This is a genomic window from Paracoccus suum, from assembly GCF_003324675.1.
In the GTDB taxonomy this organism is placed as follows: domain Bacteria; phylum Pseudomonadota; class Alphaproteobacteria; order Rhodobacterales; family Rhodobacteraceae; genus Paracoccus; species Paracoccus suum.
Genome location: NZ_CP030918.1, coordinates 2899931 through 3015273, shown reverse-complemented (window position 1 = coordinate 3015273; position 115343 = coordinate 2899931). Strand labels below are relative to the sequence as shown.

Genomic DNA, 115343 nt, shown 5'->3' with positions numbered 1-115343 from the left:
GTAGGAGTGATCGGATTGGGACGCCCGGTTGGCTCTTTGGATAAGCAAGGCCGCTGGCTCCTGGTGGCGCCCTTCAAGGCGCCGCCTCACTTTTAAAAGCAGGACAGACATACCGATGGCCGACGTGCAATTTCCCCCCTCGATCTGGGTCGACACGACGCCAGCCCGGCCACTTTCCCCGTCGCTGGAGGCCGATTGTGAAACTGATGCTGTTGTCATCGGGGGCGGCTTCACCGGTCTCTCTGCGGCGCTGGAGTTCTTGCGCGCAGGCCAGGGGGTCGTGCTGCTGGAGGGAAAGGGGATCGGCTGGGGGGCGTCAGGACGCAACAACGGTCAGGTCATTCCGACGCTGTCCGCCGCCGAGCCTGACAAGATCATCACGCGACACGGGGCCGCGGGCGAACGCCTCGTCAAGCTGATCGGCAACAGCGCTTCTGCGCTTTTCGATCTGATCCGCGAGGAGGGCATCAATGCCGAGGCCGAGCAGACCGGATGGTTCCAGCCCGCTCACTCGCCTGGCCGCGTCGGCCTTTCGCGGCGCCGCGTCGAGGCATGGAACAAGCACGGTTTCCCGGCGCGCCTGCTGGATTGGGAAGAGACCCGCACGCTTCTGGGATCCGACCACTGGTTCGGCGGAATGTTCAATCCCACCGGCGGACATATCAACCCGCTGGCGCTGACGCGCGAATTGGCCGGTGTTGTGGCAGGCCGCGGGGCCACTATCCACGAGGGTACCCTTGCCACGGGTTGGCGGAAGGACGGGGACGCTTGGGTCGTAAGCACGGCCAACGGGGCCCGGGTGCGTGCGCGGCACATGATCCTCGCCACCAATGCTTACACTGGCGAGTTGGTCCCTGACCTTGATGCCCGACTGGCGCACACGATCGTGCCCATCGTCTCGTGGCAGATGTCAACACCGCCAATCCCCGAGGACATGCGGAGCGCCGTCATCCCGGGTCGCCAAGCCGTTTCCGATACCCGTGGCGATCTTCGTTTTTTTCGTTACGATGCCGGAAACCGGCTGATAACCGGCGGTGCCGTTATCGGCACGCGGGATGTCATCCGGCGCCTTACCGCTCGTGTCTCGGAAAATCTGGCCGAGGCATTTCCTGCCCTCGGTCGCCAGCCGATGACTCATGTATGGAATGGATATGTTGGCATGACGCCCGACTACATGCCGCGCATCCACCGCTTGGGCGATGGCGCCTGGACCTGGACCGGCTGCAACGGCAGGGGCGTGGCCCTGTCAGTGGCGTTGGGTCGCGAACTGGCCCGTGCTGCCTCGGGCGCACGGCTAGACTCGCTGGCGCTGCCGGAATCGAAGTTGCGGCCGCTGCCGCTTCACGGTCTGGTTCGCCGGATTGCACCCTCATACCTCGCCTGGCTGCGCCGCAAGGACCTGGCCGAGCAAAAGAACTGATTCCCGGAGGACGCCATGACTGAAGAGCTGCCAATTCTCGAACGCCGCCGCATCGAGGCGGAGATCCTCAAGTGGGTTCATAAGACCATCGAAGAACGCTCCGGCAGGGCAGAGGCGAATGCGGTCGTTGGTGAGGCCGTCTCGCGCGCGGCAATCGCCCACGGAAAGACCATGTCGGAACGCTTCGGCGGCACGCCCGACCTCGACGACTTCCTGGAAATCCTGCCTAACTGGACCAAGGGCGGTGCACTCGAGATCGAGATGCTGCACGCTTCGCCCGAGCAACTGGAATTCGATGTCGTGCGGTGCCGTTACGCCGAAATGTACCGCCAAATGGGCCTTGGCGACATCGGTGCGCTGCTCTCGTGCAATCGGGATGGCGATTTCTGCATCGGGTTCAATCCGGACATGAAACTCGACCGCCCGCATACGATCATGGCGGGGGACGATCACTGCGACTTTCGCTATCGGATGGCGTCCGGGTCCGGCGACGCCGGTGCCCCGCCCTCCGCCCCGGTCTCGCCCGTGGATGACGAAAGCGCTCGCTGAAGCATGGCCTATTGTCCGAAGGGATAAGTCTCGGGCACGCCCCGATGATGTTCGGGTCCCAGCGGGGTGACCGCCCGGGTGTTGTCGAACCAGACGAAGGCATCAAACTGCCGCGGCAGGACGGCTTGGCTATAGTGGCTTTGCAGTTCAGTTTCTCGCCGGTAAATGACGCCGATGAAACGTTCCAGCCGCGGCTCGCTTAGGCGTTGTCGCAACGCGTCGTGGACGCCAGGACGCAGGTCGAGAAGGAAGGCGGGCTTGCCGCTGTCGTGGAACTGCCGCTCGTAACTGTCGGGACGCGAGGGGTTGATCCGCTTCACCTCCATATCGCCATCCCAGTCACTCGCGGCAGCGACCGTGCCCAAATGCGTGCCAAAGCCAATGAGGGCTGCATCCTCACCGAAGGCCTCGCGGCAGAGTTGGCCGATGTTCAACTCGTCACGTGAGGTCCCCATTTCAGTGAAGCGGGCGTCGCCGATATGGCTGTTATGCGCCCAGACGATGGCCTTGGCCTCCGGCCCCTTGGCTTTAAGCAAATTCTGCAGGGTTTCGAACATGTGCGTGTCGCGCAGGTTCCAGCTGTCCGCGCCGCCATAGTACATGATCCGGTAGTACCGCTCGGCGGAGGCGATCAGCCGCGCGCTCTGCGCAGCATCGAGGAAGTCGTCGCCATCCTGCGCGGCATATTCCACCTGCTTTCGCAGCAAGTCGCGGCACTGCCGGATCACGCCTTCTTCGCATTCGGCGTAACCGCGCGACAGCGTGGCCCGTGCGTAGGTCGCCGGGTTCTTTTGCCAGGGAGTCAGGCAGCCGTAGCGCTCGCGCGCGATTTTGGCCGCTGCGGGATCGACCTCGTCGAGATAGTCGAGCACCGCGCCGATCGAGCCTGACATGTTGTAGATGTCGAGGCCGTAAAAGCCTGCCCGGCCCTCCATTTCCGCGATGGTGGCGTTGTGCGCGTGCAGCCAGTTGATCAGTTGCTGGACATCCGTGTTACGCCACATCCAGGTGGGAAACCGCTGGAACGGTGGGTCCGCTGCGGCGCCGGGGCGGGCAGGGCGGCGGCGAACTTAGCGGTCGATCCGGGCGGCGTCCGGCCAGTCCGCCTCGACGGCGACGATCTTGAAGCCGTGATGTTCGATGAGATGCCGGGTGATCGCGGCGCGAGCCTGGTAGAATTCGCTGGTGCCGTGGCTCGCCTCGCCCAGCAGCACTACGCGACGGTCCGCAAATCTGTCGAACATTGCCCCAAAGGCCGGGTTATCGAACGCTGGCAAATCCTCGCCCGCTGCCCCGATCATCTGCGCAAGGGTCTGGCCGTGCGCCTTGCCCGGGACATGGGTGGTTGCCGCGCGGTCTTCCTCGGGCCAGCCATGGGTGCCGATCAGCGGCACGAAGCTGACCGCGCCAAGGCTGTGCTCCTCGAAACGATCCTGGGAGAGGCGGGTGATCTTGAACAGCTTCTGATTTCCCTGCTCACCTATAGGAATGATCAGGCGACCACCGATGGCGAGTTGGCGCTTGAGGGTGTCCGGGACGGAGCGGGCGCCGGCAGAGCCGAGAATCGCCTCGAAGGGAGCCTCCGCCTCAAGGCCGTGCGTGCCGTCACCGATGAGGATGTGGACATTGTCGTAGCCGAGGGCGCTCAATCGCTCTAGCGCGAGCTTGGCCAACGTGGCGTGGCGCTCGATCGCGTAAACTGTGGCTGCGAGTTGGCCGAGGACCGCCGCGGCGTAGCCCGAGCCCGCGCCGACCTCTAGCACGCGGTCGCCGGGTTCGATCTCGGCCGCCTCAATCATGAGCGCCACGACATAAGGCTGCGAGATGGTCTGGCCTTCCCCAATCGGAAGGGGCGCATCATCATAGGCGAACTCTTCGAGGCCGTCGTCTACGAACCGCTCGCGGGGGACCCTTCGCATGGCGCTTAGAACCCGCTCGTCGCGGATGCCACGAGCGGCGATGTGGACATTAACCATGCGCTCGCGAAACTTGTTGTAATCGGTCACTGCAGCTTCCCGATTCATCGGTGGCGTAGGAAGGCGGAACTCGGGGGGCGGCTGATTTTCCGGTCGCCGAAGGCCGCGCGAACCGCCCCCGCGGCCATATTTGTAGCCAGTGCGGCGCGCGTTTCCCGCGTCATCCAAGTCAAAGTGCAGCCAGCCTCAAAACAAGGCTGCCCTATGCGTTTCCTTGGCGTCGGCGCGTTTCCCAGCCCTTTTTCGCGGCGGCAGAGCGTTTCGCTGCCCCCTCGCCGGATGCGGCCTGGGCATCCCCCTTGCGCGAGGGAGCGTGACTCTCCGATTTTCCTCGGCCAGAGCCCGATTTCTTGCCGCCGCCGCTCTCCTTGTTCACCGTCGCCCAAGCCCGGCTCTCTGCCTCTGACTTGGACACGCCACGGTCCTCATATCCTTGCTCGATATGCTCGGCCTGGCGCTTTTGCTTGTCGGTGTAGCTCGACTTGTCACCCCGGGGCATGATCGCTCTCCTCGTATTGCCCTCAGCAATACGTCAACTCGCTGCGTTGCGGTTTGTTCGGGGCGAAAACAATTGTGATTGGCGGGTGCGGAGATGTTCGCAGGGCTGAAGGGGCGCCCCGTCCCGCGGGGACGCTAATCGCGAGGATGCGTCGCGGCTAGCTCCCGTACCTTAGCCTACAGCCGATGCGAGGAACGATTGAGCGGCGGTCCAGGCGGCGATGTTCGCCTCGGCATTTGCCGCTGGGGTGCCCCCCATCGTGGTGGCGATGCCGCTGACCGGGTGGACGTGCGCAATGGCGGTCGTCGGGACATAGGGGAACAGGATCGAGTGGCCGGCCTCTGGGGTATTGACCCATTCGGCGGTGCGGCCCGCCGCAAGCAGGCTCGATTGCACGATCAGCGAATAGAGATTCGACGGCCACGCGCCATCGTCTCCACCCGAAATCAACAGGACCGGGCCGGCGATGCGCTCGACCGGGATGCGGGCGCGCGCCATCGCAGCCGGATCGCCGAGGGCGGTGCGCATGGCGTCGGCGTTCCGGCGTTGGTGGCGCGCGTTGTCATAGGGCTCCCAACTGGCGGTCACGTTGTCCTGCCACTGGTGGACCAGCGGCTCGCCATTCAGCGTCCAGCCCGGCCCGTCTCTGCCCAGTGCAGGGTCGGCTGCGGCCTGGCCGCCATGGACGAAGGCGCTGGGAACATAGGCGAGGACGGCCGATACCTTGTCCGGGTAGGTCGCGCCCAGTAGCAGCGACAGCTCGCCCCCGCGCGACTGTCCGGCGACCGCGACGAAATCGCCCCGCGGCTTGACCGTCCGCCGCAGCCAGTCGAGGCCGCGCGCGAAATATTCCAGGGGCGTGTTCGAGATATAGCGCGGCAGTCCCGGCGCCCCGAAATAGCCGAGCGCCAGGGCCGCGACCCCGCGGCTTGCCCAGAGAGCGGCGCGCGGCTCGTTGATGCCGCCGCCCGAGCCGTTGAGGATCATGATTGCCGGATGCGGCCCAGCGCCGGCAGGCGTAAAAAGGGTGCCAACCAGCCCGTCTTCGGCAAGCGGCTGTCGGGTGACACCGGGCGCCATCAGGGTCTGCGTCATCATTGCGGTTGCGATCGGCGCGCTCTCAAGGCGCGCCGTCAACGTCGTCTCCAGCGGCTGGGAGGGGTCGTCGTGAAACACCCCGCCTTCGCCGCGCTGGGACCAGATGAGGCCCATCGCGTCGACCGCCTGGTAGCTGCCCGACAGCGGTGCGTCCCGCGACAGATCAAGCGTGCCCGCATCATCCGCCCAATAACGGGCTGAAGCACGCCACATCCGGTCGCCGCGCTGGGTTTCGGACGTGATCTCGATCTCGGCCCCGGCCGGCACGCCGCGCAGGATGATGCTGCGCGGCACGTCGATCAGCGCCGACTGCGGGGTGACGGACAGGTCCGGCACTGCTGTCTGGGCCATGGCAGTCACTCGGCCTTGCTGACCTGCATCGCCTCGGTCCGGTCGCTGTTGTAAGGCACCACCTTCAGGTCCGGGCGGCTGGCCCAGATGTTCTTGTAGTGGAACAGCGGGATGATCCCGACATCGTCCATCACCACCTTGACCGCGTCCTTGATGATCGCCTCGCGCTTGGCGTCATCGAACTCGGAACTCGCCGCCGCCAGTGCCTCGTCCAGCTTGGGGTTGCTGTAACGGCCCCAGTTGGACGCGCCGAGGCCCTTTTCCTTGTCGTTGGTAGCAAGGATCGAGGTCATGGCATAGGTGCCCTCGGCCGTGCCGTTGCCCCAGCCGATCATCGACATCGCGTACTCGTTCTTGTTCGCAGCGCCCGAGTAGACCGAGAACGGGACCACCTCGACCTGGGTCTGAACGCCAATCCGGCTCCAGAACTGGGCGATGGCCTGCGCGGTCTCGGGGGCCAGCGGATAGCGGTCGCCCGGAACGTGCATGGTCAGCTTGAAGCCTTCGGGATAACCCGCGTCGGACAGCAACTTTTTGGCGCCATCCGGATCAAAGGCGATCTCGGCATGGTCGGGATCATACCCAAAGGTGTCGGCCGGCATCCACTGCGTCGCTACAGTGGCGCCGCCGCGCATGACCCGGTCGACCACCGCCTCACGGTTGATAGCCATGTTCAGCGCTTGGCGCACCTTGACGTCCAGCAGCGGGTTCTTGTCCAGCGGCTTGCCGGCGTTGTCGGTGATGAACTTGTTCGGCTCGGGGTTGAAGCTGGGCTGCAGGATCAGCACGCGCAGACCCGGATAGGACCAGACCTTGACCTTGTTGTTGTCCTCGAGCGTCTTGATGTCCGAGACCGAGACCTTGTCGATCACGTCCACGTCGCCCGACAGCAGTGCGGCGGTGCGGGCGGCGGGGTTGGCGATGTAACGATAGCTGACCTTGTCCCAGACCTGCTTGTCGCCCCAGTAATTGTCGTCCCGCTTCATCTCGATGCGATCGCCGGGCGTGTAGCTGACGAAGGCATAGGGGCCTGAGGTGACCATCGCCTTGCCGCTGTTGTAGTCGTCGGTGGTCGCCGTCTCGCCGACATGCTTGCTGACGATATAGATGGACGACAGGTTGATCGGCAGGATCGGGTCGGGCGCCTTGGTGGTGATTACGACTGTGTGCGGGTCCTTGACCTCGACCTTGTCGACGGTGCGCAGGAAGCTCTTGAAGCTGGCGACGCTGCCCGGCACGTCGAGCGCGCGCTGATAGGAGAAGGCGACGTCATCGGCCGTGACCGGGGTGCCGTCGGTCCAGACCGCGTTGTCGCGCAGCTTGAATTCCCAGGTCGTCGGGTCGGTGTTCTTCCACTCGGCGGCGAGGCCGGGGATCAGCCCGCCTTCGGTACGCTGGCCGACGATGGTGGGCCAGAAGTGCTGCGAGACGGAGTGGTCGCCCGCGTGGTTGTTCAACTGCGGGTCGATGGACGACACCGGGTCGGCGAAACCGATAGTCAGGTCCTCGGCCCAGGCGCTCAGCGGCAAGGCCGCCAGTGCCGTGGACAGGATCAGGGACTTCAGGTGTTTGGTCATGGTTTCAGGCTCCCTTATTGCGGGCGGTGGGATTTCCGCCCAGCGTGTCATTGAGGTGGCAGGCACTGAGGTGCTGCGGCGCGACCAGCTTGAGGGCCGGGCGTTCGACGCGGCAGCGGTCGAAAGCAAACGGGCAACGGGTGTGGTAGTGACAGCCCGGCGGCGGTGCGATCGGGCTGGGGATTTCGCCCTTGACCGGGACGAATACCTTGCGCCGCTGGCGCAGGTCCGGGATCTCGGCCAGCAGGCCGATGGTGTAGGGATGGTTCGGGTTGGCAAAGAACTCGGCCGCCGGCGCATCCTCGACGATGCGGCCCAGATACATGATCACCACCCTGTCCGCGACGTGCTGGACGACGCGCAGATCGTGGCTGATGAAAAGGTAGGTCAGGTCCAGTTCGCGCCGCAAGGACATGAACAGGTTCAGGATCTGCGCCTGGATCGACACGTCCAGCGAAGCGACGGATTCGTCGCAGACGAGGAACCGCGGCTGCATCGCCAACGCCCGCGCGATCGACACGCGCTGGCGCTGCCCGCCCGAGAACTGGTGCGGAAAGCGGAACCGGAACGCCGGGTCGAGGCCGGCGCGCGTCATCTGCGCGGCGACATAGGCGTCCACCTCGGAGGGCTTAGTCAGGCCATGAAACAGGGGCGCCTCGCTCAACGCGCGGTCGACTCGGATGCGCGGGTTCAGGCTGGCCTGCGGGTCCTGAAAGATCAGCTGCACCTGACGGTGAATCTCGCGCCCCGCCATGGGGTCGTGGCCAAAGACGCTGACCTTGCCAGCGGTGGCGCGCAGCAGGCCCGCCGCGATCCGGCCGAGGGTGGACTTGCCGCTGCCCGACTCGCCCACGAGGCCGACAAAGCCGCCGCGCTCGATTGTCAGGTCAATGCCATCCAGCGCATGAACGACGGGCTGCGGTGGCGCCAGTCGAAGTTTCTGCATCAGGCCGGGCTTGGCGCCGAAGGTCCGGGTCACGCCCGTCATCCGCAGCGCCACGGTGTCGTCCTGCTCTCGGTCGAAGGCGGTCATGCGGCAGTCTCGGGTTGGGAAGGGTCGCCGGTCAGCGGGTTAAAGCAGCGCACCATGTGGTGGTCGGCGCCGGCCTCGGGGGCGGGCTGGCGCAGGCATTCGGGCGTCATCCGGGCGCAGCGCGGATGAAAGGCACAGCCCTGCGGCGGGTTCAGCAGACTGGGTGTGGTTCCCTGAATCTGGGTCAGCATGCTGCCCGGGGCGGCGCTACCCGGCAGGCTGCCGATCAGGCCCGCAGTGTAGGGATGCCGCGTGCGATCCAGCACTGCGTCCACGTCGCCCTGCTCGACGATCCGGCCCGCATACATGACCGCGATGCTGTCGGCGATGCCGGCGATGACCGACAGATCATGCGTGATCCAGATCAGCGCCATGCCCCGCTTGCGCGTCAACTCCTGCACCTCGGCCAGGATCTGCGCCTGGATCGAGACATCGAGCGCGGTCGTTGGCTCGTCGGCGATGATCAGGTCAGGGTGGTTCAGCAGGGCAGTGGCGATGGCCACGCGCTGGCGCATGCCGCCCGACATCTGGTGCGGATAGGCGTCCAGCCGCGCCTCGGGGCTGGGGATACCCATTGCCCCCAAGGCATCGCGGGCCCGCGCGCGGGCGGCGGCCTTGCCGACACGCTCGTGCGCCTGGATCGCCTCGATCATCTGCGTGCCGACCATCAGCACGGGGTTCAGGGTCATCATCGGGTCCTGGAACACCATGGCGATGCGGTTGCCGCGCAGGCGGCGCATCTCCTCCGCCGGAAGTTGGGTCAGGTCGCGGTCACGGAACATGATCCGGCCGCCCGCGATCTCACCTGGCGGGTCGATCAGGCCCATGATGGAAAAGCCCGTGACGGATTTTCCCGAACCGCTCTCGCCCACCAGTCCCAGCGTCTCGCCGGGTGCGAGCGAGAAGGACACGTCGCGCACGGCGTCGAGCGTGCCATCCTCAGAGCGAAAGCGGGTGTGCAGGTTCTCGACCTTCAGCAGCGGCGCAGTCATCGCAGAGACCTCGGGTCCAGAACCTCGCGCAGGCGGTCGGCCACGAGATTGATCGCCACGATCGCCAGCAGCAGCGTCAGGCCGGGAAAGAAGCTGATCCAGTATTCGCCGGACAGCATGAACTGAAAGCCGTTCGCCACCAGCAGGCCCAGCGAGGGTTGCGTGACCGGCACGCCAAGGCCGAGGAAGCTGAGCGTCGCCTCCAGCGTGATGGCACGGGCCACTTGCAGCGCCGCGATCACCAATAGCGGCGGCAGGCAGTTGGGCAGGATATGGCGCAGCAGGATGCGGCGGATCGGGAGGCCCAGGCCGCGGGCGGCCTCGACATAGTCACGCTTGCCTTCGACCAGGGCCTGACCGCGCGCGGTGCGGGCGTAGTAGGCCCATTCCAGAAGCACCAGCGTCAGGATCACGTTGCCCACGCCCTTGCCCAGCAGTGCCAGCAGCAGCAGCGCAATCAGGATCGAGGGCAGGGACATCAGCAGGTCAACGACACGCATGATGAGCGCATCGAGAAAGCCGCCGCTCCACGCCGCGATGAGGCCGAGGACCGTCCCGAGAACGCCCGCGATGACGGCTGAGCCGACCCCGACCGTCAGGCTGGTGCGCAAGCCGTAGAGGATCGCCGACAGCAAATCGCGCCCCTGTCCGTCGGTCCCGAGCCAATAGGTCAGATCGCCGGCGAGGTTCTTGCTGCCCGGCTCGAGCCGGGCGTCCATCACGTCGATGGCGCGCAGGTCGAACGGGTTCTGCGGCGCGATCTGCGGGGCGAACAGCGCGCCGAAGATCAGCAGCGTCAGCAGCACCAGCCCGACGACGGCCGTGGGCGAGCGCAGGAAGCGGCGCAGTGTGCCGGCCCGCGCCTTGACCGGGCGCACGGTGGCGGAGGTGACGCTCATGCCGCGGCCTCCACACGCACGCGGGGATCGAGGAAGCGGTAAAGGATGTCGACGACCAGGTTGATAAGAACGAACAAAGTGACGACCACCAGCAGGTAGGCGACCACGACGGGGCGATCCAAAGCGTTGATGCTGTCAAGGATCAGCTTGCCCGCCCCCGGCCACGAGAAGATGCTTTCCGTCACGACCGCAAAAGCGATGGTCGAGCCGAGTTCGATGCCCAGCACCGTGACCAGAGGGATCATGATGTTGCGCAGGATATGCATGACCACGATCCGGCCGGGCCGCAGGCCCTTGGCACGGGCAAAGCGGACGTAATCCAGCGGCATGACCTCGCGCACGCCGGCGCGTGTCAGGCGGATCACCAGCGATATCTTGAACAGCGCCAGGTTGATCGCCGGCAGGATCATGTGCCGCAGCCCGTCGAGTGTCAGGAACGACCAGTTGACGCCGAAGACGCGCACCGTCTCGCCCCGGCCGCTGGCCGGCAGCCAGTGCAGCGAGACGCTGAAGGTCATGATCAGCAGCAGGCCGACCCAGAACGAGGGCAGCGAAAAGCCGAGGATCGAGCCTGTGGTGATGCCGCGACCCAGCCAGCTGTCCGGACGCAGCCCGGCGTAAAGGCCCAGCGGCACCCCGAACAGGATCGCCAGGAACAAGGCTGAAAACGCCAGCTCCAGCGTTGCCGGCAGGCGCTGCAGGATCAGCGTTACCGCAGGCACGTTATAGACGAAGCTGCGGCCCAGATCACCGTGCAGCGCGCTGACCAGGAAGCGCCAGTATTGCTCGAGCAGCGGCCGGTCCAGGCCAAGTTCTGCGATCAGTTGGGCCCTGTCAGCCTGGGTGGCGTCCGGCGCCAGCAGCATGTCGGCCGGGCTGCCGATCATGTGCATGCCCATGAACACCACCACGGACATGGCGAAAACCACCAATACCGCCTGCGCGATCCTTCGGATCAACCAGAGGATCATGCGACCACATCCTCGGCGCCTTCGGTCCACGGGGTCCACTCGTCGCCAAAGATTTCCAGTTCTGAATAGGCCTGGCCGCGGGCGAAGTGGGTCTCGACATCCTCGACATAGAGGCTGGCGGCGATCCCCTGCGACAGGCGCAGGGCGCCGTCGCTGATGGCGGGAATATCGCCGGACACGGTGCCATGTGACATGACCGCCGGGTAACAGAAGCAATGGACCCGCTGCAGGCCGGGACAGGCGCCCGGCTCGCGCGGCAGGAACTCGAATGCCTGGCCAAGGTCTGGCAGGGCGGCGAGGCCGGGGTCGGCATCGGCCGGCATGCCGCGATCAGCCCAGCTGCGGGCGCAGGCGGCGATCTCGGACAGGTAGGGGCGGGCGGCCCAATCGACCTTGAAGCCGGTCGAGAAGATCACGAAGTCGCAGCGCACGGGGCCGCGCGTGGTCTGGATCAGCACCTCGTCGCCGACCATCTCGGCCGAGACCAGCGCGCTGCCTTGCCGGAAGCGGGCATTCGGAAAGGCCGAGACGCGCAGCATGCTGCCGCGGGGGGGCGGCAATTGCTCGCGCGCGACATAACTGTTGATGCGCCATTTCCAGTCGTCGGGTAGCGAGGCATAACCCGCCACTGCGCCGGCGTTGCCCATGCCCTTGCCACGGTTGATACGCGGAATCTCGGCGCGCCGGATCAGTAGATCGACACTGGTCGCACCCGCCTCCAACGCGGTGCCGGCGCTGTCCATGGCCGAGGCACCCGCGCCAACCACAACCACGCGCTTTCCGCGCAGCTCGTTGTAATCATTGTCATCGGACGAATGCGCCCAGCGGTCGGACGGCAGCGAGTGCGCCAGCGGTGGCACCGATGCCCCCCAAGGCCGTCGCGTCCGGTCGCCAGCACGACATGCCGCGCGCGCAAGGTCAGCGGGCCGTCAGGGGTCTCCATGTCCAGCAGCACATGGTCGGGGCGCAGGTGAATCTTGGTGATGCGATGCTCATTGCGCACGTCGATGTCCATGACTGCGCGGAACCAGCGAAGGTAATCCATCCACTGCAGGCGCGGGATCTTGTCCAGCGCCTCCCAGGCGGCGAGGCCGAACTGCGCCTCGAACCAGGCGCGGAAGGTCAGTGAGGGGATGCCAAGTGCCGGGCCGGTCAGGGACTTGGGCGAGCGAAGGGTTTCCATGCGCGCGGTCGTGGCCCAGGGCCCTTCCAGACCGCGCGGCCGGGCGTCGAAGTTGCGCACGGCGACGCCGATGTTGCGCAGCGCGCCCGCGGCGGCGAGGCCCGCCATGCCGGCGCCGATGATCGCGACGTCCAGCAACGGCTCGCCATCCACCAATACGTCGGGAACCCAGCGCTGAGAGGGCAGGGTGAGCAGCGCGAGATCGCGCGCGACGCGGGCGTTCAGCGCCTCAAGGCCCTCGGGTTTGAAGTTGGCGTTCATATCGGTGCTCACAAGTTCTCGTCCTTGGTCAGCGAGGTGAGGAAGGACTGGTGGTCCTCGGGGGCGATCTGGTTGAAGCCGTCGAGCGTGTCCGCAGCGGCGCGCAGGGCGGCCACAAGCGGCCGCGCGCGCTCGCCCAGCACCGAGGCGCGTGCGGTGACGACGCCGAAGGCATACGGGATCGCGGTATCCAGCGGCAGGATGCGCACGCCGGGGGTCGGCGCGCCGCGCGGGGTCAGCGGCTCGACGATCGCGACCCCTGCGCCGGCGCGGATGAAGGCCATCGCGTTGATGGTGGAATTGGTGCGGATGATGTTCGACGGCTCGACCCCGACCGCGCGCAGGGCGGCGCGGATACGGGCGGGAACACCCCGGCGCAGGGACATGCCGATCAGGGGGCGGCCGCGCAGCGCCGCGAGCGGGATGGGACCGTCCTCGGAGGCCAGCGGGTCATCCTCGGGGACTGCGAGAACGCAGGCGGCAGCGCCGAGCCACTCGACCGTCAGGTCGCGATGCAGAAGCGGCGCACTGGTCGCGCCAATTTCGGCTGCGCCCGTCACGATGGCGTTCTGGACAAGGTCCGGCGTCTCGATCTGTACCGCAAGGCGCAGGTTCTGAACGCCGCCCAGCGCCTTCCAGGCCTCGGGCAGCAGGCCCATGGCCATGGACGAGGTGGCGGCGACGCGCACCGGCGGCGCGGCCTGGGTCGCGCCCTCGCGCGCGCGCTCCCACAAATCATCAAAGCCGGAGAGGGCCCGCGCGACATCGTCGCGCAGCAGCATGCCATGCGAGGTCAGCACCAGCCGCTGGCCCGACCGCTCGAACAGCGGGCGGCCCAGATCCCGCTCCAGCTCCTGGATCATGCGGCTCACCGAAGGTTGCGAGCAGCCGAGGCTGCGCGCCGCCGCCGTCACGCTGCCAAGCGCCGCGACCTCGAGATATGCCTCAAGAACCTTCAGGCGGGGCATGTCAGGCGTCTTCCCGGACCGGATCGCCGAGAACGTGCATCAGCCGGTTGGCCCAGCCGAAGAGTGAAGTGGACAGGATCAGGTCCACGATCTCGGCGTCCTCCAGCCCGGCTTCGCGCAGGCGCGCCATGTCGGCCGGGCCGGCGGCGGGTGGGCATTGCGAGAGCTTGACGGCGAAATCAAAGATCGCCTGGTCGCGCTCGCCCAGCTTCGCGGATTCGCCTTGGGCGAAGATCTCGTCCATCACGGCGGAATCGCGCGACAGCTGCGCGTGGCGGTTGGCGTGGACGGCGGCGCAATAGACGCAGCGGTTGACAATCGAGGCGCCGATTGCGCCCAGTTCACGCTCGGCCCGGCCGAGGCCGCCGGTCTCGTACATGATGGCGTTGAAGAGCGGCGAGCGCACGGCCAGCGTTTCCGGGTCATGCGCCAGGACCAGAACGTAGTCCGACACCTTGGTGTTGGACGGCGTGACCTTCAGCGCGTCCAGTTGCTCGGCCGAGGCTTCCTTCAGATCGAGTGGCGTGACCCGTGGCTGCCAGCCGGGAATGGTGCGGGTAAAGCGGTGCAGGATACGGCTCATTGGGCGGCTCCTTCCAGCAGCGCCATTCCGGCGGCGACGCGGCACTGGTAGCTGATGAAGGCCACCAGCTCGCACAGGCGGACGATATCCGCCTCGGACACGCCGGCCGCTTTCAGCGCCTCGACATCGGCTGCGGTGACATCCTTGGGATGGGTCGCCACGCCATCGACAAAGCCGAGGATGGTGTCCGTGCCTGCGGCCGGGTCAGCGACCTTCAGGGCCTCGCCATCCAGCCCCTCGCGCCAATTGGCTGCCATGGCGTCCTGCCCGTTGAGGGTGGCGATGCGTGCGGCAACGGCCCGGCGCCAGTCTGCCCACCATGCCCCGCCGTCGCGCGGCGCGATGACCGCCGTCTCGGCGGCGCGGCTCAGCGCGACGATATTGGGCCGTGCGGCCGCGACCGGCGCTGCCGTGGGACTATCCCACAAATTTGCGGAAGTTTCGCGCATGACCCATCCTTCGGGTATTATGTTTCATACTTGATGCAGGATATGCATAAACAAGCCGCGGACGTTGGGTCAACAGTTTTTGTCCCGGGCCAAGCGCGGCGACTTGCCCGCGCGACGGTGTGCCGCCCATAGGGCTCGGTTGTTGTTTGGTTTTCCGCGAATTATGGGACGAGACGCTTTATGCGCGGACTCATTGTCCGTCGGTAGGACTGTCCTTTGCCGGGTCGAAGGCAGAGACGATCTGGCCCAGAAGCGCGTATAGCGCCTCGCGATGCCTGGTCGCGGCAGAGGGGGTCGTCTCGTCCGATGTCATCACGACCGTCAGTCCAAGCGCTGGGACGACATATACCATTTGGCCCCCATAGCCCCAGCCGTAGCGGACCTGCCGCCCCGCGACTTCGCCCATGAACCAGCCGTATCCGTAGCCGCCGCCGGTGTAGCGCGAGCGCGTGCGCTCTAACCATGACGCGTCAATCCAGTCCTGCGAGATCAACCGCTTGCCGCCCGGCGTCATGCCGTGGTTGCGGTAAAGTTCGCCCAGTGCCAGCAGTGAGCGCGGAGTCATGGCCATCTGGTTGCCGCCGAGATAGATGCCCTGCGGGTCGTGCTCCCACGCCGTAATCCGGAAGCCCTCCAGCGGGCCGAGCCAGTCCCGGGCGAGTTCCATTGTCGAGCGGCCGGTCTGGCGCGTCAGGATCGCCGACAGCAGATGCGACGAGCCGGTCGAATAGATCATCCCCCCGCCGGGCTCGTCCACGAACGGACGGGCGAGGGCGCTGCGCACCCAGTTGCGGCTGCCGACCCAGGCGCCGTAATTCGGGCCGGAGGTCGATTCGAGGCCCGCTTGCATCGACAGCAAATTGCCGATCGTCACGCGGCTCAAGCGGGGGTCCGGATCGGCAGGCAGGTCGCCCTGCAAAATCGGCGCCACCAGTTGATCGGTGCCGTCGAGCACTCCCTTGTCGATGGCAATACCGACGAGGGCAGAGATGACAAGCTTTGAGGCAGACTTGATATTCGTCGGCTCGGACGCGGAGTGGCCGCGATACCCGCGTTGGGCGACGATCTTTCCCTCGTGGGCGACGAGCACTGTTTCCAACGGCGCCATGGCCTCGGCCGCGTCAAGGATCTGGTCGATCCTCGTCGCTGGATCGGACTGCGCATGGCCGGGCAGGGCGAAAAGGACCAGCATCGCGGCGGAGATTATCAGGCGCATGACGACCCTCCCGAGAGGAAACGCGGGTGAGCCTGTGTGACAGCGCGTGCAATGGCCCGCGGTGCCCTCAGGGGGCCTCGCCCGGCTTGATGGTGAACAACTCGGCCCATTCCGGGTGGCGCGCGTACTGGGCGCGGATGAAGGGGCAGACCGGAATGATTCGAAAGCCGTTCGCGCGGGCGTCGGCCAACATGTGATCCAGCAGAGCCTTGCCCACGCCCCGGTCGCCGATTTCGTCCGGAACGCCGGTGTGATCGGCGCTGATTACGCCCGGCCCGCGGTGGGTAAAGGTCAGTTCACCCTCGGCATCGATCCCCTGGATTCGGGCGGTATAGCGGCCGTGGCGGCCATCGTCCTGTTTGGCGAATGTGATCTCGGACATTGAGAACCTCATGTTTTCGTTGGGCGTGCCGGGCTTGTCATCGGGCCAGCCACGCCTGCGCGATGGCGAGATCCTCGGGCACCAGTTCATGCCCGGCATTGACCTGTCGCGCATCCAGGTCGGCCCCGGCGGCGCTCAGCGAGGCTTCCAGCGCGGGGGCCACTCGGGCAAACGGATCGCGCGCGCCGGTCGTCATCAGAACGCGCGTGCCGTTCAAATCAGCCGCCGGGGGATTCTCCAGCACCTCGATTCCGCGCAGCAGGATCGCGCGGCGCACGGCGCTCGGGTGCAGCCGCATGATCGCGCCCAGCAGGTTGGCCCCGTTGGAATAGCCCAGGAAGGTCAGCTTGTCGGCGGAAAGGCCATAGCCGCGCAGCGCGCCTTCGACGAAGCCGGCAAAGGCCTCGGCCTCGGCGCGGACATCGGCCTGATCATAGGTCACCGCGTCGATCCGACGAAACCAGCGGTTCATGCCTTCCTCGGTCGAGCGGCCGCGCACGCCCAGCAGGGTCGCCCGCGGGTTCAGTCGCGCGCCAAGCGGCATCAGGTCGGCCTCGGACCCGCCGGTGCCGTGCAGCAGCACGATGACCGAACCGTCGGGATCGTCCGGCGTGTGAAAGCGGTGGATAAAAGGCAAATCGCGCATCGGCATCCTTTCGTGGCCCGGCAGGGCGAACTGCGGCAGCATCACGCGCAGATCGGCCTCGCGGGCGGCATCCTGAGGGGGAATGAAAAGTGTTTGGCCCAGCTCGTCGGGGTTTTCGTCAACGGTAAAGCCGGGACCGTCGGTGGCATATTCGAACAGAACGCCCGTCGGCTCTCGCACGTAGAGCGAGGTGAAATACTTGCGGTCGTGCACGGCAGTGGCGCTGCCCCGGTCCTGCAACGATAGCCGCATGGCCTGCACTGCCTCGACGTCGGGGCCTCGGAAGGCGACGTGGTCGAAGGCGCCAGCCCCCTGCGCGGCGCCGACGAAACCAGCCGACTGTCGGATATCCAGCACGTCACTGTCAGATGCCATGCGGATGAAGGGCCCATCGCGCAGCGCCTCGGAATAGCCGAACAGGGCGGCGAAATCGGCAACGGCCTCGGCGTCATCGGTCAGGATCGTGACCCCCCGCAGGCGCGTCGGGGCGCCGTCGCCCGGTAGTGGGGCGGCGCTGGGCAGGTCGATCCCGACCAGCTTGACGGTGATGCCGTCCGGGTCGCGCAGCCTCAGGACCGTCTCGCCGAACTCGCGCTGCGGCCCGCTGACCGGCAGGCCTAGTTCCATCGCGCGTTGTAGCCACGTTCCGATGGACAAGGGGGGCACCGCGAAGGCGATCTCGGCAACCTGCCCGAGGCCTGCGCGGCCCGCGGCGCCGTCCTGCCAGACAAGGAAAGTCACCAAAGATCCGGGGCTGCCGAGGGCGTCGCCATAAAACAGGTGCAACTGCTCGGCATCCTCAAAGCCGCCGGTCTGCTTGACCAACCGCAGGCCGAGGAAGCCGGCGTAGAAATCGACGTTCCGCTGGACGTTGCCGGTGATCGCCGTCACGTGGTGGATGCCGGTGGTCACGCGGACCTCTCAGGAACCTCAATGATGCAGGGCGGATGCTGGCTAGTGACCTGAAGCGCATAGCCAGACATCGGAACGGCCGGGGCGCTGCTTCTCCCGCGCACCCGGCCGCATCCGACAGGCGAGCCGGGGCCCGCCACGTCTCCATCGTTCCTACTTGCCAATCTCACGCCAGGATTTCTCTTTCACATCGACCCCGTGTTTTTTCGCGGCGGCCTTGATCCGTTTCCACGCCTCGTCGCGCTCGTCGTCGGACACGTCCTTCACCTGGTTGAAGCGGGCGATCGCGTTGCGGACATGCGTCGCATCTTCCAGCGGCTCCTTGCGCTGCTTGGGAAAGGCAAACGAGCCTTTGTCCAGATCGTCGCGCTTTTCGGCATTCAGCTCGGCCATGGTAACCTCCTTCGATCCAAATAAACGAACCGCCGGCGGGTTTGGTTTCTGTTCCCGGCCATCCTGCACCCCGGTTCGCGGCAATGGCCAGCAACCGCCGCGTTCTGTCTTGCCGAACGGGCGCAGGATTGAGCGTAAGGCGGACGCGTCATAGCTTTGTGACAGCCAAGGAGGCGTGAAGATGAGCTGGAACCCCGCGCTAAGTCCCGGATGCCCGGACGACATCGGCATCGACGCCATCGAGACCCTGATAATTCCCCGCGCCCGGGACCTGGGCGGGTTCGAGGTCAAGCGCGCGCTGCCCGCCCCGAAACGCCAGATGGTCGGGCCGTTCATCTTTTTCGACCAGGCCGGCCCGGCCGAGTTCCTGACCGGCAAGGGCATCGACATCCGCCCGCACCCGCATATCGGGCTGGGCACGGTGACCTATCTTTATCGCGGCGACTTTCACCATCGCGATTCGCTGGGGACGGACCAGGTCATCCTGCCGGGCGCGGTCAACTGGATGGTCGCGGGCAAGGGAGTTACCCATTCCGAGCGCACCTCGGCGGCCGGCCGTCAGGGCCCGCACAGCCTCTACGGCATCCAGACCTGGATTGCCCTGCCTGAGGACCGCGAGGACATGGCCCCGATCTTTGAGCATCACGGCAAGGAAACGCTGCCGGTGATCGAGGCCGAGGGGATTCGCGCCAACCTGATCCTGGGCCATGCCTATGGTCAGAGGGCGCCGGCGACGCTCTATTCGGACACCTTCTACCTGGACGTGACGCTGGTCCCGGGGGCGCGTTTTCCACTGCCCGACGACCACGAGGATCGCGGCCTCTATATCACTGAAGGTTCAGTCACGATTGCCGGCCAGGAGTTTGCTGCCGGCCAGATGATGGTGTTCCGCCCGGGCGACGCGATCACCGTCGCCGCCGGCCCGCAAGGCGCGCGGCTGATGGCGCTGGGGGGCGCCACCCTGAACGGGCCGCGCTATGTCTGGTGGAACTTTGTTGCCTCGTCACAAGAGCGCATCGAGGCCGCCAAGCACGAATGGCGCACGGCCGATTGGGGCAATGGCCAGTTCGACCTGCCGGACAGCGACCGCAGCGAATTCATCCCGCTGCCGGACTGAGTGGATCAGTACATCGCGGTATAAAGGACGATCTGCACCGGCGCGTCGGCTGTCAGCGTGGCGCTGCCCCGGGCGAGCAGCCAGCCGTCCGCGCGCTCCAGCCGGGCGACAACCTCCTGCGCGGGGGCAGCGGTCCGGGCGACGGCGGGAACAGAAAACTCGACCTTCTTCGCGCCGCCGTCGCTTTCGACCCTGGCTGCGTTGTCCGGGACGCGAGCGTTTTCTGGGGCCGGACCCTCGACGTAGATGACGAGCTGGCCCTTGGGGATCTCGATCCCGCCTTCGTATTCGACGGTGCCGCGGATGTCGGCGGTCTGGGCGGCGACAGAGCCTGCGACCGCAGCGGCGGCGGCGGTACCGGCGGCCATCAGTACCATGCGTCGATCGGTAAATCGCTTCATTGCCACGTCTCCTTCCGTGTGAGGTGGCAGGTTCCATAAACAAAAAAAAGGGGGCCGAAGCCCCCCTTTTGCGTCGCACGATCAGATAATGATGAAATCGCGCTCGCTCAGGCTCAGGCCGCCGGTCAGGCGGGCGAACTGGATCGCCTCGATTTCGCCAGTGCCGTCGGCGTCATAGGACAGCACGCCGTTGTCGGTATCGAACAGGATGCGGTCATCGGCATCCTGTGCGGTCCCGGACGAGCTGGCATGGAACGCGCCAAAACGCAGGATGCCCTCTGGGCCGATCTCGGTGAAGATCAGATCATCGAGCATGATCTGGTCGTCCGCCACGTTGAAGTCGGTGATCCGATCCAGATTGCCGTTCCCAAGCTCTGTCGAGAAACGGAAGGTGTCCTCACCTATGCCGCCCTTCAACGTGTCCGCCCCAAGGCCGCCGTCCAGCAGGTCGTTGCCGGCGTCGCCGACCAGGATGTCCGCCCCGGAAACGCCCGGCCGGGCAGGCGCCGGCGGGAAGTCGACCGAAACGTTGACCTCGTAGGTGGAACCCTCGGGCACCGCGGCGACGAAGCCGTCACCGGGCGCATCGGGCGACCACTTGCCCTCCAGGATGTAGTAAGTGCCCGACGTGTCAGCCACGAACACCGCGCTCGAGTCGCGGCCGGTGACCGAGCCGGGATCGCCGCCTCCGTCGTCATTCTCGGCGACGACATTGCCGGCGCTGTCGAGGATCTTGACCCAGCTGTCGTGGACGTTGGGATCGGCGATATGGTCGATGTCGACCGTCAGCACCGTGCCTGCCGCGAGGTTCACCTTGTAGTAGCCACCCTGGCCATTGCCCGTCGCGTTGACGGTCGAGTGCAGGATCGTGGTCGAGTCGAAGATATCCGGATCTGCCGCAAGCGAGAAGTTGTTCGACAGGTCGAACGCCGTCGCGATCGAGTTGTTGGTCGCGTCCGGACCCAGCGTGGCATAGCCGCTGCCCATTCCGGGCCGCGGGGGTGCCTCGCCCTGGTAAGCGAAATCGCCCAGCAGCACGTCGTCGCCATCGCCACCATGCAGCGTGTCGGCACCGCCCTGGCCGGTCAGCACGTTGGCCGCATTGTCACCGGCCACACGGTCGGCATGCCCCGAGCCGGAGAGGTTCTCGATCGAGACGTAGGTGTCATCCCCGGTCTTGCCGAGACCGAGATTGATGCGCACGCCAGCGGCCGAGTCCGCATAGTCCGCGGTGTCCAGGCCCGCGCCGCCCTGCAGCGTGTCGGCCCCTGCGCCGCCCGACAGGGTGTCATCGCCCATGCCGCCCGACAGCAGGTTCGCCTGCGCGTTGCCGATCAGGTTGTCGTTGTGCATCGAGCCGAGCACATTCTCGAACCCGACGATGATGTCGTGCCGGATCACCGTCCCGCGCCCGACGATCTGTACGGGCCCGTCGGCGTCCCCACCATTGGTGTTGCCATTGGCAAGGTTGATGGTCACGCCGGCGTTGCTGCCGGTGTAATCGACCGTGTCGTTCCCCTCGCCACCGTCCAGATAATCCTGGCCGCTGCCGCCGATGATGGTGTCGTTGCCACCCTCGCCATAGATGATGTCGCCGTCGGCGGCTCCATCCAGGATGTCGTCACCGTCGCGACCATTGAAATAGTCGCCGCCACCGCGACCCCAGAAGTGGTTGTTGGCCGAGGTGCCGATGAAGCGGTCGATCCGGTCATCCGAGCCGATCAGGTTCTCGATGCTGTAGAACGTGTCGCCCGAGCCGGTGCCGCCGCTGGCGAGGTTCGCCTCGAGGTTCACGAGCAGCTGGAACGGGCTTTCCATGCTGTAGTCGACCGTGTCGACCCCGGCACCGCCGCGGAAGACGTCGACGCCGTCTTGCCCGCGCAGCACGTCGTTGCCATCCCCGCCGTCGAGCGTGTCATCGCCCGCGCCGCCCATGATGGTGTCGTCGCCGCGACCGCCATACAGCGCGTCGTTGCCGTCGTCGCTCTCGGTCTGGTCCTCCAGATCGGCAATCGGGATGGTGTTGTTGATGTCGCGGCTGGCCAGCGAGTCGCGCCCGCCGATGATCAGGTCGTTGCCGTCGAGACCAAAGATAGTGTTGCCGCCAGCACCGCCGTTAAGCGTGTTATCCTTGGCGTCGCCAAAGATGATGCTGCCCAGCGCGCCGCCGCCATTGACCGGCGTATCGCCCCCGCCATCATCGGGAACGTCCGTCCCGTCGACGTAGATCACGTTCTCGATATTGGCAAAACCGCTGACGTCGATATCGCGCGACATCACGATGATCGTGTCATTGCCACCATCCGCAAGCTCACGCACGACGTCATCGGCCGAGTCGACGAAATAGGTATCGTCGCCGCCGTTGCCGGCCATGCTGTCGCCGCCGCCCCGGCCATCGAGGATATTGTCGCCGTCATTGCCGATCAGGACATCGGCAAAGCGGCTGCCAATCCCGGTTTCGACATAATATTGCGTGGCATCGGCATTGTGGCCGGCGAAGATCGACACGTTGTTGCTGTGGCCGTTCACGCTGGAAAACTGGCCGGCGCGCAGGTCGAGGATGGTCCCGGCAGTCGATCCGGAAAAATCAATGGTATCATCGCCACCCGTATCGTGGATCACGAAACCGATGTCGTGCTGCATTCCGGAGGTCGTCAGCTGATAGCCATATTGGGAACTGTTGAAGCCGTAAGTGTTGTCGCCGGTGTTGAGGTCGATGGTCTGATAAGTGCGCACCCCATTGGCATCAACGGTCGAGAAAAAGCGCCTGATAACAGCTTCGATATCCGCAAGCATCGGGGTCGACGCGGACCAGCGGGTAGTCTCGCCGACGTCGATGCCATCGAAATAGGACATCACGCTGTATTGCTGACGATCGTAGATCCAGGTGGCGTTATTCAGGTAATTGATCTGCACCCCACCCGGGCCGCTATAATTGTAGAGTCCCGGATGGTTCAGGCCGAATTCATGGCCGAATTCGTGTATAAATGAATCGAAGACATAGCCGCCGATATCGGTCTTGTTCGGCTCGGTATCATGGAAACGCTGGCCGATGCTGACGTAACGGTTGCTGGAATAGGCGCTGCCGTCGCCGGGCTCGCCAATTTCCGGGCTGACGACTTGCATCCATTGCGTGGCGCGATCGAATGGAATGTCGTCAATGATTTCGAATTCAAGCGGGGTCACCGAGGACCACATCGTCAGCGCGCCTTCGGCGGCAGCCTTGTATTCGGGATGGTTGTTCAATTCGGAAAGGTTGACCTTCAACGGCTCTTGCGCGATCGCCGGTGTCAGGCTGCGATTGAGCGCGCCGAGGTAGTCAAGAAAGGCGTCGTAATCTTCGCTTTTGCCGTAGGGATTGTCGGGGGTCTGGTCGTTGACCCACCAGTCTTCGTTATCCTGGCTCGGAGACGGCATTTCTTGCACTCCTATATGATAACCTTCGAATGGTCACTCGTAATACAGCCGTGGCAACACCCGGCATTTCAATGCCAAGCGGGGATCTGCAGCCTGAGGGAATGATGGTGAGGCGGGCCGAACCTGTCCATGCCCTTAACGCGTGACCGGGAAGGACAGATTTCGGTTTGCTGTCAGTTATTTAAAATGCGATCCGATTTCGACCGGCGGAATTCTGCTCACGGATACGTGTAATCGGCGGAGGAGGTCGTTAGAATCGTGGAAAGCAGTCCAGGTACATCGCCCTCGCCTCGGGGAGCCGACAGGTCACACCCAAGCCAAGGTTTGCCCGGGCAGTTCGTGGGCAGGCGACACTTATGGGGCCGTAATGGGGGGCCTTCATACTCGGCCAGCGGACGGCGCGCGGCGCCGCCCTTTTCCTGCGTAATGCCGGCCGCATCACCCCCACCGAGGCGGCGCTGCAGATGGCCGAGCGGCTGCGCCCCGCCCTCGCGGAGCTTGTCGCCGCCACGGAAAGCGCTGCCTGGGGCATGGACGGCGGCGCGCTGATCGGCAGCTTGTCGATTGCAGCGCCCATGACCTTTGGCACGATGCATCTGGCGTCGATCCTGGCCCGCTTCGCCGTAGCCCATCCGGGATTGGCTCTGCGCGTCGATTTCGACGATCGCGCCCGCGATCTGGCCCGCGAGGGGTTCGATCTGGCGATCCGCATCGGCGAAGCGCGCGACAGCGCCCTGATCGCCAAGAAGCTGTGCGAGGATCGCCAGATCGTGGTTGCCAGCCCCGATTACCTCGCCCGCACCGGCGCGCCCGAGGCCCCGGCCGACCTTTCGTCGCGCCAGGTGATTGGCTATGCCCACCTGCCCGACGCCCGGCTGTGGCTGTTTCAGCAGGGCGGCCGTTGGATCTCGCCCAAGGTCAGCGCCCGGCTGGTGATGAACAACGGCGAGGCAATCCGCGACATGGCTGTAGCCGGGCTCGGACTGGCGATGCTGCCGCAGTTCATCGTGGCCGAGGCGATCGCCGACGGACGCCTGGTGCAGGTCCTTGCCGACTTCGAGACGCGGACACTGCCGATCATGGCGGTCTGGCCACCGATCAGCCCGATGCCGGCCAAGCTGCGCGCGATCGTCGATTTCCTTGCGGCAGAACTGGCCGTTCGGCCGTGGCAAATTGGGTACGCGGATGTGAGCTAGACCCGATGGAAGGCTCTACGCATCGCTCGGAGGCTGTTCTGCCTTGCCCCGTCCCATGGATCGGCGCTAACGGCGAGTGACAGGCGCAGGGCGGGGCATGATGAAGTACCTTGGTGAGGTCGTTGCAAGTTTCGATGCCCCTGACATCGTGTGCGAGGTCTTTCCGTCGGATCTTCCGCCCGGCACTCAGTATGCGGCCTATCTTTTTCGCAATGAAGAGCGAGTCACAACTATATGGTATCAGGACAGCTGTGTCTTCCGTTTTGTCGGCCGCCATCCTCCAGGGATTTATCGCATCCAGGCGTTTGCCCGAACTGCCGACGGCCAGACCGAAAGCCGCAGCTCCGGCCCGCTATTTGTTAATCCGCAGCCCGTAAGCGCCCAATCGCTCCCTCGTGCTGCGGCCGATGGGCAAAGGGTTTTCTACCTGAAGGGCAGAAACTGGCGATTTCCTGCTGTCCTGTATCCGGGCGAGGGCCGCCATCTCTTCGTTATGATGCCCTCTGCCATTGATCGTACCAAGCATGTGTTGCCGGTGTTCAGCCGTGGGCGCTGGGCCCGTGAAGGGATTTTCCCAGGAGACGTTCTGTGCATTGCCGACCCAACGCTCGAACTGGACGAACGCCTGTGCATAGGCTGGTGCATTGGCGACGAGAGGAACGACGCGATCCCCCAACTGGCGGAGTTCGTCTCTTCCTTCGCGAGGGCGGGCAGCATTCCGTCTGAGCGGATCGTGATTTACGGCAGTTCCGCAGGTGGCTTTGCGGCGCTTGCACTTGCTGCCCAGATCGAGGGATCGACCGCTGTTGCCGTCAATGCCCAGTCCGACGCCATGAACTACGAAATAACGCGCCATGTCGCCAATTTCCGTGCGGCCGCGTTCGGGAACGCCTCGCCCGACGCGATCAGGGCAGCGTTCCGGCTGCGCGTTGACATGTCCGCGCGATGGCAGACCGTAACACGGTCGCGCGCCATTCTCGTGCAGAATGAACTCGACGTTCATCACTATCGCGACCACTTCCTTCCGTTTTGGACGTCCATCGGAGGAGACCCGGTGCCACCCTTGGGCCTGTCACAGGCCGGGCCGCACGCCGCCTGGATTTACCGGGACGAGCGCGGACACGTCCCGGAATCGGTTGAAATGGCCCGCCAGATCATGGCCATGCTGAGTCAGCCCGAGGGCTTTTCGCGTCTGCCACAGAGCTCCTGACCTCCGCTCCGTGCATACCTTGGTCCTTGACCGGCGCGGGGCGAGTGCGTCACGCTGATCTCATCGAAGGATCAGCCAAGTCCCGCGCCCGCGTGGGATCAGCCAAGGGGGCCGCATGACCAACAGTGCCTTCACGCCAGGGGTGGTGCCGGGCCGCTTGCCCGCGGATGAGTTGGCTGCCAATTTCAGCGACGTCGCCCCGGCACTCGAGCCGCATCAGGCGCGCGTTGCCGCTGACCGCTGCTATTTCTGCTACGATGCGCCCTGCGTGACGGCATGCCCGACCGGGATCGATATCCCGCTGTTCATCCGTCAGATCCAGTCCGGCACGCCCGATGCCGCCGGCATGACTATCCTGCACAGCAACATCTTTGGCGGCATGTGCGCCCGCGTCTGCCCCACCGAGACGCTGTGCGAGGGGGCCTGCGTGCGGATGGAGGCCGAGGGGCTGCCGGTCGAGATCGGCGCCCTCCAGCGCCATGCGACCGACGGGATCATCGCCGCCGGCATCCATCCGTTCCGGCGCGGGGCGCCGACGGGCAAGCGCATTGCCGTGGTCGGCGCCGGCCCGGCGGGGCTGTCTTGCGCCCATCGCCTTGCCGCCAAGGGGCATGAGGTGACGGTGTTCGACGCCCATGCCAAGCCGGGCGGGCTGAACGAATACGGCATTGCCAGCTACAAGGCCGTCGACGGCTTTGCCCAGGCCGAGATTGAATGGTTGCTGGGAATTGGGGGCATCGCCCTGCGGCAGGGCGTGCGTCTGGGGGCGGACGTCACGCTGGCGCAGTTGCAGGCTGACCATGACGCGGTCTTCCTCGGGATGGGGCTGGCCGGTGTGAACAGCCTCGAGATCGAGGGCGTTCGCGATGCCGTCGATTTCATCGCGGAACTGCGGCAGACGCCCGATCGCGCGGCGCTGCCCGTTGGCCGAGACGTGGTCGTGATCGGCGGCGGGATGACTGCCATTGATGCCGCCGTGCAGGCGAGGCTGCTGGGCGCGCAGACTGTTACCATCGCCTATCGCCGCGGGCAGGACCGGATGTCCGCCTCGGCCCACGAGCAGGAGCATGCCGTGACCTCAGGCGTTCGGATCGCGACCAATGCCGTGCCAACCGCGCGGGCCGATGACGGCGCGCTGGACCTGGGATGGACCATCGATCTGCCGGACGGGACCATGCTCAACAGCGGCGAGAGCTTCCGTCTGCCAGCAGACCAGATCCTTTCCGCCATCGGGCAGCGCCTGGAGGGCGCGCCGGATGGCATCGCGCTGGAGGGTGGCAAGATTGCCATCACCGGCGCCGGCCGGACCTCGCTGGCCGGGGTCTGGGCCGGCGGCGATTGCGCCGCCGGAGGCGAGGATCTGACCGTCACCGCCGTCGCCAACGGCCGCGACGCCGCCGAGGATATCCACGCCGCCCTGATGGGCATTACCCTCACGCCGATTGACGCGCCTGACCTGCACGCCGCCGAATAACCCCTAGCCGCCGAGGTTCATCATGGCCGACCTGCGCAGCGATTTCATCGGCATCCGTTCGCCCAACCCGTTCTGGCTGGCCTCTGCGCCGCCGACAGACAAGGAAGTCAACGTCCGGCGCGCCTTTCAGGCCGGCTGGGGCGGCGTCGTGTGGAAGACGCTCGGCCTCGACGGCCCGCCGATCGTCAACGTGAACGGCCCGCGCTATGGCGTCATCCACGGCGCCGACCGCCGCGTGCTGGGCCTCAACAATATCGAACTGATCACCGACCGACCGCTGCAGGTGAACCTTGACGAGATCAAGGGCGTCAAGCGCGACTATCCCGACCGCGCGCTGGTCATCAGCCTGATGGTGCCCTGCGACGAGGAATCATGGAAAACCATTCTGGCCCGGATCGAGGATACCGGCGCCGACGGGGTCGAGTTGAACTTCGGCTGCCCGCATGGCATGGCGGAGCGCGGCATGGGCAGCGCCGTGGGCCAGGTGCCCGAATACATCGAGATGGTGACCCGCTGGGTCAAGCAGCATTCGCGGATGCCCTGCATCGTCAAGCTGACGCCCAACGTCGCCGACGTGCGCAAACCAGCCGAGGCCGCGCGCCGTGGCGGCGCTGATGCGGTCAGCCTGATCAACACCGTCAACTCGATCACCTCGGTCGATCTGGACCTGTTCGCGCCAGAGCCGACCATCGACGGCAAGGGCACGCACGGCGGCTACTGCGGCCCGGCGGTGAAGCCCATCGCCCTGAACATGGTGGCCGAAATCGCCCGCAACGAGGCCACGCGCGGCTTTCCGATCAGTGGCATCGGCGGCGTCACCACCTGGCGCGACGCGGCCGAGTTCATGGCGCTTGGGGCGGGCAACGTGCAGGTCTGCACCGCCGCCATGACCTATGGCTTCAAGGTGGTGCAGGACATGATCTCTGGCCTGCGGGATTATCTGGACGGCAAGCAGATCGGCCTGACCGATCTGATCGGCCGTGCCGTTCCGAATGTTACCGACTGGCAGTATCTGAACCTCGATTACGTTACCAAGGCGGTCATCGACCAGGACGCCTGCATCCATTGCGGCCGCTGCTACATCGCCTGCGAGGATACCAGCCACCAGGCGATTGCCATGTCGCCGACGCGGATTTTCACGGTGAAGGAGGACGAATGCGTCGCCTGCAACCTCTGCGTCGATGTCTGCCCGGTCGAGGATTGCATCACTATGCGCGAGCTTGCCCCGGGCGAGATCGACCAGCGGACCGGGCTGCCCGCGGGCGGTTTTCGCGATTGGCGGGCGCATCCGAACAATCCCATGGCGCAGGCGGCGGAATAGCACGCCGCGCCCGGCGGGCGATCAGATATCCAGCCCCAGTTGGCGGTGGTCTTCCTCACCCTGCGCGCCTTCAAGGTGCGACAGTGTCACCCCCAGCAGCCGCACGCCGCGCGGGTCGGGCAGAATCTGGGGCAAATGCGCTCGGGCCAGCGACAGCAGCTCTGCCTCGGATTCCACCCAGCGGGGCAGGGTGGTCGCCCGCGTGATGATCTGAAAATCGCTGTATTTCGCCTTCAGCGTCACGCTGCGCCCGCGCACATTGTTTGCCGCGCAGTGGCGCCAGACCTTGGAGGCGAGCGGGCCCAGCGCCTCGGCGGCGGCGGACAGCAGGTGGATATCGGCGGCAAAGGTGTTTTCCGCGCCGACCGATTTGCGGATGCGATCGGGGCGCACCTGCCGGTGGTCGATACCGCGCGAGATGCGCCAGTAATGACCCCCCGCCTTGCCGAAATGACGCGTCAGCCAGGCCTCGTCATGCGCACGCAGATCGGCGCCGGTGCGCAGGCCAAGCCCCTCCATCTTCGCGGCCGTGGCCGGGCCGACGCCGTGAAAGCGACTGACCGGCAGTGAATGGACATAGCCCGGTCCCGCCTCGGGCGGGATGACGAAGAGGCCATCCGGCTTGCGCTGATCCGAGGCGAGCTTGGCCAGGAATTTGTTGTAACTGACCCCGGCCGAGGCGGTCAGCCGCGTCGCCTCGACGATGCGGGCCCGGATCTCGCGGGCGATGGCGGTGGCCGTGCGGCCCTGCAGATGGTCGGTGACGTCCAGATAGGCCTCGTCCAGCGACAGCGGCTCGACCAGCGGTGTGTAGTCCAGGAAGATCGCGCGTATCTGGCGGCTGACCTCCTTGTAGACCTCGAAGCGGGACTTGACGAAAATCAGCTCGGGGCAGAGCCGCGCGGCCCTGACCGACGGCATGGCAGAGCGCACGCCGAACCGCCGGGCCTCGTAGCTGGCTGCCGCGACTACGCCGCGCAGGGAAGAGCCGCCGACCGCCACCGGTTTGCCGCGCAGGGCAGGATCGTCGCGCTGCTCGACGCTGGCAAAGAATGCATCCATGTCGACATGGATGATGCGTCGGACGATCGTGCCGTCCGGCCCCGCGGCCATGTTCAGCGGATCGCCCGCCTGCCCCGCGGGCGCGTCGCCCCCCGAGACGGGCGGACACATCATCTCAGCCCGGCGGCACGGCGCTGATCGCCGCGTCATCCGCCATCATGTCCGGCCCCATGCGGTCATAGCGCATCTGCGCGATGGCGGCGCCGCCGGACTGGGTGAACAGCGTGCCGACCTCACGCGAGTCCCGGGTGATCGGGGTGCCCGCCGGCGCGCTACCGGAAATTGCGACCTGCATCAGGCCTTTGCGCAGTTCGGTCTTGTGTTTCATCCGCGCGGTGACCTCCTGCCCGACGTAGCAGCCCTTGCGGAAGTCGACGCCGTGCAGCCGCTCGAACCCGGCCTCGAGGATGAAGGTCTCGTTCGGGATCAACTCAATCCCGGCCTCGGGGATGACGTGGGCGACCCGCACCGCATCCCAGTCGGTCCCGTCATCGCCGGGGGCGTCGCCCGCACCGTAAAGCCGCCATCCGAGCGCCGGATGGCGCGGGTCGGGCAGGGCGCTGGCCGGGGGTGCCCCGGTCCCGCGCGAGACCGAAACCGCCGCGGGCGACAGCGTCACGTTTGAGCGCAGCTTGTACATCGAAAGGCGTTGCATCAATCCCGCCGCCTGGCCCTCGTCCGCGTCGAGCCAGAACCCGTCCGGCCGGGCGACGATGAAGAAATCCGCCAGATACTTGCCCTGCGGCGTCAGCAGGGCAGCATAGGCGATGCCGTCCGCCTCGGCCCGGTGGATGTCGTTGGTCACCAGCCCCTGCAGGAAGGCGCCTGCCTCCGGGCCGTCGATGGCGATTACCGTGCGCGTCATTCCTCACCTCCGAACTGCAGGTGCACCAGCGAGGCATAGACTCCGCCCCGGGCCATCAGGCTGTCGTGCTGGCCTTCCTCGACTACCTGTCCGTCCTCCATGACCACAATCTTGTCCGCCTTGCGGATGGTGGACAAGCGATGCGCGATGACCAGCGTCGTGCGCCCGTCCGCCAGACCGTCCAGCGCCGCAGCCACGATCCGCTCGGATGCAGTGTCGAGGGCGCTGGTCGCCTCGTCCAGCAGCAGGATCGGCGCGTCGCGCAGCACAGCGCGGGCGATGGCGACGCGCTGGCGCTGGCCGCCCGACAGGGACGAACCGCGGGGTCCGGCGGGGGTTTGCAGGCCCAGCGGCAGCGACCGCGTGAACTCGGCGACATGGGCCGCCTCGACCGCTCGGGTCATCTGCGCCTCGGGCACTGTCCGGCCGGGGGCGATATTCTCGGCGATGGTCTCGTCGAACAGCGCCGCATCCTGCGTCACCACCGAAAACTGGTCGCGCAGGGTCGCCAGGTCAAATTCGGCCAGCGGCACGCCGCCCAGCGTGATCTGCCCCGAAGCCGGGTCGACCAGCCGGGTCAGCAGGTTGAAGACCGTGGACTTGCCAGCCCCGGAAGGCCCGACCAAAGCCGTGGTGCGTCCAGCCTCGGCGGTGAAGGACAGCCCGCGCAGCACCTCGCGCCCGTCGTATTCCAGACGCACGTTGTCGAGGACGATATCCGTCGCGGGCGGTCCTTCTGTGCGGGTTCCCGACCGCACGGCGGGGCGCAGATCCAGAATGGCGTAGATCCGCTCGAGGCTGGCGGCGGCGGTCTGCCAACTGCCCGCCAGCCCCCCGAGGCGGCGCAGCGGCTGGAACGCCAGCGACATGGCCGTGAAAAATGCCATGAACTCGCCGACCGAGCGCTCGCCCCGCGTCACCTGTGCGCCGCCCAGGGCCAGCACGCCGACAAAGCCGAGGCCGGTCACGATGTCGATCAGCGCAGGGATCAGTGCGCCGGTGGCGCTGACCTTGATCTGCGTGCGGCGGATCTGGTTGACGATGGTACTGAAACGGTCGGTCTGGTAGTCTTCCAGGCGGTTCAGCTTGACCGCCGCGATGCCGTGGAGCACCTCGTCCAGCCGGGTCGCGCGCAGGCTGGCGCCGGCCCGCATCTGCCGGGTTTTGCGGCGCACGTAGCGTTGAACCAGCATGGTCGGAAGGATGAGCAGCGGCGCGCCGATCAGCGCCGCGGCGGTCCATAACGGGTCGATCGTCAGCGCCACCCCAAGCAGCGAGACCAGCGAGATCGCATCCCGCCCGGCCCCGGTGATGAAGGTGGTCCACACGCCCTGCACGGCGGCAGTATCGCCCTGCACCCGCTCGATCACCGAGCCGGGCGGGTTCCTTTGGAAAAAGCTCTGATCCAGCGTCAGGATGTGGCGCAGCAGGTCGACCTGCATCGCGGATGACACCCCGAGCGAGACCGAGGTCATCAGGCTTCGGTTCAGGATCAGCGTGATGGCGCGGGTCAGAAACAGAGCAAAGATCGCCCCGCCGACCCACCAGATGGCGCCCTCGTCACGACCGACGAACACGCGGTCGAACAGCGGCTTCAGCATCCAGCTGAGGATGGCAAGGGTCGAGCCCTCGATGACCATCAGGCCAAAGGCGGCGGCCATTCTGCCCCAGTGCGCGCGCAGGTAGTCATGCCACATCCGCCAGCCAAGCTCGCGCGAGGTGGGATGGGGCGCTGCGGGGGCGGGATCGGAGCGATTCACGCAGGCTCTCGCGCTGACGCGGCCGGGCCGCGGGTGGGGGAGGGATAGCCCGGCCAAGGGGCCGCTCGCAAGGCGTGGCCGGGCGGCCGGGGGTGGTCCGTCGCGTCGGGGGATCACGGGACGTTTGGGCTAGGGCCGCCTCGGAGATGCCCGCTTCGCGTCCCAGCGCCCCATTTCGTCCGCCCCGTATCGTCTATCGTCGCACGATCCGGCCGCTTGCCCTTGACGCGCCGCCGCCTTCACCTTTTCCTGTCCCGGACAGCAAACGGAGTGCGCGGCAGCGATGGCGGACGATCCTTATGCGGCCCTGGGGCTGACAAAGTCGGCCAGCGACGCCGAGATCAAGAAGGCATACCGCAAGATCGCCAAGACCGATCACCCGGACCTTAACCCTGACCCGAAGGCGCATGACCGCTTCAAGGCGGCCTCATCCGCTTATGATCTGCTGAAGGACCCGGAACAGCGCCGCCGCTTTGACGCGGGCGAGATCGACGCCCAGGGGCAGGAACAGCAGCAGCGCCGCTACTACCGCGACTATGCCGGGCAGGCCGACAATCCCTATGCGCAGGGTTACGGCGCAGAGAGCTTTGGCGAGGGCGAGTTCGCGGACGTCTTCTCGGACCTCTTCGGCGGTGCCCGTGCGCGCGGACGGCGGCAGGGCGCGCAGGATTTTCAGGGCTTTTCCCGCAACGCGCGCTCGTTCGACATGCGCGGCGAGGACCTGCGCTTCAGCCTCGCCGTAGACTTCCTGACGGCCGCGCGCGGCGGCACGACCCGCATCACCATGCCCGACGGCGCGACGCTGGACGTTGCCATTCCCGAGGGCGCGCGCGACGGCCAGACCGTGCGCCTGCGCGGCAAGGGCGGCCCCGGCGTCGGCTCGGGCGGCCCGGGCGATGCCTACCTGACCCTGACGGTCGAGCCGGACGCAACCTTTACCCGCGACGGCGACGATATCGAGATCACGCTGCCGATTTCCCTGCCCGAGGCGGTACTGGGCGGCAAGGTCGAGGCGCCGACCATCGACGGGCCGGTCAAGCTGACCGTGCCGCGCGGCGCGTCCTCAGGCCAGCGGCTGCGGCTGCGCGGACGCGGGGTCAAGGGTGCGTCCGGGCGCGGCGATCAGTATGCTGTGCTGCGGATCGTCTCGCCCCCGGTGATCGATAGTGAGTTGGCAGACTTCATGGAACGCTGGCGCAAGAACCATGACTACGACCCCCGGGAGGGGGGCGCGGCATGACCGCGGGGCATCAATATTCCGAGGATGAGGTGCTGGTTATCGTCACCACCCTCACCCGCCCTCGGCTGGTCGCTTGGGTCGAAAGCCGCATCGTCCAGCCGGTCCTCACCGCCCAAGGACCCCGCTATCGCGAGGTCGATGTCGCCCGCCTGCAGACGCTGTGCGACCTGGATGAGAACTTTGGCCTCGCCCCCGATGCGCTGGGGATGGTCATGTCGCTGATGGATCAGGTGCATGTCATGCATGCCGATCTTGAGGCGCTGATGGCGGCCCTCGCGGCAGAGCCGGTCGAAGTGCGCGAGCGGGTGCGAACCGTGATCGCCACCCGCCTCGCACATGGGGGGGCCGAGGCTTCTCCGCAGGATGTCCCCGCGAGCAACCCGGCGGACAACGGCTGAGGCCTCGAACTCCCGGCCGCGGCACCGAAACTGCAGCGCAATCCCGGTGTCCAGCCCGCTGTGCGTTGGAATGATTGCGTTTTGGACAGAGCCGCCAGCCCGCGTGCCGTCTGGTTGCGGCGTGCCGGCTGCGTCTGGCTGAAGGGCCCTGCTGCCGCTATGATTGTGTTCAAGAGCAAGATCGGGCGTCCGCTGGCGGGTTGTTCGGAATAGGGGGACGAATGACGCAGCACGACCGCACGCGCCTTGACCAGGTGATGGCCCGGTTGCGGGGAATTGCGCCGCGCCTTTCCGGCTTTCGCCCCGAGCCGGCTTATCACGAGTTGCGTGACGATCCTGCCCGCCAGCCGCTGCGTGCCGAACAATGGTCCGGCCTTGGCCTGCGCGCGGCCGGCGAGGCGCTGGCGCATGACCCGTCGCGCCATGTCGCCGACCTGATGGCGGTCGACCTGCGCCGGCGGCTCGATGACAATCGTCGCGCCATCCGCGCGAATTACCTCTCCACGCTCGAGGCCGCGCGCGGCGGGCACGTTATTACTCCGGCCGCAGAGTGGCTGATCGACAACCAGCACGTCATCGACGAGGCGTTTCGCCTGCAGCGCGAGGCCCTGGGCCCGAATTTCCTTCGCCACCTGCCGATGATCTCGCTGGCGGGCGGCGACCGCGTCCCCCGCGTTGCCGCGCTGGCGCATGGTTTTGTCGCCATGTCCAACTCCGACCTTCTGCTCACGTCGCTGAACGAGGTCGTCGACGGATTCCAGTCGGTTGCGACCCTGACCATCGCCGAACTCTGGGCCTTGCCCGCTTTCCTGCGCTTCGTGCTGCTGGAGAATCTGCGCCGGCTCAGCGACATGGTGGTCGACGCCCGCCAGAGCCGTCAGCAGGCGGATCGGCTGGCGGATGATCTGGGCCGCGCTCATACCGGATCAGAGCGGCAGCTGCTGCTGGATCGTGCCGAGCCTTTGCTGAAGAATCCTACCTTCGCAATGCAGCTCGGCTATCGCCTCGGCGAAGTCGTGCAGACCGACGAGCGTGCCGAGAGCTGGCTGCACGAGGGACTGAAGGCCCAGGGCGTTACGCTCGACCAGATCGTGCAGGGCGAATATGCGCGCCAGTCGGCGACCAACGTCACCGTCGGCAATGCCATCCGCAGCCTGCGCCGGATGGGCGACATCAACTGGCTGAACTGGGTCGAGGAAGTCAGCCGGGTCGACGAGATCCTGCGCGAAGGAGCCGATTTCGGTGCCCTCGACCAAGCCACGCGCGCCGCCTACCGCGACGCCATCGAGCGCATCGCCCGCCGGTCCGACCATCCGGAAACGGCCGTGGCCGAAGCTGCGGTCGCGCGCGCGGCCGAGGTGCCCGAGGCTGTCGGCGCTGCCCTGATCGGCAGCGACCGTCTGGCCTTTCAACAGTCGCAAGGCTACCGCCCGCCGCTGATCGAAACCCTGCGCCGGGGTTATCAGCGCCTCGGTTGGCTCGGCGTAGCAGGCCCGGCGGCGCTGATCGCGCTTCTGCTGGTCCTCGCCATGGCCGGTCTGTTGCCCGCCGGCACGGGCTGGCCGCTGGGCATCCTCATGCTGGTCGGCGCTTCCTTCGCCGCGGCGGAGGCCGGAATCGGGCTGATCGCGATGATCGCCGCGAGGCTGGTCTCGCCCCGCCGACTGCCGTCCTATGATTTCCGCGCCGGCGTGCCCTCGACCCACCGCACCCTGGTGGTGATCCCGTGCCTCCTCGGCAGCCGCGAGACCATCGACGAGTTGGTTCAGCAGCTTGAATTGCATTACCTCGCCAACCCCTTGGGCGATGTCAGCTTTGCGCTGCTGACCGACTGGCGCGATGCCCAGACCGAGACCCTGCCCGACGACCAGGTGCTGCTGGACCACGCCTTCGATGGGATCGAGCGGCTGGCCGACCTTTACGATCACGGCGGTCGCCGGCGGTTCTTTCTGCTGCACCGTCGCCGCCAGTGGAACCCGTCCGAGGGCCGCTGGATGGGGTGGGAGCGCAAGCGCGGCAAGCTGTCGGAAATGAACCGCCTGCTGCGCGGCGCGCAGGACACCAGCTTCATCCGGACCGGGCCGCTGCCGCCCGAGGGCATCCGTTTTGTCATCACCCTCGACAGCGACACCCGCCTGCCGCGCCAGACCGTGGCGCAACTGGTGGGCAAGCTGGCCCATCCGGTGAACCGACCGCAGATCGACCCCGGGCGGCGGGCCGTAGCGCGTGGTCATGCGATCCTGCAGCCGCGCATCTCGGCCTCGCTGACTACGGGGGCCGAGGCCTCGGTGTTCCAGCGCGTGTTCTCGGTCAGCCGCGGCCTTGACCCCTACGTCTTTGCGGTCTCGGACCTTTACCAGGACCTGCTGGGTGAGGGCAGCTTCACAGGCAAGGGGATCTACGACCTCGACATGTTCGAGACGGTGACCGAGGGGCGCTTCCCCGAAAACACCGTCCTCAGCCACGACCTGATCGAAGGCAGCCTCGCGCGCGCCGCCCTCGTCAGCGACGTCGAGATGGTCGAGGAATTCCCCATCCGCTACCAGGTCGAGCGTAGCCGCCAGCACCGCTGGACCCGCGGCGACTGGCAGCTGCTGCCGTTCATCGTGCGCCGCGGCAATGGGCTGAACGGGACCGCCCGGTTCAAGATGCTCGACAACCTACGCCGCAGCCTGACGGCGCCCGGCTGGCTCGTTGCCTCGGTCGCCGGCTGGCTGGCCCTGCCGCCCGCCGCGGCGGGGCTGTGGCAGCTGGGGCTGGTCGCGCTGATTGCCGCCCTGCCGCTGATCCACCTGGCCATGGGCCTGCTGCCGGGCAGCAACGACGTCGCCATGGGTTATCACCTGCGCCGGGTCGGCCGCGACATCGGCCGCTTCCTGCTCGAGATGGGGCTGCGCTTTGCGCTGATGGCCGACACAGCGGTCAACATGGTCGATGCCATCCTGCGCACGCTTTACCGGCTGACCGTCACCCGCCAGCACCTGCTGGAATGGACCACCGCGAACGACGCCAACCGCGCCGCCTCGGTCGGTCCGGCGGCCTATCTCCGGCTGATGCGCGGGCCGGTCCTGCTGGCCGTGGCCGTCGCGCTTGCCGTCCTGATCATCAATCCCTCTGCGATCTGGGTGGCGGCGCCGTTCCTGGCCGCGTGGTTCGCCTCGCCCTGGATTGCCGCCTGGGTCTCCACCACCATGGAGACCGAGGACCGCCTCGATATCGCTGCGGACGATGCCAAGGCGCTGCGCGCCATCGGCCGCCAGACCTGGCGTTATTTCGAGGCCTTCGTCACGCCTGAGATGAACCACCTGCCGCCGGACAATTTTCAGGACGATCCGGCGCCGCTGCTGGCCGAGCGGACCTCGCCGACCAACATCGGCTTCTACCTGCTCTCGGTCCTGTCGGCCAATGACCTCGGTTGGATCGGTCGGGCCGAGGCGCTGCGCCGGATCGGCGACACGCTCGACACGCTGGAGCGGCTGCCCCGCCACGGCGGCCACTTCTATAACTGGTACGACACCCGCACCCTGCTGGTGCTACAGCCGGCCTATATCTCGTCCGTGGATAGCGGCAACCTTGCCGGCGCGCTGATCGCGCTCTGCGCCGGGCTGAAGATGTGGGGCCGCGAGGCCGAACCTGCGCCGGTCACCCTGGCCGGGATCGAGGATAGCTTTGGCCTCTTCCGCGCCAGTATCGCCGCCCTTCCCGAAGAGGGGCGCGGCGGTCCGCGCCCGATGCGCAAGCGCCTCGACGAGGCAGTCGACCGCATGGCAAGCCTGCTGGCCGAGGCGGGCAGCGGGCCGGATGCCCTGGCCCCGCGCGCGCGCGGCATCGGAACCAGTGCCGAGACCCTCGTGCGTCTCGCCAATGAACTGCATGTCGAGGCTCGTAGCCCGGCCACGGCGGAGGTTCTGGCCTGGGCGCAAGCCTTGCGCGGCTGCTGCGGCTCGGTCCTCGGGGATACCGCCGCTACCACCGATCAGCGCGCGCTGTCGCGCGTTCAGAACGCACTGGCCGAACGCGCCCGGCTGATGGCCTTCCAGATGGATTTCCGGTTCCTGATCGACCCGGAAAAGCACCTGCTGGCCGTCGGCTATCGCCCCGAACTCGAGGAGCGCGACCAGTCTTGCTATGACCTGCTCGCTTCCGAAGCGCGGCTGACCAGCTTTTTCGCCATCGCCAAGGGCGATCTGCGGCGCGAGCATTGGGGCCACCTCGGGCGACCCTTCGCCGCGCTGGGCGGGGTCGATGCCGCTCTGATGAGCTGGTCGGGCTGCATGTTCGAATACCTGATGGCTCCGCTGCTGATGAAGGAGCGCCTCGGCGGGATCCTGAACCTGTCGAACAATACCGCGGTCAAGGAGCAGATCCGCTATGGTGACGAGCGCGGGATGCCGTGGGGCGTCAGCGAAAGCGCGTTCAACGCCCGCGATCACAACATGAATTACCAGTATTACGCCTTTGGCGTGCCGACACTTGGCCTCAAGCGGACGGTCGTCGACGACCAGGTCGTCGCGCCCTATGCGTCGATCCTTGCCAGCCAGTTCCGGCCCGGCGAAGCGGTGCGCAACCTGCGCCGGCTGGCCCGGATGGGCGCGCTTGGGCCCTACGGCTACTATGACGCGGTCGATTTCACCCGCGCTCGCCTTGTCGAGGGCGCGCGCTATGCCGTCGTGCGCAACGTCATGGCCCATCATCATGGCATGTCGATCGTCGCCATCGCCAACGCCGTGCTGGACGGAATCCACCGCGAGCGATTCCATGACGATCCGGTCGTTCAGGCGGCCGAACTGATGCTGCAGGAAAAGGCCCCCCGCGAGATCGTGCCCGTCACCCGGGCCGAGGCGGGGATCGGCCTTTCGGGCGGCGAGGACCGTTACGAGGCCCGGGTGCAGTCGGAAACGACCGACCCGGCGAATGCGCCGCGTGACATCGCGCTGCTGTCGAACGGCCGCTTTGCGGCCTCGCTCAGCTCGACCGGGGCAGGGCAGGCGATGCTGGGCCCGCTGGCGATGAACCGCTGGCTGCCGGACCCCTCGGTCAACCAGGGCGGCATCTTCCTGTTCCTGCGCGATCTGGAATCGGACGCGTGGTGGTCGGCTTCGACCTCGCCGCGGCGGGCGACGCGGGGCGAGGTTGCCTCGACCCTCTTCAGCGACCACAAGGCCGAGTTCTTCAAGATGGCCGAGGACATCGAGAGCCGGATGGAAGTCATCGCGGCCTCGGAAAGCGATGCCGAGGGGCGGCGTATCACGCTGCGCAACCGCTCGGGCCGCGAGCGCCTGATCGAGGTCACCTCCTATGGCGAGGTCGTGCTGGACACACCCGCCAACGACCGCGCCCATCCCGCCTTCAGCAAGATGTTCGTGCGCACCCGCATCGACCTCGAGGCCGGGGCGATCTTTGCCCGGCGCAGGCCGCGCGACCCCAAGGGCAAGGCCTGGTACCTAGCGCATGTGGTGACGGGTGATGACGCCGCCATCCTGCCCGGCATAGAGGCCGAGACCGACCGCCGTGCGTTTATCGGTCGTGGCCGCGGCCTCGGCCGCGCGCGGGCCTTCGATGCCGGCATGCGGCTTGAGGGGCACGAGGGCTTTACCCTTGATCCCATCTTCTCGCTGCGGCGCACCGTGCGCCTTGCCCCGCGCCAGCAGGTCGAGCTGATCTTCTGGACCGTGATGGGCGACAACGAGGAATCCGTCACCCGCGCCGCGCAACACTACACGCTGCCCCGCACCTACGAGCATGAATTGCAGCTGGCGTGGTCTTACAGCCAGGTGCAACTGCGCCACCTCGACATCTCGATGGAGGATGCGACGCTGTTCCGCCGCTTTGCCGCGCTGCTGGTCTACCCCGACCCATCGCTGGCAGCCGCCGACGCGGATCGCCGCGGCAGCCTCGGGCCGCAGTCGGACCTGTGGCCGCTGGGAATTTCGGGTGATGATCCGATCATCCTGGTGCGCATCGACGACGAGAGCGACCTGCCGATCCTGCGCGGCGCGATCCGCATGCACCGCTTCCTGTCGGCACGCGGTATCCATTGCGACCTGGTGATCCTGAACGAGCGTGCCACGAGCTATGTCGGTGACCTGCAGGCCCAGATCGAGGCGATGTGCGAAGCGACGACGCATTTCGCGATGCCCGAAGTCCATGCCCGGCACGTCTTCCGCGTCCGCCGCGACGTGATGTCGGCGCAGACGGCCGCCACGCTGATGGCAGCCGCGCGGATCGTGCTGCACACCCGTAACGGCCGCTTGTCCGAGCAGATCGACCGCCTGGCGGAACGCCGCGCGACGGCCGCGGCCGTTGCCTCAGCCGCCGCTGCGGAGGCCTCGGCATCTGGTCCCGCCAGTGGCACCACGATGGTTCCGGCGCAACGGCGCAGCATCCGCCGGCCGCCGGTCGTGCCGTCCGAGAACAACCCGCCCGCAACCGGCGAGGGGCTGGAATTCTGGAACGGCTACGGCGGCTTTGCCGCTGGGGGCCGCGAATATGTCGTGCGCCTGCGCCATGGCGAATCGACGCCCCAGCCCTGGATCAATGTCATCGCCCGCGACGGCTTTGGCTTTCACGTCTCGGCCGGCGGTGCGGGCTATACTTGGGCGGTGAACAGCCGCGACTATCAGGTCACGCCATGGTCGAACGATCCGGTCGTGAACCGGCTGGGCGAGGCCATCCACATCCTCGACCGCGATACCGGCAAGCTGGCGACCCCCTTCGTCAAGCTGTCCGACGACCCGGACGCACGGTTCGAGGCCTGCCACGGCCACGGCTGGTCCCGCTTTACCGGCACCACTTCGTGGCTGCGGGTGGAGGCGGTCCAGGCCCTCGCGGAGGGTCTGCCGGCCAAGCTGACGCGGCTGCGGGTGACGAACCTGACCACCCGCACCCTGCGGCTGGAGGTTTCGGCCTATGCCGAGTTGGTGCTGGGCCAGCATCGCGCCCGCACCGCCACCGCCCTGCGCGTCGGCTTTGACCCGGAGGCGAGCGCGATCCTGGCGCGCAACCCGTTCGAGACGGCTATCACCGGCCGCGTCACCGGCCTCGCCCTCAATCGCCAGGTAGATGGCTGGCTGACCTCTCGCACCTCGTGGCTGGGTCGCGGCGGCGCGATGATGCGCCCGTTGGCGGTGTTGGAATGGCCGCCTGCGCAGCCGGCCCCCGGCCCCTTCGCGGCCGAGACGAACGGCGATCCGTGCGCCGCGCTGATGTCGCGCCTCATCATCGCCCCCGGCGCGACCGAGGAGGTGACGGTGGTCCTCGCCGACGCGCCGGCTGCCGAAATCTCGGACGTTCTGTCGCAAGCGATGGCGGGCGACGCCTTGCCGCGCGGGCTCGAGGCGGCGGAGGAGGACTGGGACGGTATCCTCGGCGCGCTGCAGGTCGAGACGCCGGACCGCAAGCTGGACCTGATGGTCAACGGCTGGCTGCCCTATCAGGCGCTCGGCTGCCGCTTGCGCGCCCGGACGGCCTTCTATCAGGCATCCGGCGCCTTTGGCTTTCGCGACCAGTTGCAGGACACGCTGGCGCTGATGCTGCAGGACCCGGGCCTCGCGCGGGCGCAGCTGCTGAACGCCGGCAGCCGGCAGTTCCGCGAAGGTGACTTCCAGCACTGGTGGCTGCCCGGCACCGGCGCCGGCGTGCGCACAATGATCGTCGATGACCCGGTCTGGCTCGCCTATGGCACCGCAACCTATGTCGCCGCGACCGCCGATGCCGGCATCCTCGACGAACCGCTGCCCTGGCTTGAGGGGCCGCAACTGGCACCGGGCGAACATGACCGTTTCTTCACCCCGGACGTCTCGGCCGATACCGCCAGCCTGTATGACCACTGTATCGCCGGCCTGCGTCTTTGCCTTGCGCGGACCGGCCCGCATGGCCTGCCGCTGTTCCTCGGCGGCGACTGGAACGACGGCATGAACCGCGTTGGCGAGGAGGGTCGGGGTGAGAGCGGCTGGATGGGCTGGTTCCTGATCGCGGCAATCGACAGTTTCGCCCCGATCGCCGAGTCGCGGGGCGACGCCGGTTGCGCGCAGGACCTGCGGGATCACCGCGCCCGCGTTGCCGAGGCGATGGAAGCCTCGGCCTGGGACGGGGCATGGTATCGGCGCGGCTGGTATGACAACGGTGCGCCCCTCGGTTCGACCGAAAGCGACGAGTGCCGGATCGACTCCATCGCCCAGAGCTGGGCGATGATCTCGGGTGCGGCGCGACCGGACCGGGCGCGGCAGGCGGCGGACCAGGCGTTGCAACATCTGTTCGATGCGGACCACAAACTGCTGAAACTGTTTACCCCGGCCTTCGACCAGACCCAACAAGAGCCGGGCTATATCAAGTCCTATCCGCCCGGCGTTCGCGAGAACGGCGGGCAGTACACCCACGCCGCGGCGTGGATGGTCTATGCTCTTGCCCGTGCTGGCCGTGCGGCCGAGGCGCACCGGCTGTTCGACGCGATCAACCCCATCAGCCACGCCGAAACCCGCGAGGACGCCGACCGCTACCGGGTGGAACCCTATGTCGTCGCGGCCGACGTCTACTCCGCGCCAGAGCGGCCGGGGCAGGGTGGCTGGACCTGGTACACCGGCTCGGCAGGCTGGCTCTATCGCGCCGCGGTCGAGGGGATTCTCGGGATCACGCTCGAGGATGGCGAGGTCCGGGTGCGGCCCAACTTGCCGCCCGGTTGGCCCGGCTACCGCGCCACCCTTCGCCGCCCGGGCTGCCCCGAGCAAGTGATCGAGGTCAAGGCCGCCGCCGATGGCACAATCGAGGTCACCGGCGCCGAACTGGCCCGACCCACGGCGCTGTCCGGCCGCCCGGCTGCTGCCATCCCGTCGCCGCAAGTGCGGGCGGGGGAGTGACCCCCTCCGCCCGCGCGGACGCCGCGATCACCATCCTCGATCGCATCCTGGCCGGCGCCCCGGCCGAGGCGGAGCTTCTGCGCTGGTCACGCGCCAGCCGCTTTGCCGGATCGGGCGACAGGGCGGCCGTGCGTGACCTGGTGTTCGACGCCCTGCGCCGGCGCCGTAGCCTGGCTGCACTCGGGGGCGCCGACACGGGTCGTGGCCTGATCCTCGGCGCCCTGCGCGACAGCGGCACCGACCCTGCGTCCGTCTTTGGCGCCGGCCCGCACGCGCCGCGCGTGCTGACCGGGGCCGAAACGGCAGGTGGGCGTCAGCCGACCGAGGTCGAGGCGACGGATCTGCCGGACTGGCTGCTCCCCGAACTGCAGGACAGCCTCGGGCCGCGCTTGGGCGCCGTGGCTGCCGCGATGCGCGAGCGTGCGCCGGTCTGGCTACGCGTAAATCGCCTGCGCGCCACGCCCGACGATGCCATCACCGCGCTTGGGGCGGATGGCATTACGGTGGTTCCGCATCCCGACTGGCCAGAGGCGCTGGAAGTCGCCGAGGGCAACCGTCGAATTGCCCACAGCAAGGCCTATCTGGACGGGCTGGTCGAACTGCAGGACCTCTCGCCGCAGCTGGCCGTTGCCGCGCTGGGCGATATGTCGGGGCAGCAGGCGTTGGATTTTTGCGCCGGCGGCGGCGGCAAGGCTCTCGCCCTCGCGGCGGCCGGTGCCGCGCGCGTTCTGGCCCATGACGCGAATCCGCGGCGCATGGCCGATCTGCCTGCACGCGCGTCACGGGCCGGCGCCCGTATCACCCTCGCCCCACCCGGCAGCACCACGCTAGACCGGCAGTTCGATCTGGTCGTGGCGGACGTGCCTTGCAGCGGTAGCGGCAGTTGGCGCCGTGATCCGGCGGGTCGCTGGCGGCTGACGCCAGATCGATTGGCCGAACTGGTGAAAATTCAGGCCCAAATCCTCGACCAGGCGGCCTTGCGCGTGCGGCCCGGCGGTCGCCTGGCCTACATGACTTGCTCGCAGCTCCGCCGTGAAAACGATGACCAGATCGCGGCGTTCTGTGCCCGGCACCCTGCCGCGCATGAGGTTTTGCGCCGCCACTTCGATCCGCTGAACGCCAGCGACGGGTTCTTTCTCTCCGTCGTCACGCTGTCCGATGTTAACGCGCCATTAACACCTGCAAGCTAGGGTGGCCGTATGTCCCGTTTTCGCACCTCACCTCGCCTCGCAGCACCGCTGAGGGCTGCGCTCGCGCCGCCGGGCGCGTTCCTGCTGCCATTCCTGATGCTGCCGCTTTTGTTCGGCGCGATCTGGCTGTGGTTCGATGCGGAGGAGATGGTTGCCCCAGGCCACCTTCCGGTGGCCTTCGCGGCAATCGCCCTCAGTTGGTACCTGCTCGGCGGGGCGTTGTCCCTCGGTCGATGGCGACAGGCAGTATTGGCGCGGCGGCTGCTGCGCGCTCGCGTGCCTTCGTTGCAGGCGCAAAGCGGTCAGATCTGGGCCAGCGATCCATCGGGGCAGGTTCTCTGGCAGAACGATGCCGCAAGTGCAGCGCATGGCGATCGGCTCGGCAGCGCGGTGTCAACGCCTCTGGCGCGGCTCAGCGCCGATCCAGCGCAAGTGATCGACGCCCTGCGCATCCGCGTCGCCGGCGGCGGAGTGGCGTCGACCCGCCTGCCGGGCGGGAGCCTGACCCTGCAGTCGCTGGACAGTGATGCGCTGCAGATTTGGCAATTTGCTCCCTTCGACGCCGCGGCCGAGGCCCCAGTGGTCCCGTCTGTAGAGGCCCCGGCGCTGCACGGCTGTCCTGAGAAGGATCTGTTCGACCGCCTGCCGGCCGCACTGCTGCGCATCACTGCCAATGGCCGCATAGCCGAGGCCAACGCACCTGCACTCGCGCTGATGGGCAGCATCCCCGAGGATGCGACCCTCTCACTTCTGCTCGACGGTCTCGGCCGGCCGGTCGATGACTGGGTCGATGACGTAATTCACAGCCGCATCGAGGCGCGCCCCGAGGTGCTTCGGCGCCGAGCAGGGGCTGACTTGCACCTTCAGGTCGCGCTGTCTCCGGACGGTCACGGCGGCGTGCTGGCCATGCTCTCGGACGCCAGCGCCATGAAAACGCTCGAGGCGCAGTTTGTCCAAAGTCAGAAGATGCAGGCCATCGGCCAACTGGCCGGAGGCATCGCGCATGATTTCAACAACCTGCTCACGGCGATCAGCGGGCATTGCGACCTTCTCATGCTGCACCACGATGCCGCCGATCCGGATTACTCGGATCTCGACCAGATCCGCCAGAACGCCAACCGCGCCGCGGCCTTGGTGGGCCAACTGCTGGCCTTTTCACGCAAGCAGACCCTCAAGCCGCGCCTGATCGACCTGCGCGAAACCCTGTCGGACCTGACGCACCTGCTCAGCCGCCTGGTGGGTGAGCGTGTCCGCCTGACCTTTGAACATGATGCAGACCTGCGTCCGATCCGCGCTGATCGCCGCCAGTTCGAGCAGGTGTTGATAAATCTGGTGGTAAACGCGCGCGACGCCATGCCCGCCGGTGGGCGCATCACCATCCGCACGACCAACGTCGTCCGCGGAGCCGACTGCAAGCGCACCCAGCTGCCACTGGGTGATTATGTCCGCGTGACGGTCGAGGATGAAGGCTGCGGCATTCCCGCCGACAAACTCGACAAGATTTTCGAGCCGTTCTTCACCACCAAGCGCACGGGCGAGGGCACAGGCCTCGGCCTCTCGACCGTCTACGGCATTGTCAAACAGACCGGCGGCTATGTGTTTTGCGACAGCGCGCCAGATCGCGGCACGGTGTTCTCGCTGTATTTTCCCGCACATGAGATTGCCGATCTCCACGCCGCGACCGAGGCCGAGGCCGCCGAACGCGAGGCCGCCGCCCCGCCGCTGGTCAAGCAGGCGCATGCGGGCGTCGTGCTGCTGGTAGAGGACGAAACGGCAGTCCGGTCCTTCGCCGCCCGCGCGCTAAGGATGCGCGGTTCGAGGTGCTGGAGGCCGACAGTGCCGAATCGGCCCTGCAACTGCTTGCCGGCACCCAGCGCCAGATCGACGTGTTCGTGACCGACGTGGTGATGCCCGGCATGGACGGCCCCAGTTGGGTGCGCAGCGCGCTGCGCGACCGCCCGGCGACCCGGGTGGTTTTCATCTCGGGCTATACCGAGGACATCTTCGAGGATGGCCGCAGCCCGGTGCAGAACTCGATTTTCGTGCAAAAACCCTTCACGCTCGCGGCCCTGTGCGACGCGGTGGCGACGCAATATGCGGAACGCGGTCTGCGCCAATCGCCGAGCGCGCCGACAGCACAGGCGGTGCCCGCGGATTTCGGGTTGCCGGCCTACTGAGACGGTCCGGCGCTTGCGTCGGGCAGGCGTTGCGACAGCCAGAAAGCCTCAACCGGTCCCGCTACAGGTAATCCCCGCGCGCGAGGCCGTATTTCGCCATCTTCTCGTTCAGCGTCCGGCGCGGCAGGCACAGCTCCTCCATCACCGCGCCGATGCTGCCCTTGTGGCGGCGCATGGTGTTGTCGATCAGCATTTTCTCGAAGCTTTCGACATACTCCTTCAGCGGCTTGCCCTCGGTAGTCGTCGCCTCCTGGCTCTCGTCACCGTCGGCCATCAGCAACGAGGCGATGCTGCCCGAGCCCCGGCGGTTCTGCAGCACGGCGCGCTCGGCCACATTGATGAGCTGTCGCACGTTGCCGGGCCAAGGTGCCTGCAGCAGTTGCGCCGCCTCCTGCGCCGTCACCTGGGGCGGCTCGCAGCCATATTCCTCGGCGAACTGCTCGGTCATGCGCGTGAACAGGGTCAGGATGTCCTCACCGCGCTGGCGCAGCGGGGGCAGGGTGATCTTCAGCGCGGACAGACGGTAGAACAGGTCCGGCCGCAGGTTGTCCTCAATCGCGCGACCCTCGCCGCGGGCATTCGAGATGGCGATGATCCGCGTCTCGGCGCGCACGCCCTGATCGGCAATGAACGCCAGCAACCGCGCCTGCAGGCCGTCCGACAGCGCCTCGACATCCTCGAGGACGAGCGTGCCGGCCCGCGCCTCCTCAATTGCCGGCAGCCCTTCCTCGACCGGGCCAAAAAGGCGCGGGCCCAGCGCGTCCTCGGTATAGGCGGCGCATGAGATCGGAACGAATTTCTTGCTGGCACGCGGGCCGACTGCGTGCAGAGCATGGGCCACCAGGGTCTTGCCGGTACCCGTCTCGCCGTCGATCAGCACATGGCCATCGGCCTGGCCAAGATCCAGGATATCCTCGCGCAGCCGCTCCATCGCGGGCGAGCCGCCGAGGAGCTTGGACATCACCTGCTGGCCTTCGCTGAGGTCGCGCCGCAGGGCGCGATTGTCCAGCGTCATGCGCCGCGCCTGCGTCGCCTTCTTGGCCAGTTCGGTCATGCGGTCGGGGTTGAACGGCTTTTCCATGAAGTCCATGGCGCCAAGGCGCATCGCCTCGACCGCCATGGGCACGTCGCCATGGCCGGTGATCATGATGACCGGCAGCCCGGAATCGACCCCCATCAGCCGCTTGAGAAAGGCCATCCCGTCCATGCCGGGCATCTTGATGTCGGTGATGACCACCCCCGGCCAGTCGGTACCGATCGCCCTCAGGGCATCCTCGGCCGAGCCATAGGTCTCGGTGTCAAAACCCGACAGCACCAACCACTGGCTGATGGACTCGCGCATGTCAGGCTCGTCGTCGACGATCGCGATCTTCATCGGGCGTGTCATGGCCTTCGGCCTCCGTTCATCTCGTCGCACGCGGATGGGCGCCAGCAGGGTGCCATCCGTTGAATCATTCCGCGGCCCGCAGCATGGCCGCCTTGCGTTCGCCCTGCGCAGCCGTGCGCTGCAGGCGCGGCGCGTGCAGGGGCAGCTGGACCTCGAATATGGCGCCGGGCCCGTCCTCGGCATTATGCGCCGTCAGCCTTCCCCCGAAATCCGTCACGATATCGGACGAGATCGCAAGCCCCAGCCCCGTCCCCTCGCCCGGTTTCTTGGTGGTGAAGAATGGCTCAAACAGCTTTTCGAGGTCGGCGATACCCGGACCGTTGTCACGCACCGACAAAACCGCGTGAGAGCCGGACGAGACGATCATGTCCACCGTCGGGTTCGGCGTCTGGCGCGTCGCGTCGATGGCGTTGGTCAGCAGGTTGATGATCACCTGCTCCAGCCGCATGCGGTCGCAACGCACCATGACCGAGCCGCGTGGCACAGTGCGCGTGACCTTGACGCGGCGCGCGCGCAACTGCGGCTCGACCAGGGTCAGCGCGGCGCTGATCGCATCGCGCATGTCAAAGGCCTCGAACGCCTCGCCGCCCTTGCGGGCAAAGCTCTTCAGTTGGCGCGTGATGGCGGTCATGCGCTCGATCAGATCGTCGATGCGCTGGAAACTGGACAGTGCCTCCTCAGAGCGGCCGCGCTGCAGCAGCAGCCGGGCGCCCGCCAGATAGGTTTTCATTGCCGCGAGCGGCTGGTTCAATTCGTGGCTGACGCCGGCCGACATCTCGCCGAGGACGGCGAGCTTGCTGGCCTGCTGGACGGTCTGCTCGGCCACGCGCAACTCGCGGGCCATGCGCTCGCGCTCGGCGATCTCGCGGGTGAGGCGGGCGTTTAACGCGCGCAGGTCGGCCGATTCGCGCATGTATTGCTCGGACCAGCCGAGGGCACGGCGCGAGAACAGGTAGAACGCCCCGGCGAGGACGATGGCAAAGCCCATGATTTCCAGCGCCAGGATGGCGTTGACCCGCTGGCGCACGGATTCATAGGTGGTGAAGGTGATCATGCGCCAGCCGCGAAATGGCACGCGGGTCTCGGTCTGCATCACCGCCTTGCCGCGGATATAGGCATCGGCCGGGCTGGAGGTCCAATCGGCCGTGACCTGGAAGGCGCGCTCGATGGCCGAGGGCGCGCTGCGCACGGCCAGCGCCTCGGGCAGGGTCAGGTTGCGCCAGCGAGGCTCGGTCGACAGGATGATCTTGCCCTCGCTGTCGGTCACCGCGACCGCGTCCGAGATGCCGGCCCAGCTGCGCTCCAACCGGTTGAGGTCGCTGCCGACCACGATCACGCCCAGGCTGCGACCACCCTCGCCGACCACGGCGCGCGAATAGGCGAAGGCAAAGCCGCTGCCAGCGTTGCGGGTCACGCTGAAGGTGGTGTCGCGCATCCGCATGGCATCGACGAAGAACGGCTCGTTCACGAAGCTCTGCCCCAGGTTCGTGCGCAGCGTGGTGCCGACCGTCCGCCCCGACGAGTCGAGCAGCAGGATGGCGGAGGCGCCGATTTCCTTTTGCGCCGTGATCAGTCGGGCCGAGACGGTGCTGTATTCCTGCCCCTCCAGCGCGGACATCAGCGCCGGGTCGCGCGCCAACAGCAGCGGCACGACCGAGGTGCGCTGCAATTCCGAGACCACGTTGCCACTGTAGAGGGCCGAGCGGACGTCGGCGCGGGCCCGGGTGTTTTCGGTGAACCGCGTTGTCAGCCAGTGGTTGGTCGCCCACAACGTGACCGCCGCCAGCGTCAGGATCAGCACCACCATGACGCGCAGGCGCCAGCGCCCGAATCTGGCCGAAACGGATGCGCCATCCGCCCCCGCCGGTTCGGGATCGTCCTCGGGATCGGCTTCAGGTGGCGCGAGGTTCGGATCCTGCATCGAACCGGAATAGCGCCGGCTGCGGTTTCGCACAATGGCGCGGCTGGCGCGGAGGGTCCCGCGCCAGCCGCGCCAATCTTTAGTGTCAGCCGCCCCAGGTGCGGGCGAGCACGTCAACCCAGTTCCGCCAGGCGATGCGCTCGATCAGATCACGGCCATAGCCATGGGTCTCCATGGCCTCCAGCAGATGCGGCAGGCCGTCCGCGCCCGACAGCGCCTCGGGCATCAGCGCGCCATCGAAATCCGAGCCAAGGGCGACGCCGTTTTCGCCCAGGATGCCGAGCAGATGGTCGAGCTGGCGCAGGATCGGGTCAAAGCCCGCGAAAGGCTGACGCAGGCCGTCCGGGCGCAGGAAGTTGACCGCATAGTTCAGCCCGACGAGGCCGCCGGATGCTGCGATCACCGACAGCTGCCGGTCGGTCAGGTTGCGCGAACTGGGCGAGATCGCATGCGCGCAGGAATGGCTGGCGACCAGCGGTGCGTCCGACAGGCGGGCGACGTCGTCCACGCCCTTCTCATTTAAGTGGCTGAGGTCGAGCATGATCCGCAGCGCGTTGCATTCCCTCACCAGGTCCTCGCCCGCAGCCGTCAGCCCGTCACCGGTATCGGGCGAGGAGGGGAAGGCAAACGGCACCCCATGGGCATAGCGGGTCGGGCGCGACCACACCGGCCCCAGCGAGCGCAGGCCAGCGGCGTGCCACAGATGCAGCGCGTCCATGTCGGCAATCGCCTCGGCCCCCTCCATGTGCATGATCGCGGCGATCCGTCCGGCGGCCATGGCGGCACGGATGTCGGCGGCCGAACGGACCACGTCCAGCGTCCCGCTGCGTCCCAGCGCCAGCAGCGCCGCTGCCTGGGCAAAGGCCGAGGGCAGAGCGACGTCATGGGCAATTTCGGGCGAGGGGGCCAGCCGGAAGGGCGGATCTGGGATGAAATGGGTCAGCGCCTCAGCGTCCGCATTGGCCGACATCGGTACCCAGATCGCGAAAAAGCCGCCTGCGAAACCGCCCGCCTGCATTCGCGCCAGGTCCAGGTTGCCCGTTCCGTTTCCCTTGCGCCACAAATCGTCCCGCCCCTCGGGCGGGGCTTCGACCAGCCTTTGCAGAAAATCGTTATGGCCGTCGAACACCGGGATCATGATCGTCTCCTCGTGATTTGCGCAGGGACATTGCGTTGTGGCGCGAGGATCGACAATGCTCTGCACGGCCATTTGTCCGAGGTTTTCCATGCATTCGTCCCTGACCCATCGCGCCCGGCTCGCCGCCATCGCGCTGATCGCCGCGCTGACCGCAATCCCGGCCGCCGCGCAGGAGGTGACGCTGAAGCTGCACCAGTTCCTGCCGGAAAACAGCTTTGTGCCGGCGCATATCCTAACCCCTTGGGCGGACCGGATCGAGGCCGAGAGCGGCGGGCGCATCAAGGTCGAGCGCTATCCCTCGATGGTGCTGGGCGGCAAGCCGTCGGACCTGATCGACCAGGCCATCGACGGACAGGTCGACGTGGTCTGGACGCTGGCCGGCTACACCCCCGGCCGCTTTCCGCGCGCCGAGGTGGTGGAGCTGCCGTTCATGTCGCGCGACGCCGTGCCCACCAGCCGCGCACTGTGGCGCATGGCGCAGGGCTGGGACGAGTTCAAACCCGTGCATCTGCTCGGCATTTGGGTCCATGGCCCGGGCGTGATCCACTCTGCCCGGCCCGTGACAAAGTTGGAGGACATGCGCGGCCTCAGCCTGCGGGCACCGTCGCGGGCGGCCTCGATGTTGCTTGAGCGGCTGCGCGCGGCTCCGGTCGGTCTGCCCGCGCCGCAGATCATGGAGGCATTGTCCAAGGGCGTGATCGAGGGCGCCTTGCTGCCGTGGGAGGTCACCAGCAGCATCCGCGTCAGCGAAGTGGTCAAGAACCACACCGAGTTTCCCGACCGCGCGGTCTACACTGCCGTACTGATGCTGGCGATGAACGACGCCCGCTATCAAGCGCTGCCGCCCGACCTGCGCGCGGTGATTGATGCAGCCTCGGGCGAGGCGTTCAGCGTGGCCGCCGCCAAGGCGCAGCAGGATGCCGACGCCCCGCAGCGCGAGGCCGCGATCGCCGCTGGCGCGGTGGTCACCGTGCTGGACCCGGCCGAGGCCGCGCGCTGGGTCGAGGCGGGCGAAGGCGTGATTGCCGACTGGTCGGCCGCAGCGCGCGGCTTTGACGGGGCCGCCGCCGTCGCCGAGGCGCGCGCCGCCATCGACGCGGCCGCCACGGAGTAGGGGCCGCCCGCGCTGCGGCAGGACTTGCCGTCCAGCGCCCGGCCGCGCCATACCGCCGGGGCCAGGAACGAGGCTGCCTTGTCCAGACCCCTTGCTTTCGCAACCCAACTCGCCCGTGCGGCCGCCCTTGCAGGCGGCGCGGTGCTGCTGGCGCTGATCGCCATGACCTGCGCCACCATCGCTGGCCGGATCGAGCTATGGCTGTCAGGGCAATGGCCGCAACTCGGCTGGCTGGCCGGGCTGCGGCCGATTCGCGGCGATTATGAGCTGGTGGAGATGGGCACGGCCATCGCCGTCGCCTGTTTCCTGCCCTGGTGCCAGATCGCGCGCGGGCACGCCCGGGTCGATCTGTTCGGCCGCAGGTTGCCGGCCTGGCTCGACATGCTTTGGGATCTGCTGATGGCGGCCGCGATGGCGCTGCTCGCCTGGCGGGTCGGGGCCGGCATGATGCAGAAACTGGCCTCGGGCGAGTCCAGCTTTCTGCGCGGCATTCCCCTCTGGTGGGGCTATGCGGGGGTGCTGCCGGGCCTCGGTCTTGCCAGCCTCGCTGCGCTGGCCTGCGCGATCGGCCGCGCCACCGGGGACCGGCGAGGATGAGCGACATGGTCCTCGGCCTCTGGTCGTTCCCCCTGTTGATGGCGCTGATCTTTCTGCGCCTGCCGATCGGCCTTGCGATGCTGGTGGTCGGGGGCGGCGGCCTCGCGTTGCTGGGCGGCCCCACGCTGCCGCTGGCCAAGCTGAAAACCGAGGTCTGGGCCGCGTTCTCGAACTACAGCCTGTCGGTCGTCCCGATGTTCCTGCTGATGGGTCAGTTCGCCACGCAAGGCGGCCTCAGCGGGCGGCTGTTCGGCGCGGCGCAGGCGTTCCTCGGCCATCGTCGCGGCGGGCTGGGGATGGCCGCGATCGGTGCCTGCGCCGGCTTTGGTGCGATCTGCGGCAGTTCGCTCGCGACCGCCGCCACCATGGGCCAGGTCGCCCTGCCAGAGCTGAAGCGTGCCGGCTGGTCCGGGGGCCTCGCCACCGCAACCCTCGCGGCGGGCGGAACCCTCGGCATCCTGATCCCGCCCTCGGTGGTGCTGGTGATCTATGCGGCATTGACCGAGCAGAACATCGCCCGGCTGTTCGCGGCAGCCATGCTGCCGGGGCTGCTGGCTGCGTTCAGCTATGCGTTGGTCATCCGCCTCTACCTGGTCCGCCACCCCGGCGAGGCGGGCACCGCCCCGCGCGTTCCCTGGGGCGCGCGCTGGCAGGCGCTGGGCGGTGTGTGGCCGGTCCTGGCGGTGTTCGGGCTGGTCGTTGGCGGACTTTATGGGGGCTGGTTCACGCCGACCGAGGGCGCTGCGGTGGGCGCGGCCGGGACCGGGCTCGCTGCCCTCGCCGCAGGCCGGCTGGACCGGGCGGGTCTTTCGCGCGCGCTGCTGGCGACGGCCGAGGGCACGGCCATGGTGTTCTTCATCGTGCTCGGCGCCGCGCTCTATAACGGGTTTCTGGCTTTCGCGCAGGTGCCGCAGGGCCTGTCGGGCATGGTCGCGGCGCTGGGCATGCCGCCCTACGGCATCCTGGCGCTGATCTTGCTGGGCTACCTGCTGCTCGGCTGCCTCATGGACAGCCTGTCGATGATCCTGCTCACCATCCCGATCGTTTTTCCGCTGGTGATGGGCCTCGACTTCGGAATGACATCCGAGGCGCAGGCGATCTGGTTCGGCATCCTCGTGCTGATCGTGGTCGAGGTCGGCTTGATCACCCCGCCGGTCGGGATGAACCTGTTCGTCATCTCGGCCCTCTCGCCCGAGACCCCTGCCGCGCAGACCTGGCGCCGCGCGGCATGGTTCGTGACCGCGGACATCCTGCGCGTCGCGCTGATCGCCGGGGTGCCGGGGATCGCGCTTTTCGCAACCGGCGGGGCGCGCTAGGCTGGCCCCACACCTGCGACAGCGAAGGGGAGAGCCATGCCGCAGATCCGCCAGGACTTTGACGGGCAGACCGTCATCTGCACCTTCGAGGTGACGCCCGGCAGCGCCCATGATGTGCTGGACCTGCTGCAGGCCGCCTATGCCGAGGTCATCAGCCACCAGCCCGGCTATATCTCGGGCGCGATTCATCTGAACGATGCCCAGACCCGGATCTGCACCTATTCGCAATGGGGCGCGCGGTCGGATTATCAGGCCATGCTGCGCACGGGCGAGATGCGCCAGCGCAACCGCGCGATCCACGGATTGGTGCGCGGGTTCGAGCCGGTGATGTACGAGGTCGCCAGCGTGGTCGCCTCGCCCGGTGCAAATACCTGAGCGGACGGAACTTTCTGTCGCGCCAACCCTTGGCCCTGAACGGAGGAGTGATGTGATGACACTGCAACCTATTGCCAGTCTTGGCGCCGCCGCGGCGTTTGCGGCGACGATGTTGGCCGCCGGGCCGGCTTTGGCCCAGACCGCCCCGGCCGCGCCTGCGCCTGAAACGGCCGCACCCGCAGCGACTGGCGCGGCCGCGGGTGATGCAGCGGTCCCGGCCGCGCCCGCTGCCGCGAATGATTCACAGGCTCCGGCTGCAGTGCCGGGTGATGTAGCGACTCCCCCCGTCGATCCTGCTGCTCCGGCCCCTGCCGCGAGTGCTCCGGCTGCTGCGGATGCAGCGGCCACCTCGGCGCCTGCCACCGCCGGTGATGCAGCCTCTGCTGCGGCCGCCGTTCGGGTCGGCATCACCGCCAAGATGGCCGAGGCCACCTACACCACGCCGCAGGGCGAGGAGGTGACGATCTCGCGCGACCAGACGGAGGGCGCGAAACTGGAGGGCGACTGGGCTCTGACCGGCCACGACTGCCCGCCGTTCTGCATCCAGCCGATCTCACCCGCGCCCGGCGTCGCCACCATCGGCGAGTTGGAGTTGATCGAGGCGATGAAGGCCGGCGAGACCACCCTGGTCGATGGCCGCACGCCCGACTGGTATGCCGGCGGCACCATTCCCGGCGCAATCAACATTCCCTACACTCAGGCAGTCGAGCGTCTGGCCGAACTGGGCTGCGAGCCGGATTTCGACGGCAAGTTCGACTGCAGCAGCGCGCATAACGTCATCATGTTCTGCAACGGCGCCTGGTGCGGCCAGTCACCGACTGCCATCCGCGCCATGATCGGTGCAGGCTATCCGCCCGAAAAGATCCACTATTACCGCGGCGGTGTGCTGGAATGGCGCCTGCTGGGACTGACTGTCGCCGGCGGCAAGTCCGCCGACGCCGCAGCGCCAGCCGGCGGCGTGCCGGCAGACGCGGCAGCGACTGATGCCGCTACCTTTCCGGCAGCAGCGCCGGCGGCAGATGCCGCCAGCGCCCCGGCGGCGGCTTCGACCGCGCCGGCCCCTGCGAACTGAGGCCGATCAGCCGGCCGGCTTTTCGGGCGGCGGCGGATCACCGGCAGCCGGTGCCGCCGGTGCTTCGATCGGGACCGCCGCCGGTGCATCGGCGGCGGGCTTGTCAGCCGCCGTCGGCCCCTTGACCTCCGCCTTGCCCATTCCGCCCCCGGCCTTGCCTTCTCCTTCTGTCTGCAGGAAGGCGGCGGCGAGTTCGAATTTGCGTGTCTTTTTGTCCATGATGCAGACCATTCGGTCCGCACCGCCGTCTTTCAGCCCTACAGTGACCAGCGCGGCGCCATAGCTTTCCGAGCCTTGCGGACTGACCTCGATCAGCAGCTTGCCGCCTTCGGGGACCTCGGCGAGAGCCTTGCAGCCGGTTTCGACCTCGACGCGAAATTCCTCCCAAGCCTTGTCGGAGGATGCGAGCACGGGGCTAGCCAATGCGGCGGTTAGACTGGCGAGGACGGGAAACAGGCGCATGTGAGCCTCCATGATGGGTACAGGCGCAGGCTGCACCCCAGACCGAGGCCGCGCAACGCAGCTTTGCGTGAAGGGTGGCGGCAGCGGCTTGCCGATTGATAAAGGGTCGATGGGCGGTCCATTGCCGCCGTCCTGATGCAGGCCGCAGCAGCGCTTTCGCTCGCGTCCGACGCCGCTAAGCTACGGCGAGGAAAAGATTTTCACGCAGGAGACTTTACGAATGAACTTTGCCCGCCCCGCCGCCCTCGCGGCAATCTTGCTTGCGGCAGCTTGCACCATGGACGACACGGACGGCAGCAGCAGCGCCAACCCGGGCGATCCCGTAGTTGTCGCCCCGGGCGAGACGACCATCCCAGCGCCGGAGGCCCAGCCCAAGCCGGGCGCGCCGGTCGTGGTCCCGCCGGGCGCCGAGCCGGGCGCCGCGAAAGAGGACACCTGCGGCGCGAACGCGTTCCAGCAGTATGTTGGGCAGAAATCCCCGCAGATCACGGTCCCGGCTGGCACCGCCGTCCGCCATTTCCGCACCGGCGATCCGCTGACCCGGGACCTGCGGCTAGACCGCATGAACTTCGAGTTCGACCGCGCCGGCAAGCTGGTTGCAGTCACCTGCGGATAAGCTGAAAGAACCGCCCCGCCCGCGCGGCGGGGCGCCCTCCTAGCCGCTGCGGCGGCGGCTGCGCTTGTTGCCCCCGCGCTGACCGGCCCGGCCGGCGGTGCTGCGTCCGGACGACTTGACCGCGGCCTCGGCCGCCTCGGCCACCGCCTGCTGGCGCGCCAGCGGATCGTCGGCGATGGCCAGCTCGACCGCTTCCAGTCGCTTCACCTCGTCGCGCAGGCGCGCGGCCTCCTCGAACTCCAGGTTCTCGGCCGCCTTGCGCATCTGCACGCGGATCGCGTCCAGATGGGCCTGCAGATTGGCGCCGACCAGCGGCTTGTCGATGCGCGTAGTGACGCGCGACTGGTCGGTATCGCCCTGCCAGAGGCCCGCCAGCACATCCTCGACGTTCTTGCGCACGGTCTGCGGGGTGATCCCATGGGCAAGGTTGTAGGCGTGCTGCTTGGCGCGTCGCCGCTCGGTCTCGGCCATGGCGCGCTCCATGCTGCCGGTGATCCGGTCGGCGTAGAGGATCACCCGGCCATCGACATTCCGCGCCGCCCGGCCAATGGTCTGGATCAGCGAGGTTTCTGACCGCAGGAAGCCTTCCTTGTCCGCGTCAAGGATCGCGACCAACCCGCACTCAGGAATATCAAGGCCTTCGCGCAGCAAGTTGATACCGACCAGAACATCATAGGCCCCGAGGCGCAGGTCGCGCAGGATCTCGATCCGCTCGATCGTGTCGATATCGCTGTGCATGTAGCGGACGCGGATACCCTGTTCGTGCAGGTATTCCGTCAGGTCCTCAGCCATGCGCTTGGTCAGCGTCGTGACCAAGGTGCGATAGCCGGCCTTGCTGACGCGGCGCACCTCGTCCAGCAGGTCATCGACCTGCGTCTCCACCGGTCGGATCTCGATCACTGGGTCCAGCAGGCCGGTCGGGCGGATCACCTGCTCAGCAAATACCCCACCCGCCTGGTCCATTTCCCACTGCGACGGGGTGGCGCTGACGAACACCGATTGCGGCCGCATCGCGTCCCATTCCTCGAACTTGAGGGGACGGTTGTCCATGCAGGACGGCAGGCGAAAGCCGTGCTCGGCCAGCGTGAACTTGCGCCGAAAGTCGCCCCGATACATCGCTCCTATCTGCGGCACGCTGACATGGCTTTCGTCGGCAAAAACGATGGCGTTGTCGGGGATGAACTCAAACAGGGTCGGGGGCGGCTCTCCCGGCGCGCGGCCGGTCAGGTAGCGGCTGTAGTTCTCGATCCCGTTGCACACGCCCGTCGCCTCGAGCATCTCGAGGTCAAAGTTGGTCCGCTGCTCCAGCCGCTGGGCCTCTAGCAGCTTGCCCTCGTCCTCGAGTTGCTTGAGGCGCAAACGCAGTTCCTCGCGGATGCCCTTGCTGGCCTGGTTCAGCGTCGGGCGCGGCGTCACGTAGTGGCTGTTGGCGTATATCCTGATCTGCTTGTATTCGCCCGACTTTGCGCCAGTCAGCGGATCGAATTCTGTAATCGCTTCAAGCTCGTTGCCAAAGAAGCTGAAGCGCCATGCGCGGTCCTCGAGGTGCGCGGGCCAGACCTCAACCACGTCTCCCTTGACGCGGAAGGCACCGCGGATGAACGCTTGGTCCAGCCGCTTGTATTGCTGGGCCACAAGCTCGCGGATGAAGTCGCGCTGATCGTAGGACTGGCCGACGACCATGTCCTGGGTCATCGCGGAATAGGTCTCAACGCTGCCGATGCCGTAGATGCAGCTGACCGAGGCGACGATGATCACGTCGTCGCGCTCCAGCAGCGCGCGCGTGGCGCTATGGCGCATCCGGTCGATGGCCTCGTTGATTTGCGATTCCTTCTCGATATAGGTATCCGACCGCGGGACATAAGCCTCGGGCTGGTAGTAGTCGTAGTAGCTGACGAAATATTCGACAGCGTTCTCGGGGAAGAAGCCCTTGAACTCGCCATATAACTGGGCGGCGAGGGTCTTGTTCGGCGCGAGGATGATGGCCGGGCGCTGGGTCTCCTCGATCACCTTGGCCATGGTATAGGTCTTGCCTGTGCCGGTCGCGCCCAGCAGCACCTGGTCGCGCTCGCCATTGCGAACGCCGCCCGCGATCTCGGCGATGGCGGTCGGCTGGTCGCCGGCGGGCGAGAATTCGCTGTGCATGACAAAGCGCCGCCCCCCCTCCAGCTTTTCCCGGGGGGTCGGGGTCAGCAGTAGCGGCGCCGGCGCGTTGGTGTTGTTGTGAGCCACGGGTATCCCCTTTGTTCCGGTGGGAATCTGGCATCTCGGCCGGGGGATACAAGGGGCGCCGCATCCCGTGCGGCGCCCCTTGCGGTTACTTGGCCGCCGCGAACACGCCGCAGGCGATCCGGTCACCGGCCGCGCCCGAGGGTTGGCTGGTGTAGTCGTCGGGTTTGGCGTGAACGACGATGGCGCCGCCATCAGCGTCGGTGACGTCCGCGACCTTGACGCCATTGGTAAAGAATTCGACCTTCGCGGTGCCGTCTGCCGCTACCGTGACGTTGGGCAGATCGCCCTGGTGTTGGCCGCCCGGATCCATGGCGCCGTGCTTCTTGCCGCCAGCAAGATGTCCGCCCGCGCTCTCGAAGGTCGGCGGCTCGCATTTGCCGAACTCGTGGATGTGGATCGCATGAACACCGCCGGGCGGCAGGTCCTTCAGGTCCACGATGACATGCAACTCGCCAGATGCCGTGTCCGCGATACGGACCGAGCCGAGCGGCTTACCCTCGGCGTTCGAGACCTCGGCGACACTGTGCGCCATCGCATCAGTGCTTTCCGCGGCCGGTGCTACCACTGGCTCGGCGGGCTTTGCTGCGGGTGCCTCGGCAGTGGAGCCCCCACCGGCCGGCTTTGGCATCGGCGCGGCAGAGGTCGCCGGGGCCGCAGCCGGCGCTGCGGCGGGAGGCGTCGCGGCCGGGGCTGTTGCGGGGGGCGTTGCAGGATCTGCAGGAGCCGCCGCGGGGGTGGGGGTGGCTGGCGCAGCCGCGGGCGCGGTCTGCGCAAAGGCCATGGGCGCCGCGATGACCAACGCAGTGGCGAGCGCCAGGGTAGCCAACGCGCCCCGCGCGTAGGGCAGGACAAGGGCAGGTGGCAACGAGAGGGCGGGATTTTGGGATGTAGCCATGGTGGTCATCTCCTGCGGTGAAGGCGGCGATGCCGCTTAGGTGCAGGAGGGAACGCCCGGGCAGGTATGACGTTCCGCAGTAAAGCGGCCTTCCGTCAGGGTTAGGTGGCTGGCCAGAGAAGCGGCGTCAAAGCTGCGCCGCAATCCCCTTTGTCGCCTCGTAGAGGGCTCGGAACTGTCGATACTGCTCGTCATGGATCGGCTGCGTATTGGGCGCCACCTCGCCCTCGACCGGGTTCCACTTGGCGATATCAGAGGGCCCGACAGCGCCGACCGCAAGCGCCGCGAGGAAGGCGTCGCCATACGAGGCGCCGGGCGTGCGGGCGCTCAGTTGCTGAGTAATACGGCCATAGTCCGTCACGCCCTCCAGCCATAGGCGATTCTTGATCCCGCCGCCGACGGCGCGGGCGACCGGGACCGGCACGCCAGCCTCGCGCCAGGTCTCGATGATCAGGCGCACGGCCATTGCGATGCCTTCCAGCACAGCGCGGGCGATATCGGCACGTGTGTGTGTGAGGTTCAACCCGAACAAGGCCCCGCGTGCCGTGGCGTCGAACAGAGGCGCGCCGGTGCCCGAGAAGTAGGGCAGCGAGATCAGGCCGTTCGCGCCCGGTATCGAGGTTGCAGCCTCGGCGGCCAGCAGCGCGAAAGCATCGTCGCGCGGCAATTCGCGCGCGATCTGATCGCGCATCCAGTGCGTCAGCGTGCCCCCGGTCGGCAGCCCCGCCATGGACGCATGGCCCCCTCCCGGGAACAGCCAGGGCGCGGTCCACAGGCCCGGTTGCGGCAGGGGCCCTTCGGTCAGGGCAATGCAGAAGAGCGAGCTGCCGTACATCAGCATCAATTGGCCGGGGTCAGTTACGCCGACACTGATCGCCTCGGCAGCGGCGTCGATGGTGCCGATCGTGACCGGCGTGCCGGCACGCAGCCCAGTCTCCGCCGCCGCGGCAGCGGTGATGGTGCCGGCAATTTCACTCGACCAGCCGAGACGGGGCAGGGCCTCGGGGGCGATGATCCGGTCGCCCAGGGACTGGGTCCAGTCCCGCGCCGCCAGATCATAGAGCGGCGCAAAGCTGGCGGCGGTGAAGTGATCCATGACCTGCTGGCCGGTCAGGCGCTGCACCACGTAGCTGGTCGAGGTCAGGATACGGGCGGTCTTGGCAAAGATCTCAGGCCGTTGGCGGCGCAGCCAGAGGATCTTTGGTCCCACCTGCTGGACCGAAAGTGGGTTGCCGCCCAACGCCATGATGGCGTCATGCCCAAGCTCGGCATTCAACAGCTCGATCTCGGCAAGGCTGCGGGTATCGACGCCGTAGAGCGCGGCGTTCATCAGCGGCCGTCCGTCGGCATCCACGGGCAGCATGCAAGGCCCGATGGCCGAGGTCGCGACCGCCGCGATCCGCACCGGATCGATTCCCTGATCGAGCAAGGCTCGGCTGACGTGGACCACATCTGCCCACCAGTCCTCGTTCGGACGATGCTCGGCCCAACCGGGTTGCGGCACCAGCATGCGGTGCGCATGCGCGGCATAGGCAAGGATGTTGCCTTGGGCGTCAGTCACGCAGCCCTTGGTCTCGAATGTTCCGATATCGATGCCGAGGAACAGGTCAGCGGCCACGGGTCTGCCTCATGGAAAATCGCGCATTGGCGTCACCCATGGCCGAAGGATGCGGCAGCGGCAAGACCCGAGGCCGGGACCTGCCGCGCCCGTTCAGGCGACCTCTGCAAAGACCTTGGTCAGGGCCCGGTCCAGCTTTTCCAGCATTTCGTCCATCTGCGCGTCGGTCAGGATGAACGGCGGGCAGAGCACGATGGCCTGCCCCAGCGGACGGCAGATCAGCCCCTCGTCGGTCGAGGCATTGGCAATGCGTTCGCTGACCGAAAGGCTGCTGTCGAAGGGCGTCTTGGTCGCTTTGTCGCGCACCGCCTCCAGTGCCCACATATAGCCGATGCCGCGCAACTCGCCGATATTTTCGTGCCGGTCCATGATCGCGCGCAGCCCCGCCTCCATGCGCGGGGCCTTGTCGATAACGTTCTGGGCGAGGCCCTCATTCATCACCACGTCGATGGCCTTGCGCGCGATGGCGCAGCCGACCGGATGGCCCGAGGCGGTGAACCCGTGCGGAAATTCCTCGATCGGGGCGATGGCCGCGTCGAGGCGGTCGCTCAGTTCCGGCCCCAGGATCACGGCGCCCATCGGGAAGAAGCCGGCGGTCAGGTTCTTGCTGGAGATAATGGCGTCGGGGACAAAGCCGTAGGTCTCGCAGCCCCAGGTGCTGCCGGTCCGGCCGAAGCCGCAGATAACCTCGTCCGAGATGAACGGGATGCCGTGCTTTTTCAGGATCGGTTGGATGGCCTGGAAATAGCCCTTGGCCGGCGGGATGACGCCGCCGGCGCCCATCACCGGCTCGGCGAAGAAGCCGGCTATGGTGTCGGCGCCCTCACGGAGGATGACCTCCTCCAGTTCGCGTGCGAGGCGGGCGACGAACTGCTCCTCGGTCTCGCCGGCCTCGCCAAAGCGCCAGTAATGCGGGCAGCCGAGGTGGATAAAGCCGGGCAGCGGCAGGCCAAAGACCTCGTTATATGGCTTGCCGGTCATGGAGGCGCTGACCGCGGTCACGCCGTGGTAGGCGTTCCAGCGGGTCAGGATCTTGCGCCGGTTCGGGTTGCCCTCGGCCCGATGCAGGAACCACAGCATCTTCACCATGGTGTCGTTCGCCTCGGAGCCCGAGTTCGTGTAGAACACTTTGCCGCGGGAGAACGGGCTGACCTCGACCAGCTTTTCGGAGAGCATGACAGTCTGGTCGGACATCCGTCCGAAAAAGCTGTGATAGCCGGGGAAGCGCTCGTACTGCGCCTTGGCGGCCTCGATCAGGCCGCGATGGTCAAAACCGGCGACCATGTTCCACAGACCGGAATTGGCATCCAGATAGCGCTTGCCGTGCACATCGACGATGTACGGACCCTCGCCATGGGTCACCACCACCGTACCCCGCTGCGCCACGCTGGGCAGGTCGGTGAAGCCGTAGAGCGAGTATTCGTCGGCGCGCTGCTCCCAGCTTTGCGGCGTGGCGGGACTGTTCATGGCGATGCCTCCGAAAGGTGGTCCCGTCGGCGATGCGACGGGCAATTGGGCGGCAAGCTAGCGATGCGTCGAGTGTGGGGCAATGCCAGCCGCGCGCTGGCGGCGGATCGACCGGAGGCAAAGGCAGAGTGTTGGGTAAGTCAGCGTGGGGCAGGGCGATCTGGCTGGGGATTTAAGCGGGGACGGTGCAGGCGCGGTGAAAGCAGGGCGGCTCGCTTGTGTCGTTGGTCGATGGACGCATTTCTTCTTCCGAATCAAAGAAAAAGTTCGAGCCCGGGTGGGTCGTCTTGGTTCTGCGGCTGGCCGAGCAGCCGTTCGGCCAATCCGGTCAGGCGCAGGCTGTGCCGGACCATGTCGGTATCGACCGGAAACCTTGCCAAGCCGCTGCCTCCAGCAGCACCGGCGAGCCGCGCCAGATCGCCAAGAGACTGTGTCAGCAGATCCAACTCCTGAAAGGCGACAACCAGCCGGGACTGTTCCATCGGATCACCCTGCGACTGCCCGGCTGCGATCGCCGCCGTATCCTCGAGCGAACGGCATCGCCGCGCGAGCCCGCCCAGTTCAACCTCGAGGTTCGCCAACAACTCGCCCAAGGGCAGCGCTTTCCTCACAGGCGCCCCACGACCGCTTCGAGGCAGGCCCTCAACTCGACCGGGGTAAAAGGTTTCTTGATGAAGTTGTTCATCCCGAGCGCGCGTCCGCTGTCGATCATTTCCTTGTCGGCACGACCAGTGATCAAGATGAAACCGGCGCCCCTGGTTTTGGGATTGGTGCGAATTTCCTTGAGCAGCGTCAGGCCGTCCATGCCCGGCATGTTGAAGTCCGAGAGGACCAGATGAACCGGCCGCGATGCCATGGTCGTCAGCGCGGCGCCGCCATCTGCGGCATGGTGGACGTTTGCGATCCCCATCGACTCAAGGGCCTGGATAATCAAGCCGCGGCTGGTCGACATATCGTCAACCACGAGAATATGAATCTGGTCCTTGGTGCTCATCTTGCGGTCCCGCCTTCGGCTTTGATCTTCTTGTAGGTCGTTTGCCCGGCGTAGCGGACCTGGGTCAAAAGCCGGTCCGGCAACCGTTCGGAATGGCCGACGAACAGCCATCCCCCGGGACGGAGCGCCCCGACCATTCGCGACCAGAGTTGCGCTTGCGTCGGTGGGTCAAAATAAATCGCCACATTTCGGCAAAAGATGACATCGAACGGTGTGGAAAAGGACCAATCGCCCACAAGGTTCGTCAGCCTGAAGTCGACCATGGAGCGAAGGACCGGGGCGATTCTTGCGTCCTCGCCCTCGACGAGGACACTCTTGGCGCGATGGCCCGGTGGGATTGCCTGGATTTCTCGGCGAGGATAGATCGCGCGACTGGCGAGTGCCAGGATGTGGCTATCGATGTCTGTAGCCAGAATTCGCACATCGCGGGGTGGAAAGCCCGCATCGGCGAGTGTCATCGCGATCGAAAAAGGCTCCTGCCCGCTGGAGCAACCTGCTGACCAGATATTCAGCTTTTGCCCGGTTGCTCGGGCGTCAAGCCCGATGCGCCGTAGCTGGTCAAAGTGGTGCGCCTCACGGAAGAAATGGGTCACGTTCGTGGTCATGGCCGAGACCAGATTGTTACGCTCGGTGCCGTCGTCCGCCCGTTCGACGAAATCGAGGTAGGCCTCGATGCAGCCGTGGCCGGTCGCCGCGAGCCGTTTGGACAGACGGGCCCGGACCATGCTGGCCTTGTTGTCGCCTAGGACTATGCCCGAAGCGTCCAGGATCAGGGCACGCACCCTTTCCAGGGTGCTTCCCTTGACCTCACCGGTGGGGTCTGCGGCATGGCCGGGCATCGCGCTCATGCGGCCCGGGTGCGGTCGTTCGGCATCACGGCCGTCAGGTTCAGCACGCGTACCAACTGTCCGTCGACCAAGGTCAGGGCGCGAATGTAGCTGGCGGTCAGGTCGTCGCCGAGGTCTGGCGGCGGCTGCAACTCGCTGATTGGGATGGCGAGGATGTCAGAGACCGCGTCGACCAGCAGGCCGGCGCTGACCCCATCCACCTGCACCACCACGATGACATTGCGATCACCGCCACAGATGTCGTCCATCCCGAGGCGCAGCGAAAGGTCGATCACCGGCAAGACGGCCCCGCGCAGGTTGATGACGCCTTTCACATGTGGCGGCGCATAGGGCAGGGGGGTCGCTTGGGTCCAGCCGCGGATCTCGCGCACGGACATGATGTCGACGCAGTATTCCTGATCGCCAAGGCGGAACGAGAGCAGCTCTGCATCATCGGCGCTGCGGCCAGTGGTTTCGTCGGTCATGGGGTTTATCCTGCAAGGGCGATGTCGGCGCGCTGACTGCGCGGTTTCGGGGTGAGGTCCGCGGGGTCGAGGATCAGGGCGATCTGTCCGTCGCCCAAGATCGTCGCGCCAGCCACGCCGGGCATCGGGCCAAATAGCGCGCCCAAGCCTTTGATCACGACCTGGCGCTGCTCCATGACGTCGTCGACGATCAGGGCGGCATAGCCGCCGTCGTCCAGGCCAGTGAGCAACACGATGCCATTGCGATTGACGTCGCCCGGCGCGCGAAAGCCGAGCCGGGAGGCCAGGTCCACCAGCGGAAACAGATTGCCGCGCATGTGCAACAACTCGCTCTGCCCGCCGACCCGTTTGATCGCGTCCGCGGAAAGCTTCGCCGTTTCGACAATGGCCGAGAGGGGAATGACGAAGGTCTGGCCAGCGGCCTTCACGACCATGCCGTCGAGGACCGCGAGCGTTAGCGGCAACGAAATCGACAGGGTCGTGCCCCGGCCCCACTCGCTGGTGATGGAAATACGGCCGCCCAGCGCCATGATCGCGCTTTTCACGACGTCCATCCCAACCCCTCGTCCCGACAGGGCGGACACTTTGTCGGCGGTGGAAAAGCCGGGCAGGAACAGCAGGTTGTCGACCTCAGCGTCGCCCAGCAGGGCTCCTTCCGGAATCAGGCCTTTTTCTGCCGCGATCGACTGGACTTTGGGGCGGTTGATCCCGGCGCCATCGTCCGAAACCTCGATCATGATCCGCCCGGCGCGATGGTACGCGGCGAGGGTGATTTGGCCCTCGCGCGGCTTGCCGGCGGCGAGGCGGATCTCGGGCGGTTCCAGCCCATGATCGACTGCGTTTCGGATCATGTGGGTCAGAGGGTCAGCCAGGCGCTCGATCATCGTCTTGTCGACCTCGGTCCCCTCGCCTTCGATTTTCAGGCGGACCTGTTTGCCGACCATTGACGACGCCTCGCGGACGATCCGCGCCATGCGCTGGAACAGCGGTTTGACCGGCTGCGCGCGCACGGACATGACGCCGTCCTGAATATCGCGGGTCAGTGTCATGAAGGCTTCGAGGCCGGCGGTTACCTCAGGGCTCGCGAGGCCGGCCGTGGTCACGCTTTGCGATAGCATGGCCTGGTTGATGACCAATTCGCCCACGAGGTTCACCAAGCGGTCGATTTTTTCGAGGTCAACGCGGACAGTTGCGGGGTTGAACTCCGCGGATGGTTTTTCGGCCGGGACCGCCAAGGTCGCATCGGGGAATTGGACGAGTTTCAGGGCCGGTGCAGTGACGGGGGTTTGGGCGGTAGCGTTTGTGTTGTCCGCCGCGCTGGGCGAGCTCGCGTTCCTCGCCGGCCGCAGGGACCGGAGCGCTCCGGGCGTGGTCGCGGCGATTTCGATGTCGCAGACGTCGGTGACGAAATCAAAGACCTCGTCGAGTTCGGCGCGAGTGATGTCGCCGACAAGCCCGACGATCCATGAGAGGCGAGGAATTTCGGCGCAGCTCTCGGCGAGCTCCAGGTCATGCGGGACCTGACAGGTGACAAAAGCTTCGCCCATGAGCGAGAGCGAGCGCAGCAGATGGGCAACTTCGTTACCGCTGGTGTAAAGGCCGGGGCGGGGCGTCAGGTGCAGGCGCCAGGCGCTCTGGCCAGTCTCGGCCGAGGGCGCCTCGGCAGTTGGCAAGGTCGTAGCTTCGCCCCCGTCTTCGTTTCCGATCGCGGAAGTGCCGGAGGTCTGCGCGACTTCAGACCCGCTATCAGTCTCGCCGTCGAAACTACCGAAATCGAAGCTAAGGCCCATCGGCTGAAAGTCCAGTGCGGCGGGCTCTTCCTCACTGGGGATACTGCCAGTCAGCGCCTCGAGAGCGAGCAGGGTGGCCTCGGAACCCTCTGGAGGCGGCGTATCGTCGCGCGCCGCGTGAACTTGGTCCTGCAGCACGTCGGCTGCCTGAAAGAGTAGGCGCACAGTCTCGCCATCGGCGGCGATCCCGCCTGCGCGCAGCTCGTCCAGCACCGTCTCGAGCCGGTGGGCAAAGGCCACGAGATCGTTCAGGCCGAAAGCGCCGGCGCCGCCCTTGATCGAATGGACCGCGCGAAAGACGATGTGCACCGTCTCGCCGTCATCCGTGCCGCCTTCCATGGCGGCGAGCGCGTCCTGCAGGCTTTCGAGCAGATCCTCGCACTCGACAAAGAACGAGGCCCGGATCTCTGCCATGGGGTCGTTGGACATGGCCGTCCCCTTCCTCAGCCCGTGACCGTCTGGATCGAGCGCACCAGCTTTTGCGGATCGAACGGCTTGATGATCCAGCCAGTCGCACCGGCATTGCGGGCACGGGCCTTCAGCTCGGGCGCGCTTTCGGTAGTCAAGACGAGGATCGGGGTGGCCCGGAACTGGTCGATCTTGCGCACAGCCTCGATGAAGCCGAAGCCGTCGAGGCGGGGCATGTTGATGTCCGAGATGATGGCGTCAGGCGCGCTGCCCTCCAGAACCTCGAGGCCGTGGACCCCGTCCTCGGCCAAGGCCACCTCCATCCCTGCGGTGGTCAGCGCGATGGTCAGCATGTCTCGCATCGTGCGGCTGTCATCCACCGCCAGGATCTTGAGAGTCATCATTTCGCTCCGTTTTCTAGCGCGTCGGGGCCGACGCCGAATTGCGTCAGCGCCTCGACAAAGGCCGGCGATTGCGGGGCCAGTCGCAGGCTGACGCCGCGCCGCCCCCAGTCCTGCGCTGCCGCCAGCAGCACCTGCAGGCACAGCCCGCCCAGATGGCTGACCGCAGAGGCATCGATCACCAGCGGCGCGCCCGAGCGATCGCGCAGATCGCGCGTCAGACGGCGGGCCGCGGTCAGATCGAGCCTATGCGGCAGCGTCAGTGTGCCGGCCATCACGCGGCCGCCGACGAATGTGGCGGGAAAGGCCGGGGCAGTTGCCGCAAGGGAGAATCCTTCCGATCGATCATCTTCCCACCCTCTTAGTCCCCAGCCCTTAAGTTTCGGTTAGCGCCGGCACTGTTTCCCCCGGCCTTCGCGATGCTTATCGCGGGTACCGGTTTTCGTATCGGAACCGCTAAAATCATGCGCATTTCGCCCTCCCGGAACGCCCCGGCCGTCGGCCCGGAATCGCCTTGCGCTTGGCCCCGAAACATCCTATCTGCGCGGCACTTCACAGGCGGGGTCGGGCATTCACGGGGAGAAATCCCGTGCGCGTCCACCGGTTGGGGCATCCGCCCTGAGAGCCCCGCCAAGGCGTAAACCGGAAAGGACACGGACATGGCGCTTCCCGATTTCTCCATGCGTCAGCTGCTTGAGGCTGGCGTTCACTACGGTCACCAGACGCAGCGCTGGAACCCGCGGATGGCCGAATACATCTACGGCGACCGCAACGGCATTCACATTCTTGACCTGACGCAGACCGTCCCGATGCTGGACGCGGCCTTGCAAGTCATCCGCGATACCGTCGCCAAGGGCGGCCGGGTGCTGTTCGTCGGCACCAAGCGTCAGGCGCAAAAAGCCGTTGCCGACGCGGCCGAGCGCAGCGCGCAATTTTACATGAACCACCGTTGGCTCGGCGGCACGCTGACCAACTGGAAAACGGTCAGCCAGTCGATCCAGCGCCTGAAGCAGATCGACGAGACCATGGCGCATGGCGCCGAGGGCCTGACCAAGAAAGAGCGCCTCGGCATGGAGCGCGAGCAGGCCAAGCTGCAGGCCAGCCTGGGCGGCATCCGCGAGATGGGTGGCCTGCCGGACCTGCTGTTCGTCATCGACGTCAGCAAGGAGGATCTGGCGGTCCTCGAGGCGAACAAGCTGGGCATCCCGGTCGTCGCAGTGGTTGACACCAACTGCTCGCCCAAGGGCATCGACTACGTGATCCCCGGCAACGACGATGCGGCGCGGGCGATCAGCCTCTATTGCGACCTCGTCGCGCGTGCGGCCCTCGACGGCATGTCGGCGCAGATGGGCGCCGCGGGCGTCGATCTGGGGGCGCTCTCGGATGCGCCCGAAGAACTGCTGGACGACGGCATGGATGCCGCGACCGAATCCACCGATCAATCTGCCCCGACCGAGGAAGCCGCTGCCGCGGCCGACGCGGACGCCGCGCAGAACTGATGCCTTCGGGCGGGGCAGTGCCCCGCCCGGTCCCCCGAATATGGATGGAGAGACCACGATGGCCATTACCGCCGCGATGGTGAAAGACCTGCGCGAGACGACCGGCGCGGGCATGATGGACGCTAAGAAAGCACTGACCGAGACGGGCGGGGACATGGAAGCCGCGGTCGATTGGCTGCGCACCAAGGGTCTTGCCAAGGCTGCCAAGAAATCGGGCCGCATCGCGGCCGAGGGCTTGGTTGGCGTCGCCGTCAAGGACGGCCGCGGTGTTGCGGTCGAGGTCAACAGCGAGACCGACTTCGTCGCCAAGAACGAGGCCTTCCAGGACATGGTCCGCTCCATCGCGCAGGTTGCGCTGGGCGCGGCCGATGTCGATGCGCTGCGCGACGCGCCGCTGAACGGCAAGCCCGTCAGCGAAGTGCTGACCGACGCGATCGCCAAGATCGGCGAGAACATGACCCTGCGCCGGATGGTTGCCGTCGAGGGCGACACCGTGGTCAGCTATGTCCACAACGCCGCCGCGCCCGGCATGGGCAAGATCGGCGTGCTGGTCGCCCTGAAGGGTGCCGGTGCCGAAGAGCTTGGTCGCCAGATCGCCATGCACATCGCCGCGACCTCGCCCGCATCCCTCTCCGAGGCCGACCTCGACCCGGCGCTGGTCGAGCGTGAAAAGAACGTGCTGAGCGAGCAGGCCCGCGAGAGCGGCAAGCCCGAGGCGGTCATCGAAAAGATGATCCAGGGCCGCATGGCCAAGTACTTCGAGGAAGTCACGCTGCTGGGGCAGAAGTTCGTGATCAACCCCGACGTGACCGTGGCGCAGGCCGCCAAGGACGCCGGAGTTGAAGTCACCGGCTTTGCCCGCGTCGCTGTCGGCGAGGGCATCGAGAAGAAGGAAGAGGACTTCGCCGCGGAGGTCGCGAAGACCCTGCAAGGCGCCTGATCCTTCCTGCAAGGTTTTTCAACGGCCGGTCCCTCTGGGGCCGGCCGTTTCTGTTTGCGGCGAGCGCTGTTTCTGACCTCCGGAGGCGGCTCTGAAAACGCATGTTCTGCTCGCCCACGCCTGCGGTCCGCCGCTTTCCTTTGCGGGCTTGCCATGCTAGCCCCGCCGCGCATTCCGGGGCCGCTGCGGCTCCCCCATCCCAAAGGATTACCATGGCCGTCGAACGCACCCTGTCGATCATCAAGCCGGACGCCACCAAGCGCAACCTGACCGGCGCCATTGCCAAGAAATTCGAGGATGCCGGCCTGCGCATCGTCGCCGCCAAGCGCATCCAGCTGACCCCCGAGCAGGCGGGCAAATTCTACGAGGTCCACAAGGACCGTCCCTTCTTTGGCGAACTGCGCGACTTCATGGCGTCGGGCCCGGTCGTGGTGCAGGTGCTGGAGGGCGAGAACGCCATTGCCAAGAACCGCGAAGTGATGGGCGCGACCAACCCCAAGGATGCCGCCGAAGGAACCATCCGCAAGGAGTTCGCGCAGTCCGTGGGTGAGAACAGCGTTCACGGCAGCGACGCCGCCGAGACCGCCAAGGAAGAGATCGCGTTCTTCTTTTCTGGCCTCGAACTGGTCGGCTGAGGTCGAACGCAGCTTGGCTAACCAGGGGCCGCCCGCAGGGGCGGCCCTTTCTCTTTCGGGTCAGCGCCGGGTCGCCGTCAGGTCGACCGTGACCGGCACCGCGAATCCGACGGTAGATTCGTCGGCATAGCCCGCGCCGATCCCGAACTGGCGCCGATCGAGCACCAGCTTGCCCTGCGCCCGCGCGGCATTCCCTTCGATTGTCAGGTCGAACGGCAAGCTCGCCGGACGTTCCTGCCCGGCGAGGGTGAGGGTGCCGACGGCCTGATGCGCAGTGCCCGCGGGCACGACTCGGGTAATATCGGCCGTGAACTGCGCCTTGGGATGCGCCGCCGCGTTCAGGAAATCCGGTCCCGTGGCGGTGCCGCTGACCGTGCCCAATTGCAGCGAGGCGATGTCGACCGTCACATCCACATGCCCCATACCGCTGGCCGGATCATAGTGGATGTCGGCGATCCAGGTGCCAAAACTGCCGGCGACCGGGCTTCCCCCCTGATTGACCGAGAGCCCGAGCGTGCCCTCGGTCACGGTCCAGGCCGGGTTGGATTGCGATGTGGTTGCGGCTTGCGTCGGCGGGGCACTTGCAGTGCTTTGTGCCGCCGGAGCCGCCGGAGCCGCCGGTGGGGGCGCCTCAGCGACAGGGACGGGCCTTTGGGAAGTTACCGGCATTTCATCCTGAGGGACGATCTGTGTCGCAATTGCAAAACCCAGCCAAACGACCGCCGCGGTGAAGGGCGCCAGCCAGCGGTTACTCCGGGTGTCGGCCGGCGGCTCGGGCAGTTGGTCCAGCGGCCGCGTCATCCGTGCGAGGGTGGCATCGCGGTCGACCAGCACGTGTTTCACCGCGCCTGCGACATGCAGCACGATCAGCGCGGCGAGCAGCCACCAGCCGGCGCCGTGAAACGCCTCCAGCTGTTTCGTGAGGGCGGCGTCCTGTGGGATGCCGGGCAGGCGCTGCCCGAACGGCCACAGGATATCGGCAAAGCCCTCACCGGGCGCGGCTGAATGCAGCAGCCAGCCGCTAAGCGGCATCAGCACCATCCCGCCGTAAAGCGCCCAGTGGACGCTATCCGCGAGCCATGTTTCGACCCGCCGCTCGGGGTGCAGGGGGCGCGGATGGGTCTGGCCCATCACCCAGACGACGCGCAGCAGGGCCAGGATCAGGACGGTGATCCCCACCGTCTTGTGCACCGAAAATACCTGCACCACCCGGGCAATTGCTTCGGGTCCGTTGCGCGGCAGGGTGACCGCGATCAAGCCGAGGAGGATGGCCGTCAAGATCAGTGCGGCGATCAGCCAGTGAAGGACACGGTTGACGCTGCCATAGCCGCGCGCGGTGTTTCGGGCCGGCAGAGGGGTTCGGGCTTCGGACACGGATGTCTCCTGTCGTTGCTTCGGTCCGTTTCAAAGGCTATCCCTCGCTCGATCCAAGAGGAATTTGCATCATGCGTGCGTTTATTTTTCCGGGGCAGGGCGCTCAGACCGTGGGCATGGGACGCGCATTGGCCGAGCGCTGGCCCGAGGCGCGGGCGGTGTTCGACGAGGTTGACGAGGCCCTGGGCGAAAAGCTGTCCGCTCTGATCTGGGATGGCGATCAGGCCACACTGACCCTGACCGCGAATGCCCAACCGGCGCTGATGGCTACCTCGATTGCTGCGCTGCGCGCGCTCGAGGCAGAGGGGATCTCGATCGCGGACGCCAGCTACGTCGCCGGCCACTCGCTGGGGGAATATTCCGCGCTGTGCGCGGCCGGCGCGCTGACGCTGTCCGATACCGCCCGTCTGCTGCGGCTGCGCGGCCAGGCGATGCAGGAGGCTGTTCCGGTGGGCGAGGGCGCCATGGCCGCGATCCTCGGCCTCGATTTCGCGACTGTGGACCAGATCGCGCGCGAAGCCGCCGGCGAAGAGGTGTGCCAGGCGGCGAACGACAACGATCCGGCGCAGGTCGTCATCTCGGGCCACGTCGCCGCGGTCGAGCGCGCCGCCGCCCTCGCCAAGGAGCGTGGGGCCAAGCGTGCGCTGATGCTGCCGGTTTCGGCGCCGTTCCATTCGACGCTGATGCAGCACGCCGCGACGGTGATGGCCGAGGCACTTGCCGCGGTCGACATCCAGCCCCCCGCCGTGCCGCTGGTGGCCAATGTGCGCGCCGAGGCGGTGACCGAGCCGGGCGCGATCCGCCGTCTGCTTGTCGAACAGGTCACCGGCTCCGTCCGCTGGCGCGAGTCGGTACTGTGGATGGGCGAAGCCGGCGTAACCGAGTTCTGGGAGATTGGCGCCGGAAAGACCCTGTGCGGCATGGTCCGCCGCATCCTGCCCGAGGCGAGCTGCCGCAACTTTGGCCAGCCCGAGGATATCGAGGCCCTGAGGGCGTGACTGCATGGCCCCCGTGCCGCGTCGCTTTTGGATTTGAAACCAGCGTATCCGGATGGCGCAGCGCATATGGCGCGGGCCATATGACGCTCTGACCTCATGCACGGATGATCCCCGTATGACCGATCTCGTTCTGACCGTCACCTGCCCCACCCGCCGCGGCATTGTCGCGGCGGTGTCCGGCTACCTGGCCGAGCAGTCCTGCAACATCACCGATAGCGCCCAGTTCGACGACCAGGACAACGGCCGCTTCTTCATGCGCATCCGCTTTGTCTCGGAGGGCGGCGCCACCGCCGAATCGCTGCGAGAAGGGTTTGAGGAACTTGCAGGGTCATTTGACATGACCTGGGCGATCCATTCCCCCGATCAGCGGATGCGCGTTCTGTTGATGGTCTCGAACTTTGGTCATTGCCTGAACGACCTGCTGTATCGCTGGAAGATTGGCGCCCTGCCGATCGATATCGTTGGCGTGGTCAGCAACCACATGACCTATCAGAAGGTGGTCGTGAACCACGACATTCCCTTCCACCACATCCGCGTTACCCGTGAGAACAAGCCCGAGGCCGAGGCGCGCCTGCTAGCGCTCATCGACGAGACCGGGACCGACCTGGTCGTGCTCGCGCGCTACATGCAGGTGTTGTCGGATGCGTTCTGCCGGCGCATGGCCGGGCGGATCATCAACATCCACCACAGCTTTCTGCCCAGCTTCAAGGGCGCCAATCCCTACAAGCAGGCGCATGAACGTGGGGTCAAGCTGATCGGCGCGACGGCGCACTACGTCACCCCCGATCTGGACGAGGGTCCGATCATCGAGCAGGACACGGTGCGCGTCACGCATGCCCAGTCGGCGGCCGACTACGTCAGCCTCGGCAGGGATGTCGAGGCGGCGGTGCTGGCGCGGGCCATTCACGCGCATATCCACCATCGCGCGTTTCTAAACGGGGCCAAGACGGTGGTATTCCCCGCCAGCCCCGGCGATCACGCCTCCGAGCGGATGGGCTGATCCTCGCCGTTTTGCGGGGCGCGGAATAGCCCGCCGTAATACTGCTCCATGACGCCTCTGCAGGCGCGCGCAAAGGCGAGCTTGTCGCGCGGCCGGCTCAGCGGATTGGTGCTGACTGACATCCGCGTCAGGCCCAGGGTCAGTGCCCGCCCATGATAGACCGACGCCTTGATGTCGAGGCCCTCGACAAGCCGCCCTTGGCCCGCCGCACGGCGCAGCAGCGATTGGGCGAGCCCATTGATTGCACGGTCGTATTTTTCAAGCTCGCGCTTGCCCGCCACGGCCGCGGCATTGCGTTCGGCCAGGACGGCGGCACTGGACGAATGTTCCACCGCCCATTCCACGTAGCCGTCGAACAGCGCCCGGAACTGGGCAACCGGGTCGTGTGCGGGGGCGGCGGTGGTGCGCCTGCTGAGGTGATGAATCAGGCGCACCATGAGATTTTCGACCACCGCGACGCCCAGCGCGTCCTCGTTCGGAAACAGTCGTTCGGCCAGATCCGCCGACACGCCGGCCGCCTCGGCGATGGCCAGAAGATTCACACCGGGCAGGACGTCGAAGAATTGCATCTCGGCGGTGCGCACCATCCGGTCATAGGGAGTGCTTCCGAAATCGCTTTCATCAGGCGTCAAAATTCCGGCCAACCGCAATGCCTCCGTTAACGATGTAGTTGAATTTTTCGGCCAGAAATCCCGCCGCGGGTGAGTCGGTCACAAAATACAGCAGGCAAATGAATAAAAAAGTCTCATTTAGAAACAATTTGAATAGGTGCGGTGCCGAGCCGCGGGCGAAGCGACGCCTACGGCCCGCGTCGCATGCTTGCGCCGGGACATCTGGCCTATCGAGACAGGAAGGCGCCGCACCGTTCGGCGCAGCGCCCTCCTTGATTTACCGGGTCTTGAGCCTACTCGGCCCGCGCCTGACGCTTGCGCTCGTGCGGGTCGAGGTGCCGCTTGCGCAGGCGGATCACCTTGGGCGTGACCTCGACCAGCTCGTCGTCATCGACATAGGCGATGGCCTCTTCCAAGCTCATACGGACGGGGGTCGTCAGGCGTACGGCCTCGTCGGTGCCGCTGGCCCGGACGTTGGTCAGCTTCTTGCCCTTCAGCGGGTTCACCTCGAGGTCGTTGTCCCGGCTGTGCTCGCCGATGATCATGCCCTCGTAGATCTGCTCCTGCGCGCCGATAAACAGCTTGCCCCGCTCCTCAAGGTTCCACAGCGCATAGGCGACCGAAACACCGTTCTCCATGCTGATCAGAACGCCCTGGCGGCGGCCCTGGATCGGGCCCTTGTAGGGCACCCAGCCGTGAAAGATGCGGTTCAGCACACCGTTGCCGCGGGTGTCGGTCATGAACTCGCCCTGATAACCGATCAGGCCGCGGCTGGGGACATGGGCGATGATGCGTGTCTTGCCGTGGCCGGCGGGGCGCATCTCAACGAGATCGCCCTTGCGCGCGCCGGTCAGCTTGTCGATGACCGCGCCGGTGTAGTCGTCATCGACGTCGATGATGACCTCCTCGACCGGCTCCATCCGCTGGCCGTCCTCGTCGCGGTAGATGACTCGCGGGCGGCTGATCGACAGCTCAAAGCCCTCGCGGCGCATGTTCTCGATCAAGACGCCCATCTGCAGTTCGCCGCGGCCGCTGACAACGAAGGCGTCGCCCCCGGGGGTATCCTCGACCTTGATGGCGACGTTGCTCTCGGCCTCTTTCATCAGGCGCTCGCGGATGACGCGGGACTGCACCTTGCTGCCGTCGCGCCCTGCCAGCGGACTGTCGTTGATGCCAAAGGTCACGCTGATGGTTGGCGGGTCGATGGGCTGCGAGGGGATGGGCGTGTCGATTTCGGGCGCGCAGATCGTGTCGGCGACGGTGCCCTTGGTCATACCCGCGATGCTGACGATATCGCCCGCCTCGGCCACGTCGATCGCGGTCTGGGTCAGGCCGCGGAAGGCCATGATCTTGCTGATGCGGAACTGCTCGATGCGGTCGCCGTCCCGGCTGAGGACCTTGACGGTGTCGCCAGCTTTTGCGCGTCCGGCCTCGACCCGGCCGGTCAGCAGGCGTCCGATGAACGGGTCGGCGCCCAGCGTCGTCGCCAGCATCTGGAAGGGCTCGTTGACGCGGGCCATTTGCTTCGGCGGGCTCACATGCTGCACGATCAGGTCGAACAGCGCTGACAGGTCCTTGCGCGGGCCGTCCAGCGTCAGGTCGGCCCAGCCGCCGATGCCGCTGGCATAGACATGCGGGAAATCCAGCTGCTCGTCGTTGGCGCCCAGGTTGGCGAACAGGTCGAACACGTCATTCAGCGCGTCGTCCGGCTCGGCCGCGGGTTTGTCCACCTTGTTCAGCACGACGATCGGCTTCAACCCCAGGGCCAGGGCCTTGCTGGTCACGAACTTGGTCTGGGGCATCGGGCCTTCGGCGGCGTCCACCAGCAGGCACACGCCATCAACCATCGACAGGATTCGCTCGACCTCGCCGCCAAAATCGGCGTGGCCGGGGGTGTCGACGATGTTGATCCGGGTGCCTTTCCACTCGACTGAGGTGGCCTTGGCCAGAATAGTGATGCCGCGCTCGCGTTCGATATCGTTGCTGTCCATGACCCGCTCGGCGACGGCCTGGTTCTCGCGGAAGCTGCCGGACTGCTGCAGCAGCTTGTCGACAAGCGTGGTTTTGCCGTGGTCGACATGCGCGATGATCGCGATGTTGCGGATATCCATTCGGGGTCTCGCTTTGCGGGGTTGCGGCCCTATAGGGCGCATGGGCGCGGAACGCCAGACCAAGCGCGCGGCGGCACAACGGAAACGGCCGGCCACGATGTGGGGCCGGCCGCGATTTTAGCTCAGGAAAGCCGGGGATCAGCGGCTATAGGTAAGCCATTTCCACAGCTTGCCTTCGTCGCGGTGGCGACCACCCTTCACCGCACCGATATAGGCGGCGGCAGCAGCAATCAGCGACGAGGCGGCCAGCAGGAACGCGCTCAGGATAGCGCTGTGGCGCGCAGTCTCGGCGGCGTCGATGGCCTTCTGCTTGGCTTCGGCGGCGGCCTGCTCGGCGTCGGCCTTCAGCTTTGCAGCCTGGTCCTGGACCTCTTTCAGCTTGGCCTCGGCTTCGGCGCGCAGCTTTTGAGTCCCGTCGATGGCACTGTTGACGCGCTGATCGACCTCTTCCTTGGACAGGTTGGTGTGCTGGGCGACCAGCTCGGCCGCGTAGTTGCGGTCGGCATCGCTGATCTCGCCGGTACGCAGCACATTGGCCAGGATGCCGACGATTTCCGCCCGGACGTCACCGGTCTGGCCGGGGGTCGCCGGGGTCGGCCGTGCCGCGGCTTCGCCAACCGTCGTGCCGGTCGGGCTACCGGGGATCGGGGTCTGGGCAACCGCCTGCGACGGGCTGCCGGCTGCCTCGACCTTGCGCGCAGCGGGGCGCAGCAGGGTGTCGGTGATGTAGTCCAGCGGATTGCTGGTCATCCCTTGCGGCAACATGTCAGCAAGCGCCGGACCGGCAGCCTGACCAGCCCCCGATGCAACTCCTCCAACCGCTTGGCCAACACCGGAGATAGCGCCACCCGCGAGATTGCCTGCGCCCTGAGCGATACCGCCAACGGCCGAACCCGCAGCCTCGATCGCCGTGCCGGCTGCGCTACCGACGGCTTTCGCCCCGCCGGTGATCGCGCTGACGGCCAGAAAGCCGCCCAGCAGGGTGCCCAGTGACCACACCACGAGGCCGTGGATGCCATCGCGCGCGGTCACCTCTTCACTGGCGGCCCCATCGACGCGGCGGCGCATACGGCCGGCGATATAGCCGCCCAGCATATAAGCCGCGACCATCGAGATGACGGTAAAGAGCGCCGTCAGCACCAGACCGAAGCCGCTAACCCCTTCGTCCGAGATCGAGCCGAGCCCCAAGGCTGCGGCAAAGGCGGTCATGATTACAGAAACGCCGGCGGCAATCGCTGCGCCGGCGAAGATCGCGCCCCAGTCCACATAGCCGCGATCGCCTCCGCCGCCGCCATCGCCGGAGCGAATCACAGTAGTTTCACGCATGGCCATCACCGCAGTCCGAGAAGGGACAGAACGAACAGCACGACCACGACGAGGCCGACGAGATAAATGATAGAGCTCATGGGGGCTTCCTTCCGCCTTATGCCAACGCCGACAGGGAATTGGCGCTGCCGGAAAAACGCAGGTTGACGTGGCGGGTTCCCGCAAAGCCTGTGCCTTAGCCCTCTGGGTAGGCGGCGGTGCAAGCGCGCAACACGGCCTCGGCATGCGGCCGCAGCGCATCGAGGCGCTTGCGCAGGCCGGCCGCCTTGCGCGCTTCGGCGGCCGGATCGATCGGCACGCGGAACCGTTCCATCTCGGTCACGTCGCGCAGGCAGGGGCGCGGGATGACGACCGGGCGGCCATCGCGGCCGCGCACGACGTCCCGGCACTCGCGCCATTCGGTGGTGGTGACCGGCCGCTCGTCCCAGGCATAGCCGCGCGCCAGGTTGCCCTCGACCTCGGCCAGCAGGCGGGCGAGTGTGCGGTATTCCTGGGTGTTGCGGCTGACGCACTGCTCCTTGGGGGTGCCGCAGGCGCCGAGTGCGGCGACAAGGGCGAGGGCCATGGGCAGCATGGTACGGTTGCGGGGCATGCGCCTGACCTCTATTCCGGACGCGGACGCAAGTATAACTGCCGGCAGATCGGCGGTCCATCGCGTCGATGGTGGGGACAGACATGGCGGATGACGGCGATTACGCATCGGTGGCGGCCCAGGTCGGCGGGCGCGAGCCGGGGCAGGAGGATGCGCGCGCGATGACGGGGCAGCGCACGCAGGCCGCCAGCTGGTTTCACGCGCTTCGCGACCGCATCGTCGAGGCGTTCGAGCAGATCGAGGTCGAAGCCGTGCGCGGTGGCGCGCCTGGCACTGCCCAGCCCGGCCGGTTCGAGGTGACCCCGACCAAGCGCGACGACGGCGGCGCGGATGGTGGTGGCGGGCTTATGTCGGTGCTGCGCGGCGGCCGCATCTTCGAGAAAGTTGGCGTCAACTGGTCCGAAGTTCACGGAACCCTCGCGCCTCGCGCGCAGGCGGCGATGGCGGCGCGCGGCGTGCCCGGCATGGATGCCTCGGGCGAGGATGGCGCAGGTGACAATCGTTTCTGGGCGAGCGGCATCAGTCTGGTGGCGCATATGCAGAATCCCCATGTGCCGGCGGTGCACATGAACACGCGCATGTTCTGGACGCCCGGTGCGTGGTGGTTCGGCGGCGGCGCCGACCTGAACCCGTGCATCGAATATCCCGACGATACCGTCCATTTCCACGCGACCCTGCAGGCCGCCTGCGGCATCCATGACGCGGAATACTATCCGCGCTTCAAGGCCTGGGCGGACGAGTATTTCTTTATCCCCCACCGCGGCCGCGCGCGGGGCGTCGGCGGCATCTTCTACGACGATCTGAATAGCGCCGACTGGGACGCCGACTTTGCCTTTACCCGCGATGTCGGCGCCGCCTTCCTGCCCGCTTATCTGCCGCTGGTGCGGCGCCGGATGGGCCAGGCCTGGAGCGAGGCTGACCGGGACACGCAGCTGATCCACCGCGGCCTCTATGCCGAGTACAACCTCGTCTACGACCGCGGCACCAAGTTCGGGCTTGAGACGGCGCATGATCCCGATGCCGTCCTGATGAGCCTGCCGCCGCTGGCCAAGTGGGTCTAAAGCCGGGCTCAGAAAGCCTAAGGCGTTAGCCGCTAGGGTCGGGTCACGCCTTTCCCCAGCCGCCGGCGGTCGGTGTCTGGACCACGATCACCTCGCCGGCCTGCAGCATGGTTTGCGCGCAGGCGGGCAAAACCTCGACGCTGCCGTCGAGGCGCTCGACCGTAGTCCTGCCGGGCTCGCCGTCGCCGCCACCGGCAGCGCCCCGCGGCGCAAGGGTGCGGTGGCTGGAGAGGATCGCGCATTCCATCGCCTCGCGAAAGCGGATGCGTCGCAGCGTGCCGTCGCCGGCGCGCCCCGCGCCGATCCCGCCGCTGCCGGGCCGCAGGGCAAAGCTCTCCAGCAGAACGGGGAACCGCATTTCCAGCACTTCGGGGTCGGTCAGGCGGCTGTTGGTCATGTGGACCTGCACCCCCGAGGTGCCGTCGAACACCCGCCCGGCATTGTCGATACCCGCCGGCGCTCCGGAGCAGATCGTCTCGTAATACTGGTAGGTGTCGTTGCCGAAGGTCAGGTTATTCATCGTCCCCTGGCTGTTTCCCATCACGCCCAGCGCGCCGAAAATGGCGTTTGTGACATGCTGGCTGGTCTCGACATTTCCGGCGACGACGGCGCGCGGCCAGGCGGGCCGCAACATCGAGCCCTCGGGGATGAGGATGTTGATCGGCCGCAGGCAACCGGCATTCATCGGGATCGGGGCTTCGACCATCACTCGCAGGCAGTAAAGGACCGCGGCCCGCGTCACCGGGGCCGGCGCATTGAAATTGTTGGCCTGCGCGTCCGAGGTGCCGGTGAAATCTATGGTCGCGCTGCGGGCCGCGCGATCGACGCTGATGCGCACCCGGATCACCTGGCCGGTGTCGGTCGGATATTCGTATTCGGCGTCTTGCAGTCGCCCGACCAGGCGCGCGACCTCCTCGGCCGCATTGTCTTGAACATGCCGCATATAGGCCTGCACCACCGGCAGGGTGAAATCGGCCACCATGCGCTGCAGCTCGGCCGCGCCACGGGCATTGGCCGCGACCTGGGCCTTGAGGTCGGCGATATTGGTGGCCGGGTTGCGACAGGGCCAACGGTGGTCAGTCAGCAGGCGCAAGGTTTCCGCCTCGCGAAAGCGGCCTTCGCTGACCAGCAGGTAGTTGTCGATCAGAACCCCCTCCTCGTCGACCGTGGTCGCGAGCGGGGTCATGCTGCCGGGCGCGGTCCCACCGATGTCGGCGTGGTGTCCACGCGCCGCGACCCAGAACAGGATCGCCTCGCCGGCGTCGTCGAACACCGGCGAGACGACCGTGATATCGGGTAGGTGGGTGCCGCCGTTATAGGGTGCATTCAGGGCGAAAACGTCGCCCGGCCGGATTTTGGGATTGGCGGCCATCACAGTCTGGACGCTTGCGTCCATGCTGCCCAGATGCACCGGAATATGCGGGGCATTGGCCACCAGATTGCCCGCCGCATCGAACACCGCGCAGGAGAAGTCGAGCCGCTCCTTGATGTTGACGCTCTGCGCCGTCATCTGCAGCGCCAGCCCCATCTGCTCGGCGATGTTCATGAAGAGGTTGTTGAACACCTCGAGCAGGATCGGGTCGACCTCAGTCCCCGCCGCAGCGGTGCGGGCGCGGGGGGCGTGACGGGTCAGGATGATGGCATCGTCGGGGGTCAGGCGCGCGGTCCAGCCGGGCTCGACCGCGATGGTCTGGTTGCGCTCGATGATGAGGGCGGGGCCGGGGATGGCATCGCCCGGTGCCAGATCGTCGCGGTGAAAGACGCCGGCCTGATGCCATGCGCCGCCGCTGTAGACCGGGGCGGTCTGCGCCGCCGTGCGCTCGCGGTCCGGCAGGCCTTCCGTGGCCGCCTCGCTGCCGCTCCGCCGCGGCTCGGCTGCCTCGACCTCCAGCGTCTCGACGATCAGCGCCCGGTCCGGGGCGATAAAGCCGAACTGGGCGCGGTGCGCTGCCTCGAAGGCGGCGCGGGCGACGGCGGGATCGCCGGTCCAGTCGATAGGCAGGGTGCTGTCGGTGCCCTCGTAGCGCAGATGCACGGTCGCGGTGGTGCGCGAATCCGCAATACCTTGGGCCGCCAGATCGGCCCGCGTCGCCTCGGTCAATGCCGCTTCAGCCTCGGCAAGGCGCGCGGCTTCCCCCAGCCCCGCGACCAGCCCTTGTTGGCGGCTGACCGACACCTGCGCGAGGCCGATGCCATAGGCCGACAGCAGGCCCGACATTGGATGGACCAGCACCGCTTCCATCCCCAGCGCATCGGCGACAAGGCAGGCGTGTTGTCCGCCAGCGCCGCCAAAGCTGTTCAGCAGATAGCGGGTCACGTCATGCCCGCGCTGAACGCTGATCTTCTTGATCGCATTGGCCATGTTGTCGACGGCAATGCGGATGAAGCCTTCAGCCGCGGCCTCGGGACTGATCCCCGCCTCCTGTCCGATCCGGGCGAACTGCGCGGCCACGACCGCGCGGTCCAGCGGCTGGTCCTGTCCGGGTCCGAAGATCGCCGGGAAGAGGTCGGGGTTCAGCTTGCCGAGCATGACGTTGGCATCCGTCACCGTCAGCGGCCCGCCCCTCCGATAGGCGGCGGGGCCGGGGTCGGCGCCGGCGCTGTCCGGGCCGACCCGAAATCGGCCCGGCTCGGCATGCAGGACGCTGCCGCCGCCGGCGGCGACGGTGTGGATGCGCATCATCGGGGCGCGGATGCGCACGCCCGCGACCTCGGTGTCGAATGCCCGCTCGAACGCGCCGGCGGCATGGGCGACGTCGGTCGAGGTGCCGCCCATGTCAAAGCCGATCACCCGGTCGAACCCGCTCGCCTCGGCGGTGCGGACCATGCCGACAACGCCGCCCGCCGGGCCCGACAGGATCGCATCCTTGCCCTGGAACCGCTCGGCCGCGGTCAGCCCGCCGCTGCTCATCATGAATTGCAGGGTCGGTCCGGGCGCGCCGGCCGGGGTGGCGCCAAGCGCCGCGCCCACCCGCGCCACGTAGCGTCGCAGGATCGGCGAGAGGTAGGCGTCCACCACTGTCGTGTCGCCGCGGCCGATCAGCTTGACCAGCGGACTGACCTCGTGGCTGACGCTGACCTGGGAAAATCCCATGGCCCGGACGGCTGCAGCCAAGGCGATTTCATGCGCGGGATTCATCCAGGAATGCATCAGTGCGATGGCCACCGCGTCGAAGCCCGCGGCCTTCAGCCCGGCCAGATCGCCCTCGATGGCGGCCAGATCCAGCGGAGCCTCGACCGAGCCATCGGGCAGCAGCCGCTCGGGCACCTCGATAACGCGCTGATACAGTTGCTCGGGCAGGATGATGTCCTTGGCGAAGATGTCGGGCCGCGCTTGGTAGGCGATGCGCAGCGCGTCGCGAAAGCCGCGCGTAATCAACAGCGCGGTCGGCTCGCCCTTACGTTCGAGCAGGGCGTTGGTGGCGACGGTGGTGCCCATGCGGACAGTCCCGATCCGGTCCGGCGACAGTGTGCCGCCCAGCAACCGGCGGATGCCCTCGACCGCCGCGTCCTCATAGGCGCCGGGGTTTTCCGACAGCAGCTTCAGCGGGGTCAGGGCGCCGTCTGGGGCGCGGCCGATAACGTCCGTGAACGTGCCCCCACGGTCGATCCAGAAATCCCAGATGCCGCCCGCGCCGTTGTCTTGATCCAATGTCGCGCCCGCCCTGTTGCCTGCCCAAGTGCTTGCAACTTGGCCGGCGGGCGTCAAGCGCACCGGGCAAGACCCGCTTAACGCGGCAGGACGATCTCGGCCCGCAGACCGCCGAGGCGGGCGCCGTCGGTCAGGCGCAACTGCCCGCCATGGGCGCGGGCGATGTCGGCGGCAATCGAGAGGCCCAGGCCGACGCCGCCGCCCCGGTCCTGATTGCGCGACGGGTCGAGCCGGGTGAACGGCCGTTGCGCCTCGTCCCGCTGGTCGGCCGGGATGCCGGGGCCGTCATCCTCGACGCTGATGCGCAAGCTGCGGGGCAGCAGGGCGGCGTCGACCTCGGCCCGGCTACCATAGCGCACGGCATTGCCGATCAGGTTGCCAACTGCCCGGCGCAGGGCATCGGGGCGGAAAGCGGCGAGGCCATTCGGGTCGCCCTCCATCGGCCCCAGCGTCACCGGCTGCCCGGCCCGGCGGGCGTCGCCCACCAGTTCGGCGACGAAAGGCAATGCTGGCAGATGTTCGGGCGGGCGGTCGTGGGCATCCGCATGGGTAAAGTCGAGAAACGCGTCGACCAGCCGGGCCATGTCGTCGACGTCACGCTCCAGATCCGCGATCTCGGCCGGCGAGGGGGGCTCGTCGGTGGGCAGCATCGAAAGGCCGAGCCGCAGCCGGGTCAGGGGGGTGCGCAGATCGTGGCTGACGCCCGACAACATCAGGGTGCGCTGTTCGATCTGGCGCTCGATGCGGCTGCGCATGTCCAGAAAGGCAGCGCCGGCGCTGCGAATCTCGATGGCGCCGGCGGGGCGATAGGGCACGTTGCGGCCCTTGCCGAACTCCTCGGCGGCGCGGGCGAGGCGCCGGATCGGGCGCAGCTGGTTGCGCAAAAAGATCGACGCGATCCCCGAGGCGAGCAGCGCGGTGAACACCATCAGCACCAGCAATTGGTGAGGGTTGGCGGCACTGACACGCGCGCGGGCAAAGGTGATCTGCGCCGCGCCATGGCGGGTATCGAGGGTCAGGATTACGCGCCCCTTGCGGGTCAGATCGACCGCGGTGACTGCCGGCACCCGGGCGCGCATTTCCTCGGCGACCACCCTCCCCGAAAAATCGTCACGGTCGCGGCGCACGCCCATCTGCGGTGCGGCGGGCAGGGCGACCTGCAGGTCCAGCGGACCCGCCGGTCCCGCCGTGGCCACAAGGGCCGCGGGGGCATCCGGCGCTGCGTCGATCAGCTCAGCCACCAAGCCGATCTCGCGCGCCATCGACGCGGTCATCTGCCGCGTCACGCCCTCGAAATGGCGTTGCAGGAACACGACCGAAACGACCAACGTGACCACCACGACCGGCAGCACCAGGATCAGGGCCGCGCGCCCGTAAAGGCTGCGCGGTCCGATCTGCTTGAGCCAGTCGAAGCCGCCCTGCATTGTCGTTCCCGATTCCCGTCCCTAACGTGGCCGCGACAAGTGAGGGATCATGCTGCGAGTGCTGACTGCCGGCAACCCGTCGCCGCTGACCGGGCCGGGCACCAATACCTTCGTTCTGGGGGACGGGGATCTGGCGATCATCGACCCGGGCCCGTCCGATTCCGCGCATCTGGCGGCGATCCTCGCCGAGGTCGGCGGCCGGCCGGTGCGGGCCATCCTGATCACGCATCCCCACCTCGACCATTGCGGCGGGGCACGAGCACTGGCCGAGGCGACCGGCGCGCCCGTACTGGGTTTTGGCGGTCCGCTGGAGGGCCGCGCGCCGCTGATGGCCACGCTCGCGGGGGCAGAGATCGGCGGCGGTGAGGGGCTCGATTTCGGCTTTTGCCCGGACCGCCGGCTCCGCGACGGCGAGGTGATCGCCGATGCGGACTGGCAGCTGACGGCCCTATGGACCCCGGGCCATTCGGCGCCGCACATGAGCTTTCTGTGGGGTGACCTGCTGTTTTGCGGCGATCTGATCCTCGGCTGGTCCTCGACCCTGATCTCCCCCCCGGACGGCGACCTGACTGACTATCTGCGCTCGCTGGCCCGCATCGCGGCGCTGGGCACGCGGCAGCTGTTGCCCGCGCACGGGGCGCCCATCGACGACCCGGCCGGGCGGATCGAGGAATTGCTGGCCCATCGCCGCGCCCGCACGGCCGAGATTCTGGCCGCGCTGCAACCCGGTCCCGCCACCGCCGAAGAACTGGCGCGCCGCATCTACACCGTCCCTCCGGCGCTGATCCCGGCGGCCGCCCGCAACGTGCTGTCGCATCTGCTGGCCCTGTACGATCTCGGCGCGCTGTCGGTGGACCGCGAACCGGGCGCCGCCGCCCGTTTTTCACGAAGCTGACAAATATGTGCCGCCCCTACTGGACGCCCCAAAACCCCGTTGCTATACGCGCCCCGTGTTCCGGCGTAGCTCAGCGGTAGAGCAGTTGACTGTTAATCAATTGGTCGTAGGTTCGATCCCTACCGCCGGAGCCAAAAGTTCTCTCAGCCACCTGAAATCGTTGCATAACTACGCGTATGTAATGTGAGCAGGGACAATATTCCCCAAGTTGACGCGATCTTTTTCGACAGGCCGTTCGGCTTGTTCGAAGGTTTGCTCGTCGAACTCGCCGCGCCCAGGTCGTCAAGTGCGTTCCACGAGGGTAGAGGCGACGAAACCGCGCTGGTCTGCCGGGCTCGCCCGCTCGGCGGCCGCAGCCCGAAAACGCGGGCGAAATGACGTTCCTGACGTTTGTTGGCCTGTCGCTGGCCGTATGCTTTTCCGCATTCGTGCAGGGCAGCGTCGGGATAGGCTTTGCGCTGATCATGGCGCCGATCCTTGCCTTTGTTGCGCCCTCGCTGCTGCCGATCACCCTCCTGATGCTCATGATCCCGCTCAACCTTCTGGTCGTCTATCGCGAGCGGAAGGCGGTGGACTGGCGGGGCGCGCGATGGGTCATGGTTGGCCGTTTCTTTGGGACCTTCCTTGGCATTTGGGTGCTGGCGGCGCTCTCCCTGCGCCAGTTGGAACTTGCCGTCGGCCTGTTCACCGTTCTGGCCGCCGTCATTGCGCTGATGGCCCCGCCGTTCAATCCGACCCGCGCCGCCGGGCTGGGGGCCGGGCTGTTCACCGGCGTGACGGAAACCGCGACCGGCATCGCCGGGCCGCCGCTTGCGCTACTCTACCAGCACGCATCTGGCCCGGTCCTGCGCGCGACGGTCGCGCTTTGCTTCCTGGCGGGCGAGGTCATCTCGCTTGTCATCCTTGCGGCGTCGGGCGCGGTGCATGCGGGCCAGATCACCGCGGCCGCCTGTCTGGTCCCGGCGACACTGGCCGGAACCGTGCTATCCCGCCTCTCGCACGCCCGGATCAACGGCCCGGCGCTGCGCGTGGCCGTCCTGATTTTCTCGATCGCCAGCGGCGTGATCCTGATGCTCAAGGGGTGACGCGCCCACGCGCCGCGCGGGCACGCTTTCCCCCGAGGTCACCGCTTCGGCTTTGCCGGCCCCGGATGCTTGGCTTTCGGTTTTGCCGCAGCCCATCCCTTGCCAGGGGTCGTCCCGGCCGCACCCCCTGCGGGTTTACCCGCGGCCTTGGCCTTTGCCGCCTTTTGCGGGCCGGTCCAGCGTTGCTTGACGCGCGGGGCGCCGGCGGCCTCGACTGGTGCGGCGTCGCTGTTCCGGTCGATGGGGGTCCAGGTCGGCGCGGGCTTGGCCGGAGGGGCGCTTGGCCCGGACCGGCCCGGTGCCTCGGCATCGGCCTCCGCCTTGCGCTTGGCATAGGGCTTGGCGGGCTTTGCATGGGCGGGACGGTCGGTCTTGCGCTCGAGGTTCGGCTCGCCATTGAGGCGGCGCATGGTCAGGCCCGGGGCGATTTCGGTTACCTCGGCAAAGCGGGGCGCGTCGCCACTTGCGATCTGCACGAAGGTCTCGTCCTCGCGCACGCGGATCGCACCGATGGCGTCGCGGGTGATGCCGCCGGCCTCGCAGATTTTCGGCAGCAGCCAGCGGGCCTCGGCGCGGCCGGTGTGGCCGACCGACAGTTCGAACCAGACCGATACACCGAACTCGCGCTGCTGGCGCGGGGCCCCGGCCTCGGGGATCGGGGCGCTCTCGGTCATCTCCTCCGGCGGCGGGCGGCCATTGCGCCACAGGTTGACGAATGCGGCGGCCAGTTGCTCGGGCCCGATGCGGGCCAGCAGGTCATGGGCGACGCTCATGTCCTCCAGCGGCGCGCGCAGGGCCGGATCGTCAAGCATCCGCGCATCGTCGCGGGCGCTGACCTCGTCGGCTGATGGGGCCTTACCCCATTCGGCGACAACCTTCGCGCCCTCCAGCAGACGCTGCGCCTTCTTGTAGTCCGAGGGCGGCACGATCAGCGCCGAGACGCCCTTGGCGCCCGCGCGGCCGGTGCGGCCCGAGCGGTGCAGCAGAGTCTCGGAATTGGTCGGCAGGTCGGCGTGGATCACCAGTTCCAGCCCCGGCAAGTCGATGCCGCGCGCGGCGACGTCGGTTGCGATGCAGACGCGCGCGCGGCCGTCGCGCAGGGCCTGCAGGGCATGGGTGCGCTCCTGCTGGGACAATTCGCCCGACAGCGCCACGACGCTGAAGCCGCGGTTGCCCATCCGCGCGAGAAGGTGGTTCACGTTGGCGCGTGTCTTGCAGAACACGATGGCGGTGCGCGCCTCGTAAAAGCGCAGCAGGTTGAAAATGGCGTTCTCGCGGTCGCGCGTCGCGATCGACAGCGCGCGGTACGTGATGTCGCCATGCTGGCGCGCCTCGCCCGTCGCCGCGATGCGCAGGGCGTCACGCTGGAAATCGCGCGCCAATTTGGCAATTGCCGCGGGCACCGTGGCGGAGAACATCAGGGTGCGGCGCTCGGCCTGGCCGGATTGCAGAATGAACTCCAGATCCTCGCGAAAGCCGAGGTCCAGCATCTCGTCCGCTTCGTCCAGCACGGCGACGCGCAGGTCCGACAGATCGAGGCTGCTGCGCTCGATATGATCGCGCAGGCGGCCGGGCGTGCCGACAACGATCTGCGCCCCACGCTGCAGCGCCCGGCGCTCGTTGCGAAAGTCCATGCCGCCGACGCAGGTCGCGATCTGCGCGCCGGTGGCGGCGTAGAGCCAGGCCAGCTCGGCCGAGACCTGCAGCGCCAGCTCGCGCGTCGGGGCGATGACCAGCGCCAGCGGCGCGGTGCCGGCGGGCATCATGCCGGCGGTGTCGAGCAAGTCGGGCGCGGCGGCGATGCCGAAGGCCGCGGTCTTGCCCGACCCGGTCTGGGCCGAGACCAGCAGGTCGCGCCCCCGGGCGTCGGGGTTCAGCATCGCCTGCTGGACGGAGGTCAGGGCCTCGTAGCCTCGTTCGGCCAATGCAGCCGCCAAGGGCGCTGCGATATCATTCTGGGTCATTGGTCTGCCTGGATCTGGCCGTCGGCCGGTGAACGGCACGGTCCGTGCGGCCGCAATGCGCCGCGCCTTGTGGGACAAGCCGAACGGGCGTGCTAGAAGCATATGCCGCCAGAGTCAAAGCGAGTTATTTCAACGCGGCAGCGCAAGATCGGCGGGCAGGTCGACATCGCGAAGCCGCGCCGCTGGCAAGGCGAGACGCCGCTGGGCCGGAATATTGGGCAGCAGGCTGCCCGCGCCGCGATCGCCAGAGAGCGCGGTCAGGGCAGGCCAGATGCGGCGCGGAAAGACGGCCGGGGGCAGGGGGGTGCCGTCCCTCTCCGTGCAGGCGGTGTCATCGCCGGCTAGTCCCAGCAGCGCGTCGATGTCGGTTGCTTGCAGGAATGGCATATCGCCGAGGGCAATCAGCGCACGGGCCGCGTCCGCCTTTGCCAAATGCTCGATGCCGGCGAAGAGGCTATGCGATTGCGGCATGTCTGTGGGCACCATCACCACCTCAAATCCCGCCGTTGACGCAATGACGGCGACCGCCTCGCTGGAAACGACAGCCAGGCGGTGCTGAACCTGCGCGCCAAGCAGGGGGGCCATCGCCCCTTCGATCACCGTGCGGCCGTCCAGAGGGGCAAGCAGCTTGTCCCGTGGGCCAAAGCGCCGCGACTGTCCCGCGGCCAGCAACAGCGCTGCGGTGGTCACGTCCGGCCCTGCAGTTGCGCCGCCCGCGACAGGATCTGCGCGAGCACCGAAACCGCGAGCATCCGCGGATCGCGGGTCGAGGGGATGAGGCCGAAGGGCGAGGCCAGCGCCGCAATCCGCTCGGCCGGCACGCCAAGCTCTGCAAGCGCCTGGCACCGCGACTGATGCGCGCGCAGGCTGCCTTGCGCGCCGACGAAAAAAGCCGGGCTTTGCAGTGCGCGGGCAAGAAACAGCGGCTCGTGTTCGTGATCGTGAAAGAACATCGCGACGGCGGTGTAGGGATCGATTTCTAGATCATCGGGCCAGTGGCCGGCGGGCAGGGGCCGACCGATCCCCGCCTCGGCCGCTGTCTCACCGTCCGTGAAAACCTCAGCGCCATAGCCGGCATGGGTGACGATGCGTGCAAAGCTGGCCGTCTCGGGGCCCTTGCCGAGGATCACGAAGCGGATTTCCGGTCGGATGCGCAGACTGAACGTGGCGCCGGCCAGCGTGCCGGTTGTGATGCACCCGTCTGGCCGGATGGCCAGATCGACCGGCCCGCGCGCGGCCAGTTGCGCGCGGATCTGCGCCACCATCTCCGGCGCGGGTGCCGGAAGGACGGTGATGTCGAGGCCGCCGCCGCAGGGCAGGGTAATGTCCAGAAACGGCGAGCCGCGGCCATAGCGCAGCTGCCGCGGCACGCCATCCCGGATCACGGACAGGGCGTGCAGGGCGACGTCCCGCTCGAGGCAACCGGAGGACAGGCTGCCGCTGCGCCGGCCCTCGGCGTCGATGGCCATGGCCGCGCCGACCGGTCGGTAAGCCGCACCGTCAACGCCGGTGATCAGCGCCAAGGCGACTTCCTCGCGGGTCAGGGCCGACAACGGCCAGTCGCTCTCGCAGACCTCGATGCGGTTAGTAGCGGCTGCCTGCGCATCAAATGGAGCCACCGCGTCCACCGTCACACCGCGGGTAGCCGGTTGAGCATCTTGTCCAGCGTCAGCGGGTAGCTTCGCAGGCGGATGCCGGTGGCGTTGTAGGCGGCGTTGGCGATCGCCGCGGCGGCGCCGGAGATGCCGAGCTCGCCCACCCCCTTGGCCTTCAGCGGCGAGGCAGCCGGGTCCTCGGTGTCCAGAAAGATCACCTGTTGGTCGGGAATGTCGGCGTGGACCGGCACCTCGTAGCCCGCCAGATCGTGATTGGCGAAAAAGCCGCGGCCGGTGTCGACCTCGATCTGCTCGCTCAGCGCCGCGCCGATGCCCATGACCATTCCGCCGATGACTTGGCTGCGCGCGGTCATCGGGTTCATGATCCGGCCGGCATCGCAGACCGACAAGGTGCGCCGGACCCGGATCTCGCCGGTCGCGACATGCACCGCGACCTCGGCGAAATGGGCGGCAAAGGTGGCAATCAGGTATTCTTTTTGCAAGGCGCCAAAGCCCATGCTCTCCTCGCTGGTGATCTCGCCGGCGCTGGCGATCTGCGCCAGCGGCACGGTCTTGTCGCCCGAGGTGACCTGACCGTCCGAAAGCGTCAGTGCTGCGGGGTCGGAATTGCCCATGCGGCGCGCGATTTCCTCGCGCAGGCAAAGGCAGGCGGCATAGACCCCGGCGGTGGCGCTCGCCGCGCCCCATTGGCCGCCAGAGCCGCTGGACACTGGCATGTCACTGCCGCCCAGCCGCACCTCGATTGCGTCGAGCGGCAGGCCCAGCATCTCGGCCGCGGTCTGGGCCATGATGGTATAACTGCCGGTGCCGATGTCAGTCATGTCGGCCTCGACCAGCACGCGCGCATCGGCGCGCAGGGTGACCCGCGCCCCCGATTTCATCACCGCCGCCTTGCGATACCCGCCGGACATGCCCTGGCCGATCAGCCACATTCCCTCCCGCCTGGCGCCGGGCACGATGTTCCGATCCGCCCAGGCGAAGGCCGAGGCACCCTCGCGCAAGCACCGGACGAAATGCCTGTCCGAGAACGCTCGCTCGGGATTCTCCGGGTCGACCTGGGTATCGTTGATGGCGCGAAACTCGACCGGGTCCATGCCCAGCTTTTCCGCCATCTCGTCCATCGCGACTTCCAGCGCCATCATCCCCGCACCCTCTCCCGGTGCGCGCATCGAGTTCGGCTCGGGCAGGTCCAGATTGACCATCCGCAGCGTCATCAGCCGGTTCGCCCCGGCGTAAAAGTGCCGGGTCTGATCCACTGGATTTTCGCCGTGACCGCCGGGAATGTTGCTGGACAGGCCGTCATGGGCGATGGCGGCGATGCGCCCGTCGCGCCCTGCACCGATGCGGATGCGCTGGTAGGTCTCGGCGCGGTGGGTGGTGTTGTTCATCATCAGCGGGCGGGGCAGGGCAACCCGGACCGGCCGCCCGGTCTGCCGGGCGCCGAGCGCGGCAAGCACAGCATCGGCGCGAAGCCACAGCTTGCCGCCAAACCCGCCGCCGATATAGGCGCTGTCGACGCGCACGTCCTCGGCCGCCAGCTGGAAGGTGCGGGCCAGCGCCTTTTGCGTCCAGGCCACCATCTGGGTGGAGGTCCAGACCGTCAGCTTTCCATCGCGCCATTCCGCGATCGAGGCATGCGGCTCCATCATGCAGTGGCTTTGCGCGGGCGTGCGATAGTGGGCGTCCAGCGTCACCTCGGCCTCGGCAAAGGCTTTATCGAAATCGCCGACGCGCGAGAGGGTCTTGCCCGCCTTGTCCGGGTTCTTGTCATGGGCCGCCGCCAGGTCGAAATCGGTCAGGTGCGAGGCGCGGTATTCGACCTCGATCATCTGTGCCGCGGCGCGCGCCTGCTCGAAGCTCTCGGCGACGACGACCGCTATGGCCTGGTGATAATGGTGAATACGCGAGCCGCCGAACAGATCGGCAATGTTGTTCTTGTGCTTGGGCAGCGGGTCCATCTGCAGGGTGGTGATGACCGCATGCACGCCCGGCGCCGCCTCTGCCGCGGCGGTGTCCATGCTGAGGATGCGGCCCTTGGCGATGCCGGCGCCAAGTGGATAGCCGACAAGCTGCAGGCCGGTGACGTCCTGGCGCTCATAGGCATAATGGGCGGTGCCGGTGGTTTTCAGCGCCCCTTCGATGCGCGGATGGGCATGGCCCAGGACCTGCTGGCGATCGGTGGGATTGGCGGTGGCTGGCTGCAGGAATTCCATTCCCTTACTCCTTCGCTTCGGCCAGCGTTGCCGCCAGTGCGCGTTCGGCCAGCAGCAGCTTGAACGCATTGTCCTCGGTCGGACGCGCGCCCGCCAGCAATCGCTCCATCACCGCGGTCGCGCCCTTGGGCAGGGCGGCGTCGGCGTCGTCCCGGCGCCAAGGCTTGGGCGCGACCCCGCCGAGTGCGATCCGGCCGCTGCCGTCTGGCTGGATGATTGCCGCGACGGAGACGAGCGCAAATGCATAAGACGCGCGGTCCCGCACCTTGCGATAACTCTGCTTGCCGCCAATCGGCGGCGGAAGGGTCACGGCGGTAACCAACTCGCCGGGGCGCAGGGTGGTCTCGATATGCGGGGTGTCACCCGGCAAGACATGCAGATCGGCCACGGGAATGACGCGCGTCTCGCCCGAGGGCAGGACGGTTTCCACCACCGCGTCCAAGACCAGCATCGCCACCGCCATGTCCGAGGGGTGGGTCGCGATGCAGGCGTCCGAGGTGCCAATGACAGCGAGTTGGCGCGAGACCGCCCCCTCGGCCAGGGCGCTGCAACCCGAGCCGGGGACGCGCTTGTTGCAGGGCATGTTGGGGTCGTAGAAATAAACGCAGCGGGTGCGCTGGAGCAGATTGCCCGCCGTCGTCGCCTTGTTGCGTAACTGACCCGAGGCGCCCGCGACCAGCGCCCGGGTCAGCACCGGATAATCGCGTCGCACACGCGGGTCGGCGGCAAGATCGGTGTTGCGCACCAGCGCGCCGATCCGCAGGCCGCCCTCCGCCGTCTCTTCGATCCGGTCGAGGCCGATGCCGTTCACGTCGATCAAGTGGCTCGGCGCCTCGATCTGCAGCTTCATCAGGTCCAGAAGGTTGGTGCCCCCGGCGATGTAGCGCGCATTGGCAATTTGCGCGGCGCGTGCCGCGGCGTCCGCCGGGCTGCTCGCCCGCTCATAGGAAAATGCCTTCATGCCGGCAACCCTTGCGTATCGGCGACCTCGAGGATCGCCTCCAGCATGTTCGCATAGGCGCCGCAGCGGCATAGATTGCCGCTCATCCGCTCGCGGATTTCCTCGGCGCTGAGGGGCGGCGGGGCGTTCAGATCGCCCGTGACATGGCTGGGGATGCCCGCCGCGATTTCCTCCAGCACCGCGCGGGCCGAGCAGATTTGGCCCGGCGTGCAGTAGCCGCATTGATAGCCGTCATGGGCAACAAAGGCCGCCTGCATCGGGTCCAGATGATCGGGCGTTCCGATGCCCTCGATGGTAGTAACCTCATCGCCATCATGCATGACGGCGAGTGTCAGGCAGGAATTGATCCGCCTGCCGTTGACGATTACCGTGCAGGCGCCGCACTGGCCGTGATCGCAACCCTTCTTGGTGCCCGTCAGATGCAGGTGCTCGCGCAGCAGGTCCAGCAGGCTGACGCGATTATCGAGGGTCAGCGCTTGGTCCATGCCATTGATCGTCAGGCGCACCGGCGATGTCGCCGCAGCGCCGGTCGCGGGCGGGCTGGCAGTTTGCGGCGTGGGAACGCGCTCCATCTCGGCCTCCTTCTTGGCTGCACAAATCCCGTGCGAGATCAGTGGCGGCCGGCGGGGCCGATGAACCTTGCGCGCGCCGGGCCGTGCGACGCAACCACGCGCTACCGCGATTGTTCCCGGCCTTCATGCCGCGTGCCCAAACCTATTTTATCCTCCCCCGCGGTTGACGGCGCGCCGGCGCACTCGCGTGCGACCGCAATGGGCGATCCATCGCTGCAACAAATGTCGCGCGTCGACAAACCGCACCTCCGGTCCTAGCGTTGGGGCCTGAGTCCATAGCCAGACCTGCGCCCCCTACGCGATGAGGCAGCCATGACCACCATCACCATCAACGGCGAATCCCACGACTTCAACCTCGATCCGGACACGCCCCTTCTGTGGGTGCTGCGCGACGAGTTGAAGATGACCGGCACCAAGTTCGGCTGCGGCGTCGCGCAATGCGGTGCCTGCACGGTGATGTTGAACGGCATGCCGCGCCGGTCCTGCATCACTCCCATCAAGGCGCTGGACGGCGCCGAGGTCACCACCATCGAGGGCATGTCCGGCCCCGAATACGATGCCATCCAAGCCGCGTGGCGGGCGATCGACGTGCCGCAATGCGGCTGGTGCCAATCCGGCCAGGTGATGAGCGCGACGATGCTGCTGCAACAGTTGCCCGCGCCGAGTGACGAGGAGATCGACCAGGCCATGGCTGGCAACGTCTGCCGCTGTGCCACCTATCACCGTATCCGTGCGGCGATCCACGACGCCGCCAAGACGTTGGAGGGCTGAGCCATGACTGTTCAGACATCCCGACGCGGCTTCCTGCGCGCATCTGCCGGTCTGGTGATCGCGATGGCGCTGCCACTGCCGATGCGCGTCATGGCGCAGGAGGCGGCGGCGCCATCCGCGGCCAACCCGCCGCCGATCCCGCCGAACGCCTTCGTGCAGATCGCGCCCGACGATACCGTCACCGTCGTCATCAAGCATATCGAGTTTGGCCAGGGCCCGCTGACCGGCCTTGCCACCCTGGTGGCCGAGGAACTGGATGCCGACTGGGCGCAGATGCGCGGCGCGCTCGCCCCGGCGAATACGCCGCTTTATGCCAACCTGCTGATGGGGGCGCAGGGCACCGGCGGCTCGACCGCCATCGCCAATAGCTTTGTCCAGATGCGTCGGGCCGGCGCGCAGGCGCGCGCGATGCTGGTCGCCGCCGCTGCCGCAGAATGGGGCGTGCCTGCGGCCGAGATTACGGTCGCCAAGGGCCGTATCGCCCATCCCTCGGGCAAGGAATCCGGCTTTGGCGCCTTCGCCGAGGCCGCCGCTCAGCAAACCGCCCCCGAGGCGCCGACCCTCAAGACGCCCGACCAGTGGGTTCTGATCGGGACCGACCTGCCCAAGCTGGACACGGCCGAGAAATCGGACGGCAAGGCAATCTTTACCCTCGACCAGTATCCCGAGGGGCTTCAGGTCGTGGTCGTCGCCCATCCCGATGTCTTCGGGGCCAAGGTCGGCAGTGTCGATGACACAGCCGCGCTCGCCGTCGCGGGCGTGAAGGCCGTCAGAACCATCCCACAAGGGGTCGCCGTCTATGCCGACAACACCTTCGCCGCGCTGAAGGGGCGCAAGGCGCTGAAGGTCACCTGGGACACGTCCGGGGCCGAGACGCGCGACAGTGCCGCGCTGCTGGCCGCCCATGTTGCCGCCCTCGATGGCGAGCTTCACGAGGCGGAGGCGGCTGGCGATCTGGCCGCCATGGACGCGCCGGGGGTGACGGTGGTCGAGGCGGAATACAGCTTTCCCTTTCTCGCCCATGCACCGATGGAGACACTGGACGGCGTCATCACCCTTGGCGACGGCAAGGCGCATGCCGCCTTTGGCAGCCAGTTCCCGACCTTTGACCAGCCGGCCATCGCCCAGACTTTGGGCTTACCCCCCGAGGCAGTCACTATCGATGTGATGCTGGCCGGCGGCAGCTTCGGCCGTCGCGCCACACCTGACGCCCACCTCGCCGTCGAATTGGCCGAGGTCGCCAAGGCCGGGGGCCCCGGCAGCTACAAGCTGATGTGGACGCGCGAGGATGACATCCGCGGCGGCTACTATCGTCCCATGTCGGTCCATCGTTTTCGCGGTGCGGTCGATGCCGAGGGCAAGATCGTCGGCTGGCAGAACCTAGTCGCCACGAAGTCCATCGCCGCCGGCTCGCCGATGGAGCCGATGATGGTCCGGGACGGTGTCGACAGCACCTCGGTCGAGGGGTCGATCGGTCTGCCCTACGCGCTGCCGAACAAGCGCATCGCGCTCGCCAATGTCGAAACCCTGATCCCCGTCCTCTGGTGGCGGTCGGTCGGCTCGTCGCACACCGCCTTCGCGACCGAGATGTTCATGGACGAGTTGCTGCAGGCCGCTGGCAAGGACCCGGTGCAGGGCCGGTTGGACCTGCTGCCCGACGGCCGCGAGAAAGTGGTGATCCAGAAGGTGGCCGAGATGGCTGGCTGGAAGGGAGCCAAGCAGGGCGAGAAAGGCTATGGCATCGGCTACGCCAAGTCCTTCGGCACCTATGTCGCCCAGATCGCCGAGGTCGAGGATCGAGGCACCGGCTATCCCCACGTCACCCGCGTCTGGTGCGCGGTCGATTGCGGGATCGCCGTGAACCCGAACATCGTCCGCGCACAGATGGAGGGCGGGATCGGCTTTGGCCTCGGGACCGCGCTCTTCAACGCTGTGCGTTTTGGCGAGGGCGGCCATGTGGTGCAAAGCAACTTCAACAATTATCGGATGTTGCGGATTGCCGAGATGCCCCGGGTCGAGGTCGAGATCATCAAGACTGACGCCGACCCGACCGGCGTGGGCGAGCCCGGGGTGCCGCCCATCGGCCCCGCGGTCGCCAACGCCTGGCGCGCGCTGACCGGAAAGGCGACGCGCGCCCTGCCGATGCTGTCGGAGGAGATCGCATGATGCGCCCCGTCCTGATCGCGGCGCTGATCGCCGCCCCCGCGATGCTGTCCCCGGCCTATGCACAGGATGCGGCAACGGCGGCCCCGGTTGCGGCCGACGCAGCGACACCGCCGCCCGCAGCCGATGCTGCCCCGACAACGTCCGGGGCAACGGCGCCGCCCTCTACGACGCCATCGATAACCACCCCGGAGAGCACTGCGCCGGCGACTCCTGCGCCGGAGGGTAGCCCCCCGCAACCCGTTGCCCCCGAGAACGCCGCGCCCGCTGCCGCCCCGATGACGACAGGAGCGCCCGCCCCCGCAGGGTCAGCGGCCGATGCGGCTGCGCCCGCTGGGAGCGGCACCGAGACCTCGGGGACCCCTGCACCTGGAGCGCCACCTGCTGCCGCGACCTCGCCAACCACTGCCGCGCCAGAGACCACCGGGATGTCGCCGGCCGGTGCAACCGGGGCGACGCCGGATGCAGCGGCGCCCGCGGTCGCCACCAAGGAGACGCCCACCGCGGTGGCGACCTCCAAAGGGACATCCGCGGCGGTGCCTGCCAGTCCGGACGCTCCGACCGCTGCCCCGGCTGCAGATGCAGCAACTGCTCCCCCGGCACCGGGAGAGGCCGCGACACCGCCATCTTCGTCCGAAGCGGCCGGCGAGACGGCCCCCGCCAAGGCACCCGAGACCGCGCTCGCCACGCCGGAGACCGGCCCAGTGGCTACCGCCATGGCGACCGACTTGCGTGGGCCGGACGAAATCACTGGAAGCGATGACGCCACCCGCTCGGCCGCGATCTTTGAGGAGATGGGCAAGGTCCTTACGCATCCGCGCTGTCTCAACTGCCACCCGGTGACCGGCGGCCCGTCACAGGGTGATGACATGCATCCGCACAGCCCGGCGATGGTCCGCGGCGAGGCGGATTTCGGTCCAACCGGCCTCAACTGCAACACCTGCCACGGGACCGAGAACGTCAGCTTCGCGACCGAGCCGGGCTCGATCCCCGGGCACGATCCGTGGCAGCTGGCGCCGGTCTCTATGGGTTGGCAGGGCGTGTCGCTGCGCGACATCTGCGAGCAGATCAAGGACCCCGCCCGCAACGGCGGCAAGGACCTGGAGGCGATCTACGAGCATAACGCCCACGACGGCCTCGTCGGCTGGGGCTGGGACCCGGGAGAGGGTCGCACCCCGGCGCCCGGCACGCAGGAAGTGTTTGGCCAGTTGACGCGGACGTGGATCGACACCGGCGCGGCCTGCCCGGGTTGATCGGTTGCGGCGGCTCTCGTTGCGCCGCCGCGCCCGCCCTCAGGCGTCCTGTTGATCGAGGGCGATGACAGCGCGGGCGATCACCTCTGCCCCCAGCGCGATCTGCTCGATCTCGGTCCATTCTTCGGCGCAATGGCTGCGGCCGTCCTTGGACGGCACAAATACCATGGCCGCAGGACCCAGCCGGGCCATGTAGGCGGCGTCATGGCCCGCGCCCGAGGTCAGGGGCATGTGGCTGATGCCGCCTGCGTCGGCCGCCGCCGTCAGCGCTGCCAGCAAGCCTTCATCCATCGGCACCGGCGGATTGTCCGAGATGACGCGCGCCGCGACGCCCGGCGTGGCCTCTGCCAAGTCGACGGTCCAGGCGATGAAAGCCTCCATGTCCGGCCGTGCTTCGGCCCGTGCGTCCACAAGCATGCGCACATGGCCGGGGATGACGTTGGCGGCGCCGGGCGAGATTTCGAACTCGCCCACCGTGGTGGTGAAGTGGCGGCCGTCGCGCGTCCGGGCGCCTTCGGCGCGAAGCTGGCCCACCAGCAGGGCTGCCGTAACCAGGGCATCGTCGCGCGCATCCATGGGCGTGGTGCCGGCGTGGTCGGGGCGGCCCTTCACCGTGATCTCGATCCGCGTGATGCCGGCAATAGCCCGCACCAGCCCCAGGTCGAGACCGGCCCGCTCCAGCCGGGTGCCTTGTTCGATATGCAGTTCAAGATAGGCGCGCAGCGGCCCGTTGAGCGGCTCGCTCAACGCGCCGCCCAGCGCCTCGGGGTTGCCGCCGACGCTGGTGATCGCCTCGCGCAGGCTGCGCCCCTCCCAAGTGCGATCCAGCCATTCGGACGGCATGATCCCCGCCATCCCGCGCGAGCCGATGCAGGAGACGCCAAAACCTGACACCTCCTCGGCGAGGAAGTCGACCACCGCGAGATCATGGCGCAGGGTGACGCCCGCCTCGTCCAGCGCGCGCGTTATCTCGAGCGCGGCGATGACGCCCGCGATGCCGTCAAAGCGTCCGCCCCCCGGGACCGTATCGGTGTGGCTGCCCAGCAGGATCGTGCCGCGCGCGGCTGGGTCCGATCCGGGGCGCAGGCCGATCATGTTGCCGGCGGCGTCCGTCCGGACCGTCAGCCCGGCGTCGGCGAAGGCGCGGCTGACCCAGTCGCGGCCGCGGTCGAACATCGGGGTAAAGCTGCGCCGGGTCCACGGCTGGCCCGGATCGGTCAGCGCCGCCAATGCGTCGAAATCGGCCGCGATGCGCAGCTCGCTGATCATCCGGTTCCTCATCAGGCAATCCTCCAGCCGTGCAAACCCTGCGCCAGCGCGGCGCGCGGGCGAATGAACCCGTAGCGGCGGGCCGGGGCAACCCCTGTCAGGACGATGGGCCGCTCTCTGGACGTTACGCGCCGCGGATCAGGCCGATCCGCCGGGCGGCCGCCCGTTCGAGGCGCTGAAACACGTCGTAGATCAGGATTGCCAGCAGGCCGACAATCAAGCCGCCCTGCACGACGAAGGCGGTGTTCGAGGACAGCAGCCCGGCAATGATGACCTCGCCCAGCGTATGCGCCGCGACGGTCGATCCGATGGTCGCGGTCCCCAGCGAGATGACCGCGGTCAGACGCACCCCGGCAAGGATGATCGGCAGCGCCAGCGGCATCTCGACCCGCCACAGGCGTTGGCGCGGGGTCATACCCATGCCACGCGCTGCCTCGGTCACCTCGGGCGGCAGGGTTGTCAGGCCGGTGAGCGTATTCTCGAACACCGGTAGCAGCCCGTAGAGGAACAGTGCGATCAGGGTCGGGCGGGCGCCGAAACCCAGGATCGGGACCGCCAGCGCCAGCACGGCAACCGGCGGAAAGGTCTGGCCGACGGCGGTGAAGGTGCGCGCCAGCGGCAGGAACTCGCGCCCCGAGGGCCTCGTCACCAAAATGCCGAGGCCGATCCCCACCGCACTAGAAGCGAGGACCGCCGCCGCCACCAGCGCCAAATGCGAGGCGGTCAGCGACAGCAGGCTGGTCTGGGTATAGACCGGCGGCGCGCCGTTCCTGGTCAGCGGGGCGAGCAGCGGCGCAAAGCTCTGTGGCGACAGCAGGAACAGGGCCAGAAACAGCACCGCAGCGCCGAAGGCGAGTTGCCCCCTCATGCGCCGCCTGCAGCGTCGCGGGCGTGTCCCGCGGGATTGGTCGCCTCGGCGCGCCCACCGCCGGCCAGAACCTGCAACCTCGCCAGCGTGACCACGCCACCGCCCTCGATCGGCAGCGCAGCGCGGCCGGACCACAGGCACTCGGCCAGCGCATCGCGCAGGCTGGCAGTGCGGGGCAGGGGCGGCCCGGCGGCGTCGCCCGGCTCGACAACATCCGCGACGCAGCCGAGCGACAGCAGGCGGAACGGCCGCTCTCCCTTGCCGATCAGGGCGCGGACAAAGGGCGTCGCCGGCTCGGTCAGGATCTGCGCCGGCGGCGCATATTGAAGCAGCCGCCCACGGTCCATGACGGCGATCCGGTCGCCGAGGGCAATCGCTTCCTCCATGTCATGGGTGACGAGCAGCAGCGTCGTGCCGAGGCGTCGCTGCACCTCGTGCAAATCGTCCTGAGCCTTGGCGCGGATCACCGGGTCCAGTGCGCCGAACGGCTCGTCCATCAGCAGCAGATCCGGCCGCGCGGCCAGCGCGCGGGCAACGCCGACTCGCTGCTGCTGGCCGCCGGACAATTCATAAGGCATGCGGCCCCGGTATTCGGCCGGATCCATCTGGAACAGCTCCAGCAACTCGTCCACTCGCGCCGCGATCCGCGCCTTGGGCCAGCCGAGCAGTTGCGGCACGGTTCCGATGTTCTGCGCGACCGTGCGATGCGGAAAAAGTCCGTGCCCCTGGATCGCATAGCCGATCCGGCGGCGCAGCAGATGGGGCCGGATCGTCGCGGTGTCGACGCCGTCGATCAGCACGCGACCCGAGGTCGGCTCGACCATGCGGTTGACGGAGCGCAGGAGGGTAGTCTTGCCCGAGCCGGAACTGCCCACAAGCACGGCGATCTGGCCGCTGTCGATGGTCAGGCTGACATTGTCGACCACGGTCTGATCGCCGAACCGCTTGGTCAGGTTCTGGATCTCGATCATGGGCTGCCCCTGGATGCGGCGCCCCGCTCAAGGCCCTCGACCGCGAGGTCAAGCGAGACGCCGGACACCAGCGCCAGCGCGATGGTCGGCAGCGCGCCCAGCAACACCAGGTCCATGGCGGTCTGGTTGAGGCCCTGAAAGACAAAGGTGCCAAATCCGCCGCCGCCGATCAGCCCGGCGATCACCGCGAGGCCGATGTTTTGCACCAGCACGATCCGCACCGCTGCGATGATCGAGGGTAGGGCCAGTGGCAGCAGTATTCCGGTGAGGATTTGGCGCTCGGTCATGCCGGTGCCGACGGCCGCGTCCCGCGCCTCGGGCGAGACGCCGGCCAGCCCGACGACGGTGTTCGACACGACCGGCAGCAGCGAATAGATGAAGAGCGCGATCAGGGCGGGAAAGGGGCCGATGCCGGAAACGCCCAACGCCTGCGCGCCCGGCAGGTGCAGCGCCACCCAGCCGAGCAGGGGGATCATGATCCCGAAAAGCGCCAGCGAGGGGATGGTCTGCAGCAGGTTCAGCGTACCCAGCACAGGGCCGCGCAACCCGGGCCGGTTATAGAGGGCGATCCCCAGCGGCAGCCCGACAACCAGTGCCAGTCCCAGCGAGCCGAAGGCCAGCAGCAGGTGGCGCACCGCCTCGCGGCCGAACAGATCGGCGCGGGCGGCGTATTCGCGCATGACCGACGTGCCGTCCAGCAGTCCGGACGACAGGATCAGTGCTGCCGAAACTATGGCCGCGCCGAGCATCAGCCAGCGGCGGCGCAGGGGCAGATGCATGCGCGACTGCGCATCCGCCACCATCAACGCGAAGGCCAATGTCAGCAGCCAGAAGCCGGCTGAAGGCGCGACGCGAGCGATGGTATTGCCCTCGGGCATCAGGTAGCCCGCCGAGACGCCCAACGCGACGACCGTGGCCAGCAACCCCGCCAACCCCAAGGCCAGTCGCGCTGGCAACGCGAGCCGCGGCGACAGCCCGGCCAGCAACGCAGCGACCAGGGCTGCCGTCAGGCCCCAGCCCAGCGCGGCGGGGAGCGCATCGGGCAGCCGCATGCCCTCGCCGGCGACGATCCGGTTGGGCTTGAACTGGACCAGCGGCAGCGCAAGCCCGGCCGCGCCGAGCGCCGCGAACAGGACGCCGGTGCGGCTGATCCGCGGCGCCGCGGCGGCGGCCGCTGGCGTGGAATAGGGCAGGTCTGTCATGGGCAGCTTGTCACCTGATGGGTCCGAGGCCGGCGGCCCTTTGACAACGCTTTGGACCAGTGCGGACCAGCAGCCCCAATCGGCACCGCGGCGCCCTTACTTCAGCACGCCTTGCTTGGTCAGGTAGTCCTTGGCGACGGTCGCCGCCGGCTCGCCCCCGACCTGAATGCGACCATTCAGATCCTGCAAGGTCTCGAGCGACAGGCCCTCGAAGATCGGGTTCAGCACCTCGGCGATCTGCGGATGCTCGGTCAGCACCTCCTCGCGGACAATGGGGGCGGCCTGATAGACCGGCTCGACCGCCTTGTCGTCCTCCATCACCACCAGCCCGGCGGGAATTATGCCGCCGTCGGTGCCATAGACCATTGCGGCATTCACGCCCGAGGTCTGCTGCGCGGCTGCGGCGATGGTCGCGGCGGTATCCCCGCCCGATAGCTGCACCAGCTGGTCCGGCTTCAGCGTGAAGCCATACGCGGTCTGGAACGCCGGCAGGGCCGCCGGCGAGGTCACGAACTCGGTCGAGGCAGCGAGCTTGATCTCGCCCCCGCCAGCCACGTATTTGCCGAGGTCCGACATCGTGCGCAGGTTGCTGGCCGTCGCCAGGTCCTCGCGCACGGCGATCGCCCAGGTATTGTTCGCGGGTGCCGCTTTCAGCCAGATGATCTTGTTCTTTTTCTTGTCCAGTTCGGCCGCGCGCTCGTACCCCTTGGCCGCGTCCTTCCACACCGGGCTGTCAGCTTCGTTGAAGAAGAAGGCGGCATTTCCGGTGTATTCGGGATAGATGTCGATCTGCCCCGAGGTGATCGCGTCGCGCACGATGGGCGTCCCGCCCAGCTGCAGCTTGTCCTGCACCGGCATTCCGGCATTCTGCAGGGCGAGCAGGATCACGTTCCCCAGAAGGCCGCCCTCGGTGTCGATCTTGGAAGAGACGACGATATCCTTGGCACCGGCCGCCCCGGCCAGTCCGAACAGCGTCGCGGCGGCGAGCATGGTCATGCGTTTCATGGATCGGTTCCCTTGTCTGGTCTGTCGCCCCCCACCCGCGAAGCGCGCGGAACATGCCCGGGGCGCCGTCAAGACCGCTCGGCGGTCCAGCGATGATCAGGGCCTCAGTCGTTCAGTGTGGGTCAATTTGGCACTAAGGACCATAAGCCTTCGACCACGCATATGTTCCCTCGGCGGTGCGACACGCGGTTCATCGGTGCTCAGGACATTCACGCTTGGGGCGTCGTTCCACGCGGCCGGTTAGCCGACGCCGAATTTGCCGCTATCGCCAATGTACACAGCTTGACAGGCGTGCGATCTGGCACAACGCTCGGCGGGCGACTGGGCGGCCGGCAGGGCGCGCGAGAGGTAGTGATTGCGCTAACGCGGCAAACCTGCTTGGTGCAAGCGCTACAGGGAGGATTCAGATGAAAACCACTACAACGATCGCGGCCGCTGCGGCGCTCGCCGCAGGCATTCTTGGGGCAGGTGGCGCGATGGCGGCCGGCGCCACGGTCGCGTTCCTGATGCCCGACCAGGCCTCGACCCGCTATGAGGAGCATGATTTCCCCGGCTTCAAGGCCGCCATGGCCGAGCTTTGCGCCGATTGCCAGGTGATCTACCAGAACGGGAATGGCGACGCCGCGCTGCAGCAGCAGCAGTTCAACTCGGTCATCGCGCAGGGCGCCAAGGTCGTCGTCCTTGACCCCGTGGACAGCGCCGCCGCCGCCGCCCTGGTCGAGATTGCCCATTCGCAGGACGTGAAGATCATCGCCTATGACCGGCCTATCCCGGACAAGCCGGCGGATTACTACGTCTCGTTCGACAACAAGGGAATCGGCGCCGCTATCGCCAAGTCGCTGGTCGATCACATGAAAGCTGCGGGCGTTCCCGACGGTGCGGGCGTTCTGCAGATCAACGGCTCGGCCACCGACGCCGCCGCCGGCCTGATCCGCGACGGCGAGCGCGAATCGCTGGCGGCCTCGGGTTACAAGACGCTGGCCGAATACGACACGCCCGAATGGGCGCCGCCCAAGGCCCAGGAATGGACCGCCGGCCAGATCACCCGGTTTGGCGACGAGATCAAGGGAATCGCCGCGGCCAACGACGGCACCGCCGGGGGCGCCATTGCCGCGCTGAAGGCGGCTGGCGTCACGCCGATCCCGCCGGTCACCGGCAACGACGCGACCATCGCGGCGCTGCAACTGATCCTGTCGGGTGACCAGTACAACACCATCTCGAAACCGTCCGAGATCGTGGCCCGCGCCGCTGCTGAAATCGCGGTCGGCTTTGTCGAGGGCAAGGCGCCCGAGGCCAAGGCCACCCTCTACGACACCCCATCGCAGCTGTTCGTGCCGGTCGTCGTGACCAAGGAAAACATCAAAGCCGAGATCTTTGACAAGGGCGTCCAGACCTACGACCAGGTCTGCACTGGCGAATATGCCGCCGCCTGCGATGCGGCCGGCATCAAGAAATAAAAAGAACCTGCGGGCCGCGGGGCTATTGCCTCGCGGCCCGTGCAAAAGACGGGGAACGACATGGCAGCAACACCCTCGGAACGCTCGCGCAAGGGCGATCTGCTTCTCAGCCTCAGCGGGGTCTCGAAGCAGTTCGGCGCCGTGACCGCGCTGTCGGACATCGAGCTTGAGGTTCGTGCCGGCGAAGTCGTGGCGCTGGTCGGCGACAACGGTGCCGGCAAGTCGACCCTCGTCAAGATCCTGGCCGGCGTGCACCAGCCGACCACCGGGACCATCCGCTTTCTGGATCGCGAGGTTACCCTCGACAGTCCCGCCAAGGCCCTCGACATGGGCATCGCTACCGTCTTTCAGGACCTTGCCCTGTGCGAGAACTTGGATGTCGTGGCCAATCTTTTCCTGGGGCAAGAGGTCGGACCCTGGGCACTGGACGAGGTCCAGATGGAGGTCCGCGCCTGGAAACTGCTGCGCGAACTTGCGGCGCGCATCCCTTCGGTGCGCGAGCCCATCGCCTCGCTCTCCGGCGGGCAGCGCCAGACCGTCGCCATCGCCCGCTCGCTGCTGCTCGACCCCAAGATCATCATGCTGGACGAGCCGACCGCCGCGCTCGGCGTCGCCCAGACGGCCGAGGTGCTGAACCTGATCGAGCGGGTACGCGACCGCGGCCATGGCGTGATCCTGATCTCACACAACATGGCTGATGTCCGCGCGGTCGCCGACCGGATCGTCGTGTTGCGCCTCGGCCGCAATAATGGCGAGTTCACCGCCGACAGCCCGCACGAGTCGCTGGTCGCCGCCATCACCGGCCTTGCCGACAATTCCGTATCGCGCCGCGAGGCCCGCAAGATGCAGACGGTAGAGGCCTGACATGACCGATCCCGAAACGACCCCGACCACCCCGCGGCTGGACCGCGCCGATGTCCGCGTGCGCCATGACGAGGGCCTTTCCGGTGCCATGCACGCCTTCGTCGACCGCGTGCGCTCGGGCGATCTGGGGATGCTTCCCGTGGTGGCCGGCCTGCTGATCATTTCGGTCGTGTTCAGCACGCTGAACCCAGTTTTCCTGGCGCCCAACAACCTAGTCAACCTGCTGTTCGACGCCGCCGCCGTCGGCCTGATCTCGCTCGGCGTGATCTTCGTGCTGCTGTTGGGCGAGATCGACCTGTCCATCGGCTCGATGAGCGGGCTGGCCTCGGCCATCGTCGGCGTGCTGTGGGTCAACAGCGGCTTGCCGGTCGTGGTCGCCATCGCGGCCGCAATCGTCTCTGGCATGGCGGTTGGGGGGATCTACGGCTTTTTGCGCAACCGCTTCGAGATGCCCAGCTTTGTCGCCACCCTTTCGGGTCTGCTCGCGTTGCTGGGGCTGCAGCTTTACATCCTCGGGCCGACCGGTTCGATCAACCTGCCCTACGCCTCGCCGCTGGTGAAGTTCGGGCAGATCATGATCATGCCCGACTGGCTGTCCTACCTGCTGGCGATCGTGCCCGGCGCGGTCCTGATCCTGACCGGGTTGCGGACGGAACGAGCGCGCGCCGCGGCCGATCTGTCCAGTGGCGGAATGACCGTCGTGCTGGCCAAGGCGGCGCTGCTGACCGCGGCGCTGCTGGCGGCGGTGTTCTATCTCAGCAAGGGGCGCGGCATTCCGTGGATGTTCGCGGTGTTCGTGCTGTTCGTCGTCATCATGCACTACATGCTGACACGCACCAAATGGGGACGCTCGCTGTTCGCGGTCGGCGGCAATGCCGAGGCCGCGCGCCGGTCGGGCATCAATGTCCGCCGCATCCGCACCTCGGCCTTTATGCTCTGCTCGACTTTCGCGGCGTTGGGCGGGGTATTTTCTGCCTCGCGCCTCGCCAGCGCGAGCCAGCAGGCCGGGACCGGCGACGTGAACCTGAACGCCATCGCGGCGGCGGTGATCGGGGGCACCTCGCTCTTCGGCGGGCGCGGCTCGGCCTGGTCGGCGCTCCTGGGCATCCTGGTCATCCAGGCGATCTCGAACGGGTTGACGCTGCTGAACCTCAGCTCGTCCCTGCGCTACATGATCACCGGCGCGGTTCTGGCCATCGCGGTGATCGTCGACTCACTCGCCCGGCGCTCGCGCGCCAGCCACGGCCGCGCATAAAGGGACTGGGGTGATGAGCGTAGATTTGCAGGGCAAGACGGCGGCCGTAACCGGGGCCGCCTCCGGGATCGGTCTGGAATGTGCCCGCATCATGATCGAGGCCGGCGCGCAGGTCGTGCTGATCGACCGCGCGCAGGACCGGCTGCAGGCGCTGTGCGCCGAGTTGGGACCGGCCGCGCATCCGCTGGTAATCGATCTGCTGGACGGGCCGCAGGTGTCGGGCATGCTGGGGCAGATCGAGGGCCTGCTCGGCGCGCCGCTGGACATCCTTCATGCCAATGCCGGGGCCTATATCGGCGGCGCCGCGGCCGAGGGGGACCCCGACGCCTGGGACCGGATGCTGAACCTCAACATCAACGCCGCCTTCCGCAGCGTGCGGGCCGTGCTGCCCGCGATGATCGAGCGCAAGACCGGCGACATCATCTTTACCAGCAGCGTCGCCGGCGTCGTGCCCGTGGTATGGGAGCCGATCTACACCGCCTCGAAATTCGCGGTGCAGGCGTTCCTGCATGCCACGCGCCGCCAGGTCAGCCAGCATGGCATCCGCATGGGAGCGGTGCTGCCCGGCCCCGTCGTGACAGCGCTGCTGGACGACTGGCCCAAGGCCAAGATGGAAGAGGCATTGGCGAACGGCAGCCTGATGCAGCCGCGCGAGGTCGCCGAGGCGGTGCTGTTCATGCTGACCCGCCCCCGCAATGTCGTGATCCGCGATCTTGTGATCCTGCCCAACAGCACGGATTTGTAGGCCCGGCGAAAGGGCACGTTCGCCCTGGTGGTGAGGCCACGAACTGACACACCCAAATAAGCCGGTCTTTCCAGGCACGGATGGCTGGGCGACTGGCTCGTGAATTGTCGCGGCAACAGCTGCCTCGTTTTGGCCGCTCAGACGCCTGCGGCCTTCGCTCGACCGCCGCCTGGCGTAGCGCCCGCGCCATTCGGCGCCCCTCCTGGCGCGATAACTGATCCTGATCACGCAATTATTCCGCAGGCGCGACGCTGCGCCCGCTTGCGTAATTTGCGCGCTGGTGGAATGTCGACTAATTACGTAGGACTTCACCCTTGATTCGTTTTGGGTCGAAGCGCGGCGTGCATGGAGATGCGCTGATGTCCGGTTCCAACTTACCCGCGAGGCACCTCTGATGCTCGCACCATTCCTCATCATGTTGCGCGAGGGGCTCGAGGCTGCCCTCATCGTCGGCATCATCGCCTCATACTTGCACCGCACCGGCCGTCGCGCCTGGTTGCCGGTGATCTGGATCGGCGTTCTGCTGGCCATCGCCCTGTCGCTATTCGCCGGCGCTGCCCTGCTGACCCTCAGCGGCGAGTTCCCGCAAAAAGCCCAAGAGGCCTTCGAGGCGGTGGTCGGACTGATCGCCGTGGGCGTGCTGACCTGGATGGTATTCTGGATGCGCCGCGCCTCCGTTTCGATGCGGGACGGGCTGCAGGGCGGCGTCGACCGCGCGCTGGCGGCGCCGACCGGCGCCACTTGGGCGCTGCTCGGAATGGCATTCTTTGCCACCGCCCGCGAGGGGCTGGAATCGGTGTTCTTCCTGCTGGCGATCTTCCAGCAAAGCCCTGGCCCGATGATGCCGCTGGCCGCCTTGGCCGGGGTCGCGGTCTCGATCCTGGTCGGCCTGCTGATCTATCGCGGCGGGGTGCGTATCAACCTGCGCCTGTTCTTCCGATGGACCGGCATCCTGATCCTGTTCGTCGCCGCCGGCCTGCTGGCCAGCGTCATGCGCAACCTGCACGAGGCCGGGGTCTGGAACCATCTGCAGCTGGTGGTGGTGGACCTCAGCGCGATGCTGCCGACCTCCAGCGTGTTCGGCACGGTGCTGGCCGGCATCCTCGGCTATGACGACACCCCGACCGTGGGCGAGGTGCTGGTCTGGGCCGCCTATCTCGCGGTCACGCTGCCGCTCTACCTGCGGCCTTCGAACCTTCGTCCGCCTGCCATGGCTCGGCCGTTGCCAGTCGAGGCCCGGTCATGACCGCGTCCGCGCCGGGACGCATGCTTCCGCTCGCCGTTGGCGGCGCAGCTCTGCTGGTGGTCCTTGGGGCTGGGGCGTTCTATGCCGCCACCCGCACGGCCAGCGGGCCAGAGCGTGGTAACGTCCACAAAGTCAGCGTCGGTCAGAACACCTGCGAGCCCGCGGATTTCACTGTGCCCGCGGGCCCGACCACCTTCGAGATTCACAACGAATCCGACCGGACGATCGAGTGGGAAATCCTGGACGGCGTCATGGTCGTCGAGGAGCGCGAGAATATCGCCCCGGGTTTCCATGCATTGGTAACCGGCCGCCTCAGCCCGGGCAGCTATCAGATCACCTGCGGGCTGCTGTCCAATCCGCGCGGCACCCTGACAGTCACCCGGTCCGAGGCCTCGGATGTCGCCAGTGCGGCGCCGCCCATGGCCGCGTTTGTCGGACCTTTGTCGGAATACCGGGTCTATCTGGCGGGGCAGGCCTCGGCGCTCGTGGCCGCAGTCACCCAGCTCGACGCCGCGATCAAGGCAGGCGATCAGGCCGCCGCCCGCACCGCCTGGATCGAGGCCCGCGCGCCCTACAAGCGCATCGAGGCGGTGGCCGGGCGCATGGCCGATCTCGAAAACAGCATCGATCCGCTGCCGGAATACCTGGCGAAACGCGAAGCTGACCCCGACTTTACCGGCTTTCATCGCATCGAATACGGCCTGTGGGCCGAGGGGCAGGGCGGCACCGAGGGGCTGGCCCCGGTCTCGGCCCGGCTGCTGGCGGATGTCACCACCCTCAAGGACCGGTTGCGTGAGTTGAAACTTGCCCCGGCCGAACTTGCGGGGACAGCGGCGCGTCAGGCGGGCCACCTGTCTGCAGGACAGATCACCGCGGGCGAGGATCGCTGGTCGGGCGGCGATCTGCAGGACATTGCGGCCGGCCTCGACGGCATCGCCAAATCGGCCGGACTGATGCGGGTGTTGGTGGCCGAGGCCGCGCCGGATGTCGCCACGGCCTATGACAAGGCGCTGGTTGACGCGCAGGGCAGCGTAGCCAGTTTGACCGCGCAGCCAGGCCATGGCGATCTGGACAAGGCTGCGCGTGCTGATCTGGCCGCCCGCTTTGCCGCGCTGGACCAGGCCATTGCCGCCATGAACCCGGCCATCGGGTTGAATTGATGGGCAACGAGACGCCCAAGACCGGCCTGCAGACCAGCCGCCGCGGCGTGCTCGGCGCGATGGGCCTGCTCGCGGCATGTCCCTTTGCCGGCATGGCCCGCGCTCAGACGCCGGCCGGCGCGACCCCAGAACCGCCGGTCCACAGCGTGACCGACGCGCCCGAGGCGAACCGCGCCACGCAGGGCGACCACGTCTCGCCCTACGGCCCGCATCAGGCCGGTATCACCACCGCGCGCCCGGCGCATGGCATGATCGCCAGCTTTGACCTGATCGCAGAGACGCCGGACGAGCTGGAGGAGACCTTCAAGCGCCTGACCTCGCGCATTGCGTTCCTGACCGCGGGCGGGCCGGTGCCGCAACTGGACCCCGGTCTGCCGCCGGCTGACAGCGGTATCCTCGGGCCGGTGCTGCATCCCGATGCGTTGACCATCACCGTATCGCTGGGCGCGTCGCTGTTCGACCGGCTGGATTGGCTGACCCCGCACCGGCCCGCCTGCCTGTCGCGGATGACGTCCTTTCCGAACGACGCGCTGGACGCGCAATGCTGCCATGGCGACCTTAGCCTGCAGATCTGCGCCAACACGCAGGACACGACGATCCATGCCTTGCGCGATGTCCTGAAGACGATGTCCGACCGGCTGGTATTGAACTGGAAGCAGGAAGGCAGCGTCCCGGTCATCGCCCGGACCCCGGACGGCGTCGCCGAAAGCGCGCGAAATTTCCTCGGCTTTCGCGATGGTTCGGCCAATCCCGACAGCGGCGATTCCGCGTTGATGGACCGCATCGTCTGGGTCGGCAGCGGTGGGGCGGAACCAGCCTGGGCCACGGGCGGCACCTACCAGGCGGTGCGCCTGATCCGCAATTTTGTCGAGCGCTGGGACCGCACGCCATTTGCCGAGCAGGAGGCGATCTTTGGCCGCCGCCGCATCAGCGGTGCGCCTCTCGACCGGCCGGACGGAACCGAGTTCGACGTGCCCGACTATGCCGCCGACCGCGACGGCGCGCGCACCCCGCTGGACAGCCATATCCGCCTCGCCAACCCGCGCGGGCCGGGGGACGAGGCCAGCCTGATCTTGCGCCGCCCCTTCAACTATTCGGCCGGCGTGACCCGATCGGGCCAGCTGGACCAAGGGCTGCTGTTCATCTGCTACCAGGCGGACCTCGACCGGGGCTTTATCGCCGTCCAGAACCGGCTGAATGGTGAGCCGCTGGAGGAATATATCAAGCCGACCGGTGGTGGGTATTTCTTTACCTTGCCGGGGATGCGCGATGCCGACGACTACCTGGGACGAACGCTGATCGCGGCCTTGCGCGCGGCGCCCGTCCAGACTGCCACCCAAGGATAGGACGGACTGATGACGCTGAAATCTCTCTTTGCCGGAACCACGATGCTCGCCGTCCTTGGGGGCGCTGCATCGGCCGAGGTTGACCCGCTGGCGCTGGTCGAGCCGATTGCCGACTACAAGATCTACGTCACCGAAAAAACCGACGAACTGCTGGCGGGGACGACCGAGTTCGTGACCGCCATCAAGGCCGGCGACGTCGAAAAGGCCAAGTATCTGTTTCCGCGCACGCGCCTGCCCTATGAGGCGATCGAGCCGATCGCTGAGCTGTTTTCCGACCTCGACGTGTCCATCGACAGCCGTGCCGACGACTATGAAGGCGCCGAGGCGGACCCCAAGTTTCCGGGGTTTCACCGCATAGAGTACGGGTTGTGGGAAAAGGGCTCGACCGAGGGGCTGGAGCCCGTGGCCGACAAGCTGCTGGCCGATGTGACGGACCTCCATGGCCGCATCGGCGCACTGACGTTCCCGCCGGAAAAAGTCGTCGGCGGCGCGGCCGTGCTGATGGAGGAGGTCGCCGCGACCAAGATTTCGGGCGAGGAAGACCGCTACAGCCACACCGACCTGTGGGACTTCAAGGGCAACTTCGACGGCGCGCAAAAGATCGTCGAACTGGTGCGCCCGCTGATCGCCGAGGCCGAGCCCGACTTCCTCAAGACCGTAGACGCCAATTTCACCAAGGTCGACACCATCCTTGCCAAGTACAAGGAGGGTGATGGCTACATGACCTATGACAAGCTGACCGATGCCGACCGCAAGGTGCTGTCCGCAGCAGTCAACACGCTTGCCGAGGACCTGTCGACCCTGCGGGGCAAGCTGGGCCTCAGCTAAGGGATCGGGGCGGCCCGCGCCGCCCGGTTTCACGCCTGAACGACGCGCTGGGTCTGCTCGCCCAGCCCCTCGATCCCCAGCCGCACCACCTCGCCCGCGCGCAGAAACCGGGGCGGCTTCTGGCCGAGGCCGACGCCGGGCGGCGTGCCGGTCGAAATCACGTCGCCCGGCTGCAGCGACATGCATTGCGAGCAATAGGCGATGATCTCGGCGACGCCAAAGATCATCGTCTCGGTGCTGCCGCTCTGCATGCGCTGGCCATCGACGTCCAGCCACATCGCCAGCCGGCCAACATCGCCCGCTTCGTCGGGCGTCACCAGCCACGGCCCGATCGGGCCAAAGCTGTCAAAGCCCTTGCCCTTGTCCCAGGTGCCACCGCGATTCATCTGCCAGTCGCGCTCGCTGACATCGTTGACCACGCAGTAGCCCGCGACATGCGACAGCGCGTCCTCGGCCGTGATGTAGCGCCCGGGCGTGCCGATGATGATGCCCAGCTCGACTTCCCAGTCGGTGCGGGTCGATCCGCGCGGAATTTCGATATCGTCATCGGGACCGCAAATCGCGCTGGTCCATTTGTTGAAAATGATCGGCTCGGACGGGATGGGGGCGCCCGTCTCGGCGGCATGGTCGGCATAGTTGAGGCCGATGCAGACGAACTTGCCGACGCGCCCGACGCAGGGCCCCAGGCGCGGATTGCCCGGCACCGCAGGCAGGGCCGAGGGGTCGAGCGCCGCGAGGCGGGCCAGGCCCTCCGGCGTCAGCACGGCCCCGGCGATATCGTCCACATGGCCCGACAGATCGCGGATCACGCTGCCCGCATCCAGCAGGCCCGGGCGTTCCTGCCCCTTTGGACCATAACGCAGCAATTTCATGTCTCTTTCTCCCTGCTCCGGCGCGGCGATGGCGGAATGGTTCATGACTGCGCGCGATTGTCGATGGCCATGGTCCCATCGGCTTGCTTGCGCACGCCGCGCCGGCACGCCACGCTGATTCGGGCCAGCCGCGAAAGATCGACGCCATGCCTGAGCTTGCCACCTCCCCGGATGCCGCGCCCGCCAGCCGCGACCCGTTGCTGCAGCCCTACCGGCTGAAGCATCTGGTGCTGAAGAACCGGATCATGACCACCGCACATGAGCCGGCCTATACCGAGGACGGGATGCCCAAGGATCGCTACCGCGCCTATCACGAGGCGCGGGCACGGGGTGGAGTGGCGATGGTCATGACTGCCGGCAGCGCCTCGGTCAGCCGCGACAGCCCGCCAGCTTTTGGCAATGTGCTGGCCTATATGGACGAGGTCGTGCCCTGGACGCGCGCGCTGACGGATGCCTGCCACGCACATGGCTGCGCGGTCATGATCCAGCTGACCCACCTTGGCTGGCGCACCCGCTGGGACCGCGGCGACTGGCTGCCGGTCGTCGCGCCCGGGCGCACGCGCGAGCCGGCGCATCGCAGTTTTCCCAAGCTGGCCGAGGATTGGGACCTTGACCGGATCATCGCCGACTATGCGGATGCGGCCGAACGCATGGCCGCCGCCGGCATGGATGGGATCGAACTTGAGGCCTACGGCCATCTGCTGGACGCCTTCTGGTCGCCGCGCCTGAACCAGCTTGAGGCGCCGTGGAACGGCAATCTGCCCGCGCGGATGGCCTTTTCGGACGCGGTGATCGGTGCCATGCGGGCACGGGTCGGGCCGGATTTCCTCATCGGTGTTCGCTTTTCAGCAGACGAGGGCGCGCCCGGCGGTATCGACACCGATACCGGCCTCGCCATTGCCAGACGGCTGCGGGACAGCGGACAGGTCGATTTCCTGAACGTCATCCGCGGCCGGATCGAAACCGACCCGGCGCTGATCGAGGTTATTCCGCTGATGGGCATGCCCTCAGCCCCGCATCTGGATTTCGCCGGTCGGGTCCGGGCCGAGGTCGGCTTGCCGACATTCCACGCAGCGCGCATCCCTGATGTGGCGACTGCCCGTCACGCGATCGCCGCGGGGTTGCTCGACATGGTCGGCATGACCCGCGCCCATATCGCCGACCCCGACATCGTTGAGAAGGTTCGCACCGGGCAGGAGAATCGCATCCGCCCTTGCGTAGGCGCCAACTATTGCCTCGACCGGATCTATCAGGGCGGGGAGGCGCTCTGCATCCACAACGCCTCGACCGGGCGCGAGTTGTCGCTGCCGCACGAGATCGCGCCGGCTCCTGAAGTGCTGCGGGTGGTGGTGGTCGGCGCCGGCCCGGCGGGGCTGGAGGCGGCGCGAGTTGCCGCCTTGCGCGGCCATCAAGTTACAGTGCTCGAGGCGGCCGACGCCCCCGGCGGCCAGATCCGGCTGGCCGCACGTCACCCCCGCCGGCGCGAGTTGATGGGCATCATCGACTGGCGCATGGCAGAATGCCTCGCCACTGGCGTGCAGTTCCAGTTCAACCTACTGGCCGAGGCGGACGACGTCATGGCGCTGCGGCCCGAGGTGGTGATCGTCGCCACCGGCGGCCTGGCGCAGGACGTGCCGATGGCGGGGGGCGAGGGTCTTTGCGTGACCGCCTGGGACATCATCTCGGGCGATGTTGCCCCCGGCCAGCGGGTGCTGGTGTTCGACGATGCCGGCGACATGGTAGCCCTGCACGCAGCCGAGGTGATCGCCCTTGCGGGCGGCGCAGTCGAAGTGATGACCCCCGACCGCACCTTTGCACCCGAGGTGATGGGCATGAACCTCTCGCCCTGGATCAAGGCGCTGCAACCACTGGGCGTGCGGTTGACTGTCGCGCAGCGTCTGTTGGGCGCGGCCCGGGCGGGCAACCTGATCCAGGCTCGGATCGGCACCGATTACGGCCCGCATGAGGAACTGCGCGAGGTTGACCAGATCGTCGTCAACCACGGCACGGCCCCGCTGGATGAGTTGTATCTGGAACTGAAGCCACTGTCGGCGAACCGCGGCGCGGTCGATTACGCCGCACTGCTCGCCGGTCGCCCGCAGCCCGGGGCGAATGGCTCGGCAGAGGATTTTCGCCTCTGGCGCATCGGCGATGCTGTCGCATCGCGCAACATCCATGCCGCGGTGCATGATGCCCTGCGGCTGGTGCGAACACTGTAGGGGAGGAAAGGTGAGAGGCTGGACAACGACCCAAGCGGGGCTCGTTACGGCTGCTTCCTTCCGGACCTGACCGGGTTGGCGAGGCGCCTGCCCGCGCCAACCTCTCGCGCGGATCTCTACCGCTACCGCGAGAGCGATGCAAGGCAGTCTTGTGTCGGCTCGCC

General features: G+C 67.2%; 95 protein-coding genes, 1 tRNA gene, 1 other RNA gene and 1 pseudogene. 40 read left to right on the top strand and 58 right to left on the bottom strand.

Features of this window, described 5'->3' with window-relative positions:
* Positions 1 to 115: 115 nt before the first annotated feature.
* Both DRW48_RS14620 and DRW48_RS14615 read left to right on the top strand, forming a co-directional pair.
* A complete protein-coding gene (locus DRW48_RS14620; protein WP_114077064.1) occupies positions 116 to 1420 on the top strand; it encodes an NAD(P)/FAD-dependent oxidoreductase in 1305 nt (434 codons plus the stop codon).
* Positions 1421 to 1435: 15 nt separating this feature from the next.
* Complete coding sequence (locus tag DRW48_RS14615) at positions 1436 to 1969, top strand: L-2-amino-thiazoline-4-carboxylic acid hydrolase (protein ID WP_114077063.1); 534 nt, start codon at positions 1436 to 1438, stop codon at positions 1967 to 1969.
* 8 nt (positions 1970 to 1977) lie between these two features.
* On the opposite strand, the pseudogene DRW48_RS16410 reads toward DRW48_RS14615, so the two are convergent.
* The 18 genes and pseudogenes from DRW48_RS16410 to DRW48_RS14535 all read right to left on the bottom strand — a co-directional run.
* Positions 1978 to 3027: pseudogene (locus tag DRW48_RS16410) on the bottom strand (erythromycin esterase family protein); the annotation flags it as partial.
* Positions 3028 to 3039: 12 nt separating this feature from the next.
* Positions 3040 to 3975, bottom strand: a complete 936-nt coding sequence (locus tag DRW48_RS16405; RefSeq protein WP_241963291.1) for a protein-L-isoaspartate(D-aspartate) O-methyltransferase — start codon at positions 3973 to 3975, stop codon at positions 3040 to 3042.
* Positions 3976 to 4147: 172 nt separating this feature from the next.
* Positions 4148 to 4444: a plasmid stabilization protein gene (locus tag DRW48_RS14605; protein WP_114077062.1), complete on the bottom strand. Its 297-nt coding sequence runs from the start codon at positions 4442 to 4444 to the stop codon at positions 4148 to 4150.
* Positions 4445 to 4615: 171 nt separating this feature from the next.
* Positions 4616 to 5893 carry an acyl-CoA thioester hydrolase/BAAT C-terminal domain-containing protein gene (locus tag DRW48_RS14600; RefSeq protein WP_199286123.1) on the bottom strand — a complete coding sequence of 426 codons (1278 nt, stop codon included), beginning with the start codon at positions 5891 to 5893 and terminating at the stop codon, positions 4616 to 4618.
* A 5-nt stretch (positions 5894 to 5898) separates the two neighbouring features.
* Positions 5899 to 7470, bottom strand: coding sequence for an ABC transporter substrate-binding protein (locus DRW48_RS14595; protein WP_199286122.1), 1572 nt, complete (start codon positions 7468 to 7470; stop codon positions 5899 to 5901).
* Positions 7471 to 7474: 4 nt separating this feature from the next.
* Positions 7475 to 8503: an ABC transporter ATP-binding protein gene (locus DRW48_RS14590; protein WP_114077061.1), complete on the bottom strand. Its 1029-nt coding sequence runs from the start codon at positions 8501 to 8503 to the stop codon at positions 7475 to 7477.
* On the bottom strand, positions 8500 to 9495 hold the full coding sequence (locus tag DRW48_RS14585; protein WP_114077060.1) for an ABC transporter ATP-binding protein: 996 nt from the start codon (positions 9493 to 9495) through the stop codon (positions 8500 to 8502). The genes DRW48_RS14590 and DRW48_RS14585 overlap by 4 nt, the downstream gene beginning before the upstream one ends.
* Entirely contained in the window at positions 9492 to 10394 is a 903-nt protein-coding gene (locus DRW48_RS14580) for an ABC transporter permease (protein WP_114077059.1), read from the bottom strand. Before DRW48_RS14580 ends, DRW48_RS14585 begins: the two co-directional genes overlap by 4 nt.
* Positions 10391 to 11365, bottom strand: coding sequence for an ABC transporter permease (locus DRW48_RS14575; protein ID WP_114077058.1), 975 nt, complete (start codon positions 11363 to 11365; stop codon positions 10391 to 10393). Before DRW48_RS14575 ends, DRW48_RS14580 begins: the two co-directional genes overlap by 4 nt.
* Complete coding sequence (locus DRW48_RS16185) at positions 11362 to 12108, bottom strand: hypothetical protein (RefSeq protein WP_199286121.1); 747 nt, start codon at positions 12106 to 12108, stop codon at positions 11362 to 11364. Before DRW48_RS16185 ends, DRW48_RS14575 begins: the two co-directional genes overlap by 4 nt.
* Positions 12054 to 12821, bottom strand: a complete 768-nt coding sequence (locus DRW48_RS16180) for an FAD/NAD(P)-binding protein (protein WP_199286120.1) — start codon at positions 12819 to 12821, stop codon at positions 12054 to 12056. The genes DRW48_RS16185 and DRW48_RS16180 overlap by 55 nt, the downstream gene beginning before the upstream one ends.
* The gene (locus DRW48_RS14565; protein ID WP_114077057.1) at positions 12818 to 13777 is read right to left on the bottom strand and encodes a LysR family transcriptional regulator; all 960 of its coding nucleotides are present in this window, start codon (positions 13775 to 13777) and stop codon (positions 12818 to 12820) included. The genes DRW48_RS16180 and DRW48_RS14565 overlap by 4 nt, the downstream gene beginning before the upstream one ends.
* Position 13778: 1 nt before the next feature.
* Positions 13779 to 14360, bottom strand: coding sequence for a peroxidase-related enzyme (locus DRW48_RS14560; RefSeq protein ID WP_114077056.1), 582 nt, complete (start codon positions 14358 to 14360; stop codon positions 13779 to 13781).
* Positions 14357 to 14809 carry a hypothetical protein gene (locus tag DRW48_RS14555; protein WP_114077055.1) on the bottom strand — a complete coding sequence of 151 codons (453 nt, stop codon included), beginning with the start codon at positions 14807 to 14809 and terminating at the stop codon, positions 14357 to 14359. The genes DRW48_RS14560 and DRW48_RS14555 overlap by 4 nt, the downstream gene beginning before the upstream one ends.
* 190 nt (positions 14810 to 14999) lie before the next feature.
* The gene (locus DRW48_RS14550; protein WP_114077054.1) at positions 15000 to 16025 is read right to left on the bottom strand and encodes a serine hydrolase domain-containing protein; all 1026 of its coding nucleotides are present in this window, start codon (positions 16023 to 16025) and stop codon (positions 15000 to 15002) included.
* Between the two features lie 67 nt (positions 16026 to 16092).
* On the bottom strand, positions 16093 to 16407 hold the full coding sequence (locus DRW48_RS14545) for a GNAT family N-acetyltransferase (RefSeq protein ID WP_114077053.1): 315 nt from the start codon (positions 16405 to 16407) through the stop codon (positions 16093 to 16095).
* A 37-nt stretch (positions 16408 to 16444) separates the two neighbouring features.
* Positions 16445 to 17965 (bottom strand): VOC family protein, encoded by a 1521-nt coding sequence (locus DRW48_RS14540; RefSeq protein ID WP_114077052.1) that lies wholly within the window; start codon positions 17963 to 17965, stop codon positions 16445 to 16447.
* A gap of 153 nt (positions 17966 to 18118) precedes the next feature.
* Complete coding sequence (locus DRW48_RS14535; protein WP_114077051.1) at positions 18119 to 18358, bottom strand: DUF6582 domain-containing protein; 240 nt, start codon at positions 18356 to 18358, stop codon at positions 18119 to 18121.
* A gap of 181 nt (positions 18359 to 18539) precedes the next feature.
* On the opposite strand from DRW48_RS14535, the gene DRW48_RS14530 reads away from it, so the two are divergent.
* A complete protein-coding gene (locus DRW48_RS14530) occupies positions 18540 to 19475 on the top strand; it encodes a pirin family protein (protein ID WP_114077050.1) in 936 nt (311 codons plus the stop codon).
* 5 nt (positions 19476 to 19480) lie between these two features.
* Here the strand turns inward: DRW48_RS14530 and DRW48_RS14525 are convergent, their stop codons facing one another.
* A complete protein-coding gene (locus tag DRW48_RS14525; protein ID WP_114077049.1) occupies positions 19481 to 19876 on the bottom strand; it encodes a hypothetical protein in 396 nt (131 codons plus the stop codon).
* 81 nt (positions 19877 to 19957) lie between these two features.
* A complete protein-coding gene (locus tag DRW48_RS16490) occupies positions 19958 to 23293 on the bottom strand; it encodes a M10 family metallopeptidase C-terminal domain-containing protein (protein ID WP_114077048.1) in 3336 nt (1111 codons plus the stop codon).
* A 464-nt stretch (positions 23294 to 23757) separates the two neighbouring features.
* Here DRW48_RS16490 and DRW48_RS14515 point away from each other — a divergent pair, with 464 nt between their 5' ends.
* The 4 genes from DRW48_RS14515 (at position 23758) to preA (ending at position 28494) form a co-directional block, all read left to right on the top strand.
* Positions 23758 to 24489 (top strand): substrate binding domain-containing protein, encoded by a 732-nt coding sequence (locus tag DRW48_RS14515; RefSeq protein ID WP_114077047.1) that lies wholly within the window; start codon positions 23758 to 23760, stop codon positions 24487 to 24489.
* Between the two features lie 97 nt (positions 24490 to 24586).
* A complete protein-coding gene (locus tag DRW48_RS16020; RefSeq protein ID WP_162784787.1) occupies positions 24587 to 25699 on the top strand; it encodes a hypothetical protein in 1113 nt (370 codons plus the stop codon).
* A 115-nt stretch (positions 25700 to 25814) separates the two neighbouring features.
* Positions 25815 to 27173 carry an NAD(P)-dependent oxidoreductase gene (locus DRW48_RS14505; protein ID WP_114077045.1) on the top strand — a complete coding sequence of 453 codons (1359 nt, stop codon included), beginning with the start codon at positions 25815 to 25817 and terminating at the stop codon, positions 27171 to 27173.
* A 22-nt stretch (positions 27174 to 27195) separates the two neighbouring features.
* Positions 27196 to 28494 carry an NAD-dependent dihydropyrimidine dehydrogenase subunit PreA gene (gene preA, locus DRW48_RS14500; protein WP_114077044.1) on the top strand — a complete coding sequence of 433 codons (1299 nt, stop codon included), beginning with the start codon at positions 27196 to 27198 and terminating at the stop codon, positions 28492 to 28494.
* 21 nt (positions 28495 to 28515) lie between these two features.
* On the opposite strand, the gene dinB is transcribed toward preA, so the two are convergent.
* The 3 genes from dinB to DRW48_RS14485 are packed head-to-tail and all read right to left on the bottom strand — an operon-like array spanning position 28516 to position 32118.
* Positions 28516 to 29670, bottom strand: coding sequence for a DNA polymerase IV (dinB, locus tag DRW48_RS14495; RefSeq protein ID WP_241963290.1), 1155 nt, complete (start codon positions 29668 to 29670; stop codon positions 28516 to 28518).
* A 1-nt stretch (position 29671) separates the two neighbouring features.
* Positions 29672 to 30421 carry a CAF17-like 4Fe-4S cluster assembly/insertion protein YgfZ gene (gene ygfZ, locus DRW48_RS14490; protein ID WP_114077043.1) on the bottom strand — a complete coding sequence of 250 codons (750 nt, stop codon included), beginning with the start codon at positions 30419 to 30421 and terminating at the stop codon, positions 29672 to 29674.
* The gene (locus tag DRW48_RS14485; protein WP_114077042.1) at positions 30418 to 32118 is read right to left on the bottom strand and encodes an ABC transporter ATP-binding protein; all 1701 of its coding nucleotides are present in this window, start codon (positions 32116 to 32118) and stop codon (positions 30418 to 30420) included. Before DRW48_RS14485 ends, ygfZ begins: the two co-directional genes overlap by 4 nt.
* A gap of 346 nt (positions 32119 to 32464) precedes the next feature.
* Between DRW48_RS14485 and DRW48_RS14480 the strand changes: the two genes are divergently transcribed.
* The 6 genes from DRW48_RS14480 to DRW48_RS16565 all read left to right on the top strand — a co-directional run bounded on the left by DRW48_RS14480 (position 32465) and on the right by DRW48_RS16565 (position 46041).
* Complete coding sequence (locus DRW48_RS14480; RefSeq protein WP_114077041.1) at positions 32465 to 33421, top strand: DnaJ C-terminal domain-containing protein; 957 nt, start codon at positions 32465 to 32467, stop codon at positions 33419 to 33421.
* Positions 33418 to 33819 carry a hypothetical protein gene (locus DRW48_RS14475; protein ID WP_114077040.1) on the top strand — a complete coding sequence of 134 codons (402 nt, stop codon included), beginning with the start codon at positions 33418 to 33420 and terminating at the stop codon, positions 33817 to 33819. Before DRW48_RS14480 ends, DRW48_RS14475 begins: the two co-directional genes overlap by 4 nt.
* Positions 33820 to 34040: 221 nt before the next feature.
* Entirely contained in the window at positions 34041 to 42674 is an 8634-nt protein-coding gene (locus tag DRW48_RS14470; protein WP_114077039.1) for a glycoside hydrolase family 94 protein, read from the top strand.
* Positions 42671 to 43864, top strand: coding sequence for an RsmB/NOP family class I SAM-dependent RNA methyltransferase (locus DRW48_RS14465; protein ID WP_114077038.1), 1194 nt, complete (start codon positions 42671 to 42673; stop codon positions 43862 to 43864). Before DRW48_RS14470 ends, DRW48_RS14465 begins: the two co-directional genes overlap by 4 nt.
* A 9-nt stretch (positions 43865 to 43873) precedes the next feature.
* On the top strand, positions 43874 to 45760 hold the full coding sequence (locus DRW48_RS14460; RefSeq protein WP_422385737.1) for a two-component system sensor histidine kinase NtrB: 1887 nt from the start codon (positions 43874 to 43876) through the stop codon (positions 45758 to 45760).
* Positions 45685 to 46041, top strand: coding sequence for a response regulator (locus DRW48_RS16565; protein WP_422385736.1), 357 nt, complete (start codon positions 45685 to 45687; stop codon positions 46039 to 46041). The genes DRW48_RS14460 and DRW48_RS16565 overlap by 76 nt, the downstream gene beginning before the upstream one ends.
* Before the next feature lie 61 nt (positions 46042 to 46102).
* On the opposite strand, the gene DRW48_RS14455 is transcribed toward DRW48_RS16565, so the two are convergent.
* From DRW48_RS14455 to DRW48_RS14445, 3 genes are all read right to left on the bottom strand, one after another.
* Positions 46103 to 47428 carry a sigma-54-dependent transcriptional regulator gene (locus DRW48_RS14455; protein ID WP_114077037.1) on the bottom strand — a complete coding sequence of 442 codons (1326 nt, stop codon included), beginning with the start codon at positions 47426 to 47428 and terminating at the stop codon, positions 46103 to 46105.
* 64 nt (positions 47429 to 47492) lie between these two features.
* Positions 47493 to 49235 carry a sensor histidine kinase gene (locus DRW48_RS14450; protein WP_241963477.1) on the bottom strand — a complete coding sequence of 581 codons (1743 nt, stop codon included), beginning with the start codon at positions 49233 to 49235 and terminating at the stop codon, positions 47493 to 47495.
* Between the two features lie 199 nt (positions 49236 to 49434).
* A complete protein-coding gene (locus tag DRW48_RS14445; protein ID WP_114077602.1) occupies positions 49435 to 50487 on the bottom strand; it encodes a dipeptidase in 1053 nt (350 codons plus the stop codon).
* A gap of 88 nt (positions 50488 to 50575) precedes the next feature.
* On the opposite strand from DRW48_RS14445, the gene DRW48_RS14440 reads away from it, so the two are divergent.
* From DRW48_RS14440 to DRW48_RS16390, 5 genes are all read left to right on the top strand, one after another.
* Positions 50576 to 51601 (top strand): TRAP transporter substrate-binding protein, encoded by a 1026-nt coding sequence (locus DRW48_RS14440; RefSeq protein ID WP_114077035.1) that lies wholly within the window; start codon positions 50576 to 50578, stop codon positions 51599 to 51601.
* A 78-nt stretch (positions 51602 to 51679) separates the two neighbouring features.
* Complete coding sequence (locus DRW48_RS14435) at positions 51680 to 52198, top strand: TRAP transporter small permease subunit (RefSeq protein WP_162784786.1); 519 nt, start codon at positions 51680 to 51682, stop codon at positions 52196 to 52198.
* Complete coding sequence (locus DRW48_RS14430; RefSeq protein ID WP_114077033.1) at positions 52195 to 53514, top strand: TRAP transporter large permease; 1320 nt, start codon at positions 52195 to 52197, stop codon at positions 53512 to 53514. Before DRW48_RS14435 ends, DRW48_RS14430 begins: the two co-directional genes overlap by 4 nt.
* A 36-nt stretch (positions 53515 to 53550) precedes the next feature.
* Positions 53551 to 53889, top strand: a complete 339-nt coding sequence (locus tag DRW48_RS14425) for an antibiotic biosynthesis monooxygenase family protein (RefSeq protein WP_114077032.1) — start codon at positions 53551 to 53553, stop codon at positions 53887 to 53889.
* Positions 53890 to 53944: 55 nt separating this feature from the next.
* Positions 53945 to 54961: a rhodanese-like domain-containing protein gene (locus DRW48_RS16390; RefSeq protein WP_241963289.1), complete on the top strand. Its 1017-nt coding sequence runs from the start codon at positions 53945 to 53947 to the stop codon at positions 54959 to 54961.
* A gap of 6 nt (positions 54962 to 54967) precedes the next feature.
* Here the strand turns inward: DRW48_RS16390 and DRW48_RS16175 are convergent, their stop codons facing one another.
* A complete protein-coding gene (locus tag DRW48_RS16175; RefSeq protein ID WP_199286119.1) occupies positions 54968 to 55423 on the bottom strand; it encodes a hypothetical protein in 456 nt (151 codons plus the stop codon).
* 220 nt (positions 55424 to 55643) lie between these two features.
* Between DRW48_RS16175 and DRW48_RS14410 the strand changes: the two genes are divergently transcribed.
* Complete coding sequence (locus DRW48_RS14410) at positions 55644 to 56039, top strand: I78 family peptidase inhibitor (RefSeq protein ID WP_114077031.1); 396 nt, start codon at positions 55644 to 55646, stop codon at positions 56037 to 56039.
* Between the two features lie 39 nt (positions 56040 to 56078).
* Here the strand turns inward: DRW48_RS14410 and uvrB are convergent, their stop codons facing one another.
* From uvrB to DRW48_RS14350, 11 genes are all read right to left on the bottom strand, one after another.
* Complete coding sequence (gene uvrB / locus DRW48_RS14405; protein WP_114077030.1) at positions 56079 to 58271, bottom strand: excinuclease ABC subunit UvrB; 2193 nt, start codon at positions 58269 to 58271, stop codon at positions 56079 to 56081.
* An 85-nt stretch (positions 58272 to 58356) separates the two neighbouring features.
* Positions 58357 to 59166: a superoxide dismutase family protein gene (locus tag DRW48_RS14400; RefSeq protein WP_241963288.1), complete on the bottom strand. Its 810-nt coding sequence runs from the start codon at positions 59164 to 59166 to the stop codon at positions 58357 to 58359.
* Positions 59167 to 59293: 127 nt separating this feature from the next.
* Complete coding sequence (locus DRW48_RS14390) at positions 59294 to 60784, bottom strand: FGGY-family carbohydrate kinase (RefSeq protein ID WP_114077027.1); 1491 nt, start codon at positions 60782 to 60784, stop codon at positions 59294 to 59296.
* Between the two features lie 93 nt (positions 60785 to 60877).
* Entirely contained in the window at positions 60878 to 62251 is a 1374-nt protein-coding gene (locus tag DRW48_RS14385) for an aminotransferase (RefSeq protein ID WP_114077026.1), read from the bottom strand.
* A 254-nt stretch (positions 62252 to 62505) separates the two neighbouring features.
* Complete coding sequence (locus DRW48_RS14380) at positions 62506 to 62844, bottom strand: hypothetical protein (protein WP_162784785.1); 339 nt, start codon at positions 62842 to 62844, stop codon at positions 62506 to 62508.
* Positions 62845 to 62858: 14 nt separating this feature from the next.
* On the bottom strand, positions 62859 to 63245 hold the full coding sequence (locus DRW48_RS14375; protein ID WP_114077024.1) for a response regulator: 387 nt from the start codon (positions 63243 to 63245) through the stop codon (positions 62859 to 62861).
* Positions 63242 to 64093 (bottom strand): CheR family methyltransferase, encoded by an 852-nt coding sequence (locus tag DRW48_RS14370; protein WP_199286118.1) that lies wholly within the window; start codon positions 64091 to 64093, stop codon positions 63242 to 63244. Before DRW48_RS14370 ends, DRW48_RS14375 begins: the two co-directional genes overlap by 4 nt.
* Positions 64090 to 64557 carry a chemotaxis protein CheW gene (locus tag DRW48_RS14365; RefSeq protein ID WP_114077023.1) on the bottom strand — a complete coding sequence of 156 codons (468 nt, stop codon included), beginning with the start codon at positions 64555 to 64557 and terminating at the stop codon, positions 64090 to 64092. The genes DRW48_RS14370 and DRW48_RS14365 overlap by 4 nt, the downstream gene beginning before the upstream one ends.
* Before the next feature lie 5 nt (positions 64558 to 64562).
* Entirely contained in the window at positions 64563 to 66776 is a 2214-nt protein-coding gene (locus DRW48_RS14360; protein ID WP_114077022.1) for a chemotaxis protein CheA, read from the bottom strand.
* Between the two features lie 14 nt (positions 66777 to 66790).
* On the bottom strand, positions 66791 to 67156 hold the full coding sequence (locus DRW48_RS14355) for a response regulator (protein ID WP_114077599.1): 366 nt from the start codon (positions 67154 to 67156) through the stop codon (positions 66791 to 66793).
* Positions 67156 to 67431 (bottom strand): STAS domain-containing protein, encoded by a 276-nt coding sequence (locus DRW48_RS14350; RefSeq protein WP_114077021.1) that lies wholly within the window; start codon positions 67429 to 67431, stop codon positions 67156 to 67158. Before DRW48_RS14350 ends, DRW48_RS14355 begins: the two co-directional genes overlap by 1 nt.
* Positions 67432 to 67815: 384 nt before the next feature.
* Here DRW48_RS14350 and rpsB point away from each other — a divergent pair, with 384 nt between their 5' ends.
* The 3 genes from rpsB to ndk all read left to right on the top strand — a co-directional run bounded on the left by rpsB (position 67816) and on the right by ndk (position 70230).
* Complete coding sequence (rpsB, locus tag DRW48_RS14345; RefSeq protein WP_114077020.1) at positions 67816 to 68655, top strand: 30S ribosomal protein S2; 840 nt, start codon at positions 67816 to 67818, stop codon at positions 68653 to 68655.
* A gap of 58 nt (positions 68656 to 68713) precedes the next feature.
* Complete coding sequence (gene tsf, locus DRW48_RS14340; RefSeq protein ID WP_114077598.1) at positions 68714 to 69595, top strand: translation elongation factor Ts; 882 nt, start codon at positions 68714 to 68716, stop codon at positions 69593 to 69595.
* A 212-nt stretch (positions 69596 to 69807) separates the two neighbouring features.
* Positions 69808 to 70230, top strand: a complete 423-nt coding sequence (gene ndk, locus DRW48_RS14335) for a nucleoside-diphosphate kinase (RefSeq protein ID WP_114077019.1) — start codon at positions 69808 to 69810, stop codon at positions 70228 to 70230.
* A gap of 60 nt (positions 70231 to 70290) precedes the next feature.
* On the opposite strand, the gene DRW48_RS14330 is transcribed toward ndk, so the two are convergent.
* Complete coding sequence (locus DRW48_RS14330; protein WP_241963287.1) at positions 70291 to 71604, bottom strand: cytochrome b/b6 domain-containing protein; 1314 nt, start codon at positions 71602 to 71604, stop codon at positions 70291 to 70293.
* 71 nt (positions 71605 to 71675) lie between these two features.
* Here DRW48_RS14330 and fabD point away from each other — a divergent pair, with 71 nt between their 5' ends.
* Together fabD and purU are read left to right on the top strand one after the other, a co-directional pair.
* Positions 71676 to 72602 carry an ACP S-malonyltransferase gene (fabD, locus tag DRW48_RS14325; RefSeq protein ID WP_114077018.1) on the top strand — a complete coding sequence of 309 codons (927 nt, stop codon included), beginning with the start codon at positions 71676 to 71678 and terminating at the stop codon, positions 72600 to 72602.
* Between the two features lie 115 nt (positions 72603 to 72717).
* Positions 72718 to 73602 carry a formyltetrahydrofolate deformylase gene (gene purU, locus DRW48_RS14320; RefSeq protein ID WP_114077017.1) on the top strand — a complete coding sequence of 295 codons (885 nt, stop codon included), beginning with the start codon at positions 72718 to 72720 and terminating at the stop codon, positions 73600 to 73602.
* Here purU and DRW48_RS14315 read toward each other — a convergent pair.
* From DRW48_RS14315 to DRW48_RS14295, 4 genes are all read right to left on the bottom strand, one after another.
* Entirely contained in the window at positions 73578 to 74246 is a 669-nt protein-coding gene (locus DRW48_RS14315; RefSeq protein ID WP_162784784.1) for a TetR/AcrR family transcriptional regulator, read from the bottom strand. The genes purU and DRW48_RS14315 overlap by 25 nt on opposite strands.
* Positions 74247 to 74506: 260 nt before the next feature.
* Positions 74507 to 76324 carry a translational GTPase TypA gene (gene typA / locus DRW48_RS14310; RefSeq protein ID WP_114077015.1) on the bottom strand — a complete coding sequence of 606 codons (1818 nt, stop codon included), beginning with the start codon at positions 76322 to 76324 and terminating at the stop codon, positions 74507 to 74509.
* A 138-nt stretch (positions 76325 to 76462) separates the two neighbouring features.
* Positions 76463 to 77650, bottom strand: coding sequence for a TrbL/VirB6 family protein (locus tag DRW48_RS14305; protein ID WP_114077596.1), 1188 nt, complete (start codon positions 77648 to 77650; stop codon positions 76463 to 76465).
* 175 nt (positions 77651 to 77825) lie between these two features.
* On the bottom strand, positions 77826 to 78242 hold the full coding sequence (locus DRW48_RS14295) for a hypothetical protein (RefSeq protein WP_114077013.1): 417 nt from the start codon (positions 78240 to 78242) through the stop codon (positions 77826 to 77828).
* A gap of 161 nt (positions 78243 to 78403) precedes the next feature.
* On the opposite strand from DRW48_RS14295, the gene hemF reads away from it, so the two are divergent.
* The gene (gene hemF / locus DRW48_RS14290) at positions 78404 to 79303 is read left to right on the top strand and encodes an oxygen-dependent coproporphyrinogen oxidase (RefSeq protein WP_114077595.1); all 900 of its coding nucleotides are present in this window, start codon (positions 78404 to 78406) and stop codon (positions 79301 to 79303) included.
* 43 nt (positions 79304 to 79346) lie between these two features.
* Here the strand turns inward: hemF and DRW48_RS14285 are convergent, their stop codons facing one another.
* Both DRW48_RS14285 and DRW48_RS14280 read right to left on the bottom strand, forming a co-directional pair.
* Positions 79347 to 82955 (bottom strand): hydantoinase B/oxoprolinase family protein, encoded by a 3609-nt coding sequence (locus DRW48_RS14285; protein ID WP_114077012.1) that lies wholly within the window; start codon positions 82953 to 82955, stop codon positions 79347 to 79349.
* 77 nt (positions 82956 to 83032) lie between these two features.
* Positions 83033 to 84379 (bottom strand): ATP-binding protein, encoded by a 1347-nt coding sequence (locus tag DRW48_RS14280; protein ID WP_114077011.1) that lies wholly within the window; start codon positions 84377 to 84379, stop codon positions 83033 to 83035.
* Between the two features lie 49 nt (positions 84380 to 84428).
* Here DRW48_RS14280 and DRW48_RS14275 point away from each other — a divergent pair, with 49 nt between their 5' ends.
* The 3 genes from DRW48_RS14275 (at position 84429) to DRW48_RS14265 (ending at position 86359) form a co-directional block, all read left to right on the top strand.
* Positions 84429 to 85274, top strand: coding sequence for an MBL fold metallo-hydrolase (locus tag DRW48_RS14275; RefSeq protein WP_114077010.1), 846 nt, complete (start codon positions 84429 to 84431; stop codon positions 85272 to 85274).
* Positions 85275 to 85333: 59 nt separating this feature from the next.
* Positions 85334 to 85408, top strand: a tRNA-Asn gene (locus DRW48_RS14270).
* Between the two features lie 240 nt (positions 85409 to 85648).
* Entirely contained in the window at positions 85649 to 86359 is a 711-nt protein-coding gene (locus DRW48_RS14265) for a sulfite exporter TauE/SafE family protein (protein ID WP_114077009.1), read from the top strand.
* A gap of 38 nt (positions 86360 to 86397) precedes the next feature.
* On the opposite strand, the gene DRW48_RS14260 is transcribed toward DRW48_RS14265, so the two are convergent.
* From DRW48_RS14260 to paoA, 6 genes are all read right to left on the bottom strand, one after another.
* The gene (locus DRW48_RS14260; RefSeq protein ID WP_114077008.1) at positions 86398 to 88323 is read right to left on the bottom strand and encodes a DEAD/DEAH box helicase; all 1926 of its coding nucleotides are present in this window, start codon (positions 88321 to 88323) and stop codon (positions 86398 to 86400) included.
* A gap of 129 nt (positions 88324 to 88452) precedes the next feature.
* Positions 88453 to 89013, bottom strand: coding sequence for a nucleotidyltransferase family protein (locus DRW48_RS14255; RefSeq protein WP_114077007.1), 561 nt, complete (start codon positions 89011 to 89013; stop codon positions 88453 to 88455).
* The gene (locus DRW48_RS14250) at positions 89010 to 89942 is read right to left on the bottom strand and encodes an XdhC family protein (protein ID WP_162784783.1); all 933 of its coding nucleotides are present in this window, start codon (positions 89940 to 89942) and stop codon (positions 89010 to 89012) included. Before DRW48_RS14250 ends, DRW48_RS14255 begins: the two co-directional genes overlap by 4 nt.
* 11 nt (positions 89943 to 89953) lie before the next feature.
* A complete protein-coding gene (gene paoC, locus DRW48_RS14245) occupies positions 89954 to 92152 on the bottom strand; it encodes an aldehyde oxidoreductase molybdenum-binding subunit PaoC (RefSeq protein WP_114077005.1) in 2199 nt (732 codons plus the stop codon).
* A 4-nt stretch (positions 92153 to 92156) separates the two neighbouring features.
* Positions 92157 to 93113 (bottom strand): FAD binding domain-containing protein, encoded by a 957-nt coding sequence (locus tag DRW48_RS14240; protein ID WP_114077004.1) that lies wholly within the window; start codon positions 93111 to 93113, stop codon positions 92157 to 92159.
* A complete protein-coding gene (paoA, locus tag DRW48_RS14235) occupies positions 93110 to 93685 on the bottom strand; it encodes an aldehyde dehydrogenase iron-sulfur subunit PaoA (protein WP_114077003.1) in 576 nt (191 codons plus the stop codon). The genes DRW48_RS14240 and paoA overlap by 4 nt, the downstream gene beginning before the upstream one ends.
* Before the next feature lie 312 nt (positions 93686 to 93997).
* Between paoA and DRW48_RS14230 the strand changes: the two genes are divergently transcribed.
* The 3 genes from DRW48_RS14230 to DRW48_RS16530 all read left to right on the top strand — a co-directional run bounded on the left by DRW48_RS14230 (position 93998) and on the right by DRW48_RS16530 (position 97872).
* Positions 93998 to 94456, top strand: coding sequence for a (2Fe-2S)-binding protein (locus DRW48_RS14230; protein WP_114077002.1), 459 nt, complete (start codon positions 93998 to 94000; stop codon positions 94454 to 94456).
* 3 nt (positions 94457 to 94459) lie between these two features.
* Positions 94460 to 96622 carry a xanthine dehydrogenase family protein molybdopterin-binding subunit gene (locus DRW48_RS14225; RefSeq protein ID WP_114077001.1) on the top strand — a complete coding sequence of 721 codons (2163 nt, stop codon included), beginning with the start codon at positions 94460 to 94462 and terminating at the stop codon, positions 96620 to 96622.
* 713 nt (positions 96623 to 97335) lie between these two features.
* Positions 97336 to 97872, top strand: a complete 537-nt coding sequence (locus DRW48_RS16530) for an Isoquinoline 1-oxidoreductase subunit (RefSeq protein ID WP_114077594.1) — start codon at positions 97336 to 97338, stop codon at positions 97870 to 97872.
* A 39-nt stretch (positions 97873 to 97911) separates the two neighbouring features.
* Here the strand turns inward: DRW48_RS16530 and DRW48_RS14215 are convergent, their stop codons facing one another.
* The 5 genes from DRW48_RS14215 to osmF form a co-directional block, all read right to left on the bottom strand.
* Positions 97912 to 99153 (bottom strand): Zn-dependent hydrolase, encoded by a 1242-nt coding sequence (locus DRW48_RS14215; protein WP_199286117.1) that lies wholly within the window; start codon positions 99151 to 99153, stop codon positions 97912 to 97914.
* A 112-nt stretch (positions 99154 to 99265) separates the two neighbouring features.
* Positions 99266 to 100009, bottom strand: a complete 744-nt coding sequence (locus tag DRW48_RS14210) for an ABC transporter permease (RefSeq protein WP_114076999.1) — start codon at positions 100007 to 100009, stop codon at positions 99266 to 99268.
* Entirely contained in the window at positions 100006 to 100980 is a 975-nt protein-coding gene (locus tag DRW48_RS14205) for an ABC transporter ATP-binding protein (RefSeq protein WP_114076998.1), read from the bottom strand. The genes DRW48_RS14210 and DRW48_RS14205 overlap by 4 nt, the downstream gene beginning before the upstream one ends.
* The gene (locus DRW48_RS14200) at positions 100977 to 102182 is read right to left on the bottom strand and encodes an ABC transporter permease (RefSeq protein WP_114076997.1); all 1206 of its coding nucleotides are present in this window, start codon (positions 102180 to 102182) and stop codon (positions 100977 to 100979) included. Before DRW48_RS14200 ends, DRW48_RS14205 begins: the two co-directional genes overlap by 4 nt.
* Positions 102183 to 102278: 96 nt before the next feature.
* Positions 102279 to 103187 carry a glycine betaine ABC transporter substrate-binding protein OsmF gene (gene osmF / locus DRW48_RS14195; protein ID WP_114076996.1) on the bottom strand — a complete coding sequence of 303 codons (909 nt, stop codon included), beginning with the start codon at positions 103185 to 103187 and terminating at the stop codon, positions 102279 to 102281.
* A 407-nt stretch (positions 103188 to 103594) separates the two neighbouring features.
* Between osmF and DRW48_RS14190 the strand changes: the two genes are divergently transcribed.
* From DRW48_RS14190 to efeO (DRW48_RS14155), 8 genes are all read left to right on the top strand, one after another.
* Positions 103595 to 104644 (top strand): ABC transporter substrate-binding protein, encoded by a 1050-nt coding sequence (locus DRW48_RS14190; RefSeq protein ID WP_114076995.1) that lies wholly within the window; start codon positions 103595 to 103597, stop codon positions 104642 to 104644.
* A 60-nt stretch (positions 104645 to 104704) separates the two neighbouring features.
* Positions 104705 to 105508 carry an ATP-binding cassette domain-containing protein gene (locus DRW48_RS14185; protein WP_114076994.1) on the top strand — a complete coding sequence of 268 codons (804 nt, stop codon included), beginning with the start codon at positions 104705 to 104707 and terminating at the stop codon, positions 105506 to 105508.
* Between the two features lies 1 nt (position 105509).
* Positions 105510 to 106763: a sugar ABC transporter permease gene (locus DRW48_RS14180; protein WP_114076993.1), complete on the top strand. Its 1254-nt coding sequence runs from the start codon at positions 105510 to 105512 to the stop codon at positions 106761 to 106763.
* A gap of 13 nt (positions 106764 to 106776) precedes the next feature.
* Positions 106777 to 107508, top strand: a complete 732-nt coding sequence (locus DRW48_RS14175; RefSeq protein ID WP_114076992.1) for an SDR family oxidoreductase — start codon at positions 106777 to 106779, stop codon at positions 107506 to 107508.
* A 394-nt stretch (positions 107509 to 107902) separates the two neighbouring features.
* Positions 107903 to 108754 carry an iron uptake transporter permease EfeU gene (gene efeU / locus DRW48_RS14170; RefSeq protein ID WP_114076991.1) on the top strand — a complete coding sequence of 284 codons (852 nt, stop codon included), beginning with the start codon at positions 107903 to 107905 and terminating at the stop codon, positions 108752 to 108754.
* The gene (efeO, locus tag DRW48_RS14165; RefSeq protein ID WP_114076990.1) at positions 108751 to 109914 is read left to right on the top strand and encodes an iron uptake system protein EfeO; all 1164 of its coding nucleotides are present in this window, start codon (positions 108751 to 108753) and stop codon (positions 109912 to 109914) included. Before efeU ends, efeO (DRW48_RS14165) begins: the two co-directional genes overlap by 4 nt.
* Positions 109914 to 111260 carry an iron uptake transporter deferrochelatase/peroxidase subunit gene (gene efeB, locus DRW48_RS14160; protein WP_114076989.1) on the top strand — a complete coding sequence of 449 codons (1347 nt, stop codon included), beginning with the start codon at positions 109914 to 109916 and terminating at the stop codon, positions 111258 to 111260. The genes efeO (DRW48_RS14165) and efeB overlap by 1 nt, the downstream gene beginning before the upstream one ends.
* Before the next feature lie 9 nt (positions 111261 to 111269).
* A complete protein-coding gene (efeO, locus tag DRW48_RS14155) occupies positions 111270 to 112088 on the top strand; it encodes an iron uptake system protein EfeO (RefSeq protein ID WP_114076988.1) in 819 nt (272 codons plus the stop codon).
* Between the two features lie 29 nt (positions 112089 to 112117).
* On the opposite strand, the gene DRW48_RS14150 is transcribed toward efeO (DRW48_RS14155), so the two are convergent.
* Positions 112118 to 112960 (bottom strand): fumarylacetoacetate hydrolase family protein, encoded by an 843-nt coding sequence (locus tag DRW48_RS14150; RefSeq protein WP_114076987.1) that lies wholly within the window; start codon positions 112958 to 112960, stop codon positions 112118 to 112120.
* Between the two features lie 146 nt (positions 112961 to 113106).
* Here DRW48_RS14150 and DRW48_RS14145 point away from each other — a divergent pair, with 146 nt between their 5' ends.
* Positions 113107 to 115179 (top strand): NADH:flavin oxidoreductase, encoded by a 2073-nt coding sequence (locus DRW48_RS14145; RefSeq protein ID WP_114077593.1) that lies wholly within the window; start codon positions 113107 to 113109, stop codon positions 115177 to 115179.
* 9 nt (positions 115180 to 115188) lie between these two features.
* Here DRW48_RS14145 and ffs read toward each other — a convergent pair.
* Positions 115189 to 115285: signal recognition particle sRNA small type (gene ffs / locus DRW48_RS14140), an RNA gene on the bottom strand.
* Positions 115286 to 115343 lie beyond the last annotated feature (58 nt).

What these genes read in the sequence shown, in the direction of transcription:
- DRW48_RS14620 (WP_114077064.1), top strand. Translation starts at nt 116, where the DNA reads ATGGCCGACGTGCAATTTCCCCCCTCGATCTGGGTCGACACGACGCCA.
- DRW48_RS14615 (WP_114077063.1), top strand. Translation starts at nt 1,436, where the DNA reads ATGACTGAAGAGCTGCCAATTCTCGAACGCCGCCGCATCGAGGCGGAG.
- DRW48_RS14605 (WP_114077062.1), bottom strand. Translation starts at nt 4,444, where the DNA reads ATGCCCCGGGGTGACAAGTCGAGCTACACCGACAAGCAAAAGCGCCAG.
- DRW48_RS14600 (WP_199286123.1), bottom strand. Translation starts at nt 5,893, where the DNA reads ATGGCCCAGACAGCAGTGCCGGACCTGTCCGTCACCCCGCAGTCGGCG.
- DRW48_RS14595 (WP_199286122.1), bottom strand. Translation starts at nt 7,470, where the DNA reads ATGACCAAACACCTGAAGTCCCTGATCCTGTCCACGGCACTGGCGGCC.
- DRW48_RS14590 (WP_114077061.1), bottom strand. Translation starts at nt 8,503, where the DNA reads ATGACCGCCTTCGACCGAGAGCAGGACGACACCGTGGCGCTGCGGATG.
- DRW48_RS14585 (WP_114077060.1), bottom strand. Translation starts at nt 9,495, where the DNA reads ATGACTGCGCCGCTGCTGAAGGTCGAGAACCTGCACACCCGCTTTCGC.
- DRW48_RS14580 (WP_114077059.1), bottom strand. Translation starts at nt 10,394, where the DNA reads ATGAGCGTCACCTCCGCCACCGTGCGCCCGGTCAAGGCGCGGGCCGGC.
- DRW48_RS14575 (WP_114077058.1), bottom strand. Translation starts at nt 11,365, where the DNA reads ATGATCCTCTGGTTGATCCGAAGGATCGCGCAGGCGGTATTGGTGGTT.
- DRW48_RS16185 (WP_199286121.1), bottom strand. Translation starts at nt 12,108, where the DNA reads ATGGACAGCGCCGGCACCGCGTTGGAGGCGGGTGCGACCAGTGTCGAT.
- DRW48_RS14565 (WP_114077057.1), bottom strand. Translation starts at nt 13,777, where the DNA reads ATGCCCCGCCTGAAGGTTCTTGAGGCATATCTCGAGGTCGCGGCGCTT.
- DRW48_RS14560 (WP_114077056.1), bottom strand. Translation starts at nt 14,360, where the DNA reads ATGAGCCGTATCCTGCACCGCTTTACCCGCACCATTCCCGGCTGGCAG.
- DRW48_RS14555 (WP_114077055.1), bottom strand. Translation starts at nt 14,809, where the DNA reads ATGCGCGAAACTTCCGCAAATTTGTGGGATAGTCCCACGGCAGCGCCG.
- DRW48_RS14550 (WP_114077054.1), bottom strand. Translation starts at nt 16,025, where the DNA reads ATGCGCCTGATAATCTCCGCCGCGATGCTGGTCCTTTTCGCCCTGCCC.
- DRW48_RS14545 (WP_114077053.1), bottom strand. Translation starts at nt 16,407, where the DNA reads ATGTCCGAGATCACATTCGCCAAACAGGACGATGGCCGCCACGGCCGC.
- DRW48_RS14535 (WP_114077051.1), bottom strand. Translation starts at nt 18,358, where the DNA reads ATGGCCGAGCTGAATGCCGAAAAGCGCGACGATCTGGACAAAGGCTCG.
- DRW48_RS14530 (WP_114077050.1), top strand. Translation starts at nt 18,540, where the DNA reads ATGAGCTGGAACCCCGCGCTAAGTCCCGGATGCCCGGACGACATCGGC.
- DRW48_RS14525 (WP_114077049.1), bottom strand. Translation starts at nt 19,876, where the DNA reads ATGAAGCGATTTACCGATCGACGCATGGTACTGATGGCCGCCGGTACC.
- DRW48_RS16490 (WP_114077048.1), bottom strand. Translation starts at nt 23,293, where the DNA reads ATGCCGTCTCCGAGCCAGGATAACGAAGACTGGTGGGTCAACGACCAG.
- DRW48_RS14515 (WP_114077047.1), top strand. Translation starts at nt 23,758, where the DNA reads ATGGCCGAGCGGCTGCGCCCCGCCCTCGCGGAGCTTGTCGCCGCCACG.
- DRW48_RS16020 (WP_162784787.1), top strand. Translation starts at nt 24,587, where the DNA reads ATGATGAAGTACCTTGGTGAGGTCGTTGCAAGTTTCGATGCCCCTGAC.
- DRW48_RS14505 (WP_114077045.1), top strand. Translation starts at nt 25,815, where the DNA reads ATGACCAACAGTGCCTTCACGCCAGGGGTGGTGCCGGGCCGCTTGCCC.
- preA (WP_114077044.1), top strand. Translation starts at nt 27,196, where the DNA reads ATGGCCGACCTGCGCAGCGATTTCATCGGCATCCGTTCGCCCAACCCG.
- dinB (WP_241963290.1), bottom strand. Translation starts at nt 29,670, where the DNA reads ATGATGTGTCCGCCCGTCTCGGGGGGCGACGCGCCCGCGGGGCAGGCG.
- ygfZ (WP_114077043.1), bottom strand. Translation starts at nt 30,421, where the DNA reads ATGACGCGCACGGTAATCGCCATCGACGGCCCGGAGGCAGGCGCCTTC.
- DRW48_RS14485 (WP_114077042.1), bottom strand. Translation starts at nt 32,118, where the DNA reads ATGTGGCATGACTACCTGCGCGCGCACTGGGGCAGAATGGCCGCCGCC.
- DRW48_RS14480 (WP_114077041.1), top strand. Translation starts at nt 32,465, where the DNA reads ATGGCGGACGATCCTTATGCGGCCCTGGGGCTGACAAAGTCGGCCAGC.
- DRW48_RS14475 (WP_114077040.1), top strand. Translation starts at nt 33,418, where the DNA reads ATGACCGCGGGGCATCAATATTCCGAGGATGAGGTGCTGGTTATCGTC.
- DRW48_RS14470 (WP_114077039.1), top strand. Translation starts at nt 34,041, where the DNA reads ATGACGCAGCACGACCGCACGCGCCTTGACCAGGTGATGGCCCGGTTG.
- DRW48_RS14460 (WP_422385737.1), top strand. Translation starts at nt 43,874, where the DNA reads ATGTCCCGTTTTCGCACCTCACCTCGCCTCGCAGCACCGCTGAGGGCT.
- DRW48_RS14455 (WP_114077037.1), bottom strand. Translation starts at nt 47,428, where the DNA reads ATGACACGCCCGATGAAGATCGCGATCGTCGACGACGAGCCTGACATG.
- DRW48_RS14450 (WP_241963477.1), bottom strand. Translation starts at nt 49,235, where the DNA reads ATGGTGGTGCTGATCCTGACGCTGGCGGCGGTCACGTTGTGGGCGACC.
- DRW48_RS14445 (WP_114077602.1), bottom strand. Translation starts at nt 50,487, where the DNA reads ATGATCCCGGTGTTCGACGGCCATAACGATTTTCTGCAAAGGCTGGTC.
- DRW48_RS14440 (WP_114077035.1), top strand. Translation starts at nt 50,576, where the DNA reads ATGCATTCGTCCCTGACCCATCGCGCCCGGCTCGCCGCCATCGCGCTG.
- DRW48_RS14430 (WP_114077033.1), top strand. Translation starts at nt 52,195, where the DNA reads ATGAGCGACATGGTCCTCGGCCTCTGGTCGTTCCCCCTGTTGATGGCG.
- DRW48_RS14425 (WP_114077032.1), top strand. Translation starts at nt 53,551, where the DNA reads ATGCCGCAGATCCGCCAGGACTTTGACGGGCAGACCGTCATCTGCACC.
- DRW48_RS16390 (WP_241963289.1), top strand. Translation starts at nt 53,945, where the DNA reads ATGACACTGCAACCTATTGCCAGTCTTGGCGCCGCCGCGGCGTTTGCG.
- DRW48_RS16175 (WP_199286119.1), bottom strand. Translation starts at nt 55,423, where the DNA reads ATGCGCCTGTTTCCCGTCCTCGCCAGTCTAACCGCCGCATTGGCTAGC.
- DRW48_RS14410 (WP_114077031.1), top strand. Translation starts at nt 55,644, where the DNA reads ATGAACTTTGCCCGCCCCGCCGCCCTCGCGGCAATCTTGCTTGCGGCA.
- DRW48_RS14400 (WP_241963288.1), bottom strand. Translation starts at nt 59,166, where the DNA reads ATGGCTACATCCCAAAATCCCGCCCTCTCGTTGCCACCTGCCCTTGTC.
- DRW48_RS14385 (WP_114077026.1), bottom strand. Translation starts at nt 62,251, where the DNA reads ATGAACAGTCCCGCCACGCCGCAAAGCTGGGAGCAGCGCGCCGACGAA.
- DRW48_RS14375 (WP_114077024.1), bottom strand. Translation starts at nt 63,245, where the DNA reads ATGAGCACCAAGGACCAGATTCATATTCTCGTGGTTGACGATATGTCG.
- DRW48_RS14370 (WP_199286118.1), bottom strand. Translation starts at nt 64,093, where the DNA reads ATGAGCGCGATGCCCGGCCATGCCGCAGACCCCACCGGTGAGGTCAAG.
- DRW48_RS14365 (WP_114077023.1), bottom strand. Translation starts at nt 64,557, where the DNA reads ATGACCGACGAAACCACTGGCCGCAGCGCCGATGATGCAGAGCTGCTC.
- DRW48_RS14360 (WP_114077022.1), bottom strand. Translation starts at nt 66,776, where the DNA reads ATGTCCAACGACCCCATGGCAGAGATCCGGGCCTCGTTCTTTGTCGAG.
- DRW48_RS14355 (WP_114077599.1), bottom strand. Translation starts at nt 67,156, where the DNA reads ATGACTCTCAAGATCCTGGCGGTGGATGACAGCCGCACGATGCGAGAC.
- DRW48_RS14350 (WP_114077021.1), bottom strand. Translation starts at nt 67,431, where the DNA reads ATGGCCGGCACACTGACGCTGCCGCATAGGCTCGATCTGACCGCGGCC.
- rpsB (WP_114077020.1), top strand. Translation starts at nt 67,816, where the DNA reads ATGGCGCTTCCCGATTTCTCCATGCGTCAGCTGCTTGAGGCTGGCGTT.
- tsf (WP_114077598.1), top strand. Translation starts at nt 68,714, where the DNA reads ATGGCCATTACCGCCGCGATGGTGAAAGACCTGCGCGAGACGACCGGC.
- ndk (WP_114077019.1), top strand. Translation starts at nt 69,808, where the DNA reads ATGGCCGTCGAACGCACCCTGTCGATCATCAAGCCGGACGCCACCAAG.
- fabD (WP_114077018.1), top strand. Translation starts at nt 71,676, where the DNA reads ATGCGTGCGTTTATTTTTCCGGGGCAGGGCGCTCAGACCGTGGGCATG.
- purU (WP_114077017.1), top strand. Translation starts at nt 72,718, where the DNA reads ATGACCGATCTCGTTCTGACCGTCACCTGCCCCACCCGCCGCGGCATT.
- typA (WP_114077015.1), bottom strand. Translation starts at nt 76,324, where the DNA reads ATGGATATCCGCAACATCGCGATCATCGCGCATGTCGACCACGGCAAA.
- DRW48_RS14305 (WP_114077596.1), bottom strand. Translation starts at nt 77,650, where the DNA reads ATGCGTGAAACTACTGTGATTCGCTCCGGCGATGGCGGCGGCGGAGGC.
- DRW48_RS14295 (WP_114077013.1), bottom strand. Translation starts at nt 78,242, where the DNA reads ATGCCCCGCAACCGTACCATGCTGCCCATGGCCCTCGCCCTTGTCGCC.
- hemF (WP_114077595.1), top strand. Translation starts at nt 78,404, where the DNA reads ATGACGGGGCAGCGCACGCAGGCCGCCAGCTGGTTTCACGCGCTTCGC.
- DRW48_RS14280 (WP_114077011.1), bottom strand. Translation starts at nt 84,379, where the DNA reads ATGCAGGGCGGCTTCGACTGGCTCAAGCAGATCGGACCGCGCAGCCTT.
- DRW48_RS14275 (WP_114077010.1), top strand. Translation starts at nt 84,429, where the DNA reads ATGCTGCGAGTGCTGACTGCCGGCAACCCGTCGCCGCTGACCGGGCCG.
- DRW48_RS14265 (WP_114077009.1), top strand. Translation starts at nt 85,649, where the DNA reads ATGACGTTCCTGACGTTTGTTGGCCTGTCGCTGGCCGTATGCTTTTCC.
- DRW48_RS14260 (WP_114077008.1), bottom strand. Translation starts at nt 88,323, where the DNA reads ATGACCCAGAATGATATCGCAGCGCCCTTGGCGGCTGCATTGGCCGAA.
- paoC (WP_114077005.1), bottom strand. Translation starts at nt 92,152, where the DNA reads ATGGAATTCCTGCAGCCAGCCACCGCCAATCCCACCGATCGCCAGCAG.
- DRW48_RS14240 (WP_114077004.1), bottom strand. Translation starts at nt 93,113, where the DNA reads ATGAAGGCATTTTCCTATGAGCGGGCGAGCAGCCCGGCGGACGCCGCG.
- paoA (WP_114077003.1), bottom strand. Translation starts at nt 93,685, where the DNA reads ATGGAGCGCGTTCCCACGCCGCAAACTGCCAGCCCGCCCGCGACCGGC.
- DRW48_RS14230 (WP_114077002.1), top strand. Translation starts at nt 93,998, where the DNA reads ATGACCACCATCACCATCAACGGCGAATCCCACGACTTCAACCTCGAT.
- DRW48_RS14225 (WP_114077001.1), top strand. Translation starts at nt 94,460, where the DNA reads ATGACTGTTCAGACATCCCGACGCGGCTTCCTGCGCGCATCTGCCGGT.
- DRW48_RS16530 (WP_114077594.1), top strand. Translation starts at nt 97,336, where the DNA reads ATGGCGACCGACTTGCGTGGGCCGGACGAAATCACTGGAAGCGATGAC.
- DRW48_RS14215 (WP_199286117.1), bottom strand. Translation starts at nt 99,153, where the DNA reads ATGAGGAACCGGATGATCAGCGAGCTGCGCATCGCGGCCGATTTCGAC.
- DRW48_RS14210 (WP_114076999.1), bottom strand. Translation starts at nt 100,009, where the DNA reads ATGAGGGGGCAACTCGCCTTCGGCGCTGCGGTGCTGTTTCTGGCCCTG.
- DRW48_RS14205 (WP_114076998.1), bottom strand. Translation starts at nt 100,980, where the DNA reads ATGATCGAGATCCAGAACCTGACCAAGCGGTTCGGCGATCAGACCGTG.
- DRW48_RS14200 (WP_114076997.1), bottom strand. Translation starts at nt 102,182, where the DNA reads ATGACAGACCTGCCCTATTCCACGCCAGCGGCCGCCGCCGCGGCGCCG.
- osmF (WP_114076996.1), bottom strand. Translation starts at nt 103,187, where the DNA reads ATGAAACGCATGACCATGCTCGCCGCCGCGACGCTGTTCGGACTGGCC.
- DRW48_RS14190 (WP_114076995.1), top strand. Translation starts at nt 103,595, where the DNA reads ATGAAAACCACTACAACGATCGCGGCCGCTGCGGCGCTCGCCGCAGGC.
- DRW48_RS14185 (WP_114076994.1), top strand. Translation starts at nt 104,705, where the DNA reads ATGGCAGCAACACCCTCGGAACGCTCGCGCAAGGGCGATCTGCTTCTC.
- DRW48_RS14180 (WP_114076993.1), top strand. Translation starts at nt 105,510, where the DNA reads ATGACCGATCCCGAAACGACCCCGACCACCCCGCGGCTGGACCGCGCC.
- DRW48_RS14175 (WP_114076992.1), top strand. Translation starts at nt 106,777, where the DNA reads ATGAGCGTAGATTTGCAGGGCAAGACGGCGGCCGTAACCGGGGCCGCC.
- efeU (WP_114076991.1), top strand. Translation starts at nt 107,903, where the DNA reads ATGCTCGCACCATTCCTCATCATGTTGCGCGAGGGGCTCGAGGCTGCC.
- efeO (WP_114076990.1), top strand. Translation starts at nt 108,751, where the DNA reads ATGACCGCGTCCGCGCCGGGACGCATGCTTCCGCTCGCCGTTGGCGGC.
- efeB (WP_114076989.1), top strand. Translation starts at nt 109,914, where the DNA reads ATGGGCAACGAGACGCCCAAGACCGGCCTGCAGACCAGCCGCCGCGGC.
- efeO (WP_114076988.1), top strand. Translation starts at nt 111,270, where the DNA reads ATGACGCTGAAATCTCTCTTTGCCGGAACCACGATGCTCGCCGTCCTT.
- DRW48_RS14150 (WP_114076987.1), bottom strand. Translation starts at nt 112,960, where the DNA reads ATGAAATTGCTGCGTTATGGTCCAAAGGGGCAGGAACGCCCGGGCCTG.
- DRW48_RS14145 (WP_114077593.1), top strand. Translation starts at nt 113,107, where the DNA reads ATGCCTGAGCTTGCCACCTCCCCGGATGCCGCGCCCGCCAGCCGCGAC.